This is a genomic window from Microbacterium sp. 2FI, from assembly GCF_005502885.1.
In the GTDB taxonomy this organism is placed as follows: Bacteria; Actinomycetota; Actinomycetes; order Actinomycetales; family Microbacteriaceae; genus Microbacterium.
Window position 1 is genome coordinate 1 of sequence record NZ_SCMR01000016.1, and the last position, 103808, is coordinate 103808.

The 103808-nt window shown below is 70.4% G+C and carries 86 protein-coding genes; 40 read left to right on the forward strand and 46 right to left on the reverse strand.

Annotated elements, in window-relative coordinates:
- Window positions 1-2: 2 nt before the first annotated feature.
- Window positions 3-1583, reverse strand: coding sequence for a molybdopterin-dependent oxidoreductase (locus FFS15_RS12920; RefSeq protein WP_249354048.1), 1581 nt, complete (start codon window positions 1581-1583; stop codon window positions 3-5).
- Between the two features lie 139 nt (window positions 1584-1722).
- Between FFS15_RS12920 and FFS15_RS12925 the strand changes: the two genes are divergently transcribed.
- Genes FFS15_RS12925 through FFS15_RS12935 form a run of 3 tightly spaced genes read left to right on the forward strand, consistent with a single transcriptional unit; the run spans window position 1723 to window position 5212 of the window.
- A complete protein-coding gene (locus tag FFS15_RS12925; RefSeq protein WP_137845454.1) occupies window positions 1723-3444 on the forward strand; it encodes a circularly permuted type 2 ATP-grasp protein in 1722 nt (573 codons plus the stop codon).
- Window positions 3438-4370, forward strand: coding sequence for an alpha-E domain-containing protein (locus FFS15_RS12930; protein ID WP_137845455.1), 933 nt, complete (start codon window positions 3438-3440; stop codon window positions 4368-4370). The genes FFS15_RS12925 and FFS15_RS12930 overlap by 7 nt, the downstream gene beginning before the upstream one ends.
- A complete protein-coding gene (locus tag FFS15_RS12935; protein ID WP_137845456.1) occupies window positions 4367-5212 on the forward strand; it encodes a transglutaminase family protein in 846 nt (281 codons plus the stop codon). The genes FFS15_RS12930 and FFS15_RS12935 overlap by 4 nt, the downstream gene beginning before the upstream one ends.
- Window positions 5213-5277: 65 nt before the next feature.
- Here FFS15_RS12935 and FFS15_RS12940 read toward each other — a convergent pair whose 3' ends face one another.
- Window positions 5278-5736: a MarR family transcriptional regulator gene (locus tag FFS15_RS12940; RefSeq protein ID WP_249354050.1), complete on the reverse strand. Its 459-nt coding sequence runs from the start codon at window positions 5734-5736 to the stop codon at window positions 5278-5280.
- 116 nt (window positions 5737-5852) lie between these two features.
- On the opposite strand from FFS15_RS12940, the gene FFS15_RS12945 reads away from it, so the two are divergent.
- Both FFS15_RS12945 and FFS15_RS12950 read left to right on the forward strand, forming a co-directional pair.
- Window positions 5853-6197: a hypothetical protein gene (locus FFS15_RS12945; protein WP_212743162.1), complete on the forward strand. Its 345-nt coding sequence runs from the start codon at window positions 5853-5855 to the stop codon at window positions 6195-6197.
- Window positions 6194-6532 (forward strand): peptide ABC transporter permease, encoded by a 339-nt coding sequence (locus FFS15_RS12950; RefSeq protein ID WP_137845457.1) that lies wholly within the window; start codon window positions 6194-6196, stop codon window positions 6530-6532. The genes FFS15_RS12945 and FFS15_RS12950 overlap by 4 nt, the downstream gene beginning before the upstream one ends.
- A 2-nt stretch (window positions 6533-6534) precedes the next feature.
- On the opposite strand, the gene FFS15_RS12955 is transcribed toward FFS15_RS12950, so the two are convergent.
- The 4 genes from FFS15_RS12955 to FFS15_RS12970 form a co-directional block, all read right to left on the reverse strand.
- The gene (locus tag FFS15_RS12955; RefSeq protein WP_137845458.1) at window positions 6535-6894 is read right to left on the reverse strand and encodes a protein-L-isoaspartate carboxylmethyltransferase; all 360 of its coding nucleotides are present in this window, start codon (window positions 6892-6894) and stop codon (window positions 6535-6537) included.
- 134 nt (window positions 6895-7028) lie between these two features.
- Window positions 7029-7853: a carbohydrate ABC transporter permease gene (locus FFS15_RS12960; RefSeq protein WP_249354051.1), complete on the reverse strand. Its 825-nt coding sequence runs from the start codon at window positions 7851-7853 to the stop codon at window positions 7029-7031.
- On the reverse strand, window positions 7850-8704 hold the full coding sequence (locus FFS15_RS12965) for a sugar ABC transporter permease (protein WP_137845530.1): 855 nt from the start codon (window positions 8702-8704) through the stop codon (window positions 7850-7852). The genes FFS15_RS12960 and FFS15_RS12965 overlap by 4 nt, the downstream gene beginning before the upstream one ends.
- 212 nt (window positions 8705-8916) lie before the next feature.
- A complete protein-coding gene (locus FFS15_RS12970; protein ID WP_137845459.1) occupies window positions 8917-10227 on the reverse strand; it encodes an extracellular solute-binding protein in 1311 nt (436 codons plus the stop codon).
- A 254-nt stretch (window positions 10228-10481) separates the two neighbouring features.
- Here FFS15_RS12970 and FFS15_RS12975 point away from each other — a divergent pair, with 254 nt between their 5' ends.
- The 5 genes from FFS15_RS12975 to FFS15_RS12995 all read left to right on the forward strand — a co-directional run bounded on the left by FFS15_RS12975 (window position 10482) and on the right by FFS15_RS12995 (window position 20139).
- Window positions 10482-13154: an alpha-L-rhamnosidase gene (locus FFS15_RS12975; protein ID WP_137845460.1), complete on the forward strand. Its 2673-nt coding sequence runs from the start codon at window positions 10482-10484 to the stop codon at window positions 13152-13154.
- Window positions 13151-15433 (forward strand): glycoside hydrolase family 3 protein, encoded by a 2283-nt coding sequence (locus FFS15_RS12980; RefSeq protein ID WP_171013190.1) that lies wholly within the window; start codon window positions 13151-13153, stop codon window positions 15431-15433. Before FFS15_RS12975 ends, FFS15_RS12980 begins: the two co-directional genes overlap by 4 nt.
- Before the next feature lie 159 nt (window positions 15434-15592).
- Window positions 15593-16642, forward strand: coding sequence for a LacI family DNA-binding transcriptional regulator (locus FFS15_RS12985; RefSeq protein WP_137845462.1), 1050 nt, complete (start codon window positions 15593-15595; stop codon window positions 16640-16642).
- 123 nt (window positions 16643-16765) lie between these two features.
- Window positions 16766-19051 (forward strand): glycoside hydrolase family 3 C-terminal domain-containing protein, encoded by a 2286-nt coding sequence (locus FFS15_RS12990; protein ID WP_137845463.1) that lies wholly within the window; start codon window positions 16766-16768, stop codon window positions 19049-19051.
- A gap of 74 nt (window positions 19052-19125) precedes the next feature.
- Window positions 19126-20139, forward strand: coding sequence for a LacI family DNA-binding transcriptional regulator (locus FFS15_RS12995; protein ID WP_137845464.1), 1014 nt, complete (start codon window positions 19126-19128; stop codon window positions 20137-20139).
- Between the two features lie 6 nt (window positions 20140-20145).
- Here FFS15_RS12995 and FFS15_RS18645 read toward each other — a convergent pair whose 3' ends face one another.
- Window positions 20146-20292 (reverse strand): hypothetical protein, encoded by a 147-nt coding sequence (locus FFS15_RS18645; RefSeq protein WP_171013191.1) that lies wholly within the window; start codon window positions 20290-20292, stop codon window positions 20146-20148.
- A gap of 136 nt (window positions 20293-20428) precedes the next feature.
- On the opposite strand from FFS15_RS18645, the gene FFS15_RS13000 reads away from it, so the two are divergent.
- The gene (locus FFS15_RS13000; RefSeq protein ID WP_137845465.1) at window positions 20429-20692 is read left to right on the forward strand and encodes a hypothetical protein; all 264 of its coding nucleotides are present in this window, start codon (window positions 20429-20431) and stop codon (window positions 20690-20692) included.
- A gap of 38 nt (window positions 20693-20730) precedes the next feature.
- On the opposite strand, the gene FFS15_RS13005 is transcribed toward FFS15_RS13000, so the two are convergent.
- The 6 genes from FFS15_RS13005 to FFS15_RS13030 all read right to left on the reverse strand — a co-directional run bounded on the left by FFS15_RS13005 (window position 20731) and on the right by FFS15_RS13030 (window position 27815).
- On the reverse strand, window positions 20731-21708 hold the full coding sequence (locus FFS15_RS13005; RefSeq protein WP_137845466.1) for a serine hydrolase domain-containing protein: 978 nt from the start codon (window positions 21706-21708) through the stop codon (window positions 20731-20733).
- Window positions 21709-21845: 137 nt separating this feature from the next.
- Complete coding sequence (locus FFS15_RS13010) at window positions 21846-23291, reverse strand: rhamnulokinase family protein (RefSeq protein ID WP_137845467.1); 1446 nt, start codon at window positions 23289-23291, stop codon at window positions 21846-21848.
- A gap of 85 nt (window positions 23292-23376) precedes the next feature.
- Window positions 23377-25413, reverse strand: a complete 2037-nt coding sequence (locus tag FFS15_RS13015) for a bifunctional aldolase/short-chain dehydrogenase (protein ID WP_137845468.1) — start codon at window positions 25411-25413, stop codon at window positions 23377-23379.
- Entirely contained in the window at window positions 25410-26285 is an 876-nt protein-coding gene (locus FFS15_RS13020; RefSeq protein ID WP_137845469.1) for an alpha/beta hydrolase fold domain-containing protein, read from the reverse strand. The genes FFS15_RS13015 and FFS15_RS13020 overlap by 4 nt, the downstream gene beginning before the upstream one ends.
- Before the next feature lie 4 nt (window positions 26286-26289).
- Entirely contained in the window at window positions 26290-27456 is a 1167-nt protein-coding gene (rhaI, locus tag FFS15_RS13025) for an L-rhamnose isomerase (protein WP_137845470.1), read from the reverse strand.
- Complete coding sequence (locus tag FFS15_RS13030; RefSeq protein ID WP_137845471.1) at window positions 27453-27815, reverse strand: L-rhamnose mutarotase; 363 nt, start codon at window positions 27813-27815, stop codon at window positions 27453-27455. Before FFS15_RS13030 ends, rhaI begins: the two co-directional genes overlap by 4 nt.
- Window positions 27816-27958: 143 nt before the next feature.
- On the opposite strand from FFS15_RS13030, the gene FFS15_RS13035 reads away from it, so the two are divergent.
- Together FFS15_RS13035 and FFS15_RS13040 are read left to right on the forward strand one after the other, a co-directional pair.
- Complete coding sequence (locus tag FFS15_RS13035) at window positions 27959-28963, forward strand: LacI family DNA-binding transcriptional regulator (protein ID WP_137845472.1); 1005 nt, start codon at window positions 27959-27961, stop codon at window positions 28961-28963.
- 28 nt (window positions 28964-28991) lie between these two features.
- Window positions 28992-30245, forward strand: coding sequence for a D-arabinono-1,4-lactone oxidase (locus FFS15_RS13040; RefSeq protein WP_137845473.1), 1254 nt, complete (start codon window positions 28992-28994; stop codon window positions 30243-30245).
- A gap of 11 nt (window positions 30246-30256) precedes the next feature.
- Here FFS15_RS13040 and FFS15_RS13045 read toward each other — a convergent pair whose 3' ends face one another.
- Both FFS15_RS13045 and FFS15_RS13050 read right to left on the reverse strand, forming a co-directional pair.
- Entirely contained in the window at window positions 30257-31606 is a 1350-nt protein-coding gene (locus tag FFS15_RS13045; protein ID WP_137845474.1) for an MFS transporter, read from the reverse strand.
- Window positions 31603-32058 (reverse strand): MarR family transcriptional regulator, encoded by a 456-nt coding sequence (locus FFS15_RS13050; protein ID WP_137845475.1) that lies wholly within the window; start codon window positions 32056-32058, stop codon window positions 31603-31605. Before FFS15_RS13050 ends, FFS15_RS13045 begins: the two co-directional genes overlap by 4 nt.
- Window positions 32059-32164: 106 nt before the next feature.
- On the opposite strand from FFS15_RS13050, the gene FFS15_RS13055 reads away from it, so the two are divergent.
- The 6 genes from FFS15_RS13055 (at window position 32165) to FFS15_RS13080 (ending at window position 38417) form a co-directional block, all read left to right on the forward strand.
- A complete protein-coding gene (locus FFS15_RS13055) occupies window positions 32165-33016 on the forward strand; it encodes an alpha/beta hydrolase (RefSeq protein WP_137845476.1) in 852 nt (283 codons plus the stop codon).
- A gap of 164 nt (window positions 33017-33180) precedes the next feature.
- Window positions 33181-34749: a glycoside hydrolase family 6 protein gene (locus FFS15_RS13060; protein WP_137845477.1), complete on the forward strand. Its 1569-nt coding sequence runs from the start codon at window positions 33181-33183 to the stop codon at window positions 34747-34749.
- 181 nt (window positions 34750-34930) lie between these two features.
- Window positions 34931-35257, forward strand: coding sequence for a hypothetical protein (locus FFS15_RS13065; RefSeq protein WP_137845478.1), 327 nt, complete (start codon window positions 34931-34933; stop codon window positions 35255-35257).
- A gap of 66 nt (window positions 35258-35323) precedes the next feature.
- Window positions 35324-36373, forward strand: coding sequence for a biotin/lipoate A/B protein ligase family protein (locus tag FFS15_RS13070; RefSeq protein ID WP_137845479.1), 1050 nt, complete (start codon window positions 35324-35326; stop codon window positions 36371-36373).
- Window positions 36370-37332: a site-specific DNA-methyltransferase gene (locus tag FFS15_RS13075; RefSeq protein ID WP_137845480.1), complete on the forward strand. Its 963-nt coding sequence runs from the start codon at window positions 36370-36372 to the stop codon at window positions 37330-37332. The genes FFS15_RS13070 and FFS15_RS13075 overlap by 4 nt, the downstream gene beginning before the upstream one ends.
- A gap of 98 nt (window positions 37333-37430) precedes the next feature.
- Window positions 37431-38417, forward strand: a complete 987-nt coding sequence (locus FFS15_RS13080; protein ID WP_137845481.1) for an LLM class F420-dependent oxidoreductase — start codon at window positions 37431-37433, stop codon at window positions 38415-38417.
- 31 nt (window positions 38418-38448) lie between these two features.
- On the opposite strand, the gene FFS15_RS13085 is transcribed toward FFS15_RS13080, so the two are convergent.
- Together FFS15_RS13085 and FFS15_RS13090 are read right to left on the reverse strand one after the other, a co-directional pair.
- Window positions 38449-39957, reverse strand: coding sequence for a carboxylesterase family protein (locus FFS15_RS13085; RefSeq protein WP_137845482.1), 1509 nt, complete (start codon window positions 39955-39957; stop codon window positions 38449-38451).
- Window positions 39954-40583 (reverse strand): TetR/AcrR family transcriptional regulator, encoded by a 630-nt coding sequence (locus tag FFS15_RS13090; protein ID WP_137845483.1) that lies wholly within the window; start codon window positions 40581-40583, stop codon window positions 39954-39956. The genes FFS15_RS13085 and FFS15_RS13090 overlap by 4 nt, the downstream gene beginning before the upstream one ends.
- A gap of 110 nt (window positions 40584-40693) precedes the next feature.
- Here FFS15_RS13090 and FFS15_RS13095 point away from each other — a divergent pair, with 110 nt between their 5' ends.
- From FFS15_RS13095 to FFS15_RS13105, 3 genes are read left to right on the forward strand one after another with little or no spacing between them, the layout of a single operon-like run.
- Window positions 40694-41992, forward strand: a complete 1299-nt coding sequence (locus FFS15_RS13095; protein ID WP_137845484.1) for an MFS transporter — start codon at window positions 40694-40696, stop codon at window positions 41990-41992.
- Window positions 41989-42750, forward strand: coding sequence for a phosphatase PAP2 family protein (locus FFS15_RS13100; protein ID WP_137845485.1), 762 nt, complete (start codon window positions 41989-41991; stop codon window positions 42748-42750). The genes FFS15_RS13095 and FFS15_RS13100 overlap by 4 nt, the downstream gene beginning before the upstream one ends.
- A gap of 39 nt (window positions 42751-42789) precedes the next feature.
- Complete coding sequence (locus FFS15_RS13105; protein WP_137845486.1) at window positions 42790-45066, forward strand: glycoside hydrolase family 3 C-terminal domain-containing protein; 2277 nt, start codon at window positions 42790-42792, stop codon at window positions 45064-45066.
- A 113-nt stretch (window positions 45067-45179) separates the two neighbouring features.
- Here FFS15_RS13105 and FFS15_RS13110 read toward each other — a convergent pair whose 3' ends face one another.
- The 3 genes from FFS15_RS13110 to galT form a co-directional block, all read right to left on the reverse strand.
- The gene (locus FFS15_RS13110; RefSeq protein WP_137845487.1) at window positions 45180-46013 is read right to left on the reverse strand and encodes an alpha/beta hydrolase; all 834 of its coding nucleotides are present in this window, start codon (window positions 46011-46013) and stop codon (window positions 45180-45182) included.
- A 174-nt stretch (window positions 46014-46187) separates the two neighbouring features.
- Complete coding sequence (gene galK / locus FFS15_RS13115) at window positions 46188-47387, reverse strand: galactokinase (protein WP_137845488.1); 1200 nt, start codon at window positions 47385-47387, stop codon at window positions 46188-46190.
- On the reverse strand, window positions 47384-48547 hold the full coding sequence (galT, locus tag FFS15_RS13120; RefSeq protein ID WP_137845531.1) for a galactose-1-phosphate uridylyltransferase: 1164 nt from the start codon (window positions 48545-48547) through the stop codon (window positions 47384-47386). Before galT ends, galK begins: the two co-directional genes overlap by 4 nt.
- Before the next feature lie 167 nt (window positions 48548-48714).
- Here galT and FFS15_RS13125 point away from each other — a divergent pair, with 167 nt between their 5' ends.
- Together FFS15_RS13125 and FFS15_RS13130 are read left to right on the forward strand one after the other, a co-directional pair.
- Window positions 48715-49725 carry a LacI family DNA-binding transcriptional regulator gene (locus FFS15_RS13125; RefSeq protein WP_137845532.1) on the forward strand — a complete coding sequence of 337 codons (1011 nt, stop codon included), beginning with the start codon at window positions 48715-48717 and terminating at the stop codon, window positions 49723-49725.
- A gap of 55 nt (window positions 49726-49780) precedes the next feature.
- Complete coding sequence (locus FFS15_RS13130) at window positions 49781-50905, forward strand: glycerate kinase (protein ID WP_137845489.1); 1125 nt, start codon at window positions 49781-49783, stop codon at window positions 50903-50905.
- A 40-nt stretch (window positions 50906-50945) separates the two neighbouring features.
- On the opposite strand, the gene FFS15_RS13135 is transcribed toward FFS15_RS13130, so the two are convergent.
- The 7 genes from FFS15_RS13135 to FFS15_RS13165 all read right to left on the reverse strand — a co-directional run bounded on the left by FFS15_RS13135 (window position 50946) and on the right by FFS15_RS13165 (window position 58903).
- Window positions 50946-52403 (reverse strand): aldehyde dehydrogenase (NADP(+)), encoded by a 1458-nt coding sequence (locus tag FFS15_RS13135; protein WP_137845490.1) that lies wholly within the window; start codon window positions 52401-52403, stop codon window positions 50946-50948.
- Between the two features lie 56 nt (window positions 52404-52459).
- Entirely contained in the window at window positions 52460-53587 is a 1128-nt protein-coding gene (locus tag FFS15_RS13140) for a mandelate racemase/muconate lactonizing enzyme family protein (protein ID WP_137845491.1), read from the reverse strand.
- Window positions 53584-54483 carry a 5-dehydro-4-deoxyglucarate dehydratase gene (locus FFS15_RS13145; protein WP_137845492.1) on the reverse strand — a complete coding sequence of 300 codons (900 nt, stop codon included), beginning with the start codon at window positions 54481-54483 and terminating at the stop codon, window positions 53584-53586. The genes FFS15_RS13140 and FFS15_RS13145 overlap by 4 nt, the downstream gene beginning before the upstream one ends.
- Window positions 54480-55406: an NAD(P)-dependent oxidoreductase gene (locus FFS15_RS13150; protein WP_137845493.1), complete on the reverse strand. Its 927-nt coding sequence runs from the start codon at window positions 55404-55406 to the stop codon at window positions 54480-54482. The genes FFS15_RS13145 and FFS15_RS13150 overlap by 4 nt, the downstream gene beginning before the upstream one ends.
- On the reverse strand, window positions 55403-56749 hold the full coding sequence (locus tag FFS15_RS13155) for a Gfo/Idh/MocA family oxidoreductase (protein WP_137845494.1): 1347 nt from the start codon (window positions 56747-56749) through the stop codon (window positions 55403-55405). The genes FFS15_RS13150 and FFS15_RS13155 overlap by 4 nt, the downstream gene beginning before the upstream one ends.
- Window positions 56750-56819: 70 nt before the next feature.
- Window positions 56820-57818, reverse strand: a complete 999-nt coding sequence (locus tag FFS15_RS13160) for a LacI family DNA-binding transcriptional regulator (RefSeq protein ID WP_137845495.1) — start codon at window positions 57816-57818, stop codon at window positions 56820-56822.
- Between the two features lie 59 nt (window positions 57819-57877).
- Entirely contained in the window at window positions 57878-58903 is a 1026-nt protein-coding gene (locus FFS15_RS13165) for a LacI family DNA-binding transcriptional regulator (protein WP_137845533.1), read from the reverse strand.
- Window positions 58904-58997: 94 nt separating this feature from the next.
- On the opposite strand from FFS15_RS13165, the gene FFS15_RS13170 reads away from it, so the two are divergent.
- Complete coding sequence (locus tag FFS15_RS13170; RefSeq protein WP_137845496.1) at window positions 58998-60038, forward strand: aldo/keto reductase; 1041 nt, start codon at window positions 58998-59000, stop codon at window positions 60036-60038.
- A gap of 302 nt (window positions 60039-60340) precedes the next feature.
- Here the strand turns inward: FFS15_RS13170 and FFS15_RS13175 are convergent, their stop codons facing one another.
- From FFS15_RS13175 to pgm, 15 genes are all read right to left on the reverse strand, one after another.
- Entirely contained in the window at window positions 60341-61225 is an 885-nt protein-coding gene (locus FFS15_RS13175; RefSeq protein ID WP_137845497.1) for a sugar phosphate isomerase/epimerase family protein, read from the reverse strand.
- Complete coding sequence (locus FFS15_RS13180) at window positions 61222-62439, reverse strand: dihydrodipicolinate synthase family protein (protein WP_137845498.1); 1218 nt, start codon at window positions 62437-62439, stop codon at window positions 61222-61224. Before FFS15_RS13180 ends, FFS15_RS13175 begins: the two co-directional genes overlap by 4 nt.
- Before the next feature lie 17 nt (window positions 62440-62456).
- Complete coding sequence (locus FFS15_RS13185) at window positions 62457-63662, reverse strand: Gfo/Idh/MocA family oxidoreductase (protein WP_249354052.1); 1206 nt, start codon at window positions 63660-63662, stop codon at window positions 62457-62459.
- A 121-nt stretch (window positions 63663-63783) separates the two neighbouring features.
- Window positions 63784-65310, reverse strand: a complete 1527-nt coding sequence (locus tag FFS15_RS13190) for an alpha-N-arabinofuranosidase (RefSeq protein ID WP_137845499.1) — start codon at window positions 65308-65310, stop codon at window positions 63784-63786.
- Window positions 65307-67388 (reverse strand): beta-galactosidase, encoded by a 2082-nt coding sequence (locus FFS15_RS13195; RefSeq protein ID WP_137845500.1) that lies wholly within the window; start codon window positions 67386-67388, stop codon window positions 65307-65309. Before FFS15_RS13195 ends, FFS15_RS13190 begins: the two co-directional genes overlap by 4 nt.
- A 63-nt stretch (window positions 67389-67451) precedes the next feature.
- Window positions 67452-68105, reverse strand: coding sequence for a hypothetical protein (locus FFS15_RS13200; protein WP_137845501.1), 654 nt, complete (start codon window positions 68103-68105; stop codon window positions 67452-67454).
- A gap of 5 nt (window positions 68106-68110) precedes the next feature.
- On the reverse strand, window positions 68111-69037 hold the full coding sequence (locus tag FFS15_RS13205; protein ID WP_137845502.1) for a carbohydrate ABC transporter permease: 927 nt from the start codon (window positions 69035-69037) through the stop codon (window positions 68111-68113).
- On the reverse strand, window positions 69034-69969 hold the full coding sequence (locus FFS15_RS13210) for a sugar ABC transporter permease (RefSeq protein WP_249354055.1): 936 nt from the start codon (window positions 69967-69969) through the stop codon (window positions 69034-69036). Before FFS15_RS13210 ends, FFS15_RS13205 begins: the two co-directional genes overlap by 4 nt.
- Window positions 69970-70097: 128 nt before the next feature.
- Complete coding sequence (locus FFS15_RS13215; RefSeq protein ID WP_137845504.1) at window positions 70098-71393, reverse strand: extracellular solute-binding protein; 1296 nt, start codon at window positions 71391-71393, stop codon at window positions 70098-70100.
- A 214-nt stretch (window positions 71394-71607) separates the two neighbouring features.
- A complete protein-coding gene (locus FFS15_RS13220) occupies window positions 71608-72567 on the reverse strand; it encodes a family 43 glycosylhydrolase (RefSeq protein WP_249354053.1) in 960 nt (319 codons plus the stop codon).
- A 1-nt stretch (window position 72568) separates the two neighbouring features.
- Window positions 72569-73672 (reverse strand): Gfo/Idh/MocA family oxidoreductase, encoded by a 1104-nt coding sequence (locus FFS15_RS13225; protein WP_137845505.1) that lies wholly within the window; start codon window positions 73670-73672, stop codon window positions 72569-72571.
- Window positions 73669-74562, reverse strand: a complete 894-nt coding sequence (locus tag FFS15_RS13230) for a PmoA family protein (RefSeq protein WP_137845506.1) — start codon at window positions 74560-74562, stop codon at window positions 73669-73671. Before FFS15_RS13230 ends, FFS15_RS13225 begins: the two co-directional genes overlap by 4 nt.
- A gap of 69 nt (window positions 74563-74631) precedes the next feature.
- The gene (locus tag FFS15_RS13235; RefSeq protein WP_137845507.1) at window positions 74632-76416 is read right to left on the reverse strand and encodes an ABC transporter ATP-binding protein; all 1785 of its coding nucleotides are present in this window, start codon (window positions 76414-76416) and stop codon (window positions 74632-74634) included.
- 48 nt (window positions 76417-76464) lie between these two features.
- On the reverse strand, window positions 76465-77484 hold the full coding sequence (locus FFS15_RS13240; RefSeq protein ID WP_137845508.1) for a LacI family DNA-binding transcriptional regulator: 1020 nt from the start codon (window positions 77482-77484) through the stop codon (window positions 76465-76467).
- Between the two features lie 223 nt (window positions 77485-77707).
- Entirely contained in the window at window positions 77708-79351 is a 1644-nt protein-coding gene (gene pgm, locus FFS15_RS13245; protein WP_137845509.1) for a phosphoglucomutase (alpha-D-glucose-1,6-bisphosphate-dependent), read from the reverse strand.
- Between the two features lie 89 nt (window positions 79352-79440).
- On the opposite strand from pgm, the gene pheA reads away from it, so the two are divergent.
- From pheA to FFS15_RS13265, 4 genes are all read left to right on the forward strand, one after another.
- Window positions 79441-80421, forward strand: coding sequence for a prephenate dehydratase (pheA, locus tag FFS15_RS13250; protein ID WP_137845510.1), 981 nt, complete (start codon window positions 79441-79443; stop codon window positions 80419-80421).
- A gap of 1 nt (window position 80422) precedes the next feature.
- Window positions 80423-80857 (forward strand): TIGR03618 family F420-dependent PPOX class oxidoreductase, encoded by a 435-nt coding sequence (locus FFS15_RS13255; RefSeq protein WP_171013192.1) that lies wholly within the window; start codon window positions 80423-80425, stop codon window positions 80855-80857.
- Between the two features lie 24 nt (window positions 80858-80881).
- The gene (locus FFS15_RS13260) at window positions 80882-82519 is read left to right on the forward strand and encodes a helix-turn-helix transcriptional regulator (protein WP_137845512.1); all 1638 of its coding nucleotides are present in this window, start codon (window positions 80882-80884) and stop codon (window positions 82517-82519) included.
- Between the two features lie 99 nt (window positions 82520-82618).
- Complete coding sequence (locus tag FFS15_RS13265) at window positions 82619-83722, forward strand: class I SAM-dependent methyltransferase (RefSeq protein WP_212743164.1); 1104 nt, start codon at window positions 82619-82621, stop codon at window positions 83720-83722.
- Here FFS15_RS13265 and FFS15_RS13270 read toward each other — a convergent pair.
- Together FFS15_RS13270 and FFS15_RS13275 are read right to left on the reverse strand one after the other, a co-directional pair.
- Window positions 83715-84785 (reverse strand): LLM class flavin-dependent oxidoreductase, encoded by a 1071-nt coding sequence (locus tag FFS15_RS13270; RefSeq protein WP_137845513.1) that lies wholly within the window; start codon window positions 84783-84785, stop codon window positions 83715-83717. The two genes, FFS15_RS13265 and FFS15_RS13270, sit on opposite strands and share 8 nt — an antisense overlap.
- A 49-nt stretch (window positions 84786-84834) precedes the next feature.
- Window positions 84835-85863 carry a LacI family DNA-binding transcriptional regulator gene (locus FFS15_RS13275; RefSeq protein ID WP_137845537.1) on the reverse strand — a complete coding sequence of 343 codons (1029 nt, stop codon included), beginning with the start codon at window positions 85861-85863 and terminating at the stop codon, window positions 84835-84837.
- A 158-nt stretch (window positions 85864-86021) separates the two neighbouring features.
- Between FFS15_RS13275 and FFS15_RS13280 the strand changes: the two genes are divergently transcribed.
- From FFS15_RS13280 to FFS15_RS13300, 5 genes are all read left to right on the forward strand, one after another.
- A complete protein-coding gene (locus FFS15_RS13280; RefSeq protein ID WP_137845514.1) occupies window positions 86022-88040 on the forward strand; it encodes a beta-galactosidase in 2019 nt (672 codons plus the stop codon).
- The gene (locus tag FFS15_RS13285) at window positions 88037-88972 is read left to right on the forward strand and encodes a sugar ABC transporter permease (RefSeq protein WP_137845515.1); all 936 of its coding nucleotides are present in this window, start codon (window positions 88037-88039) and stop codon (window positions 88970-88972) included. The genes FFS15_RS13280 and FFS15_RS13285 overlap by 4 nt, the downstream gene beginning before the upstream one ends.
- Window positions 88969-89868 carry a carbohydrate ABC transporter permease gene (locus FFS15_RS13290; protein WP_137845516.1) on the forward strand — a complete coding sequence of 300 codons (900 nt, stop codon included), beginning with the start codon at window positions 88969-88971 and terminating at the stop codon, window positions 89866-89868. Before FFS15_RS13285 ends, FFS15_RS13290 begins: the two co-directional genes overlap by 4 nt.
- Before the next feature lie 69 nt (window positions 89869-89937).
- Window positions 89938-91269 carry an extracellular solute-binding protein gene (locus FFS15_RS13295; protein ID WP_137845517.1) on the forward strand — a complete coding sequence of 444 codons (1332 nt, stop codon included), beginning with the start codon at window positions 89938-89940 and terminating at the stop codon, window positions 91267-91269.
- A 9-nt stretch (window positions 91270-91278) separates the two neighbouring features.
- On the forward strand, window positions 91279-93351 hold the full coding sequence (locus FFS15_RS13300; RefSeq protein WP_137845518.1) for an alpha-galactosidase: 2073 nt from the start codon (window positions 91279-91281) through the stop codon (window positions 93349-93351).
- Here FFS15_RS13300 and FFS15_RS13305 read toward each other — a convergent pair whose 3' ends face one another.
- Complete coding sequence (locus FFS15_RS13305) at window positions 93352-94710, reverse strand: deoxyribodipyrimidine photo-lyase (RefSeq protein ID WP_137845519.1); 1359 nt, start codon at window positions 94708-94710, stop codon at window positions 93352-93354.
- A 74-nt stretch (window positions 94711-94784) separates the two neighbouring features.
- On the opposite strand from FFS15_RS13305, the gene FFS15_RS13310 reads away from it, so the two are divergent.
- The 6 genes from FFS15_RS13310 (at window position 94785) to FFS15_RS13335 (ending at window position 102667) form a co-directional block, all read left to right on the forward strand.
- The gene (locus tag FFS15_RS13310) at window positions 94785-95792 is read left to right on the forward strand and encodes a LacI family DNA-binding transcriptional regulator (protein WP_137845520.1); all 1008 of its coding nucleotides are present in this window, start codon (window positions 94785-94787) and stop codon (window positions 95790-95792) included.
- Window positions 95793-96126: 334 nt separating this feature from the next.
- On the forward strand, window positions 96127-97257 hold the full coding sequence (locus FFS15_RS13315) for a ThuA domain-containing protein (RefSeq protein WP_137845521.1): 1131 nt from the start codon (window positions 96127-96129) through the stop codon (window positions 97255-97257).
- A 240-nt stretch (window positions 97258-97497) separates the two neighbouring features.
- Window positions 97498-99198: a glycoside hydrolase family 13 protein gene (locus FFS15_RS13320; protein ID WP_212743167.1), complete on the forward strand. Its 1701-nt coding sequence runs from the start codon at window positions 97498-97500 to the stop codon at window positions 99196-99198.
- Window positions 99199-99229: 31 nt separating this feature from the next.
- On the forward strand, window positions 99230-100600 hold the full coding sequence (locus FFS15_RS13325; protein ID WP_137845523.1) for an extracellular solute-binding protein: 1371 nt from the start codon (window positions 99230-99232) through the stop codon (window positions 100598-100600).
- Window positions 100601-100721: 121 nt separating this feature from the next.
- Window positions 100722-101693, forward strand: coding sequence for a sugar ABC transporter permease (locus tag FFS15_RS13330; protein ID WP_171013194.1), 972 nt, complete (start codon window positions 100722-100724; stop codon window positions 101691-101693).
- Window positions 101690-102667, forward strand: a complete 978-nt coding sequence (locus tag FFS15_RS13335) for a carbohydrate ABC transporter permease (RefSeq protein WP_137845525.1) — start codon at window positions 101690-101692, stop codon at window positions 102665-102667. The genes FFS15_RS13330 and FFS15_RS13335 overlap by 4 nt, the downstream gene beginning before the upstream one ends.
- A 118-nt stretch (window positions 102668-102785) precedes the next feature.
- Here FFS15_RS13335 and FFS15_RS13340 read toward each other — a convergent pair whose 3' ends face one another.
- Window positions 102786-103736: a hypothetical protein gene (locus FFS15_RS13340; protein WP_137845526.1), complete on the reverse strand. Its 951-nt coding sequence runs from the start codon at window positions 103734-103736 to the stop codon at window positions 102786-102788.
- Window positions 103737-103808: the final 72 nt, after the last annotated feature.

The following is a 103808-nucleotide window of genomic DNA, read 5'->3' on the forward strand; positions in this document are numbered from 1 at the left end:
GGTCAGAAGACCGTGATGAACCGCTCGTGGTGGCCGGTCGCGCCGTCGGGCGCGGGTGGGGCGATGTCGGAGGTCTGCACCTCGCCTGTCGTGCTCGTCGCCCGGCACCGCAGCAGATGGTCGCCCACGGTCGCGGTCCACGGCATGCTCCACTGCACCCACGTGTCGTCCGAGATGGCGGTGGCGAGCGTCGCCTCGAGCCACGGACCGTCGTCGATCTGCACCTCGACCCCGCCGACGCCGACCTGCTGCTGCCAGGCGACTCCCGCGATGACCGTGTCGCCGGCGCTCAGCCCCTGAGCCTTCCGCGGCACGTCGATGCGCGACTGCAGCTTGATAGGCCCGCGCTCGTCCCAGCCGCGATCGGTCCAGTACGCGCGCGAGCGGTCGAACCGCGTGACTTCGAGCTCGGTCACCCACTTCGTCGCCGACACGTAGCCGTAGAGCCCCGGCACGACCATCCGCACCGGGAAGCCGTGCTCGAGCGGCAGCGGCTCGCCGTTCATGCCGACGGCGAGGATCGCATCACGGTCGTCGGTGAGGACGTCGAGTGGCGTGGATGCCGTGAAGCCGTCGATCGAGCGCGACAGCACCATGTCGGCATCCGTCGTCGGCCGTGCCCGCGCGAGCAGTTCGCGGATCGGGTATCCGAGCCACAGCGCATTGCCGATGAGGGTGCCGCCGACGGGATTCGACACGCACGCGAGGGTCGTGAAGCTCTCCTCGAGCGGCAGTGCGAGCAGCTCGTCCCACGTGAGGGTGACCTCCTGCTCGACCATGCCGTGGATCCGCAGGCTCCAATCGGCGGGATCCACCTCAGGCACGATGAGCGCGGTGTCGATGCGGTAGAAGCGGTCGTTCGGGGTGACGACGCGCGCGAGGCCCGGAATGCGCAGCTCCGCCCCCTCGGGCACCGCGGCAGCGGTGACCGCCGGCGTGGGCAGCCGCAGCGCCGCGCGCACCGCCGAAACCGCAGCGGATCCGGCGCGGCGGGTCGTGGTCGCGATCGCGGCGAGCGCGCCGGCGGCGACCGCGGCGCCGCTCCACGCGAAGAAGGCGCGGCGGCTCGGGGCGGGGACCTCGTCGGCGCTGGGTGCGTCGGGATCGCGTGGAACGGGGGACTCGGATGCCGCAGGCCGCAGCATCCGCACCAAGAGCCACACCGTCACAGCACCGACCGCACCCGCCACGACCGATGGGAGCCACGACAGCGCGCCCGCGTCGGCACGGGTCATCGCGACGACCGCGCCCACCGCGCCGAACGCGCCGATCACGACGCGGCCCCACGGCGGGCGCCGAGCCTCGAGCCAGCCGGCGAACGCCGCGAGCACGAGGGCTGTGAGGGCGATGCCCACGAGCAGGGCGATCTTGTCGGCGGTGCCGAACAGGGCGATCGCGGCATCCTTCGCCCACGACGGGGCCGCGTCGATGAGGGCCCCGCCGATCGCGGCGAACGGGCTCGATGCCGCGCCGATGACTGTCGCGACCAGCTCGCCGAGGCCGGCGCCGAGCACCACGGCGGCGATACCCGCCACCCACGCGAGGGGCGCGCGGACGGCTTGCTCCGACCGGGTCTCTGCCACGGAGCCAGCGTATGTCGGCGCCGATACCGGGTGGGCGGGAATGTATGACGAAACGATGACGTCGGATCCGCGCGTCGGTTGCCGCAGACGGTGAGTCGCTGAAACACAGCGGCAACACGCCCAGGGCTAGGCTCTCCCCATGGGTGATCTGTTCGACGGCTACGGCGCGACTCTCGCGCCACGCAAGACGCCCACGGGCGTCCCCGCATTCGACGAGATGTTCGGCTCGCCGGCGCAGCCCGGCGAACCCGCCGAGTCGCGTGAGGCGTATCGCGAGCTCTATCAGGCTCTCGCGCAGATGACGCAGGAAGAGCTGCGTGGGCGCACCGATTCGCTCGCCCGGTCATACCTCGCCCAGGGCGTCACGTTCGACTTCGCGGGCGAGGAGCGACCCTTCCCCCTGGATGCCGTGCCCCGCGTCATCGCCTACGACGAGTGGTCGCGCATCGAGTCCGGCGTGAAGCAGCGGGTCCTCGCGCTCGAGGCGTTCCTCGACGACGCGTACGGTCGCCAGCACTGCGTGCGCGACGATGTGCTGCCGGCGCGGCTCATCGCCTCGTCGCAGTACTTCTACCGCCAGGCGGCCGGCATCCACTCCGCCAACGGCGTGCGCATCCAGGTGTCGGGCATCGACCTGATTCGCGACGAGCACGGCGAGATGCGCGTGCTCGAAGACAACGTGCGCGTTCCGTCGGGCGTGAGCTATGTCATCTCGAACCGGCGCGTGATGGCCCAGACCCTTCCCGAGCTGTTCGTCTCGATGCGCGTGCGCCCCGTCGGCGACTACCCGAACAAGCTGCTCGCGGCGCTCCGCGCATCGGCGCCCGCGGGCATCGAAGACCCCAACGTCGTCGTGCTCACACCGGGCGTCTACAACTCCGCCTACTTCGAGCACACGCTGCTCGCGCGACTCATGGGCGTCGAGCTCGTCGAGGGCCGCGACCTGCTGTGCATCGGCGGCAAGGTGTTCATGCGAACGACGCGCGGCCCGAAGCGGGTCGATGTGATCTATCGCCGCGTGGACGACGAGTTCCTCGATCCGCTGCAGTTCCGCGCCGACTCGATGCTCGGCGCCCCGGGGCTCATGCTCGCCGCGCGGCTGGGCAACGTGACGATCGCGAACGCGGTGGGCAACGGCGTCGCCGACGACAAGCTGCTCTACACGTACGTGCCTGATCTCATCCGGTACTACCTGGCAGAAGAGCCGATCCTCAAGAACGTCGACACGTGGCGGCTCGAAGACCCGAACTCGCTCGAAGAGGTGCTCGACCGCCTCGACGAACTCGTCGTCAAGCCCGTCGATGGCTCGGGCGGCAAGGGGCTCGTGGTCGGTCCCGATGCGTCGCCCGCCGAACTCGAGAAGCTGCGCAAGACCCTCATCGCAGACCCTCGTGGCTGGATCGCGCAGCCGGTCGTCATGCTCTCGACGATCCCGACGCTCGTCGAAGACGGCATGCGGCCGCGTCACGCGGACCTCCGCCCCTTCGCGGTGAACGACGGTGAAGACGTGTGGGTGCTCCCTGGCGGACTCACGCGCGTCGCGCTGCCCGAAGGACAGCTCGTCGTGAACTCCAGCCAGGGCGGCGGGTCGAAGGACACCTGGATCGTGGGCGGATCCGCGCCCGGACACGTCGAGTACGGCCAGGGCAACGGCCTTGCCGGCCTCGTCGCCGATCAGGCGGCGACCGTGACGGCGGCGATCCCGATCATCTACGACGGACAGCCCCCGGTGACGCACTCACCGCAGGACCGCCCGCTCTCTCGCGTCGAGCAGCAGGAGCAGCAGCAGCAGGGTCTCGATACACCGGCCTTCAGTCGGCACTCGACCAGCGGGGAGTCCGAGGACGGTGCCGCATGCTGAGCCGCATCGCAGAATCCCTGTTCTGGATCGGGCGGTACATCGAGCGCAGCGACGGGACTGCCCGCATCCTCGACGTGCACCTGCAGCTGCTCCTCGAAGACCCGTGGATCGACGAAGACACCGCCTGCCGGTCGCTCCTGAGCGTCATGGGCTCGTTCCCGCCGGACGGCCTCGAGATCGTCCGTCGCGAGGACGTGCTGCAGCGTCTCGCGGTCGACCGCATGAACCCGGCGAGCATTGCGTATGCGCTGACGTCGGCGCGCGAGAACGCGCGTCGCGCCCGCGAGATCGTCTCGACGGAACTGTGGGAGACGCTCAACACCACCAACGCGCGGATGCCGAGGCGCCTCCAGACCGACAAGGTGCACGAGTTCTTCCAGTGGGTGCGGGAGCGGTCGGCGCTCGCCGTCGGGATCGTCGACTCGTCGACGAGCCGCGACGAGGCCTGGCAGTTCTTCACCCTCGGTCGCAGCATCGAGCGCGCCGACATGACGGCGCGCATGCTCGCGACGCGGTCGCTGACGCAGGCGTCTGGCCCGTCGTGGACGACGATCCTGCGCTCGTGCGGCGCGTACGAGGCGTACCTGCGCACCTACCGCGGCATGCCGAGTGCCCGGAACGCCGCAGAGTTCCTGTTGCTGGACCGCCTCTTCCCCCGCTCGATCATCTACTCGATCCAGCGCGCGGAAGAGTGCATGAGCGCGATCGACCCCCGCGCCGATCGCGTCGGTCACTCCAACACCGTGCTGCGGGCCCTCGGGCAGATCCGCAACGACCTCGAGTACCGGCCGATCTCCGAGATCCTGGGCGAGCTGCCCGAGCACATGGATCGCGTGCAGAAGGTCACGCGCGAGGCATCCGAGGCGATCCGCGACCGGTTCTTCCCGACGCAGGCCGAGCCCAGCTGGATCGGAGAGATCTCATGAAGCGACTGCGCATCGAGCACCAGACGGGCTTCTCGTATCAAGGCGACGTCTCGGCGTCGTACAACGAGGCCCGCATGCTCCCGGGGTCGACCGACAGCCAGTTCGTGCTGAACGCGTCGCTCGACATCGAGCCCTCGACGTCGGTCAATCAGTACGTCGACTACTTCGGCACGCGTGTCGCGGCGTTCGACGTGCTCTCGCCCCACGCCTCCCTCACGATCACGGCGCGTTCGCTCGTCGAGGTGCGTCCGCGCCCCATCGAGCACGTCGAGTACTCGTGGGCCGATCTCGAGCGCGACGCGCCCGGGTCGATCGAGACGGTCGAGCAGCTCAGCCAGACCGGGCGCACGCGCCCGCACGCCGAGGTCGCCGACCTCGCCCGCCGCATCGCCGCCGAGCACGATCACCCCGGTCGCGCAGCCCACGCGATCGCGGTCGCGATCGGCGACGCGGTCGAGTACATGCACGGCATCACCGGCGTGCACTCGACGGCATCCGATGCGTGGGAGGCCCGTAAGGGCGTGTGCCAGGACATCGCGCACATCACGCTCGGGGCGCTCCGCGAGGTGGGGATCCCCGCCCGCTACGTGTCCGGATACCTGCACCCTCGCCCGAACGCCGACGTCGGCGTCGCGGTGACGGGCGAGTCGCATGCGTGGGTGGAGTGGTTCGCGGGCGAGTGGCAGGGCTTCGACCCGACGAACAACATCGAGATCGGCGACCGGCACGTGCTGGTCGGGCGTGGCCGCGACTACGGCGACGTACCGCCGCTGCGGGGCGTCTACGCCGGCCCGTTCAAGAGTCACCTCCACGTGAAGGTCACGATCACACGCGAAGCGTGAGAACGTGCTTCATCCTGAGTAGGCGCGCCAGCGCCGTATCGAAGGGATCACGCGCGAAGCATGATCTACGGCTGGGCCACCGATTTCGCCGCATCCGTGAGATCGGCGAGGAACGCTGCCACGACGACACGATCGTCGGGATCGAGCGCCGATGCGACCCGCCGGAGCCGGGCGTCGTAGTCGCCGATCGTCGAGGCGAGCTTGCGCTCGGCCTCGGGAGTCGCCGAGATGAGGATGCTGCGCCGATCGGTCGGATGGTTGGCACGCTCGACGAGACCCGCGCGCTCCAGCCGATCAAGGAGCGCGGTGGTCGAGGCGGATGAGACGCCGAGTCGGCGAGAGATGTCGCTCGGCGTCGCGTCCTGCCCTGCAGCCACGGTGGAGATCACGTACTCCATCACGCGGATCTCATTGTCGCCGAGACCGGTCGCCGCACGTACGCGCGTCTGCACGTCAGCGTCCGCTCGACGGAACTCCAGATAGGCCGTGACGATTTCGTCGGCCGCGTTCTTGGCGTCGTTCACACCCGCCTCCAATGCTTGCGAGACGAGAATACAACGAATCAAGTATCTCGTTTGCTGAACTACTTATCTTGTGAGTAATATCTCAGGTGAGCTACTCGGCTGACGAAGGGAATGAGATGGGCCGCTTGTACTACGCGCACGCTGACGCGATCACTGTTCCTGACCACACCCTCGCCTATGTGCGGGCTGTCACGACGACCAAGCTGCGTCGGTCGGAGAGCTTTCCGATCTCGCTGCACGGCGGAGACGCCGATGGATCGTCCACGATGTGGGTGCACTGCTCCATCCCGCTTCGCTTCGAGTTCGACGCGGCGGTCGTCCCCGCGCTCGACAGACGTCGCCTCGAGGAGCTCGCGCACGCCGCGTCGTCCACGGCGGGACTCGTCATCGACCTCACCGAGTCGCGTCAGGCGCCCGCCGACATCGCCATCGCCCGTGGTCACTTGGAGCGTGTCGCATGAGCCTCGTCGCCACACTCGCCGAAGCCGCCTCCCCGCGGTTCACGCAATGGCACGAACCCGAACCGGGCTTCCATGTCGGGTCGCGCAAGGGTGACTTCATCGGTTCGATCGAGGAGACGGCGGTGGGTACGTTCGTCGCCATCGACGGACGCTCCACGCCGGTCGGGCGCTATGCGTCGGTAGCGCAAGCGCAGCGCGCACTCGTTGGCCTGGCGGCTCGCGAGGCCGAATTGGACGAGCACTCGACGAGGGTCGCTCAGCTGGTCGCGACCATTGCCGGCACCGTGTCGTTCTTGCTGCTGGTCGGCGCGGGAGCCCTCGCTCTCCCGGTGTGAGGCTAGCTGGCCTCAGGTACTGCCGCCGGCCGCAGAGCGGCGTCGGTCTTGTCCTGAAGGAACGTGCACAGGAGTCCGAGCGTCGACAGATCGTGGGCGAGGCGTGCGACGCCCTCGGCATCCAGGTCGAAGCTCTCGCTGCGCGCCTCGAACGTGACGATCCACTTGGCCGTGTCATCGACCATCGTGACGTGGATGTAGGTCACGGTCGACGCGGTGCGCAGTGAGACGATCACCAGTCCTGAGTCGGGAGCGGAGGTGTAGTCCTTGTCGAGAACGGAGATCTCGGTGGCGACACCGGGGTGCTGCTCGGTGAACTCCCGAACCCAGGACTCGACGGTGAGCTGGTCACGATACGGCATTCGGATCACCCTGTACTCTCTCGCGGCGAGATGTCGGCGCTGAACCATTATCACTCCACACGCCTGTCCAGACGGCCACAGGCCACCTCGGGGACGGATGCCGCGGCATCCGTCCCCGAGATCCCGTGACGTCGTCAGCCCTTGACAGCCCCGCTCGTCATACCGGCGACGATCTGCTTCTGGAAGAAGATGTACATCACCAGCGGCGGAATCGTGATGAGCAGGATGTTCGTGAACAGCAGGTTCCACGCGGTGCTGAACTGGCTCTGGAAGTTGTAGAGCGTCAATTGCACCGTCGGCTCGCCCGGCAGGAAGTACAGCGGGTTCTGGAAGTCGTTGAAGACGAACACCGCCTGCACCACGATCACCGTGACGATCACGGTCTTCAGCAGCGGGAACGCGACGGTGAAGAACAGGCGGATCGGGCCTGCGCCGTCGATCGTCGCGGCCTCGTCGAGCTCGCGCGGGATCGTCGAGATGAACGCGCGGAACATCAGCACACAGAACGACAGTCCGAACGCGACTTCGATGAGGATCAGCCCCGGCAGATTGCCGAAGAGCTCCAGGCCCTGCAGCACCCAGATCGTCGGAACGACCGCGGGCGGGATGATGAGGCCTGCGAGCACCATGAAGTTGATGAACGGGTTCAGCTTGCTGGGTCGGCGCTGGAGCACCCAGCCGACCATGGCCGAGAAGACGACCATCAGGGTGACCGACGCGACCGTGAGGATCGTGGAGTTGAGGAACGCCCAGATCAGCATGAAGTCGCGTGTGGAGACGACCTCGATGAGGTTCTCGAAGAATGCGAACTGCTCGGGCCAGCTGAACTGCAGCAGCGACGCCTCCTGCTGCGACTTCATCGCCGTCAGCACGATGAAGCTGAACGGCACGATGAAGACCACGACGGCGACGATGATGGCGATGATGCCGACGACGTTGCGGCGGAGCGAGGCGATCACTGCTCGACCTGCTTTCGGTTGAGGGCCCAGAAGATCGGCACGATGATCGCCGTCACCACGAGGAAGAGGATCACATTTCCGGCGCTGGAGAGTCCGAAGAACCCGGCCTGGTACTGCTTGAAGATCACCGACGCGATCACGTCGCTGCTGAAGCCGGGGCCGCCGCGGGTCATCGCCCAGATGAGGTCGAACGACCGCAGGCCGCCGATGAGCGACAGGATGATCACGGTGATCGTGGCGGGGCGCAGGAGGGGCAGCGTGATGTTCCAGAAGCTGTTCCAGGCGCTCGCGCCGTCCATCTTGGCGGCCTCGAAGTATTCCTGCGGGATCGCGACGATTCCGGCGATGAAGATCAGCGCGGCAAGGCCGACGCCGCGCCAGACGTCGACGAATGCGACGGAGTAGAGGGCGAGCGCCGGGTCGGTGAGCCACTGCGGACCCTGGATGCCGAAGACGGCGAGCGTCTCGTTGATGACGCCGTCGAAGGGGTCCATCAGCACCTTGAAGGTGATGCCGACGCCGATCGTGGAGACGAGCACGGGGAAGAAGACGACCGCCCGCAGGAACGTGCGTCCGATGATGCGGCCGGTCAGCAGCAGCGCGATGAGCAGGCCGAACACGACCTTCAGGGCTGAGGTGACGAACCCAAAGATGAAGGTGTTCGTGAAGCCCTGCACGAGCGCCGGCTCGCGGAAGAACTGCACGTAGTTCGCGAAGCCGATGAACTCGATGTCGAAGAGCGACCAGCGGGTGAGCGAGAAGTAGAAGCTCAGCACAGTCGGGACGATGAACAGGACGATGAAGAGCACGCCCGCGGGGATGTAGAACCACATCGGGTACTGCTTCGACATGTTGCCGCCGAGCTTGCGGCGCCGTGCACGGCTGCGCAGACCAGGGGCGTCGCCGTCGGCGATGTCTTCGGCCTCGCCGAGCGCCGGAGCGGAGGGGGTGATCGACATGAACGATTCTCTCGTGTCGGTACGGTGCGGGAATGGAGCGAGGGGCCGGTCGGCGAGCGCCGGCCGGCCCCTCGGGATCAGTGTGACCTAGGAAGGTCGCAGCGTCACCAGCCTTCGAGGCCCAGCTGCTGAGCCTGCTTCACGACGTCCTCGTCATAGAGGGCGGCGCCGGAGGCGGCATCGCGGATGCCGGAGCCGACCTCCACGGTGATCTGCTCGAGAGCCGGCCCCTTGACGGGGGAGAGGAACTCGAGCGCGGGGAGCGCCGCGCCCTCGGTCTCGAAGTAGGGCAGCATGTCGGCGACCGCACGGGGCACGTCGTCGGGGATCGTGCAGCCCTCGACGAGGTACGGGCCGGCCGCGCCCGCGGCCTCGGTCTGCGCGTCGCAGCCCTCGACCGAGGCGACGAACTCGAAGAACGCCTTCACGGCCTCGGGGTGCTCGGTGTCGGCCGAGCCGTAGAGGCCCGCCGGGGTCCACGTGGTCAGGCCGTTGTCGCCGTCGCCCGGGAGAGCGAAGAATCCCACGCCTTCGGCGGACTCGGGGTAGCCCTCCACCATCGGCGGGATCGCGAAGGTGAGCATCGGGTAGTGCGCGCCCTCGCCGGTGGCGACCATGCGGAGGCCATCGTCATACGTGGCCGAGGCGAAGTCCTCGTTGAGGACGCCCGACTCGTGGACCTCCTGCAGGTGCTCGAAGCCCGCAAGCGCCGGTGCGTCGACGTACTTGCGCTCGCCCGCGGTGTAGGCCTCGGCCCAGTCGGAGTCTTCGGAGAGCACATTGAAGAAGTCGCCGAGCACGAACAGCTGCGACGTCCAGGTGTCGGCGTAGGTCTGGATGACGCCGGCCCTGCCGGAATCGGCGACCGCTTCGCTGTTGGAGATGAACTCGTCCCACGTGGTCGGGACCTCGAGGCCGAGCTCCTCGTAGATGCCGATGTTGTAGAGGACGCCGCCGCCCATCGCGGTCCCCACGGGGACGCCGTAGACGCCGTTCTCGGTCGAGACAGCGCTGATGAACGCCGGGGAGAGATTGTCGAGATACGCGTCGCCGTCGAGGTTCATCACCGTCTCGTCGGGGTTCAGCGCCATGAGGAGCGATCCGGAGTTGTACTGGAAGATGTCGGTCATCTCGCCGGTCGACAAGCGCGTCTTGACGACATTGTCTCCCTCGGCGCCCTGCGGGCGCTGCTCGATCTCGATGACGATGTCGGGGTTCTCGGCCATGAAGGCGTCGACGAGCGCCTGGGTGGGCAGCAGGGTCGCATCCGAGTTGTCGGCGAGGAGCGTGAGGGTGACGGGACCGTCGGCCTCATCACCACTTCCTCCTCCCGAGCAGCCGGTGAGTGCGAGCGCGATCGCACCGCCGCCGGCCACAAGGGCCAGGGCTGCACGTCGGCGGGAGCGGATGGTCATGGCTTACCTCCATGTAAACACGTGATGCAGAGCGGGATTGCGTTGAAGCGGTTCAACACCAGGAACTGTAAGCCGATCAGAACCCCCGTGTCAACAGGATCGTGGGTCACAGATCGGTCACAAGTTCCGCAGATCCCTGTATTGGCGCGACTCAGCGGTTGCCAGCAGCACAAGTGGCAGACAGTGGTGCGAACCCGGATCGTGTCGTATGGTTGAACCGCTTCACTTGCGCAGCGTCGCCGAAAGGACCTCTCGTGACCGACCTTCCCCCGTTCTCCCGTATCGATCAGGGAACCGTCGTGTCGTCGGTGCGCTCGCAGCACCCGCAGGACCTCCTGGGTGTGCCCCGCGATGGACTGCGGCTGACGTGGCAGGTTGCGAGCACTTCGACCGGGCGTCAGCTCGGCGCTCAGGTGGCGTGGGCGGACGCTGAAGGCGAGTGGGCCGAATCGGCTCCCCTGGTCGGCGATGCCTCGATCGCGGTCGCAGCTCCCGGCGGAGCGCTCCCCGAGGGGCGCGGTCGCTCGTTTCGTGTTCGCGTGGCGACCGAGCACGGTTGGAGCGCGTGGAGCGCACCCCTCGTGGTCGAAGGAGCCGTCGATCGCCTCATCGCACCCGTGGTGACCGCCGCATCCGACGTCGAAGGACCGAGCCCCTATCTGCGGCGCGCATTCCGGCTGGACGCGGCGCCGATCCGTGCCCGCCTGCGGATCTCGTCGTTGGGGCTGCACGACGTCGCCGTCAACGGTGCGCAGGTCGGCGACGAGCATCTCTCGCCCGGCTGGACCGCGTACCAGGAGCGCATCCTGGTCGCCACCCACGATGTCACCGACGCGCTCGTCGCGGGCGAGAACGTGATCGCCGTCCGCCTCGCCGACGGCTGGTACCGCGGCCGGCTGGGCTGGCGCAACCAGCGCGAGCACTACGGGGCCGAACTCGGCCTCCTCGCGCAGCTCGACATCGAGCTCGCCGACGGTTCGGCGGTGCAGATCGTCTCGGATGAGTCGTGGCGCGCGTCGACCGGGGCGGTGCGCATGAGCGGCATCTACGACGGCACCGACATCGACCTGAACCGCGAGCCCGTCGGCTGGGACGCGCCCGGCTTCGACGACAGCGCGTGGGATGCCGTGCGCGTGCTCGACGTCGATCCCGCCCGCTTCGAGCCCCGTGTCGCGCCGCCCGTGCGGACGGTCGCCGAGCTCCCCGGCATCCTCACCCGTCGCGACGACCGCGTGGCGATCGATCTCGGCCAGAACATTGCGGGCTGGATGCGCGTGGTCGTCCGCGGCCGCGCCGGCGACACGGTCGTGGTGCGCCACGCCGAGGTGCTGGAAGAGGACGGCGCCCTGCATGTCGCAGCGCTCCGCACGGCGAGGGCGACCGACACCTACATCCTCGATCGCGACGGCGAGCACGTGCTCGAGCCGGTGTTCACCTTCCACGGCTTCCAGTACGCCGACGTCGCCGGTGCCGAGGTGATCGCCGCGACCGGCATCGCCATCAGCTCCGACACGCCCGTGCGCTCGCGATTCCGCAGCAGCGACGCGACGCTCGACAAGCTCCACGAGAACGTCGCGTGGTCGCAGCGCGACAACTTCGTGTCGGTGCCCACCGATTGCCCGCAGCGCGACGAGCGCCTCGGCTGGACGGGCGACGCGCAGGCCTTCGCGGCGACAGCGAGCACGCTGTTCGACGCCGAGCCGTTCTGGCGCTCGTGGCTGACCGACCTCGAGATCGACCAGGACGACGACGGTGCCGTCGCCGCGGTGGTGCCGAATATCATCCGTGACACCGACTTCGACGCGACGGGCCAGTCGCAGATCATGGGGCGGGCGGGGTGGGCGGATGCCGCCACCATCGTGCCCTGGGCGATCTACGAGTCCACCGGCAGTGACGCCGCGCTCGCGCAGCAGCTCGACAGCATGCGGCGCTGGGTGGATCACCTCGAGCGTCGTGCCGGCGAGGTGGGGCTGCTTCCGAGCGAGTTCCAGTTCGGCGACTGGCTCGACCCCGATGCCCCGGGCGATCGCCCGTGGGAGGCGAAGGTATCGGGTGACTTCGTCGCGAACGCCTTCTACAGCTGGAGCGCGCGACTGCTCGCCCGCGCCGAGCGGCTCGTTGGTGACGCCGAGCGCGCCGAGAGGGCAGACCGCCTCGCCGACCGCGTCGCGGCGTCGACGTGGCAGCGGTGGGGCGAGCACGCCGTCTCGACGCAGTCGGGGTGCGCGCTCGCGATCGAGTTCGAGATCTCCCCGGCGGCCGAGATGGACTCGATCGGCGAACGACTTGCGGCCCTCGTGCGCGAGGAGTCCGGGCGTATCGCGACCGGCTTCCTCGGGACGCCGCTCGTGCTCCCCGCACTCACCCGCACGGGTCACCTCGACGAGGCCTACCTCATGCTCCTCCGACGGGAGGCGCCGTCGTGGCTGTACCAGGTCGAGCGCGGCGCGACGACGGTGTGGGAGCGCTGGGACGCGCTCCGCCCCGACGGGTCGATCCACCCCGGCGACATGGACACCGGCGACACCATGCTGTCGTTCAACCACTACGCCTACGGTGCGGTCATCGACTGGGTCTACCGCACGGTCGCCGGCATCGCGCCGGTCGCCGACCGCCCGGGCTACCGCCTCGTGCGCATCGCGCCCCGGCCGACCACCGGGATCACCGAGGTCTCGGCCGAGATCGAGACCGCCCTCGGCGCGGTGGGCGTCGACTGGCGCCTCGACGGGGCTGTTCTCGAGATCGAGGTGCGGGTGCCGTTCGGATCCGAGGCAGAGCTCGACCTGCCGCTCGGTTCGGCGTCGACCGCACTGCTCGGCGGCGCCCCGGCGCCCGGTCGGCTCGGCCCCGGCATCCATCGCCTCACGGTGGCCGATCCCGCGATCGCCGATCCCTCCCGTGCCCTCGCCCAGCGGAGCGCCGTGTGACCCGCGGCGAAGACGAGCGCATCGCGCTGAACGAACTGGACGAGGGCGGCGTCACCGCGTTCTCGTACGCCGACGGCAGCTGCGGCATCCGCGGCATCGACGGTGCGACGGCGCTGCCGAGCGCGGTGACGCTCGCGGCGACCTTCGACGCGGCGCTCGCCGAGGAGTACGGCGCGCTGCTCGGCGAGGAGCTGCTGGCCTCCGGCCACAACGTGCTGCTCGCACCCGCGCTCGACATCGCCCGCGATCCCCGCTCCGGCCGCATCGGCGAGAATCTCGGCGAGGATCCGCTGCTGGCAGGAGAGCTCGGCGGACGCATGGGGCGCGGCATCCAATCTCGCGGCGCGCTCGCCGTGGCCAAGCACTACGTCGGCAACAACGTCGAGCGCCTGCGCACCGGCGAGGGTTCGTTCGGCGAGCGCACCGATGCGATCGACGTGCGCGTGGACGAGCGTGCGCTGCACGAGGTCTATCTCGCACCGTTCCGTCGGGCCGTCCAGACGTACGGGGTGGCCGGCCTCCTCGGCTCGTACAACCGCCTGAACGGCGAGTACGTGTGTCAGTCGCGCGACCTGCTGCAGCTGCCGCGTGCGGAGTGGGGTTTCACCGGCGTCACGGTGCCCGACTTCCTCTTCGCGGTGCGGGATGCCGAGGCGGCGCTTGCGGCAGGGCTCGACCTGCCGGGTCTCGACGAGCTCGCCGGTCGCACCGCTGAGCAGGTCGCGGCCGCCGACGATGGCGTCATCGAGGGCATCGGCGCGCACGTCCGCGCGGCCGCCGACCAGGTCGGACTGGTCACGGCGACCGGCACGGTCGATGCCGAGCGGCTCGCCACCGACGCGGCGCTCGCGCTCGCCGAGCGCGTCGCCGTCGAGGGCAGCGTGCTGCTGCGCAACGCCGGCGTGCTGCCGCTCGCCGACGGTGCGCGGGTCGCGCTGATCGGTGGCGACGAGATCGCCCACCGGCTCATCGTCGGGGGAGCGGCGAGTGTCACGCTCACGCCCGAGCGGATTCCGGCCCTGGCCGACGCGCTCGCCGCGGCGGGTCTGACCGTGACCGGATCGGCAGCGGGGCCGGCGAACGTACCGTTGCCGCCGCTGCGCGCGGCCGACGGGTTCACGCTGTCCGCCGTGATCGATGGCGCAGGCGGCGAACGCCGGCTCGAACTCGAGACGGCCGAACTGCGCGCCGACGACGACAACCCCGACGCCGCCTGGGCGGCGGAGCTCGCGATCGGTCTGCCGCCGTCGCCGGACGCGATCGTGGTCGCCGTCGATCTCGCGGGCGAGGTCGAACTGCTCCTCGACGGCGCATCGATCGCCGCGGGCTTCCGTGAGGCATCGCCCATGGTCGCCGGTCCGTCGTACGTGCTGCAGGCGCTGGTGCCGGCATCCGATCGCCCGCGCACGCTGGTCGCCCGATACCGCACCGGCCCCGCGATCGCGATCCCGGGCACCCCGATCGTTCCGCATCTCTCGGTCGGTGCCGCGCCGCTAGGCCAGGCGCTCGCCGCCGCGGTGGCCGCGGCATCCGCTGCCGATGTCGCGGTGGTGCTCGCCGGCCGCGTCACGGGCGAGGCGATGGATGCCGAATCCCTCGAGCTGCCGGCCGGCCAGGCCGAACTGATCGAAGCGCTCGCAGACACCGGCGTCCCCGTCGTCGTCGTGACCCACGGCGCGGGACCGATCGTGATGCCGTGGCGCGATCGCGTCTCGGCCATCCTTCACGTCGGCCACCCCGGCGAGCGGTTCGCGCCCGCGCTCGCCGCGATGCTCTCCGGTCGCGCCGAGCCGGGCGGCCGGCTGCCGCTGACTGTGCCGCGCGAGGAGCCTCCCGTTCCCGCCGCCGCACCCGATGCCGACGGGCGCATCCGCTACGACGAGGGCGTCGACGTCGGCTATCGCGGGTATGAGCGCGCCGGCATCCGTCCCGCCTATTGGTTCGGCCACGGCCTCGGGTATGCCGACATCGATCTCGTCTCGGCATACGCCGACGGCGTCGACGTCGTCGCGGTGCTTCGCTGCGGCGATGCGCGCGGCGGCAAGGCGGTCGTGCAGGTGTACGCGCGAGCTGACGACGGCGAGACCGTGCAGCTCGTCGGGTTCGCCGTTGCGCGCCTCGAGGCGGGCGAAGAGCGGATGCTGCGCGTGCTGATCGACCGGGATGCGCTCGCGCGCCGCGAGCAGGGGCGCTGGGTGGAGCACATCGGTCCCATCGCGGTGCACGTCGGCTTCTCGCGCGGCGATCTGCGCCACGACGTCGAGGTATCGCCCGCATGACCCACCGCGTGAGCGATGAGCCGATCCTCGGCCTATTCATCGTCGAGAATGAGGTGTCATGGTTCACCGGCGCGATGCCGCCCGAGGCGCGATGATGCGCCATGCGGCCGCGACGGCCGTTGCGAGGGGGCGGGCTGAGGTCCGCGGGAAGGAGTCACCGTGAGCGACGGCGATGCCTCTCCGCGCCGCCGCCGTGGCACGGCCCGCCGATCGACGCTGTCGGACGTGGCGCGCGTCGCGGGGGTGTCGGTGGGGACGGTCTCCAACTTCCTGAACCGGCCCGACAAGGTCGCGGCGGCGACGCGCACCGCGATCGAGGAGGCGATCCGGCTCCTCGACTTCGTGCCGAACGGTCAGGCCCGCTCGTTGGCGCGCGGCCAGTCGCGCACGGTCGGCATGATCGTGACCGATCTCGCGAACTCGTTCTTCGTCGACATCGCTCGCGGAGCGGAAGAGGCCGCGGCCGAAGCAGGCCACTCCCTGCTCGTGGCCAGCAGCGTCAATGCCGAGCAGAAGCAGCAGGAGCTGCTGCGTGTCTTCGACGAGGCCCGCTTCGCCGGCGTCATGATCGCGCCGTTCGAGGCGGCCACCGATTACCGCGAGCCTGCGGGGCTTCGGGCTCCGGCCGTCGTGCTCAACGTCGCGCGGCCCGTGCACTACGGGTCGTCGGTCGTCAGCGACGACGAGCTCGGCGGCTATCTCGCCGCACGCCACATGATCGATCTGGGCAGGCGCTGGCTGCACTTCGTCGGTGGTCCGGTGCGCCTCGCGCCGATCAAGCAGCGCCTCGACGGCGTGCGCCGCGCGGTGGCCGAGTCCGATGGCATCGGGCTGTCGGTCGAACACGTGCCGTTCATGGACCACATCGCCGAAGGGGCCGCGATCGGCCGCCGGCTGCGAGAGCTCGGGCCGCTCGCCCGACCGGATGCCGTGGTCTCGACCTCCGACATCGTGGCGCTCTCGATCATCCATACCGTGCAGGGCGAGCTGCGCGTTCCCGAAGACCTCGCGGTGATCGGCTACGACAACAACGCGGCCGCGCGCGACGCCGCCATTCCCGTCTCGACCGTCGCTCAGGCCGGCATGGAGATGGGTGCCGTCGCCTTCGAACTGCTCCGGGAGGAGCTCTCGGGCGAGTCGCACGAGCACCGGATGGTGTCGCTCAAGCCCCACCTCGTCGTGCGCGCGAGCTCTGACGCGTCGCACTGACGCGCCTCACGGAACTTTCATCCGCAGAACCTTGACAGGGCTCTTCCCGTCCTGAAAGTGTAGAGCGATCTACACAATGTAGAACGGTCTACGACCGCACCTTCAAGGAAGAGGGACTTGACGATGACGTTGTCCGAAAACCTCGCCGACGGGCGCACTCCGCGCACACGTCGGCGGATGACCGCGCTGCTTCTCGGCGCGACACTGATCGCGAGCGGCGGTGTCGTGGCGCTGGCCGGACCGGCCGCCGCCGTCGACTGTTCGACGGTGCCCTGGATGGACACGTCGAAGTCCGCCGACGAGCGCGCGCAGGCGCTGCTCGACGCCAGCTCGCAGCACCAGAAGTACCGCTGGCTCGTGGAGCAGCCGGCGAACGACCCGGCGCGCACGTCCTGGAACCCGGGCTTCGCCGGTGAGGCGCCGGTGGTCTACCCGGCGCAGGTGGACTGCACCCCGGTCGTCATCTACGCCAACGGGCCCGACGGCGTCTACGGCAGGGCAGGGACGACGGCCTGGCCAGGGCCCATCGCCGTCGCCGCGACGTGGAACCTCGCGATCGGTGAGGAGAAGGCCGCCGCCCACGGCAGCGAGTCGTTCGACAGCCGGAGTGCGGTCGTCCTCGGGCCCGGGGTCGCGTCCGGGCGCACGCCACTTTCCGGGCGTGGCTCGGAGTACTTCGGTGAAGACCCGCTGCTCACCGGCCTGATGGCCGCTGCCAACGTGCGGGGTCTCGAGCAGGGCAATCCCGACAAGCCCGTCGTCGCGAACCTCAAGCACTATGTCGCCAACGAGCAGGAGGTCGATCGCGAAGAGAGCTCGTCGAACATCGACGAGCGGACCTTCCGTCAGGTATACGACCTGCCGTACGAGATCGCCGTCAAGGAAAGCGATCCGGGCAGCATCATGTGCTCGTACAACCAGATCAACGGCGTCTACGCGTGCGAGAATCCCGTGCTCACCACGAGCCTGAAGGATCAGATGGGCTTCGACGGGTACGTCATGAGCGACTTCGGTTCGGTGCACTCCACTGCCGGTTCGATGAACGCGGGCCTGGACCAGGAACTCAACCGCCCGGTGTGGTACACCCCTGCGCGCCTGGATGCAGCGCTCGCCGCGGGCGAGATCTCCCAGGCCCAGATCGAGCAGGCGGCCTACGACGTCGTCATCACGTACATCGAGAAGGGACTGTTCGACCACCCCGTCCCGACGACTGCCATTCCGAACGTCTCCACCGCCGAGCACAAGGCTCTGGCGCGCGAGGTCGCGGAGCAGAGCACCGTTCTCCTGAAGAACGATGGTGTGCTGCCGCTCGCAGCGGACGCGCCCACCGTCGCGGTGATCGGGCAGACCGCGAGCGCCACTGCGACAGCCGGTGTGAGCGCCCGGACGGGCTGCGCGTGGTACCTCGTGTTCATCCGCGGGACCGCGCTCAACTGCAACGCGATCGCTGATCCGCTCACGAGTATCACCGAGCGGGTCACGGCCGCCGGCGGGACGGTGCTCTACAGCAACGGCGCAGACGCGGCGCAGGCCGCGGCGGTCGCTGCCCAGGCCGACGTGTCGATCGTCTTCGGTCACTACACGATGGGCGAGACCACCGACCTCGCCGACCTGCATCTGGACGTGAACGGCGATGCGCTCATCTCCGCCGTGGCCGCGGCATCCGATCAGACGGTCGCCGTCTTGAACGCCGGCAGTGCAGTGGAGATGCCGTGGATCGATGATGTCGACGCGGTGCTGCACGCGTGGCACTCCGGCGAGCAGTTCGGGCCGGCGCTCGCGGGCATCCTCTTCGGCGACGTGAACCCGTCGGGCAAGCTCCCGATGACGTTCCCGAAGGCGCTCGCCGACACCCCGACCGGATCGGACACGGCACGCTACCCCGGTACCTTCTCCGACGGCTCGACCACGCGTCCTGCCGGAACGAGCGAGATCCGTCAGGTCAACTACACCGAGGGCCTCGAGGTCGGCTACAAGTGGTATGACGAGCAGGGCATCGAGCCGCTGTTCGAGTTCGGCCACGGTCTGTCGTACACCGAGTTCGAGTACTCGAAACTGAAGGTGAAGACGAAGGCCAAGGGTGGCGAAGCGGTTTCGACCGTGACGTTCGACGTCGAGAACACGGGCGACCGTGACGGCGCCGAGATCCCGCAGGTGTACCTGACGCTGCCCGACGCCGCCGATGAGCCGGGCAAGCGCCTGGTCGGCTTCGACCGGATCGAACTCGCCGCCGGCGAGAAGACGACGGTCGAGATCGTCATCGACTCGAACGCGAGCAACCAGCCGTTCGGCATCTGGGACGTCGACGCGGACGCGTGGACGATCGTCGACGGCGAGTACACCGTCTCGGTGGGCTCGTCCTCTCGCGACCTTCCGCTCGAGCGGGAGTTCAAGGTCAAGGTCAAGTAGCTGATCCCCACACCGGACGCACTGCGCCCCCGTGCGAAAGCGCGGGGGCGCAGTGCCGCCACTACCCTCAGATCATGACCATCGACCAGCGGCGCGCGGCGACGATCGAAGACGTCGCCGCCGCCGCGGGAGTCTCGCGCGCAGCCGTCTCGAAGGTGCTGCGCGATGCGTACGGCGTGAGCCCCGCGATGCGCGAGCGGGTGACCGCGGCGATGGTCGAGCTCGAGTATCGACCCAAGGTCGCCGCGCGCGCGATGCGCGGGCGCACCTTCACCATCGGCATCGAGATCCCCGACTTCGGCAACCAGTTCTTCACCCGCATGCTGGGTGGAGCCATGGGAGCCCTCGGCGGCACGCCGTACCAGATCGTCATCGCCCCGGCCGAAGAGGGATCGCGTCAGGGCCTGCGCGCGATCGAGGCGCTCGTCGACCGCCAGGTCGACGGCGTGATCGCGGTCTCGCCGCGCGTCGACCAGCGCGGGCTCGAGAGGATCGCGGCATCCACCCCCGTCGTGATGTTCGGCCGCCATGACCTCTCCGACGACTACGACACGGTCGCCGGTGACGACGTCGCCGGGACGGCCGCCGCGATGCAGCACCTGCTCGGCCTCGGACACGCGCGCATCGCGCACCTGACGCTGAACGAATCCGACCAGGCGGAGCGATCGCCGCACGGCGTGCGCCTGCGCGAATACCAGTCCGCGATGGCGGCAGCAGGGCGCGCGGACGATGTCGAGGTGTGGCGCACCGACGAGGGTCAGGATGCCGCGTACGAGACCGTCCGCGCGGCCATTGAAGCAGGCACCACGGCCACGGCGCTCTTCGCCGCCCACGACGAGCTCGCGATCGGCGCGCTGCGCGCGGTCGCCGAGACAGGCGCGGACCTCTCGGTCGTCGGATACGACGACGTTCCGATCGCCGCGCACCCGGCGATCGGGCTCACGACCGTGCACCAGCCGGGGGACGTCATGGGTGCGCGTGCCGTGCAGCTGCTGCTCGAGCGCGTAGCCGGGCGCGCGGCACCGGTGCATGAGGTCTTCCAGCCCGAGCTGCGAGTTCGCACCTCGACGCGACCGCCCGCCGCGTAGTCACTGTCAGGCGGGCGGGGCGTCGGGGTCGAGGGTCTTCAGGGTGTCTTCCTCGACGGCGTTGTCGGCATCGAGCTGTTCCTCGGTCGTCTCGTCGCCGCCGGTCGGGGCATCGTCCTCGATCGGCTGGCCCTCTGCTCGGCGTTCGCTCATGGCCCGACACTACGTCGGCGTTCGGCGCACGGGGAAGGGCGTTGACATGCGCGATGCCGGATGCTGCGGCCGCGGCATCCGAATCGTCCGCCGCTCCGAACAGAACGGGGGAGACCCCCGACGATTGGAGCATTCAATGAAGAAGACCCTGTCATTCGGATTCGCCGTCACCGCGGTGGCTGCGGCGATCATGTTCGGCTCCGCGGGTGCGGCATCGGCCGCGCACTGCGTCGACAGCGCGGGCACGACGCCCGGGTTCTCGTACTTCGGAACCGTGCACGTCAAGGTCGCCGACCATGCCGAGGGCGGCAACCCCGGTCCGCACGCCGGAACCGGCGGCGCCTCGAACTGCCTCGACACCTCGGGCAACCCGTCCGAGCGCGCGCCGGGACGCGGCTGAGCGCGACGGCGGGCCTCAGCTCTCTGGCGCGAGAGGCGTCAGAGACCTGAGAACACCGCGTTGTCGAGCTCGTCGATGTCGACGCCCGGTCGCTGCGCCTGGTTCGACAGCAGCACCCAGGCGACACCGGCCGACGGGTGCACCCAGAACTCGGTGCCCGACCAGCCGCCGTGACCGTAGACATCGCGGTCGATGAGGCCGGGCGCGCGGGTGCGGAGGTTCCAGGTGAAGCCCCAGTCTTGTCCGCGCTCGGCGGGGTAGGGCTCGAGGCGCGGGATGTCGGCGGTGAGAGGCCGGAGCATCATGGCGTGCGTCGCCGGGGCGACGATCGCGCCGTCGTCGCGCAGCAGCGCCACTCCGAGCGCCAGCAGGTCGTGGGCGCGGCCGATCACGCCGGCGCCGGGGTGCCGCAGGCGCACGAACGATTCCAGGTCGAGGCCGGCGGCCGCGGCATCCGGGATCTCATGCGGGTCTGCGGCCTCGTCGAGCGTGAACCCGTCGGCGCCGATCGCCGCGGCCCAGGCCGCGATGCCGGCATCCCACGAGGCGCCGGTCGAGTGCTCGATCATCGCGGCGATGCCCTCGAACGCGACGGACGAGTACCGCGACGCGGTGCCGGCGGCGAAGTCGCGCCCGCCCGCGAGGAGCGGCGCGCGCAGCCCCTTCGGCGCGTCCAGTGGGGGTTCGACGATGCCCGACGTGTGGCTTGCGAGGTGGCGCAGGCGAACGATGTCGTCGCGGTCGGCGCCGAAGTCCGGGAGCGCTGCCGTGAGCGGAGTCTCGGGTGTCAGCATCCCGCGCTCGATCGCCCGTGCCGCGGTGAGGCCGACGAGCGGCTTGGTGATCGAGAACAGGCGGTAGTGGTCGTCGACCCGTGCGGTGCGGCTGCCGGTCGCGCCGAACGCGTCGAGCGCGACGACGCCGTCCACGGTCGCGATCCCGAGCACGGCTGTGGGCAGGCGCCCGGCATCGACGTGTCGTCGCGCCCAGTCGTAGGCCGCTGTGTAGTTGTTCATGCGGTACCTGCTCCTCTACTGGATCGCGAGTGTACGGCTTGGCTGCGAGCGCACGGCCTGGCCGCGCGGCGAGGCCGTGCACTCGACGGTACGTCGTGCACTCGCGGGGTGGGGGCGCGGTCGGCGGGGCGACGCGGTCACTGCGCCCGCGGGTCGAAACGCTCGGGCGGGAACGCGGCGACGACGGCCGCGCGCAGCGTCTCGAGCGTCGCGTCCGGTCCGAACCAGCCGTGGGTGCGAGCCTGGACGAGAACGTTGCCGAGAGCGGTCGCCTCGACCGGGCCGGCGAGCACCGGCAGGCCCGCCCGATCGGCGGTCGCCTGGCACAGCAGGCGATTGAGCGATCCGCCACCGACGATGTGGATCACGTCGACGTCGCGGTCGGTGAGCCGCCCGGCGGTGTGCACAGCAGCGGCGAAGGCTGCCGCGATCGACTCGACGATCGTCCGCGTGAACGCGGCTCGGGATGCCGGAACCGGCGCACCCTCCTCATCGAGCACCGCCGCGATGCGCGCGGGCATGTCGTCGGGGGCGGCGAGCCGCGGGTCGTTCGCGTCGAAGAGGGCGATGTCGCCGTCGACGGCGGCCGCGGCATCCAGCAGGTCGGGGAGTGAGATCGGCGCACCGTCCTCCGCCTCCCACGTGCGCACCGACTCGCTGAGCAGCCAGAGTCCCGTGACGTTGTGGAGGAAGCGCACGCGTCCGTCGACGCCGCCCTCGTTGGTGAAGTTCGCGGCACGGGCTTCGTCGGTGACGACGGGCTCGTCGAGTTCGACACCCACGAGCCCCCACGTGCCGCATGAGATGTAGGCGGCGTTCGGGGTGCTCAGCGGCACGGCGACGATCGCCGACGCGGTGTCGTGCGAGCCGACGGCGACGACCTCGAGCGGTGCCGCGACGCGCTCGCGGGCGGCGCCGCGCAGGGTGCCGAGGAGCGCCCCCGGGTCGACGAGGTCGGGGAGGACGGATGCCGGAATCCCCAGGCGCTCGGCGAGCTCGAGGTCCCACTGCCCCGTGCGCACGTCGACGAGGCCCGTCGTCGAGGCGTTCGTCCGCTCGGCGACCCGAGCTCCGGTGAGGAGGAAGGCGACGAGGTCGGGGATCAGCAGCGCCACGTCGGCGTCGTCGAGACGGCGCTCGGCGACGTACTGGTACAGCGTGTTGAAGGGCAGGAACTGCAGCCCGTTGCGGCGGTAGAGCTCGTCGAAGGGAATGACGCCGTGCACGCGCTCGACCCCGCGGTGGGTGCGGTCGTCGCGGTAGTGGAAGGGCTCGCCGAGCACCTCGTCGCCGGCCACGAGACCGTAGTCCACGGCCCACGAGTCGATGCCGACACTGGCGATGCCGGGCTCGCGCTTCACTGCTTCGCGGAGGCCCTCGACGATGTGGCGATACAGCGCCGTGAAGTCCCAGTGCAGGCCGTCAGGCCCCGGCACCGGGCCGTTCGGGAAGCGCGCGACCGACTCGAGCGACAGCATCCCGTCGCTCACGCGTCCGATCATGACGCGGCCGCTCGTCGCGCCGAGGTCGACCGCCGCGACTGCGCCGCCTGTGCCCGCCGCGCCCCCCGTCCCCGCGCTCATCGCCCAGACCGTTTACGGACGAGACGCGCCGTGCAGGCGGCGGGCGTAGCGGCGTGTTCCGTCCGTAAACGGAAGAGGCGGGGGGTCATCGGAGGAACGCCGCGGCCACGCCGGAGTCGACCGGAATGTGCAGCCCTGTCGTGCGGGAGAGCTCGGGGCCGGTCAGCACGTACACCGCGTCGGCGACGTTCTCGGGGACGACTTCGCGCTTGAGGATCGTGCGCTGGGCGTAGAACTTGCCGAGATCCTGCTCGTCGACGCCGTACGTCGCCGCGCGGTTCGCGCCCCAGCCCGAGGCGAAGATGCCCGAGCCGCGCACGACGCCGTCGGGGTTGATGCCGTTGACGCGCACGCCGTGCTCGCCGAGCTCGACCGCGAGCAGGCGCACCTGGTGGGCCTGGTCGGCCTTGGTCGCCGAGTACGCGATGTTGTTCGGGCCCGCGAACACCGAGTTCTTCGACGAGATGTAGATCACGTCGCCGCCGAGCTTCTGCTCGATGAGGATCTTCGCCGCGGCCTTCGACACGAGGAACGAGCCCTTCGCCATCACGTCGTGCTGCAGGTCCCAGTCCTTCTCGGTGGTCTCCAGCAGCGGCTTCGACAGCGACAGCCCGGCGTTGTTGACGACGAGATCGACGCCGCCGAACGCGAGCACCGCGGCATCGAACGCGGCCTGGATCGCGTCGGCGTCGGCGACGTTGGCTGCGACCCCGATCGCGACGTCGGTGCTGCCGAGCTCGGCTGCGGCGGCCTGCGCCTTCTCGAGGTCGAGGTCGGCGACGATGACGCACGCGCCCTCGGCGGCCAGGCGCACGGCGATGGCCTTGCCGATGCCGGAGGCGGCGCCGGTGACGAGCGCGATGCGCCCCTGGTGGGTCTTGGGCTTCGGCATCCGCTGCAGCTTCGCCTCTTCGAGCGCCCAGTACTCGATCCGGAACTTCTCGGCATCCGAGATGGGGGCATACGTCGAGACCGACTCGGCGCCGCGCATCACGTTGATCGCGTTGACGTAGAACTCGCCCGCGACGCGCGCAGTCTGCTTGTTCGCGCCGAACGAGTACATGCCGACGCCCGGGACGAGCACGATGAGCGGGTCGGCGCCGCGGATCGCGGGGCTCTCGTCGGTCGCGTGCGCATCGTAGTAGGCCTGGTAGTCGGCGCGGTAGGCCTCGTGGAGCTCGGCGAGACGGGCGAGGGATGCCTCGACCGACGCGTCTGCCGGAAGGTCGAGCAGCATCGGCTTGACCTTGGTGCGGAGGAAGTGGTCGGGGCAGCTGGTGCCGAGCTCGGCAAGCCGCGGCGCGTTCGCCGACGCGAGGAAGTCGAGGACGACGGCCGCGTCGGTGAAGTGGCCGACCATCGGCTTGTCGGTCGATGCGATCCCGCGGATCGTGGGCGCGAGGGCGGCGGCCTTCGCGCGGCGCTCGGCCTCCGGAAGGGACTCGAACCCGGCGCGCACGGCGCCGAACGGCTCGGCCTTCCCGTTCGCGTCGAGGTAGGCCTGCGCCGTCTCGATGATCCAGAGCGAGTTCGCCTCGGCATCCTCCGACGTGTCGCCCCACGCGGTGATGCCGTGGCCGCCGAGGACGCAGCCGATCGCAGCGGGATTCTGCTCCTTGATCGCGGCGATGTCCAGGCCCAGCTGGAATCCGGGGCGGCGCCACGGCACCCACACGACCTTCTCGCCGAAGATCGTCGGGGTGAGGGCTTCGCCGTCGGCGGCGGTCGCGATCGCGATGCCGGCGTCGGGGTGCAGGTGGTCGACGTGCGCGGCATCCACGAGCCCGTGCATCGCGGTGTCGATCGAGGGGGCGGCGCCGCCCTTGCCATGCAGGCAGTAGTCGAACGCCGCGACCATCTCGTCTTCGCGGTCGACGCCGGGGTAGACGTTCGCGAGCGCGCGCATGCGGTCGAGGCGCAGCACCGCGAGGCCCTGCTCGGTCAGGGTGCCGAGGTCGCCGCCCGAGCCCTTGACCCACAGCAGCTCGACGGGCTCGCCCGTGACCGGGTCGGTCTCGGTGCCCTTGGCGGAGGTGTTGCCGCCGGCGTAGTTGGTGTTGGCCGGGTCGGCGCCGAGGCGGTTCGACCGCGCGATTAGATCGGAGGCTGCCGGGTTCGTCATGGTGTGTTTCCTTCGGTGGTCGCGGAGGCGAGAGAGGGGGTGCGCAGGTGCGCGAGTCGGGTGGCGATGCGATCGAGCGAGACGGATGCCGCGCCCTCGCCCGGTCGGTTCAGGTGGCCGTGGTCGGTGCCGGGCTCGGTGACGACGTCGACGTCGCGGCCGGCGGCACGGAGGGATGCGGCGAACGCCTCGCCCGAGACCCGCAGCTCGTCGACCTCGCCGTTGATCATGAGCGTCGGCGGGAACCGGTCCAGGTCGGCGGGATGCGCCCGGCCCGGCACGGAGGCGAGCGGCGCGTCGTCGACCGGCCCGCCGAGGTAGTTCTCGTACATCGCGAGCACCGCCGCGGGGCCGAACCGGTCGGCGTCGGGGTTCGCGTCGAGGAGTGCGCGCAGCGCGGCGTCGGGCGCCGGCTGCACCGCGAGGAGCGTGGGGTAGGCGAGCACGACGAGGGCGGGGAGGATGCCGAGGCCGGCGCCTGAGAGGCGCAGAACTGCACCGGCGGCGAGGTTGCCGCCCGCACTCGCACCGCCGATCGCGAGCCGACCGGTGTCGATGCGCAGCCGGTCGGCGTTCTCGAGCGTCCACGACCAGGCTGCGAGCACGTCGTCCGACCCGGCCGGGTAGTGGTGCCCGGCGCGGGCGCCGCCGTCGGCATCCCACTCGGCCGGAACGGGCGCGAGGCGGTAGTCGACCGAGACCACGGTCGTGCCGCGCGCGGCGAGCGCGCGGGCGACCGCATCGGCTTCCGGCATGTCGAGGTCGCCGAACGCGAACGCGCCACCGTGCGCCCACACGAGCCCTGCCCCGTGCGGGGCTCGTGCGGGGTACACGCGGACGAGTCCGTCTGCGGCGGCGTACGCTTCGGTCATCGGTTCAGGCGCCCCAGCCGGCCTGGGTGCCGCCGACGCGCTCGGCCGCGATCTGCTGCAGGTGGCCGGAGGCGGCGTAGGCCGCCATCGGGTCGGCCGGAAGGCCGCGCGAGACGCGCCATTCCGCGAGCGCCGGGCGCACGTCGGTGTAGAACGCGTCCATGAACACGGCCTGCGCGGCGAGCACGTCGGTCGAGGACTGGGCCGCGGCGAGCGCGTCGCGGTCGACGAGCAGGGCGCGCGCGGTCATCTCCTGCACGTTGAGCACAGAGCGGATCTGGCCGGGGATCTTGTCCTCGACGTTGTGGCACTGGTCGAGCATGAAGGCGACGTCGGGGTTGTTGAGCCCGCCGCCGCGGATGACCTCGAAGACGATGCGGAACAGCTGGAACGGGTCGGCGGCGCCGACGATGAGGTCGTCGTCGGCATAGAAGCGCGAGTTGAAGTCGAACGAGCCGAGCTTTCCGAGACGCAGCAGCTGCATCACGATGAACTCGATGTTGGTGCCGGGCGCGTGGTGGCCGGTGTCGAGGCACACCAGCGCCTTGTCGCCGAGGGCCGCCACCTGCGCGTAGGACGTACCCCAGTCCGGAACGTCGGTGTGGTAAAACGACGGCTCGAAGAACTTGTACTCGAGCACGAGGCGCTGCTCGTCGCCGAGGCGGGCGTAGATCTGCTCGAGCGAGTCCTGGAGGCGGTCCTGGCGACCGCGCATGTCGGTCTGGCCGGGGTAGTTCGAGCCCTCGGCGAGCCAGATCTTGAGGTCGCGCGACCCGGTCGCGTGCATGATGTCGATGCACTCGAAGTGGTGGTCGATGGCCTTCCGGCGGATGCGGTCGTCGTGGTGGGTGAGCGCGCCGAACTTGTAGTCCTCGTCCTGGAACGTGTTCGAGTTGATCGTGCCGAGCTGCACGCCCAGGCCTTCGGCGTGCGCGCGCAGGTCGTCGTACGAGTCGACCTTGTCCCACGGGATGTGCAGGGCCACGCTCGGCGCGAGCGCGGTGTACTTGTTGACCTGGGCGGCGTCGGCGATCTTCTCGTAGGGGTCGCGCGGCGTGCCTTCGGTCGTCCACACCCGGAAGCGCGTTCCGGAGTTGCCGAACGCCCACGAGGGCAGCTCGATGCCCTGGCCTTCGAGGGTCTGCAGGATGTCGGGGGACAGCGTCGTCATGATCGCGTGCTTTCTGTGAGCTGGTCGTGGAGGTTGAAGATCTCGGTGAGGGGGGTCGCCGCCTGGTCGGGGCGTCCCTCGAGGCCCGCGAAGAAGGGGGCCATCTCGGCTTCCCAGCGGGCGGCGACGGCGGATGCTGCCAGGTACGCCTGCGCGGCCGCGTCGTCGTCGGTCTCGTAGTAGCCGATGAGGCGACCGCCGTCGCCGAGGAAGAGCGAGTAGTTGCGACGGCCCGAGGCCGCGATCTCGGCAAGCATCTCGGGCCACACCGGGGCATGGCGGCGGAGGTACTCGTCGAGCATCTCGGGTTTTACCTGCAGCTGGAAGCAGACCCGCGTCGTCGCGGCGGTGCTCGTCATCGAGGTGCTCCTTCGTGGCCTTCCGGCCGGCGGCGTGAATCGTTTCAAGATTAGATGACGAAACGCGCGAGCACAAGCCACGGTCGGCCACGCGCCGCCGTGCCCTACACTCACGGACAGCGCCGAACGGACGGGGGATGCGGATGGCTGTCAGCGTGAAGGACGTCGCCGCGGCGGCATCCGTCTCCGTCGGCACCGTCTCGAACGTGCTCAACCGACCCGACAAGGTGGCGCCCGCGACCGTCGAGAAGGTGCAGGCCGCGATCGCGCAGCTCGGCTTCGTGCGCAACGACGCCGCGCGGCAGCTGCGCGCCGGCCGCAGCCGCAGCATCGGGCTCATCGTTCTCGATGTGCGCAACCCGTTCTTCACCGACGTCGCGCGCGGCGCCGAGACCCGTGCCGCCGCCGGCAACCTGGCGATCCTCCTCGGCAACAGCGACGACGACGCGGCCCGTGAGGCCGACTACCTCGACCTGTTCGAGCAGCAGCGCGTGCACGGCGTTCTCATCACCCCCGTCGACGATGTGTCGGCGCGCTTGGAGGGCCTGCGGGCACGTGGCATCCCGGTCGTGCTCGTCGACCGTCCGAGTGACGATGTCGACGTGTCATCGGTCTCCGTCGACGACGTCGCCGGCGGCCGCCTCGCCGCTGGCCATCTGCTCGAGACCGGCCGCAGGCGCCTCGCGTTCGTGGGCGGACCGTTGTCGGTGCGCCAGGTGGCGGACCGCCTCGCGGGTGCGCGGAGTGCCGTGGCGGAGTACTCGGATGCCGAGATCGAAGTGATCGAGACGCCGGCGCTGTCGGTGCTCGCGGGCCGCGCGGCGGGCGAAGGGCTGCGCGACCGCCCGGCGTCGGACCGGCCCGATGCCGTGTTCGCTGCGAACGACCTGCTCGCGGTCGGCGTGCTGCAGGCCCTCGTCATGCAGGGCTCGATCGCCGTCCCCGGCGACATCGCCCTGATCGGCTACGACGACATCGACTTCTCGGCGGCGACAGTCGTGCCGCTGTCGTCGATCCGCCAGCCGAGCGAGCTGATCGGCTCGCGCGCCGTCGACCTGCTCATCGCCGAAGTCGACGGCAGCGGTGAACGCGAGCAGGTGGTGTTCCAGCCCGAGCTCGTCATCCGGGAGTCGACCGTCCCGCGCTGAGATGCCGAGCGCGAGTAGCGTGGCGGGCATGCCTCAGAACTGGGCCGGAACCCACGCGTACGCAGCCCCTCGCATCGTCGCGGTGTCGACGGAGGATGATGTGCGGCACGCCGTCGCCGCGGGCGGGCCGGTGCACGCGCTCGGCACACGGCACTCGTTCACCGATCTTCCCGACACGTCCGGCACCCTGATCGACGTCAGCGGGCTCGACGGTGGGTTCTCGCTCGACCGCGGCGACGGCGGCGTGACCGTCGACGTCGCGGCCGGCACGCGCTACGGCGTGCTGGCGCAGTGGCTCGACGCAGAGGGCTGGGCGCTGCACAACCTCGGCTCGCTCCCGCACATCTCCGTCGCCGGCGCGACGGCCACCGCGACCCACGGATCCGGCGATCGCAACGGCGTGCTGACGACGGCGGTGCGCGGCATCCGCTTTGTCGGGGCGGATGCCGAGGTGCACGATGTGCACCGTGGCGACCCCGACTTCCCGGCGCTCGCGGCCGGCGTCGGAGCCTTCGGTGTCGTCACGCGGCTGACCCTCGCGGTGCAGCCGTCGTACCGCATGCGCCAGGACGTATACAAGGGCGTGTCGTGGGATGCCGCGCTCGCCGACTTCCGCGCGATCACCGGCGCCGGCTACAGCGTCTCGGTGTTCACGCGGTGGGACGAGGGCGGCATCGGCGACGTGTGGGTGAAGACGCGCCTCGACGCCGACGACGATGCCGTGCCCGACGAGCTGCTCGACGGCGCGCGCGATGTGACGGCGAACCCTCTCGAGGATCTGCCCGACATCACGGAGCTCGGGGGAGTGCCGGGACCGTGGATGCTGCGCCTCCCGCACTTCCGCCTCGACGGCCAGCCGTCCTTCGGCGACGAGATCCAGAGCGAGTACTTCGTCGCGCGGGCGGACGCGCCGGCGGCGCTGAACGCGATGCGCGCGCTGGCGCCGCTCATCCAGCCGCACCTGCTGGTCAGTGAGCTGCGCACCGCGGCATCCGATGACCTGTGGCTGAGCGGCGCCTACGCGCGCGACATGCTCGCGATCCACTTCACGTGGCGGAACGACCCCGCAGGGGTCCTCGGTGTGCTGCCGCGCATCGAGGAGGCGCTGGCGCCGCTCGGCGCCCGCCCGCACTGGGGGAAGCTGCACACGTTCGACGCCGCGGCGATCGCGCGCGTGCACCCACGGCTCGTCGATGCCCGGGCGGTGTTCGAGCGGCTCGACCCCGAGGGCCGGTTCGCGAACGCGCACCTGCAGCGGCTGGGCGTGCGCGCTGAGCGCTGAGCGCGAACGGATCAGCGCGTTCGCGAGCGGGAGGCGTCGGCCGGCACCGGAATCGGCGTGGTCGTCGCGACCTCTTCCGAGAACTCCTCGGGCGCTGCCCGCACCACCGACATCGGTCGGGTCTCGTCGATCGTGAGGCGGAAGCGGCGGTCTTCGTGGCGGTGCAGGCGCCCGGAGACCACGAGCCAGGTGGCCCCGATGGCGAACGCGACGAGGGCAGCCGTCGCGCCGACGAGGATCGCGACGCGGGGGCCGAACTCTGAAGCGACCCACCCGACGATGGGGGCGCCGACCGGCGTTCCGCCCATCAAGATCGCCATGTACAGCGCCAGCACGCGGCCGCGGAGCGCCGGATCCGTGGTCGTCTGCACGTATCCGTTCGCGGTCGTGAGCATCGTGACGACGGCGAAGCCGGTGAACATGAGCGTTGCGGCATATGCCCAGTAGGTGGGCATGAAGGCGGATGCCGTGGCCGCCACCGCGAAGAGCAGCGTGCCTCCGATCACGACGCGGATCCGGGCGCGATCACGGCGTGCGGCCAGCAGCGCGCCCGCCAACGAGCCGATCGCGAGGATCGAGCTGAGCAGGCCGAACCCGTCAGCCTCTTGACCGAACTCGATCGCCATCGTCGACGCGTAGATCGGGAAGTTCATGCCGAAGGCGCCGACCAGGAACACCATCGCGAAGGTGACGATGAGGTCGGGCCGCTTGGCGACGTATCGGAAGCCGTCGGCCAGCCGCGCCGACCCGGTCGCCTTCACGCGGGGGATGAGCTCGTCGACCCGGATGAGCAGCAACGCGACGATCATGCCGATGAAGGTGACGGCGTTCACGAGGAACACCCACCCGGTGCCGACCGCGACGATCACGAGTCCGGCGACCGCGGGACCGATCATGCGCGCGCCGTTGAACGAGGCGGCGTTCAGGGCCACCGCGTTCGAGGCGTTCTCGCGTGCCACGAGGTCCGAGACGAACGCCTGCCGCGTCGGATTGTCGAACGCGGCGACGACGCCGAGCGCGAGCGAGAACGCGTACATGAGCGGCAGCGTCATGACCCCCGCGAGGATCAGCGCGCCGATCGTGAGCCCGATGATCAGCAGAAGCCCCTGCGTCAGCATGAGCAGGCGCCGCCGGTCGAAGCGGTCGGCGACCCATCCGGTGACGCCCACGAGCAGCAGCGGCGGACCGAACTGCAGGGCCATCGTGACGCCCATCGCTGCGGCGTCGTTGTCGGTCAGCTCGGTGAGCACGACCCAGCTGGTCGCCGTCGCCTGCATCCACGCGCCGATGTTCGACACGAGTGCGCCGATGAACCACACGCGGTAGTTGAAGACCGAGAACGAACGGAACATCGCGCTCATCGGGCGACCATCGCGTTCATGATCTCGGCCGCGCGGGCGAGCGTCTCGCGCTCGTCCGGGGAGAGGTCGGCGAGGGCGGATTCGACCCACGCGTCGCGCCGGCGCGCGGTCTCGTCGACGACGGAGCGACCGTTGTCGGTCAGCGAGATCACGACCTTCCGGCCGTCGGACTCGTCCGCCGAGCGGGCTACGTACCCTGCGTCCTGCAGGCAGTTCACGGTGCGGTTCATCGACGGCGCCGAAACGCGCTCGCGGTCGGCGAGTTCGCCGAGCGTGTGCGGTCCGTGCACCCACAGCGCCGCGAGCACGGCGAACTGGCCGTCGCTCATCGAGTCGATCGCGCGCTGCGTTCGCAGACGCCGTGCGAAGCGGAAGGTCGCGATGCGGAGATCCGACGCGGCGGCGGAGAGGTCGTCGATCTCGGGGGGCGTGGGGGTTCCGTGGCTGCTCATGCGATTCCTTAGCCTAGCTCATTAGCTGTGCTAAACAAATGTGATGGCCGATTCTTCGGAGATCGGATGCCGCAGCCCTCGGCATCCGCACGCCTAGACTCTCCGCATGCCCGAGTTCACCGATGCGCACGGCATCGCGATCGTCTACGACGTTCACCGCCCGAAGACCACGCCGCGCGCGGTCGTCCAGCTGCTCCACGGCGTCGGGGAGCACGTCGGCCGCTACGGCGCCCTCATCGACGCGCTCACCGCCGACGGCTACATCGTCTACGGCGACGACCACCGCGGTCATGGGCGCACCGGCATGAAGCAGCACGCGGGCGATGCGTCTCGGCTCGGCCATCTCGGCCCGGGCGGAATGCCCGCCGCTGTCGCGGCGATCTGGCAGCTGACCCAGCAGATCCGCGCCGAGAACCCTGACCTGCCGCTTGTGCTGCTCGGGCACTCGTGGGGATCCTTCCTCGCGCAGATCCTCCTCAACGACCACCCCGAGGCCTATGACGCGGTCGTGCTGAGCGGGTCGGCGCTGCGCTGGCCGGGTTCGCTCAACTCGGGCGATCTGAACCGCCCGTGGAAGGGCGAAGACGCCATGGGCACCGAGTGGCTCGCGGCGGATCTGTCGGTCGGCCGCGCGTTCCTGGAGGACCCGCTGACGACGACCGACTCGGTCATGAAGCTGTTCGGACCCATCGATGGAGCGCGGCTGTTCGGCAGGCCCCGCAAGAACCTCGGCGTCGACATCCCCGTGCTCCTCATGGTCGGCCGCGACGACACGGTCGGCGGGCCGCGCAGCGTGCACAAGCTCGCCGACGCATATCGCACGCGGTCGGGGCTCACCGATGTCACCACGCTCGTGTACCCGGACGCCCGGCACGAGATCTTCAACGAGGTCGCGCAGGAGGATGTGCGCGGCGACCTGCTCGCATGGCTCGACCAGCGGTTGCCGGCGCGCGACTGACCGGAGTCCTCCACGCACGCCGATCGTTGCGGAACGGTTGACGCGGTGACCACCGGTGCGCCATTCTGTGACCAGTGACACCCGTGGGAGCGCTCCCACGGGTGAGCCCCCTCAGCGATGACGCTCAGGGCCCGGTCGACGAAGACCCAAGGAGACGCACACACATGTCCCACGATTCCCCCCGATCGTCGCGCCGCAGGGTGCTCGCACTCGCCGCGGCGGCCACACTCGCCGCGGGGCTCGCCGTACCTCTCGGCGCGTCCGCAGCTGGGGCCGCCGACAGCGGCCTGGAAGGCTCGGAGCTGTTCCTCAATCCCTGGTCGACGACCCTCGAAGCGGCCCAGGGACTCAGCGGCCAGGCGCGCACCGATGCCCAGCTGCTCGGCTCGATCCCGTCGGCCGACTGGTTCACGAAGGGAACTCCCGCAGAGGTCGAGGCGGCCGTCGACGAGGTCGTCACCGCCGCGGCGAACCGCGGCGAGATGCCGGTGCTCGTCGCCTACAACCTGCCGTTCCGCGACTGCGCGCAGTACTCCGCGGGCGGGGCACTGAACACCGCCGAGTACACCGCGTGGATCGACGGATTCGCCGCGGGCATCGGCGACCGTGCCGCCACCGTGATCCTCGAGCCCGACGGCCTCGGCATCATCCCCCACTACGTCACCATCAACGGAGATGCCGAGTGGTGCCAGCCCGCGGGCGTCTCCGCTGCGACCGCAGCCTCGGCGCGGTTCGAGCAGCTGAACTACGCGGTCGACGCACTCAAGGCCTCGGAGAGCACAGCGGTGTACCTCGACGGCACGCATAGTGGCTGGCTCGGTGTCGGCGACATCTCGCACCGTCTCCTGGAGGCAGGCGTCGAGCGTGCGGACGGCTTCTTCCTGAACGCCTCCAACTACGTCCTGACCGAGCGGCTGCACAAGTACGGCAGCTGGATCTCCCAGTGCATCGAGCTGACGACCCAGGTGAGCTGGTGGCAGGCGCAGTGGTGTGCCAGTCAGTACTACCCGGCAAGCCCCGGCGACTTCAGCACCTGGACGCTCACCGATGAGAAGTACGCCCAGGACCTCTCGGGCGCGGGAGTCAGCCTCGACCCGGCGTCGATGACGCACTTCGTCATCGACACGAGTCGCAACGGGCAGGGCCCGTGGACGCCCCCGGCGGGGGTGTACTCCGACGCGGAGGACTGGTGCAACCCGCCGGACCGGGGCCTCGGCCTCCTGCCCGACACGACAACCGGGGTGCCTCTCGTCGACGCCTACCTGTGGATCAAGGTGCCGGGCGAGTCCGACGGCAAGTGCTACCGCGGCACGCCCGGACCCCTCGACCCTGAGCGCGGGATCGAGGACCCGGCAGCGGGTCAGTGGTTCGTCGAGCAGGCTCGTGAGCTCGTCGCGCTGTCGAACCCACCGGTGGCGCCCCTCACCTGCGAGGTCAAGGTCACGGGAACCAAGGTCGGCAAGGGTTTCCTCGCCGCGCTCGTGGTGCGAAACAACAGCACCTCGACGCTGTCGCCCTGGACCCTGTCGTGGTCGTTCGACGGTGACCAGCAGGTGAAGAAGGTCGTCGGCGGCACCGCCGTGCAGAGCGGCGCCGACGTCACCGTGACGGCTGCTCGCCCGATCGCGACGCTGCGACCCGGCAAGACGACCGCGATCGCCGTCACCGGCACCGGAGCGGCCGTCGAGCCGTGGCAGTTCCACCTCAACGGGAAGGCCTGCACCACCCGCTGAGCGAAGAATCGAGAGGGCGGCGGGCTCCCTTCCCGCCGTCCTCTCGTCTGCCCATTAGCAGGGATCGAGGCCTGTCGTCCAGCCCCGGGCAGGATCTGAGCCGGACGACCCCCCGTCGGTAGGCTGACCCGGCCGCGGCATTGTGCTGCGGCATCCGTCCGTCTGGAAAGGTCCCCCCACCTTGATCACCCTCAGCTGGCTCCTCCTCCTCGCCATCATCGGCGGCGTCATCGCCCTCGTCGACGGCATCCTGCGCCTGCGCGGCAAGGGCAATACCGTGCTCGGCGTCATCGAGATCATCGTCGCCGCGCTCCTCCTGCTGTCGCTGTTCGTCACCGGCATCCCGTTCGGGGCGGTCGTCCTCGGCGTCGCGACGATCATCGTCCTCATCATCGGCCTCGTGATGCGCGGCCGCACCGGCATCACGCTGCCGATCGTCGGCATCGTCGTGCTCGTGCTGTGGCTCGTGCTCGCCAACCGCTGGCTCATCATCCCCGGCATCAACTGAGTCGTCGGCGGGCTCGGGCGCCGCGCCCGAGCCCGTGCTTCGGGCCCGCCCCATAGGCTGGAGCCCATGCACGGCGAATACAAGGTGCCCGGCGGAAAGCTCGTCGTCGTCGACCTCGAAGAGCGCGGCGGCCGCATCGCCGATTTCCACCTCGCGGGCGATTTCTTCCTCGAGCCCGACTCGGCGCTCGACGACATCGACGCCGCGGTCAACGGCCTCCCGATCGAGTCCGACGTCACGGCGATCGCAGCCGCCGTGCGGGCGGCGCTCCCCGAGGGGGCGCAGCTGCTCGGCTTCACGCCCGAAGCGGTCGGCACCGCCGTGCGGCGGGCCCTGGTCACCGCCCCCGGCTGGCGCGACTTCGACTGGGAGATCGTCCACGAGAAGCCGGTGTCGCCGCGCATGAACCTCGCGCTCGACGAGGTGCTGACGACGCGCGTCGGAGACGGCCGCCGACGCCCCACGCTGCGGCTGTGGGAATGGGACGAGTCGGCCGTCGTGATCGGGTCGTTCCAGTCGCTGCGCAACGAGGTCGACCCCGAGGGCGCCGAGCGCCACGGCTTCGACGTCGTCCGGCGCATCTCGGGCGGCGGCGCGATGCTCATGGCTGCGAACTCGATCGTCACGTATTCGCTCTATGTGCCGGCATCCCTCGTCGCAGGCCTCACCTTCGCCGACTCGTACGCCTTCCTCGACGACTGGGTGCTCCAGGCGCTGCGCTCGCTCGGCATCGAGGCGACCTATCAGCCGCTCAACGACATCGCCTCGCCGCAGGGCAAGATCGGCGGTGCCGCGCAGAAGCGCCTCGCCAACGGCGGCGTGCTGCATCACGCGACCCTGAGCTACGACATGGACGGTCAGATGATGACCGAGGTGCTGCGCATCGGGCGCGAGAAGCTCAGCGACAAGGGCACCGTCTCGGCAGCCAAGCGCGTCGACCCGCTGCGCCGGCAGACGGGGCTCTCGCGCGACGCGATCATCGAGCGGTTCATCGAGACCTTCACGCGGCTGTACGGCGCGGTTCCGGGCACCATCACCGCCGAGGAGTATGCCGAGGCGGAGGCCCTCGTCGAAGCCAAGTTCGCCACCGACGCGTGGCTGCGCAGGGTGCCGTGACCGAAGACGTCGCCACGGGCAGCGTCCCGGGCAGCGTCGAGATCCACCACGGCGACAACCTCGCGGTGGTCGCCGGCTTCGCCGACGGGTCGTTCACCCTGATCTATCTCGACCCGCCGTTCAACACGGGCCGGATGCAGGGCAAGGCGGTCGAGACGGCGCGCTCGGCGTTCGGGATTCAGTCCGAGCATTTTGCCGAGGCCGCTGAGCCTGCGGAAACACGCGACCACCCGCTTGAGCGCGACGCATCCGAACTGAATTCTGCACCGGACGCGCCCGCAAACGTCGTCCGGCGTGGGTTCCACGGGCGCGAGTACGAGCGGCTGCGGGGCGATCTGCGCGCGTACGACGACCGGTTCGACGACTACTGGGGGTTCCTCGAGCCGCGGCTCGAAGAGGCGTGGCGGCTGCTCGCCGACGACGGCACGCTGTACGTGCACCTCGACTACCGCGAGGCGCACTACGCGAAGGTGCTGCTCGACGCGCTGTTCGGGCGCCGGTGCTTCCTCAACGAGCTGATCTGGGCGTACGACTACGGCGCCAAGACGCGGCGGCGGTGGCCGACCAAGCACGACACGATCCTGGTCTACGTGAAGGATCCCGACCGGTACTGGTTCGACTCCGACGCGGTCGACCGCGAGCCGTACATGGCCCCCGGACTCGTCACGCCCGAGAAGGCCGCGCGCGGCAAGCTCCCCACCGACGTCTGGTGGCACACGATCGTTCCGACGACCGGGCGCGAGAAGACCGGCTACCCGACCCAGAAGCCCGAGGGGATCCTGCGTCGGATCGTGCAGGCCTCGAGCCGGCCGGGCGACCGCGTGCTCGACTTCTTCGCCGGCAGCGGCACGACCGGTGCCGTGGCCTCGGCGCTCGGGCGCGACGCGGTGCTCGTCGACGCAAACCCCGAGGCGATCGCGGTGATGCGCGAGCGGATGCCGCACGCCGTCGTCGTCTGACCCCCCCCCGTACCGATTACGGCCGAGACACGCCGTGCGCGGTCTATCACGAGGCGGCGTGTCCCGTCCGTAAACGGTGTCGCTTCTAGGCTGGGTGCATGCGCTTCGGAACCTTCATCCCCCAGGGCTGGCGATTCGACCTCGTCGGCATCGACCCGGCCGACCAGTGGCGGGTGATGGCCACCCTCGCCCAACAGGCCGATGAAGGTCCGTGGGAGTCGCTGTGGGTGTACGACCACTTCCACACGACCCCGGTGCCCAGCGACGAGGCCACCCACGAGGCGTGGACGCTGATGGCGGCGTTCGCGGCATCCACGAGTCGCATCCGCCTCGGTCAGATGTGCACGTGCATGGGTTACCGGAACCCGGCCTACCTCGCGAAGGTCGCGGCGACGGTCGACGCGATTTCGGGCGGGCGCACGGAGATGGGCATCGGCGGCGGCTGGTACGAGCACGAGTGGAACGCCTACGGCTACGGGTTCCCCGCCATTCCCGACCGCCTCGGGATGCTGCGCGAGGGCGTCGAGATCATGCGCCAGGCCTGGACCACCGGCACCGCAACGCTCGCCGGCAAGCACCACCAGGTCGACGGCGCGATCGTGCGGCCGTTGCCGCTGCAGGAGGGCGGCATCCCGATGTGGATCGCCGGCGGCGGCGAGAAGGTGACGCTGAAGATCGCGGCCGAGTACGCCGCGTACACGAACTTCACCGGCACCCTCGACGAGATCGACCACAAGAGCGACGTGCTGCGCGGGCACTGCGAGCGCTTCGGCCGCGACTTCGGCTCGATCACGCGCTCGTCCAACTTCAACACGATCGTGGGCGAGACCGAGGCTGAGGCCGTCGACCGCCTCGCGGCGGTCAAGGCGCGGATGCTGCCCCACATCGGTCAGCAGCGCGCCGACGCGATGGAGGCCGAGTACCTCGCATCGCCCGCGTTCGGCTCTGTCGAGCAGGTGGTCGAGCGGCTCGCCGAGCGCGAGCGCCACGGCATCGCGTACGCGATCCACTACTTCCCCGAGGCGGCCTACGACCGCTCGGGCGTGCAGCTGTTCGAGCGCGAGGTGATCGCCGCACTGGGCTGATCGCCACCGTCACACGGCGGCGAACACCCGCTCAGACCAGCGCCAGCACGCTCCGGTAGGCGTCGGCCGACACCTCGGGCAGGGCCGCATCGCCTCCGAACACGCGTGCCGTGCCCGGCGCACCCGACCACGACGCCCATCCGGGGTCGCCGTCGCGCACGAACGCGACGGCCGAGCCGTGCACCGCTGCCGCGAGCGCGGGCGGCGGGGCGTCGCCGGTGATCGTCGTGACGCCGTCGGCGTCGAGGCAGTCGAACCAGAACGGCACGTCGAGGCAGTGCGCGGCCCACCCCATCTTCGGCGAGCTCCACGAGAAGCGGTACGCCCAGGTCTCGGGATCCCCGCCACGCGCAGCCCGGATGTCGGCGATGCGCACGACCGCGCTCCGGAACATCCTGTCGGTCATGAACCGGCCGAGCATGGCCGCCGTTCCCTTCGCGCGCTGTTCGCCGTTGGCTTCGAGGTAGGCCTTCCGCGTCTCGCGGTCCATTCCCATCGGGCGGAGCGCGAGCGAGATCGGAACGAAGCGGAGCTTCCCCTTCGCGCCGTCGGTGATCATCGTGAACTCGTCGTCGGTCGCGCCGAGCACGAGGTGCTTGTCGGCGCCGACGCCGGCGCGGAGCGAGTCGAGCGTGGGTCGCGCGATGAGGTCGCCGTCGATCGTCGGTCCCCAGGGGAGGCCCTCTTCGAGGAAGGAGCGGATGCCGGCCAAGGGGTTGCCGCCCGCTGATGCCGCCTTCTCCTGCAGTTCGCGGAGGCGATCCTCCGGCACCGAGGCGAATCCGTCGCGGGTCGCCTCGACGCCGGCGAGGTGGGCGATCCGGGCGCTGAACGTGCGTGCACGCTCGGGCGAGATGTCGGCGAGAGCGCCCGAGAGCGACCACACCGCGCGGAACAGGTGCTGCGCGGCCGGCATCCCGAGGAGCGTGAGCACGGCCCCGCCGCCCGCGGACTGGCCGGCGATCGTGACCCGATCGGGATCCCCGCCGAACGCGGCGATGTTCTCGCGCACCCACTCGAGGGCGGCGAGCCAGTCGCGGACGCCCCGGTTGGAGGGCGCGCCGGGGATGTGCCCGAAGCCGTCGAAGCCGAGGCGATACGAGACCGAGACCGTCACGACGCCGTCGCGGTTGAAGGATCGGCCGTCGTACCAGGGGCTCGCCGGGGATCCCGAGGTGTAGCCGCCGCCGTGGATGTACACGAGCACCGGGAGCGCGGCATCGACCGCCCCCGGCGCCGGCGTGAACACGTTGACGTTGAGCGTCGATTCGCCCGCCACCGACGGCTCGGGGATGAGGGTGATCCCGGTGTCGCCGCGCTGCGGGGTCGCGCCGTACTCCACTGCCTCGTGGATTCCGGCCCAGGGTTCCGGCGCCACGGGCGCGGCGAACCGGAGGGCGCCGACAGGCGGCTGCGCGAACGGGATGCCGAGGAACGCCGCCGATGCGTCGGGGGTTCCGGGCGTGCCGCGCCACACCCCCCGCACGCGTCCGGGGGCGATCGTGACGACGGGGGCCTCGACGGCGACGGCGGTGTTCATTCGGGTGTCCTGTCGGAGCGGGGCTGCGTGAGCAGGTCGAAGAGATCGGCGACGATGCCGGCCATGTCGACGTCTGGCTCGAGCATCCATTGCAGCTGCAGGCCGTCGGCGACGGCCTGGAAGATCCGGGCGAGGGTCTCGGGATCGGCGCGGTCGCTGATCTCGCCCGATGCGCTGTGGGCGGCGAGGGCAGAGGCGAACATTCCGCGCAGGTTCGCGCCGCGCTCGAGGAAGAACTCATGGGCCGGATGCTGGGGATCGGCGGCGTCGACCGCCATCTGCGAGTACAGCTGCACGAGCCCGGGCACATCGCTGTTGTGGCGGATGACGCCGACGTAGCCTTCCCGCAGCTCAGCCACCGACGGCGTCTCGATGATCGTCGGCGCGAAGTGCGCGAGATCGACCTCGTCGCGCTTGCGCATGATCGCGGTGAAGAGCTCTTCCTTGCTGTCGAAGTAGTGGAGGAGTCCTGCTTGGCTCAGGCCCACCGCGTCGGCGAGCTCCTTCACGGAGGCTCCCCGGTACCCCTCGCGTGCGATCACCTCCAGCGCGCGCTCGAGGATCTCTTCGCGTTTCGCAACGCCCTTCGCGTAGGAACCTCTGCGTCCCGTGCGGCTCTCTGCCATAGGGACAGTAAACCGAACAACGCTTGCAATTCCAAAACCGAGTGTCGTATGGTTTTGCTCAGGCGCTCGCCGCAGAGCGTCATCCCCACCCGATGAAGGATCCGGAGCACATGACAACGCCGTCAGAACCACTCGCTCCTGCCGCAGAGCAGGCAGACCTCGAATTCATCCACGAGGCCGCAGGAAACGACGATCCCCCCGCCCCGATCAAGGGCGTCCGGCGCCTGCTGTGGTCGATCATCCCCGCCAACATCGGCATCTTCCTCATCTGGGGCGCGGTGCCGGGCATCCTCCTCCCCGCCCAGATCACCGAGCTCGACCCCGCCAACAAGGTCGTGAACCTGCTGATCGTGATGACGATCGGGTCGTTCGCCTCGATCCTCGCCCAGCCGATCGCCGGTCAGATCTCCGACCGCACCCGCTCGCGCTTCGGCCGCCGCGCCCCCTGGATCGTCCTCGGCGCGCTCGCCGGCGGCCTGGCGCTCACCGGTCTCGCTTTCGCGGACTCGCTCGTCGGCATCACGATCGCCTGGACCCTCGTCCAGATCTCGTACAACTTCGCGCAGGGTCCGCTCAGCGCCGTCATGCCCGACCGGGTGCCGGTGTCGCGCCGCGGGCTCTTCGCCGCGGTCTCGGGCATCGGTCTCATGGTCGGAGCCCTCGGCGGCTCGATCGTCGGGTCGATGTTCTTCCACTCCATCGCCGTCGGCTACGTGATCTTCGCCGTATTCTCGCTCGTCATCCTGTCGCTGTTCGTGGTCCTCAACCCCGACTACTCCAGCACCGAACTCGAGCCCGAGCCCTTCCGGCTGGCCGACTTCCTGCGCACGTTCTGGGTCAACCCGGTCAAGCACCCCGACTTCTTCTGGGCCTTCACCGGGCGCCTCCTGCTCTACACCGGGTACTTCGCGGTCACCGGCTATCAACTCTTCATCCTCACCGACTATCTCGGCGTCGAAGAGCCCGAGAAGGTGATCCCGGTGCTCGGACTCCTGAGCCTCGTCGGCATCCTGATCTCGACGATCATCTCCGGCCCCCTCTCCGACAAGGTCGGACGCCGCAAGCCGTTCGTCTTCGGCTCGTCGGTGTTCGTGGGGCTCGCGATGATCATCCCGATGGTCTCGCCCACTATCGAGGCGTGGATGCTGATGACCTTCATCTCCGGCTTCGGATTCGGCATGTTCCAGGCCGTCGACACCGCGCTCATGAGCCAGGTCCTGCCGTCGGCGAAGTCGTTCGCGAAGGACCTCGGCGTCGTCAACATCGCGGCGACCCTGCCGCAGACGCTGGCGCCGGCGGTCGCGGGAGCGATCGTCCTCACCTTCGGCTACGTCGGTCTCTTCCCGGTCGGCATCGTGCTCAGCATCCTCGGCGCGTTCGCCGTGTGGCCGATCAAGGCGAGCCGATGATGGCGTCGGAGGTCACGACGAGCATCGGGACGGATGCCGGCACCGCAGCGCCGGAGGCCCGCCGCCCGCGGGTGCTCCTCGTGTGGGCTCTGGTGCTGCTCGCCGCCTTCGCGCTCATGGGCGTGCTGGTCGCGCTCCACGTCGACGGACCGTTCACGCAGCCGGTCGACGACTGGTGGCGCCGGGTCGTCGGAGCCGCCCCCGACGGCGGCAGCCACACCTGGTTCCTGCCGATGTTCTTCCAGTACCTCGGCGAGGCGCCCGGCGCGCTGTTCATGGTGATCCTGCTGCCCCTCGGCCTTGTCGCTGTGGGGCGCTGGCGCTCGGCCGTGTTCGTCTTCGCGGCGTGCATGGTGTCGCTGGGGCTCTACTCGCAGGGCATGAAGAACCTGGTCGACCGGCCCCGCCCGGCCGTCGACGAGGCCCTCGAGCTGTTCGGTCCGCTGTTCCGGGTCGACCACGGCTCGTTCCCCTCGGGGCATGCCGTGGCCGCGGGCGCCGTCGTCTTCATCATCGCCGCGCTCATTCCGGCCCGTCGTGCCGCGCTGCGGACGACGTGGTGGATCATCGGCGCGTTCATCATGGTCGGCATGATGTGGCAGCGCACGCTCATCAACGCCCACTGGCTTTCGGACGCCTTCTTCGGCGTCGCCGCGGGAGCAGCCGGTGTGCTGCTGATGTGGTGGGCCTTCTGGCCCTGGCTGCAGCGCGACCACGACCGCCCCGTGTGGTTCCTCCACCGCCGCGCCCGCCCCTGACCCTCGACCTCGACCCCTGATTCCACGAAAGGATCACCCATGACCGACACCCTCATCGACGTACGCACCGCCGTGACCGTCGCCGACCTGACCCTCGAAGAGAAGGCCTCGCTCACCAGCGGCGGCAGCTTCTGGAAGACCAAGGCCATCGAGCGCGCCGGCATCCCCGCCGTGATGGTGACCGACGGCCCGCACGGCCTCCGCAAGCAGCGCGAGGGCGGCGATCACCTCGGCCTCGGCGACAGCGTGCCGGCGACGTGCTTCCCGCCCGCGGCCGGCATCGGCTCGTCGTGGGATGCCGACCTCATCGAGCGTGTCGGCGAGGCGCTCGGCACCGAGACCGCGATCGAGGACGTCGCGGTGCTCCTCGGCCCCGGCATCAACATCAAGCGGTCGCCGCTGTGCGGCCGCAACTTCGAGTACCTCTCGGAAGACCCGATCGTCTCGGGCGTTCTCGGTGCGGCGATCGTGCGCGGCATCCAGTCGAAGGGCGTGGGCACCTCGCTCAAGCACTTCGCGGCGAACAACCAGGAGCACGACCGCATGCGAGCCTCGAGCGAGGTCGACGAGCGGCCGCTGCGCGAGATCTACCTGCGCGGCTTCCAGCGCGTGGTCGAAGACGCCCAGCCCTGGACCGTGATGTGCTCGTACAACCGCATCAACGGCGTGTACGCCTCGGAAGACCCGTGGCTGCTCACGCAGGTGCTGCGCGACGAGTGGGGCTTCGAGGGTCTCGTCGTCTCGGACTGGGGCGCGGTCAACGAGCGCGTGACGGGCCTTGCCGCCGGCATGGACCTCGAGATGCCGACGTCGAACGGCACCACCGATGCGCAGATCGTCGCCGCGGTGCAGGACGGCTCGCTCGATGAGAGTGTCGTCGATGTAGCCGCCGGGCGCGTGCTCGACCTCGTGCGGAAGGCCGAGGCCGGTGCTGGTTCGATCACGGGCCCGCTCGACGTGGACGCCCACCACGCGCTCGCGCGTGAGGCCGCCGGCCGCTCGATCGTGCTGCTGCGCAACGAGGGCGGCATCCTTCCCCTTGCGGCGTCGTCGTCGGTCGCCGTCATCGGCGCGTTCGCGCAGAGCCCGCGCTTCCAGGGTGCCGGCTCGTCGATGATCAACCCGACCCGTCTCGACAACGCTCTCGATGAGATCGTCGCCGTCGCCGGTTCCGACAAGGTCGGGTACGCCCAGGGCTTCACGATCAGCGCGAAGGACACGGCGGATGCCGCCGACCTCCGCGCCGCGGCCGTCGAGCTCGCGGCAGCGCAGGATGTCGCCGTCGTCTTCCTCGGGCTGCCCGCCGCAGCCGAGTCGGAGGGCTACGACCGCGAGCACATCGACCTGCCCGCCGTGCAGCTCGAGCTCCTCGACGCAGTTCTCGCCGTCAACCCGAACACCGTCGTCGTCCTCTCCAACGGCAGCGTCGTGGCGCTGCCCTTCGCCGACCGCGTGCCGGCGATCCTCGAGGGCTGGCTGCTCGGCCAGGCCGGCGGCGCCGCGACCGCCGACGTGCTCTACGGAGCCGTCAACCCCTCGGCCAAGCTCACCGAGACCATCCCGCTGCGCCTGCAGGACACCGCCGCGTTCCTCGACTTCGGCGGCTCCGAGGGTCGCGTCCGCTACGGCGAGGGCCTGTTCGTCGGCTACCGCTGGTTCGACGCGCGTGAGCTCGAGGTCGCGTACCCGTTCGGGCACGGGCTCAGCTACACGAGCTTCGCGTACGGCGAGGCGGCGGCATCCGTCACCCCCGCAGGCGACATCGAGGTGCGCGTCACCGTGACCAACACCGGCGACCGTGACGGCCGCGAGGTCGTGCAGGTCTACACGTCGCTGCCGGGTTCTGCCGTGCAGCGCGCGGTGCGCGAGCTGAAGACCTTCGCGAGCGTCGCGCTCGCCGCGGGCGAGAGCCGCGAGGTCGTGCTGACGGTGCGCCGCGAAGACCTGGCGTACTGGAACGTGCGCGCCCAGGAATGGGTGGTCGAGGGCGGCGACTACACGATCGCGGTCGCAGCCTCGAGCCGCGACCTGCGCTCGACGGTGATCGTGGCGGTCGAAGGCGACGCGGTCGCGACGCCGCTCAGCCGCGAGTCGTCGCTCGCCGAGGTGTTCGCGCACCCGGTCGCCGGCCCCATCGTGCAGGGCGCGATGGCGCAGATGATGAGCACGATGGACGGTGCCGCGTCGATCATGCCCGAGGGCGTCGACATGATGGCGATGATGGGTTCGTTCCCGATCGGCCGCATCGGCATGATCGCAGGGCCCGACTTCTCGGCCGAGCAGATCGATCAGCTCATCGCGATGGCGAACGCCTGATCGCCTGATCGGCTACGGACGAGACACGCCGCGGGGGGAACCTCCCGCCGCGGCGTGTTCCGTCCGTAAACGGCCCCAGGGCCGGGGTGGGCGGGCTGGGTGGAGGGGCTGGGTCAGCGCAGGAACGCCAGCAGCGCCTCGTTGACCTCGGCGCCGTGGGTCCACAGCAGGCCGTGGGGCGCGCCCTCGATCTCGACGTAGGTCGCGTCGGGGAGGAGCTCCCGGAACCTCCGCGCCGTGACGTCGATCGGCAGGATGTTGTCGGCCGTGCCGTGCAGGATCAGGGCCGGAACGTCGATCGCCGGGATGTCGCCACGGAAGTCGGTCGGCCAGGTCAGCGGTGCCGCCGCGATGGCGGTGTTGCCGGCCTGGTTCGCGACCTGCACACTCGCGTCGACCGCGGCCTGCGAGATGCGCGAGCCGAGCGTGTCGTCGAGGTTGTAGAAGTCCTGGAAGAACCCGGTGACGAACGCGTACCGGTCGTCGCGCACCGCCGCGGCGATGCCGTCGAAGAAGTCCTGCGGACCCGCGCCTCCGGGGTTGTCGTCGGTCTTGAGCAGGAACGGCTCGAGAGAACCGAGGAACGCCGCCTTCGCAACGCGCCCGCTGCCGTAGCGCGACAGGTAGCGGGCGATCTCGCCGGTGCCCATCGAGAAGCCGACGAGCACGGCGTCGCGCAGATCGAGCTCTTCGACGAGCGCGTGGAGGTCGGCCGCGAAGGTGTCGTAGTCGTACCCCGATCCGGCCTTGCTCGAGGCGCCGAAGCCGCGGCGGTCGTACGCGATGACGCGGTAGCCGGCATCCAGCAGCGCCGCCTGCTGCTTGCCCCACGACTCGCCGTTCAGCGGAAAGCCGTGGATCAGCACGACGGGCTGCCCCGAACCCTGGTCGGTGTAGAAGAGGTCGATGTCGGCCGAGTTCTCGGTGCCGACGGTGATGTACGCCACGGTCGCTCCTTCTGGGCGGGATCGTCCACGCCCACCTCCGACGGTAGGCCGCAGCATCCTTCGCCGCCAGTGCTCCCCGCCCCCGACTCTCACCGTTTACGGACGAGACACGCCGTGTCCGCGATCGGGCGCCGCGGCGTGTCCCGTCCGTAAACGGTCGGAGGAGAGAAGGGGTCAGGCGTCTCGGTGGGCTCCGGCGGACGGGGTCACGGTGAAGATCGTGGGGGCGGAGAACCCGGATGCCGCGAAGGCGGCGTTCACGGCATCCGTCACCTTCTCGACATCGGCGCGGCGGACGAGCGCGATCGCCGCGCCGCCGAAGCCGCCGCCGGTCATGCGCGCCCCGACTGCTCCTGCCGCCAGTGCCGCCTCGACGGCGGTGTCGAGCTCGGGCACCGAGATCTCGAAGTCGTCGCGCATCGAGGCATGCGATGCGACCAGCAGGTCGCCGATCGCGGTCGGCCCCTGCTCGCGGACGGTGCGCACCGTGTCGAGCACGCGCTGGTTCTCGGTGACGACGTGGCGGACCCGACGGAAGGTGACGTCGTCCATCAGCTCGGCGGCGCGCGCGAGGTCGTCGATCGACACATCGCGCAGCGCCGGCACGCCCATGATCGCGGCGCCGCGCTCGCATGCCGAACGGCGTTCGCCGTACCCGCCGGTCGCGTGCGAGTGCTTCACGCCGGTGTCGATGACCACGAGTTCGAGGCCCGCCGCGGCGAACCCGAGGTCGATGACGTTCGCCTCGAGCGAGCGGCAGTCGAGGAAGGTCGCGGCATCCGTGCGGCCGAGCATCGACGCCATCTGGTCCATGATCCCGGTCGGGGCGCCGACGGCCTCGTTCTCGGCGCGGCGACCGACCTGGGCGAGCGTCACCGGGTCGAGGTCGAGGTTCCAGACCTCGTCGAGCGCGGTCGCCGTGGCACCCTCGATCGCCGCCGACGACGAGAGCCCCGCGCCGACCGGTACGTCGGCGGCGAACGCGAGATCGACGCCGGTGACGGATGCCGTATCCCGCCCCGCTGCGTGCAACAGCGCCCACGCGACCCCCAGCGGATACCGCGCCCACTCGACGATCTCGTCGCGGCGGGAGGGGAAGAGGTCGTCGAGCTCGTCGAGGGGGACCTCGACGGCACCCGCATCGAACGTCGAGACGACGCGGATGCTTCGTCGCTCCGCGACCTGCAGGCCGAGCGCGACGTGCGTGCGGTGCTGGATCGCGAACGGCAGCACGAAGCCGTCGTTGTAGTCGGTGTGCTCGCCGATGAGGTTCACGCGGCCGGGGGCCGACCAGGTGCCCTCCGGCTCGGCGCCGAAGTGGCCTCCGAAGAGACGGGATGCGGCATCCGCCGTCGGGTGAAGGGGGGTGCTCACAGGGTGACCTCCGGGATGGATTCGACGGCGGCGCGCAGGCGCGCGGCGGCGTCTTCGGGGGGGACGTCGCCGATCCACGCGCCCATCGCGGCCTCGGACCCGGCGAGGAACTTGAGCTTGTCGGCGGCGCGGCGCGGGGAGGTGAGCTGCAGGTGCAGTCGTACGGTGTCGCGACCGCGGTTCACCGGCGCCTGATGCCAGGCCGCGATGTAGGGCGTGGGGCTGTCGTACAGCGCGTCGACGCCGCGGAGGAGCCGGAGGTAGAGCGGTGCGAGCTCGTCGCGCTCGGCATCCGTCGTCTCGGCGAAGTCGGCGACGTGGCGGTGGGGAAGGAGGTGCACTTCGAGCGGCCACCGTGCGGCGAACGGCACGAAGGCAGTCCAGTGCTCGCCCGTGAGGATGACGCGCTCGGACGCGCGCTCGGCGTCGAGGATGCGCGCGAAGAGGTCGTCGCCCTCGCGGTCGATCGAGGCGAGAAGGCTGCGCGTGCGCGGTGTGATGTAGGGGTAGGCGTAGATCTGGCCGTGGGGGTGGGCGAGTGTCACGCCGATCGCCTCGCCGCGGTTCTCGAACGGGAAGACCTGCTCGACGCCCGGGAGCGCCGAAAGTGCTGCGGTGCGGTCGGCCCACGCCTCGATCACGGTGCGGGCGCGCGTGGGCGTCTGCGTGCCGAACGAGCCTTCGTGCTCGGGGCTGAAGCAGACGACCTCGCAGCGGCCGACGCTCGTGCGGGTGCGGCCGAGGCCGGGGGCGTCGAGGTCGCTGAGGCTCTGCGGGGCGTCGTCGCCCGCGGGAGCGTCGCCGTGCGCCACGGCGAGCGCGGGACCGAACGACGGGGACTTGTTCTCGAAGACGGCGACGTCGTAGCGCGACGGGATCTCGGACGGGTTCGTCGGGGTCTGCGGGGCGAGCGGGTCGAGTTCGGCCGGCGGCAGGAACGCGCGGTTCTGGCGCGCGGCGGCGACCGACACCCAGTCGCCGGTGAGTACGTCGCGGCGCATCGTCGCGGTCGGCGGCCGCGTGCTCGCCTCACGGGCGTCGATGCCACGGTCGGCACCGAGGGAGGTGCCCGGATCGTCGAAGTAGATCAGCTCGCGGCCGTCGGCGAGGCGGGTCGAGCGCTTGACGACGCCCGCGCCGAGGGTGACAGCGGGCGCCATTGCCGTTCGGAATTCAGGTTGGCTCACGGCAACACGGTAGCAATCAGTCATGTTATCGTCAACACGGCCGAGGTTTCCTGAATCATGAACATCTGGCGAGCGGGCGATCGAGAGGGGTGCGCGTGGACGATTCTGCGGGAGTGAGCAGGCCGCGGCGCCGCGTGTCGATGGCGGATGTCGCAGCCCTCGCCGGCGTCTCGGGCCAGACGGTCTCGCGCGTCCTCAACGAGAGCCCGCGGGTGGACCCCGTCACCCGCGCGCGGGTCGAAGCCGCCATGACCGAGCTCGGCTACCGGCCGCATCGCGCGGCGCGGGCGCTGCGCACCGGACGCACCCAGACCATCGGACTGCTCGTCTCGACGCTGGCGACCGTCGGCAACTCGCGCATGCTGCAGGCGGTGGCGGGGGCCGCGGCATCCCGCGGCTACGCGCTCACGGTCGTGACGCTCGGCGACGAGGGAGGCGGTGCCGGTGTCGGCGCGGCGTTCGAGCGGCTCTCTGAGCAGGGTGTCGACGGCGTCGTCGTGCTCAACGAAGCGACTGCCGCCGTGCGCGATGCGCCGGTGCCCGGCGGGCTCCGGCTCATCGTCGTGGACTCGCCGCCCGAGATGAGCGCACGGGGCGGCTTCGGCGTCGTGCAGTCCGATCACGCGGCGGGCGCCCGCGAAGCCACCGAGCATCTGCTCGCCCTCGGGCACGCGGTCGTGCACCACCTCGCCGGCCCCGCGGAGTCGTTCGCTTCGGCGGAGCGCGAGCGCGGCTGGCGCGAGGCGCTTGCAACCGCCGGCATCGCGGCGCCCGAGCCCGTGCGGGGCGACTGGACGGCGGCATCCGCCCGCGTCGTGGTCGCGCCGTTCGTCGCCGACCCCGATGTGACCGCCGTGTTCGCCGCCAACGACCAGAGCGCGCTGGGTGCGATCCGCGCGTTCGCCGACGCAGGGCGCGCTGTGCCCGACGATGTCAGCATGGTCGGGTTCGACGACATCGCGGATGCCGCCGACTACCGCCCGCCGCTGACCACCGTGCGGCAGGATTTCGATCGTCTCGGCGAGCTCGCCGTCGCGGCGCTGGTGGCGGCGATCGAGGGCGGCCCTGCCGAGTTCCAGGTCGTGCCGACCGCGCTCGTGCTGCGCGAGAGCACGGCGCGATCACGGCGCGATCACGCCGCGATAGCATGAACGGATAGCGCCTTCCCATTTCCCTGCTCGACGCTGACGCGAGGAGAATGTCCCCATGGTGCACACCGTCGTGATCGCCCCCGATTCCTTCAAGGGCACGATCGGCGCGGCCGCCGCGGCCTCGGCCCTCGCCGAGGGATGGCGGCGCGTGCGACGGGGCGACGCCGTGACGCTGCGGCCGATGGCCGACGGCGGCGAGGGCACGCTCGATGCGTTCGCGACCGCGGTGCCCGGCGCGCGGCGCATGCCGGTCACCGTCACGGGGCCGGAGGGCACGCCGGTCGAGGCGTCCTGGCTGCTGCTGCCCCCGACGGCCGCCGCCCCCGACGGCATCGGCGTCGTCGAGCTCGCCAGCACGAGCGGCATCGAGCTGCTCGGCACCCCACCGCGACTGCGTGCACTCGACGCGCATACTCGAGGATTCGGCGAGGCGATCGCGGCGACCCTCGCTCACGGCGTCTCGCAGCTCGTGCTCGGCATCGGCTCGAGTGCGTCCACCGACGGCGGGGTCGGCATGCTGACGGCGCTCGGCGGACGATTCGCGGATGCCGATGGCCGGCCGATCGCGGACGGCGGGCGGGGCCTGGCAGATGTCGCCGCGGCGGATCTGTCGGCAATGCCCGCGCTGCCGCGCGGCGGCGTGACCGTGCTCAGCGATGTGACCAACCCGCTGCTCGGTGCGCGCGGCGCCGCCGCGGTGTTCGGCCCGCAGAAGGGTGCGAGTCCGGACGACGTCGCGATGCTGGATGCCGGCCTCGCTCGGCTCACGGGGCTGGTGCCTGCTGATCCGACGACGCCGGGTACGGGGGCGGCAGGCGGTGTCGGGTTCGCCCTGCTCGCGTGGGGCGCAGACCTCGTCCCCGGATCAGGCGCGGTCGCCGAGCTCGTGGGCCTGGCGGAGGCGGTGGCGTCGGCATCCGTCGTCCTCACCGGCGAAGGGTCGTTCGACGGGCAGTCGGCGGCGGGCAAGGTGCCCGCACACGTGGGCGCGGTCGCTGCTGCTGCCGGGGTGCCGGTCGGACTCGTCGCGGGGCGCATCGCCGCCGACGCCGACGTTTCGGGGTTCGCCGCGACGGCGTCGCTCACCGCGCTCGCGGGGTCGGGCGAGGCCGCGATGACGGACTCCGCGCGGTGGCTCGTCGAGGCCGGGGCCGTGCTCGCTCAGCGACTGGGTCCCTGAGCGAGGCCGCGCGGCGCCCGCGCCGTCTCGCTTCGCTCGCTCAGCGACCGGGCTGGGGAACCCGCAGCACGCCGTTGCGGCGGTGCGGCAGGCCTGCCAGGGCGTCGTCGCGCAACTGCGGCGGCAGCAACTCGACCGGGGCGTCCTGGAACACGATCGGCCGCAGGAACCTCCGGATAGCGGAAGCCCCCACCGACGTGTGCAGCGACGTCGTCGCCGGCCACGGCCCGCCGTGGTGCTGCGACCACGTGACCGCGACACCGGTCGGCCAGCCCGCGAAGAGCACGCGACCGGCCTTGCGCTCGAGCACCGCGAGTGCCGCCGCCACGTCGTCGCCGGGCTCGGAGTGCAGCGTCGCCGTCAGCGACCCGGGCACCGCCTCGAGGGCGGCGAGCAGCTCGTCGCGCGATGAGTACCGCACGAGCAGCGTCACCGGTCCGAAGCACTCCTCCAGCAGCGTTTCGGGCCGTGCGGCGACGGCCGCGGCATCCGTCGAGAGCACGATCGGCTGGGCAGCGTCCGTGCCGCCCGCAGCCCCGCGCGCCACGACCGCGACCGACGGGTCGGCCTCGAGGTGCGCGATGCCCGCGGGGAACGCGTCGGTGATCCGGTCGGTGAGCAGCGGGCCGCCGGTCGCCCCCGCGGCGAAGCCGGCGACGAGCTCTTCGAAGCCCCCACCCGCCGGCACGAAGACCACGCCGGGCTTGGTGCAGAACTGTCCGACGCCGAGCGTGAACGAACCCACCAGCCCCTGCGCGAGTGCCTCGCCGCGGGCTGCGAGCGCAGCATCCGTCACCACGACCGGGTTCACCGAACCGAGCTCGCCGTAGAACGGGATGGGGTCGGGGCGGCCTGACGCGAGATCGAACAGCGCGCGACCGCCGCCCAGCGAGCCGGTGAAGCCGGCGGCTTGGATGACCGGATGCCGCACCAGCAGGTTCCCCGCCTCGCGTCCCTCGACGAGGGCGAGCGAGCCGGCAGGTGCTCCGGCGGCTTCGAGGGCCGCGGCGACGACGTCGGCCGTGCGCCGCGACAGCCGCGGGTGGCCCGAGTGGGCCTTGACGATCACGGGGTTGCCGGCCGCGAGCGCCGAGGCGGTGTCGCCGCCGGCGACCGAGAATGCGAACGGGAAGTTCGAGGCCGAGAACACCGCGACCGGCCCGACCCCCGTGAGCGTGCGTCGCAGCTCGGGCCGCGGCGGAGTCGCCGACGGGTCGGCGTCGTCGATCGTGAGCTCGAGGTACGAGCCCTCTTCGACCGCCGCGGCGAACAGGCGCAGCTGCCCGGTCGTGCGGCCGACCTCGCCGCGCAGTCGGACCTCGCCGAGGCGGGTCTCTTCGTCGGCGATCCCGACGAGCTCGTCGATGTGGGCCTCGAGCCCGTCGGCTGCCGCGCGCAGCCAGCTCGCACGCTGGGACGCCGAAGACGCGCGCCACACGGGTGCTGCCGCTGCCGCCGCTACAGCGAGCCCATCGAGTTCAGCGGTGGTGGTGTTCATGGGCGGTCCTTCGGGGTTCGGGGTCGAGGCGACGCGGAGTGTCGCTGGGGGCGTCTTCAGAGTGCAGTATGCGTCGTTTCGGCGACTATCGGAGAGAGGGCGAAGCGGATGCCGAGGCCGAGGTGCGGTACCTCGGTCAGTCGACCGTCGGAGATGACGACCGGCGACGGGGCGTCGAGTGCGCCGAGGCTGCCGAAGCCGGCATCCTCCACGTCCTCGGCCATGGGCTCGGCGACGCCGGGCGCCGATCGCAGGCACAGGGCGAGCTGGCCCGAGAGCTCGGGCAGCAGGTGCGGGTGCACCGCAGCGCCGTACTCGGCGGCGATCGCGGCGATCCCGAGGAACGGGGTGATGCCGCCGACGCGCACGACGTTGGGCTGCACGATCTGCGCGGCGCCGGTGCGGAGGAAGTCGTCGAAGCGGTAGACGTTGTGGAGGTTCTCGCCGACGGCGATCGGGATGCCGCTCGAGGCGGCGAGCCGGCGCGCGAGTTCGCCGTGCCCGAACAGGTCGTCGGCGCGCAGCGGCTCTTCGATCCAGGCGGGGGACACCGCCGCGAGCACCTCGAGCGAGCGTGTCGCACGGTCGAGGTCCCACCGCTGGTTGGCGTCGATCATGAGCGCCCGATCGGGCCCGAGCACCGCGCGAACGGCCTGCAGACGCTCGAGGTCTTCCGCGACGTCGGGCATTCCGACCTTGACCTTGACGGCGTCGAAGCCGCTGTCGACCCACCGCTGCACCTGGTCGACGAGCTCGTCCGGCGTGTAGTGCAGGTTCACACCACTGCCGTATGCCTTCACGCTCTCGCGTTGTGCACCGAGGAAGCCGCTCAGCGACGTACCGGCCGCGCGGGCCTCGGCATCCCACAGCGCCAGGTCGAGACCCGCCAGCGCGATCGTCGTGATGCCCCCGCCGCCCCCCTCGTGAAGGTGCTGCCAGAGCGACCGCCACTGCTCGCCGGGTGCCGCCGGCCCGCGCACGGCGGCCGCCGCGATGTCGTTGACCAGCAGCGCGTGCACCGCCTCGGCGCCGATCTGCGGGGTCCACGAGAAGCCCCAGCCTTCGGCGCCGTCCGAGCGCACCACGTGCGTGGCGATCACGCCGACCGAGGTGACCTCTGCCGCCCACGGGCGCGTGAGCGGCACGCGCAGCAGGCGCGCGTCGAGCGAGGCGATCGTGGTCACAGCAGCGCGCGCCCCGCGGCGAGGATCTCGGCGAGGCGCTCCTCCTGCGCCGGCGTCGGGTCGACCAGCGGCGCGCGCACCGAGCCGACAGGCAGCCCGCCGAGGCGGAGCCCTGCCTTGATGAGCGAGACGCCGAACCCGGGCGTCTCGTCGCGCAGGCGCACCAGCGGCGAGTAGAAGCCGTCGAGCAGGGCCGCGCGGCGCACCTCGTCGCCGTCGACGTACGCGCGGTAGTACGCGTTCGCGACTTCGGGGATCATCGCGAAGGCTGCGGACGAATACAGGGGGATGCCGATGCCCCGGTACGCGCCCTGGGTGAGCTCGGCGGTGAGCAGCCCGTTGAAGAACGCGAAGTCGTCGCGGCCCTCCTCGGCCACCGCCCGCACGATCTGCTGGGCGAGACCGACGTCGCCGACGCCGTCCTTGAAGCCCACGACCTTCGGATTGCGCGCGAGGCGGCGCACCGAATCGACGGAGTACTGCGCGGTGCCGCGGTGGTAGATCACGACGGGGAGATCGGATGCCGCGGCCACCGCCTCGACGTAGGCGACGAGCCCTGCCTGAGGACCACCGACGAGGTACGGCGGCAGCACGAGCAGGGCGTCGGCTCCGGCATCCGCAGCCGCGCGCGCGAGCGCGGTCGCCTGGCCGAGCGATCCGCCGGTGCCGGCCACGACGGGCACGCGCCCGCCGACGGCCTCGGTCGCGAGCGAGACGACGTGCACGATCTCGTCTGCTGAGAGCGCATGGAATTCGCCCGTGCCGCACGCCGGGAAGACGCCGCCCGGCGCATGGGCGAGTGTGGTCGAGACATGCCGGCGCAGCAGGTCGTCGTCGATGCGGCCGTCGGCGTCGAACGGCGTCACCGGGAAGAAGAGGATGCCGTCGAAGTTCATGCCAGCACGTCCTTTCGGGTCGGAGCGGTGAGAGCGGGATGGTCGCGCCACGAGTGCGCGGGCCGCCAGCCGAGCATGCGGCGGGCCTTGGCGTTGGAGAACGCGGGGGAGGTGCCGGTGAGCACCGCGGCGAGGTCGCCCGACCCGGGCACGAACTGCGGCATGAGGTCGGCGAGGGGCTCGCGGGCGAGCGCGTCATCGGCGCCGACGAAGAAGACCTCGGCGTTGGGGATGCCGGGGAGGGCCGCCAGCAGCACGTCGACGAAGGTCGCGACATCGCGGGCGTCGACGTAGTTGAACAGGGCCGGGGCCGACAGCGCCGGATCGTCGAGGCGTTCGCGCACCGTGTGTCCCTGCTGCGTCGGGGCGCCCGCCCACTCCTCGGGGGCGATGACGTAGCAGGGGCGGAAGGCTGCGAACCGCGTCGCGTCGCCGGTCTGGCGCGCGAGCATCGCGATGGTCTGCTCGGCGAGGTGCTTCGACAGCCCGTAGGCGTTCCACGGCTTCGGCACGGTGTCCTCGTCGAGGGGGAAGCGGTCGGGCAGCCACCCGGCGGGTGCGCCGTAGCCGAGCACCGTCGGGCTCGACGCCGTCACGATCTTGGGGATGCCGGCCGCAACCCCCGCCGACAGCACGTTGAGCGCGAGTGCGGCGTTCGTCCGCAGGATCACGTCTTCGGGGGCGCTGAACGGCACCGCGATCGCCGCGAGGTGGATGAGCGCATCGGCGCGGGCGCCCGCGACGGCGTGGGCGGTGGCATCCGCATCGGTCAGGTCCACCGCGAGCTGCTCGGTACCCGCGAGCTCGGGCGCGTCAGAGATCGACCGGTCGAGTGAGATGAGCTCGTGACCCGCGCCGGCGAGCCCCGCGACGAGGCTCCGGCCGAGGCGGCCGGCACCTCCCGTGACGGCGATGCGGGTCATGCGAGTGCTGCGGCCGGGTCGGCTTCGAGGAAGCGGATGCCGAGGTCGGCGACCAGCACGGGGAGCCCGGTCGCGAGGGAGCGGTTGCCGGCGATGCCGACGGCGATGGACTGCACGCCGTCGCGCCAGTCGGCGGGCCGTGCGAGGGGGTCTTCTCCCGGGCCTTCGAAGACGTCGGCGAGGAGGATCGCGTCGCCGCCGCCGTGTCCGCCGGCGCGGTTCTCGATCGGGACCTCGAAGGCTGCCTCCCAGTGGCGCTGAACGAGGAGTCGTTCGCCTTCGGGGCGCAGCGACCCCGATGAGCCGGCGTCGACGGCGCTGGGGTCGAGCACGGGGTGCAGGCCTTCGTCCTCAAGGACCGCGCCGCGTTCGACGACCTCGAGTTCGGCGCGGCCGAGGGTGCCGTTCACAGCGACCCGGTACCCCTCCCACGGGGCGTGTGCGTTGAGCGAGTATGACAGCGTCGCGCCGGAGGCGTAGTCGACGACCAGGGCGAGGTTGTCCTCGATCGTGATGCCGCCCGAGAAGACATCGCGGTCGCGGAGGTACCCGTCGTGCTGCTCGGCGTCGAGGTAGAGGGCCTTCAGACGCTCGTCGTGACGCAGATCGAGCTCGAAGGCATCGGCCCCGTCGTGGGTGCCGCGGGCAGGGCGACCTTGGATGCCGCGGGCGGCGGCGTTGTCGGCCCCGTAGAACCGGAGCCCGCCCGACGCGTAGACGCGGCGGGGCGTGGAGCGGATCCACCAGTTCACGAGGTCGAAGTGGTGGCTGGCCTTGTGGACCAAGAGGCCTCCGGAGTGCTCCTTCTCGCGGTGCCAGCGACGGAAGTAGTCCGCGCCGTGCTTGGTGTCCAGCACCCACTGGAAGTCGATCGAGGTGACCTGCCCGATCGCGCCGTCCTGGATGACCTGGCGCAGCGCCGAGTTCCGCGGCGAGTAGCGGTAGTTGAACGTGATCACGACCTCGCGCCCGGTGCGGTCGATCGCGTCCTCGATCGCGGCCGCGGAGGGCCCGTCGATCGTGAGCGGCTTCTCGACCACGACATCGGCACCGGCATCCAGGGAACGCACGATGAGCTCCGCATGCAGATCGTCGCGGGCGCACACGATCACCCGGTCGATCCGCTCGATTCGGATCATCTCCTCCAGGTCGTCGGGGGCATAGACGACGGGGGCTGCGGCACCGGATGCCGTGACGAGGTCGACCGCGTACTGCGCGCGGACGGGGTTGGGCTCGCAGATCGCGGCGAGCACCGCGACATCGGCGTAGGTGTCGGTGATCGCATGGATGTACATGTGCGAACGGACACCCGTCCCGACGACGGCGTACCGGCGGTGGCTCATCTCACTCCTTCAGGAAACGTTTTCTCACGATAGCACGATTGGTGTGGGAAAGCGCTCGCCGGGATGGTGTTCAGTGAGCAGGGCCGCTCGACCCGCGCACCGCGAGTTCGGGGCGGAGGGCGACCGGGGGTGCAGGCTCGTCGCCCTCGAGCAGCCCTCGCATCGCGGTCCACGCGCGAGCGCCGAGCTCGGCCGCCGGCACCGCCGCCGTCGTCAGCGGAGGGGTCGTGTAGCGGGCGAACGGGATGTCGTCGAACCCCATGATCGACAGATCGTCGGGCACGCGGCATCCCTTCGCCTGCACCGTGCTCAGCAGCCCCATCGCGACCAGGTCGTTGAAGGCGAGGGCGGCTGTCGCCCCCGACTCGAGGACGGCGTCGGCCGCGGCCGCACCGCTGTCGAAGTCGACTCCGCCGGGGAGCTCTGCGACGTCGGCTTCGGGATGCTGTGCCCGGAACGCCGCGATCGCCTCGAGCCGCGCGGCATTCGCGACGCTGCGGGCGATGCCCGACAGATACACGAAGCGCCGATGGCCGTGGTCGTAGAGGTGTGCGAGCTCGGCCGCGAGTGCGGCGCGGTAGTCGGCTCGGACGGAGGGGATGCCGGGCCCCGCGCTCCGGTTCACCAGCACCACCGGACCGAGCCCTGAGACGAGCGCATCGAGCTCGTCCTGCGGCATGCGGGGCGCGCACAGGATCACGCCGTCGGCGCGGCGGCGGGTCTCGACGGCGAGGATGCGCTCCTCGTCGACCGACTCGGCCGAGTCGGCGATGAGCACGTGATAGCCGTCGGCCGCCGCGGCGCGGCTGAGGCCGCGGAGGATCGCCTGGAAGGTCGGGTTGCCGAGATCGGGGACGACGACGGCGATCGTCTGAGTGCGCCCGAGCACGAGGCTGCGCGCCAGCGGGCTCGCGGTGTACTGCAGGTCGGCGGCGGCTGTGCGGACGCGCTCCGCGAGGGCGGGGTCGACCGTCGTGTTGCCGTTCAGCGCGCGCGAGACCGTCGACAGCGAAACGCCGGCACGCGCGGCGACGTCGGCGATCGTGACGCCCTTGGGGGGTCGAGGCATGCGGCTTCCTTCACGTCGGCTGCGGTCAGCCTAGCGCGCGAGGAAACGCTTCCTCGAGGTCAGCCGCGCGGCGGAGTGCTGCCGCGCACGACCACGTCGAGGGCGAGCGGGGGCTCGGACGCATCCCACTCCGGCTCGAGCGCGGCGTGCAGAGCGCGGTACCCCAGGTCTTCGAGCGGCACCCGCACGGTGGTGAGTCCGGGGCGGATGTCGCGGCCGGTCGCGATGTCGTCGAAGCCCGCGACGGCGAGGTCGCTGCCCACCGAGCGTCCGGCGTCGCGGATCGCCGACATGACGCCGATCGCGACGACGTCGCTGATGCCGAAGATCAGCGTGCCCGGCGAGACGCCGTCGGCGAGGATCTGCTGCGCGATGTCGTAGCCCGCATCGCGCGTGAAGCCGCCGCGGCGGACGTCCTGCACCGTTCCGCCTCCGGCGGCGAACCCGGCGGTGAACCCGGCGATGCGGTCGTCGGAGGTGCGGATGCCCTCATCGGCGCCGACGATCACAGCGTCGCGGTAGCCGAGGGCGGCGACCTGCTCGCCGAGGGCCTCGGAGCCGCCGCGGTTGTCGACGGTGACGGATCGGATGCCGGCCCCCACGGGGCCGAGAGCGACGACGCGCCCGCCCATCGCCTGGAACGACTCGATCTCGGACTGGAGGCCTGCGGCATCCGGTCCGTCCACACGCGATGCCGCGAGGATGAGTCCTCGCGGACGCTGGCCGCGGAGGGCTCGAACGAGCTTCACCTCGCGCTGTGGATCGCGCTCGGTGATCGCGATCGTGACGACGAGGCCGGCTTCGTCGGCGCCGCGGGCGACGCCGGATGCGATCTGGCCGAAGTAGGGGTCGGCTATGTCGGCGACCAGGAGCGCGACGATGGCCGAGGCTCCGCGCGCAGTGGCCTGAGCGGAGAGGTTCGCGGTATAGCCGAGCTTCTCTGCGGCGGCTTCGACGCGCTCTCGGTAGCTCTCCGCGACCTTGCGGGTGGACCCGTTCAAGACGCGGGACGCGGTGGCCAGAGAAACCCCGGCCTCGCGTGCGACATCGTGTAGTGTTGCGGCGCCTCGGGCAGGCGCGTGCATCTCGCTCACAGCGCTGAGTCTAAGCCCTGAGGACGGTTTCCGGTCCTAGGATGGGAAACGTTTTCCCACTCACGTCCAGATCGAGGAGATCTCTATGCCGCTCGACGCCGACGACCACCGTCTCGATACCGCCTACGCTGCCGCTCCGGGCCGCTACTCCGATGTCTCGTACCGCCGGGCGGGGCACAGCGGTGTGCTGTTGCCGAGCATCTCGCTGGGGCTGTGGCAGAACTTCGGGCGCAATCGCCCGGCCGACCGGCAGCGCGAGATCGTGCTGCACGCGTTCGACCGGGGAATCACCCAGTTCGACCTCGCCAACAACTACGGCCCCCCATACGGCGCGGCCGAGAAGACCTTCGGCGGGATCCTCGCGCGCGACCTCGCGCCCTACCGCGACGAGCTGTTCATCGCGACCAAGGCCGGGTACGACATGTGGCCCGGTCCGTACGGCGATGGCGGCTCGCGCAAGTACCTGTTCCGCTCGCTCGAGCAGAGCCTCACGCGCATGGGCACCGACTACGTCGACGTGTTCTACTCGCACCGGCGCGACCCCGAGACTCCGCTCGAGGAGACCGCTCAGGCGCTCGCCGACATCGTGCGCAGCGGCAAGGCGCTGTACGCCGGCATCTCGAACTACTCGGCCGAAGACACGGCGGCGATGGCGGATCTGCTCGCCGGTCAGAGCGTGAAGCTGCTGCTGCACCAGCCGCGGTACTCGCTGTTCGCCCGCCACCCCGAGGGCGCGCTCTTCGACACGCTGCTCGAGCGCGGCATCGGCAGTGCGGTGTTCTCGCCGCTCGCCCAGGGTCTTCTGACGGGCAAGTACCTCTCGGGCGAGGTCCCGGCCGGATCGCGCGCGGCTGACAGTTGGTACCTCGACGGGTCGGCGCTCACCGACGACTACCTCACCCGCATCCGCGGGATCAAGGAGGTGGCCGACAGGGCCGGCCTCTCGATCCCGGCGCTGGCGGTGGCGTGGGTGTTGCGGCATCCCGCCGTCACCTCGGCCATCATCGGCGCGTCGCGCCCCGAGCAGATCGACGAGGCGATCGGCGCGAGCACGGCAGTACTCGACGACGCCGTGCTCGCGGCGCTCGAGGGCCTGGGCGCGGAGTCCGGCGCGGGACTGTTCTGAGGGTGGGAGGGACGGCGGGTTGCCGCGACGCCCTTCTCCCGGCCTGACCCCGCCAGCGCGTCACACCGTTCACAATTCAGTCTGCCCGCGGGTGGGGCGGAGCCGAGGCGTGGAATTCCGCGACGGAGTCCTTCTGCCCGACGAGCCGAGACTGAATCCTGAACACGATCGGTCCGCTCCTGCTCCGCCCACAACTGGCCGCGAGACGACGCAGATCGCACGCCGACGGCGGTCAGACGACATTCTGTGTCGCCTCGGCGCCCGAGACGGAGCACTCCAGGCGAAGGAACGCGCGGCCGGCGTCAGCTCGGAACGGCTGCCCGCAGGTGCGGCGACACGGCCGCACCGAACCCGGCGACCGTGCGCTGCACGGCCAGCAGCGGGTCGGTCGCCCAGATCTCCTCGTTGAAGATCTCGACCTCGATGTCGCGGTCGTACCCCGTCGCCTCGACGGCGGCTGTGAGGGAAGCGAAGTCGATCACGCCGTCGCCCGGATAGTGCCGCGAGAGCAGCACGTCGGCGGGGAGCGGGGTCTTCCAGTCGCATACCTGGTACGTCGCGATGCGGCCCTCGCGCCCGGCGCGGGCGATGGATGCCAGCACGTCGGGGTCCCAGAAGATGTGGAACGTGTCGACGGTCGCGCCCACGACTGCCGGGTCGAAGTCGGCTGCGATGTCGAGCGCCTGTCCGAGGGTCGAAACGACGCAGCGGTCGGTCGCGTACATCGGATGCAGCGGCTCGATCGCCAGAGTCACTCCGGCCGCGGCGGCGTGGGGTGCCAGCTCGCCGATCGCATCGCGCACGCGCTCGCGCGCGCCGACGATGTCGCGGGAGCCGTCGGGGAGACCTCCTGCGACGAGCACGAGGATCGCGGTCGAGCCGGCGGCTCCCGCGGCGGCGAGGGTCGCGGCCTCGTCGATCGCCACGAGGTTGTCGTCGATCGACGCCCGACGCGCCGGACCCTCGGGCATCGTGAAGAAGCCCGAGCGACAGTGGGTGGTGAAGCGCAGACCCGAGTCGCTCAGCATCCGTGCCGCCGTCGCAAGTCCCACCTCCTGCACCGGCTCACGCCACAGCCCGATCGCCTGCACGCCGGCCTCGGCGGTGACGCGCAGGGCGGTCGCGAGGTCGGCGTGCTTGATGGTGGCCTGGTTGATCGACAGGCGCGGGTCGACGGCCGCGGTCATGACAGCACTCCCGGCACGTCGAGGCCGTTCGTGCGGAGCATGCCGTGCCAGCGGACGGCAGCCAACTCGGGCTGTTCGAGGGCGTGCGATGCGTTGGCGAGCTCGACGATGCGAGAGAGGTGCGGGAGGCTCCGCGCCGAGTGCAGTCCGCCGACCATCTGGAATGCGGTCTGGTGGCCGTTGAGCCACGCCAGGAACGCGACGCCGGTCTTGTAGTAGAACGTCGGCGCGGCGAACACCTGGCGGCTGAGCTCTTCGGTGGGGCCGAGGATCTCGAGGTACCGCGCCGAGTCGCCGGCGTCGAGCGCCTGGATCGCGGCGGAGGCGACCGGCGTGAGAGCAGCGAAGGCGCCGAGCAGCGCGTCGGAGTGGCCGCGCTTCGTCTCGCCTGCGGCTCGCTCAGCGGCCGGGGCCTCGAGTGAGTCCCCGCCGATCAGGCCGACGTAGTTGAAGTCGTCGCCGGTGAACATGCGCACGCCCTCGGGCAGGCGCTCGCGCACGGAGACCTCGGACTCGGCATCCAGCAGGCTCATCTTCACGCCCGCGATCCGGTCGACGTTCTCGCCGATGATCTCCAGCAGCACCGCCGACGCCTCGCGCCAGTCGGGCGACCCGAAGTAGCCCTCCAGCGACGGGTCGAACGCGGTGCCGAGCCAGTGCAGCACAACCGGAGTGGTCGCAGCCCCGATCACCTCGCGGTAGACGTGACGGTAGTCGTCGGCCGACGTCGCCGCGCGCGCCAGGTGACGCGAGGCCATCAGCACGGGGCCGGCGCCCTGCTCCTCGGTGAAGTGGAGCTGCTCCTTGTAGGCGTCGATGACCTCGCCGATCGAGATCGCCTCGGCCTCGACGTGGTCGGTGTTCACGCCGACGACAACCGAGCCGCCCTCCTCGCGCGCGACCTCGGCCGACCGCGCGATGAGTTCGCGCGTGGCTGCGGCGTCGAGGCCCATGTTGCGCTGCGCCGTGTCCATCGCGTCGGCGACGCCGAGACCCCACGAGTAGACGCTGCGACGGAAGTCGAGCGTGGCATCCCAGTCGATCTCGGCGGGACGACCCGGGGTGTTGTCGGCGTGCACGTGCGGCACGACGTGCGCGGCGGCATACGCGACGCGGCTCTGCAGCGGCCCCGTCGGCTTGGCGTAGCCGGGGGACTCGTTGAGCGTGACGGCCGAGATGGCGCCGTCGGCTCCGAGGAGGGTGAGGCTCGTCATGGATGCTGCGCTCTCGTTCAGTCCAGCGACAGGGTCGGCAGCTCGAGCTTGCGGCCCTCGCGTGCCGACTGCAGGCCGACCTCGGCCAGCAGCACGCCACGGGCGCCCGCGAGCAGGTCGTACTCGTATTCCGTGCCGAGCACGTACGACTCGAGGAACTCCTCCCACTGCTGGCGGAAGCCGTTCTGGAACACGTCGTTGGTCGGAACCTCGGCCCAATCGGCGTCGTAGTCGTGGTCGTCGGCGAGGTCGGGGTTCCACACCGGCTTCGGGGTGGCGTTGCGGTGCTGGATCTTCGCGCCGAAGAGCCCCACGACGGCCGAGCCGTGCGTGCCATCGACGTGGAACTCGACGAGCTCGTCGCGGTTCACGCGCACGGTCCAGCTCGAGTTGATCTGGGCGACCGCGCCGCCGGCGAGCTCGAAGATGCCGTACGCGGCGTCTTCGGCGGTGGCGGTGTAGGGCTCGCCGTTCTCGTCCCAGCGGGTGGGGATGTGGGTCGATGCCTGCGCGTAGACCGAGGTGACCTCGCCGAACAGGTTCTCGAGCACGTAGTTCCAGTGCGGGAACATGTCGACGATGATGCCGCCGCCGTCTTCGACACGGTAGTTCCAGCTGGGGCGCTGCGCGGGCTGCCAGTCGCCCTCGAAGACCCAGTAGCCGAACTCGCCGCGCACCGACAGGATGCGGCCGAAGAAGCCCGAGTCGATGAGGCGCTTGAGCTTCTGCAGGCCCGGGAGGTACAGCTTGTCGTGCACGACGCCGGTCTTGACGCCGGCAGTGGCCGCGAGCTTCGCGAGCTCGAGGGCCTCGTCGACCGACTCGGCGGTGGGCTTCTCGGTGTAGATGGTCTTGCCGGCGGCGATGGCCTTGCGAAGCGCGGTGGCGCGGGCCTTCGTCACGAGGAAGTCGGCGTAGATCTCCCAGCGCGGGTCGGCGAGGGCGGCATCCAGATCGGTCGTGTAGTCCTCGATGCCGTGCTTGGCGGCGAGCTCGGCGAGCTTGGCCTCGCTCCGGCCGACGAGCAGCGGCTTGACGGTGACCTTCGAGCCGTCGGCGAGTTCGATGCCGCCCTGGTCGCGGATCGCGAGGATCGAGCGCACGAGGTGCTGGCGGTAGCCCATGCGGCCCGAGACGCCGTTCATGATGATGCCGATCTCGCGCACCTCGGGGCGGGCGGCGGACGCCGCGGCCGGCGCCGGGGCGAGGGTGGTGTCAGTCACGGTGACCTTCTCTCTGGGTGACCATCGCGACGCCTCCGTCGGGATGGGTAAACGCTTTCCAACAGTGTGACACGGGAATGGATGCTGCGCAAGCGCTTTCCCGTGGACGGTTCGTTCGGTCCTACTCCAGTCGCAGTGCGGCCCACGACACCGGCGGCAGCGTGAACGACAGGACGGATGACTCGTCGACCGCGTGCGGGAAGGGCCGTACGCCGACCCGCTCCGGCTCTTCGAGCGTGTTCGCGGCGTAGAGATCGTCGTCGTGCAGCAGGTGCGTCTCGACGATCGACACGTCGCGGCCGAGGGCGGCGATCAGGGGAGCGAGGTCGATGTGGAGTGACGCGGCATCCGTCGTCGAGCGGTTCACGAGGAACACGCTCGCGCCGTCGGCATCGACGGTCGCGACGGCGTTGACCCGCGCGACCGCGCCGAACCGGTCGCTCTCGAACGTCCCCGCCTCGACGGGCAGGCGCAGCGCCCGCCCATGCCCGAGGCGAGACGTGAGCGAGAAGGGGTAGAACGTCGTCTGCCGCCATGCCGAGCCCCCCGGTTCGGTCATGATCGGCGCGATGACGTTCACCAATTGCGCAAGCGACGCCGACCTCACGCGGTCGGAGTGCTGCAAGAGAGTGATGAGCAGGTCGCCGAAGACGACCGCATCGAGTGCGTTGTACTGGTCTTCCAGCTGGCGCGGCGCGATCGGCCAGTCATCGGGGCCGTAGGTCGCCGCCTGCTCCTGCCACTTCGAGAGGTACCAGACGTTCCACTCGTCGAACGAGATCATGATGCGCTTGTCGCTCTTACGCGCGGCGGCGACGTGATCGGCGGTCGCGACGACCTCTTCGATGAACTTCGCCATGTCGACGCCCGACGCGAGGAACTCCTGGGCGTCGCCGTCGTGCTCCTGGTAATAGGCGTGGCACGAGATGAAGTCGACGTCGTCGAGGGTGTGCTCGAGCACTTCGCGCTCCCACGCGCCGAAGGTCGGCATCGTGCGCCCCGACGAGCCGCACACGACGAGCTCGATCGAGGGGTCGAGTTGACGCATGCCCTTCGCGGTCCGCGACGCGAGCTTGCCGTAGTCGGAGGCGCTGCGGTGACCCAGCTGCCACCATCCGTCCATCTCGTTGCCGAGGCACCACATCTTCACGCCGAACGGCTGCGGCCGCCCGTTCGCGGCGCGCTCGTCGGTGAGCGCGGTCTTGACGGACGTATTGGCGTACTCGAGCAGGTCGAGTGCCTCCTGCGTGCCGCGCGTGCCGAGGTTGACGGCGAGCATCAGCTCGGAGCCGACCTTGTCGAGCCAGTCCTGGAATTCGTGGAGTCCGACCTCGTTGGTCTCGGTCGCGTGCCACGCGAGGTCGAGCCGACGCGGGCGCCGGTCGACGGGGCCGACGCCGTCCTCCCACCGATAGCCCGAGACGAAGTTGCCGCCGGGGTACCGGATCGTCGAGACCCCGAGCTCGCGCACCAGCGCGATCACGTCGGTGCGGAAGCCGGCATCATCGGCGAGCGGATGCTGCGGCTCGAAGATCCCGTCGTAGACGTGGCGGCCGAGATGCTCGACGAACCCCCCGAAGATGCGGCGGTCGATGTCGGAGATCACGAGGGCTGGGTCGAGGCGCCCGAGCGCACGTGCGTCGGTCATGGCTTCCTTCCGGCGAGGAGGACGGATGCGTCTTCGGGGAATGCTTCCGGTGTCTGGGGTTCGGCGTCAACGGGCGCCCACGCGAAGAGCACCTCCTGCGGGGCGAGCGCTCGAAGCACGACGGCGGCGCCGGTCTCGGCATCCGTTCCTTCGAGTCCGACCTCGACGGTCGCGTCGCCGTGGTTGATCACCGTGACGAGGTCGCCGCGACGGGCGACCTCGAGGCCTGCGGGCAGGTCGTCGATGATCGGCCGGACGCCGGATGCCGCGACCAGCGCGCCGACGACCGCATCGATCCCGGCGGCGTCGGGCATCGTCGCGACGTACCAGGCTTCGCCGCTGCCGTACATGTGCCGGGTGAGGGCGGGGCTGCCTGCCGCGGCACCGCTCGTGAACGACGCGACGACCTCGGCGCCGGCCGGATGGACGACCTCGGCGACGAGCGATCCGGTGGCCTCGACCCCGCCGACGGAGAAGTCGACGCGACCGCCCGCGATCGTGCCCACCCGTGCGACCTGCGCCCCGACGCCCATGCCGCCCGTGGACGCGCCACCCAGCGCGCCGAAATCCTCGAAGCGGATGCCGAGGGCGGGCCCGAGCTGCGTGACGAAGCCGCCGTCGCGGAACTGGTCGTGCTCGTCGACGATGTCGCTGAAGGGGCCGGTGAGGAGGGTGCCGCCGCCGTCGACGAACCGATTTAGAGCGGCCGCGCCGGCATCGCGCAGCAGGTAGAGCGCCGGCGCGAGCACGAGGTCGTAGCCGCCGTCGATGCGCTCGGGCGCCACGATGTCGACCATGATCCCGCGCTTGTGAAGCGCGCCGTACCACTCGAGCACGAGGGCGAGGTAGTCGATCTCGACCGGGTGATCCCGGCCCTCGATCGCCCACCAGTTCTCCCAGTCGAAGACGACGGCGACCCTGGCGTCGCGACCGGGTGCGGGGAGCGCGGGCAGCGCGCCGAGGCGCGCGCCGAGGTCGGTCACGCTCCGCCAGGTCGCGGTGTCGGTGCCGGCGTGGGGGAGCATCGCCGAGTGGAACTTCTCGCTGCCGGCGCGGGACTGCCGCCACTGGAAGAACATGATTCCGTCGGCTCCGCGCCCGACCGACTGCGCGGTCTCGGCGGCCAGCACCCCGGGACGCTTTCCGGGGTTCGACGGGCGCCAGTTGACGGCATCCGTCGCCTGCTCCATGAGGATCCACGGCACGCCGGGCTTGAGCGAGCGCACGAGATCGCGCTGGAAGGCGGCATCGCGGATCCGGTTCGGATTTGCAGGGTCCGGGTAGCAGTCGTCGGCGATCACGTCCATGTGCGGCGCCCACTTCGCGTAGTCGGCGGGCTTGAACGGACCCATGAAGTTCGTCGTGATGGGCTGGGTGGCACCCGCGGCGAGCAGGATCCCGCGCTCCATCAGGTAGCACTCCAGCAGCATGTCGGAGCTGAAGCGGCGCCAGTCGAGCATCGACGACGGGTTGTGGCTGTAGGGCGCGAGCCGCGGCGGGAAGATCTCGTCGAATCCGCCGTAGCGCTGCGACCAGAAGCTCGTGCCCCACGCGTCGTTGAGCGCGTCGATCGTCTCGTAGCGGCCCTGCAGCCACCCGCGGTATGCGTCGCGCGCGGCATCCGAGAAGTCCATCGGCAGGTGGCATCCGAACTCGTTGCCGACGTGCCACATCGTGACGGCCGGATGCTGCGCGTAGCGCTCGGCGAGGCGGCGCACCAGCTCGCCTGCGAGGCGCCGGTAGACGGGTGACGACGGCGCGAAGTGCTGGCGGCTGCCCGGCCAGAACGAGGCTCCGCTCTCGTCGGCGGGAAGCGTCTCGGGGTAGGTGGCGCTGACCCACGGCGGGGGCGAGGCGGTGGCGGTCGCGAGATTCACCTGGATGCCGCCGGCGTGGAGCTTCTCGATCACGGTGTCGAGCCACGCGAAGTCCCACACGCCCTCGGCGGGCTGGATGCGCGACCATGCGAAGATGCCGAGGCTCACGACGTTCACGCCCGCCTCGCGCATGAGGCGCACGTCGTCGTCCCACACCTCCTCCGGCCACTGGTCGGGGTTGTAGTCGGCGCCGTACAGCACGTTCAGGTCCTCGGTTCGTTCGGAGAGCGGGTAGCAGGAGTTCGGGCGGCGACACCCGGCTCGTCAGCGGCGACGGCGCGCGGGGATCGCGACGACCGCGAGGGCGGCGCAGCCGAGAGCGGGGATCACGAGGGGCACGAGCGCCCACGCCGCGACGCACACGAACACGGCGGTGGCTGCGAGGTACAGGGCGCCGACGACGTCTCCCATGACGATTGCGGGGACGCTGCGAACGGCCGTGCGCCAGCCGGTCTCGGGGGTCCAGGCCCCCGCGGCCGCGAGCAGCGCGACGGCGACGGCGCCGAGGCCGACCCAGCCGAGGATCGCGATCGCCCCGCCGCCCGGGAGGAAGCCCGAGTTCGCGAGGTCGATGTCGAGGGCGAGGATCGCCACGGCGATCACCCCGACGGCGCCGACGACGAGCCCGCCCGGCAGCGCGGCGCGGACGTCGTGCCAGTAGGTGCGCGCGGGCGACGCCTCGGCGTCGATGAATCGACGGAGGTGACGGATGCCGGCCGCGAGCGCCGCGGGCAGCGTCACGACCAGGATCCCGGCGATCGCGACGAGGAGGCCCACCATCAGCACCTCGCCGAACAGGCCGAACTTCGCCGTGGCTCCGGGGAACCGCGCGACCGGGGTGTCGTCGATCGTCGGTCCGCTGCCCGAGCGGTCGGCGCGGACCGCAGCCTTGTACTCGCGCTTGGTCGTGGTGGCCATGGTCGTCAGCCTTTCAGGCCCTGGGTGGCGACGCCGTCGACGAGGAACCGTTGGAACACGAGGAAGAACAGCAGCACCGGGAGCAGTGCGATGAACGACGCGGTGACGGTGGCGCCGAAGTCGCTCGTGGAGGACTGGTCGTTGTAGAGGCGCAGGGCGATCGGGAGCGGGTAGTTCTCGGGGCTGGTGAGGTACAGCAGGGGTCCGAGGAAGTCGTTCCATGCCCAGATGAAGGAGAAGATCGCGCAGGTGATCAGGGCCGGCTTGACGAGCGGCAGGATGATGGCCCAGAAGATGCGGATGTGGCCGGCGCCGTCGATGCGGGCGGCTTCGTCCATGTCGCGGGGCATCTGGCGCATGAACTGCACGAGGAGGAACACGAAGAACGCTTCGGTGGCGAGGAACTTCGGGATCAGCAGCGGCCAGAACGTGTCGACGAGTCCGAGGTTGTTGAAGAGGATGTACTGGGGGATGATCACGACGTGGAACGGCAGCAGCAGCGTGCCGATCATCGCGGCGAACAGGATGCCGAGACCCTTGAAATGGATGCGGGCGAACGCGTAGGCGGCGAGGGCTGACGAGAGCACGGTGCCGATCACGGAGACGACGGCGATGAGGAGGGAGTTCGCGAAGAACTTCCACATCGGCACGCCGGCGATGCCCTCCATGACCTTGACGTAGTTGTCGAGGGTGGGGCTGTTGGGGATGAGCCCCTGGTTCGACCCGAACTCGCCGTTGGGCTTGAAGGTGGAGAACAGCAGCCAGACCAGCGGGTAGAGCACGATCGCGGTGATCGCGAGCAGCACGATGAACCAGATGATGGTCTGCCAGGTCTTCCGCTTGACCTTGCGGCGGGGCGTCGACTTCGGGTCGGGGTCGACCTGGTTCTCGGTCTGGACGAGCGCGTTCTGGGAGAAGCTCGAAGTAGTCATCGGTTGTCTCCCGAGTAGTGGACCCACGATTTCTGGGTGCGGAAGAGGATGAAGGCGATGATGGCGACGACCACCAGCAGCACCCACGCGATCGCGGACGCGTAGCCCATCTGGCCGTCGGAGAAGCCGCGCTTGTAGAGGTAGAGGGTGATGAAGTTCGTCATCCCGGCGGGTCCGCCGGAGCCGTTGGAGATGATGTAGGCGGAGGCGAACACCTGGAACGCGCCGATGAGGCCGAGCAGCAGGTTGAAGAAGATCACCGGGGACAGCAGCGGCACGGTGACGGCGCGGAACCGGTTGATGGGCCCGGCACCGTCCATCTCGGCGGCTTCGTAGAGTTCCTTGGGGATCTGCTTGAGGCCGGCGAGGAAGATGACCATGGTGGCGCCGAACTGCCACACCGACAGCAGGATCATCATCGGGAGCACCAGGTCGGGGTTGCCGACCCAGCCGCCGAGGTTGATGCCGAAGAACGAGAGCGAGGTGTCGACGGGACCTTCCTCGCGGAACATCGCCTTCCACACGATCGCGACCGACACCGATCCGCCGATGAGCGACGGGGCGTAGAACGCGGAGCGGAAGAACCCGCCCGCGGTGCTGCGGTAGTTCAGCAGCATCGCGACCGCGAGGGCGGCGATGAGGGTGATCGGGGTGCCGACGAGGACGTAGATCAGGGTGATCTGCGCGGACTGGATGAACGCCGGATCCGACGTGAACATCCGCACGTAGTTGTCGAACCCGATCCACTTCGGCGGCTGGAAGATGTTGTACGACGTGAACGACAGGTACAGCGAGTACACCATCGGGACGATCGTGAGACCGAAGAACCCGATCAGCCACGGGGAGAGGAACCCGTAGCCCGCGAGCGACTCCCTGCGCAGCCGCGAACGCTGACCCGGCCGATTCAGCTGCTCGGTCCGCTCTCGGCGCAGCAGGGACCGACGCGACGACTTGCCCGTCACGATGACTCTGGTCGCTGTGGTGCTCACGTCGACTCCTTCGTTGGTCTCGAGGTGGTGTTCCGGGGCCCGGGCGCAGACGCCCGAGCCCCGGAAGCGTGTTACTGGGTGAGGACGACGTCCATCTCGCCGAAGAACTGCGCGACCGCGTCCTCGACCGTGATGGTGCCGAAGTTGAGCTCCTGGCCCAGCTGGCGGAACTTCTCCTCGAGCGTGCCGTAGCCGACGATCGGCACGGGGGGCGCGTCGCCGAGGCGGTCGGCGATCGCCGCCTCGTGGTCCTTGACCTGCTGGCTCAGCGGGTCGAGCTCAGCGGCGGCGAGAGCGGTCTCCGAGGCCGGCAGACCGCGGTTGGTGCCGAAGATCTCACCCGACTGCGGCGAGTTGACGAGGAAGTTGAGCAGCGTCGCCGCGGCCTCGGGGTGCTCGGTGTTGGCCGAGATGGTGTGCAGCATCGAGGGCTTCAGGTACAGGTCCTTCGCGCCTTCCTCGGTGACAGGAGGAGCGAGCAGGCTGAGCTCGGTGTAGCCCTCGCCCAGGTTGCCGAGGTAGCCGCCGCCGAAGTTGTCCCACGTGAGCTCGCTCGCGGTGTTGGCGGTGTCGAACGGACCGAGGGGGGCGACCTCCTCGACGCGCTGCTGCGGGACGCCGATGCCGTCGCGGACCTCCGCGCCCGACTCCCAGAACTCGGTGAGGCGCTCTTCGTCGAAGCCAGCTTCGCCATCCTCGCTGAAGAGGTACGAGCCCTCCGCGCGCAGCTGGATCTCGAAGTTCTGGATGCGGCCGGTCCAGTCGCTGCCACCCCAGAACTCGCCGCCGGCAGCCTCGGTGATCTCGGCCATCCAGTCGGCGTAGTCGTCCCAGCTGCCGCCCGCGAAGTCCTCCACACCGGCAGTCTCGAGCAGAACGGGGTTCGTGAACAGGCCCCACGCGTTCGTGGAGGTCGGGATGCCGGTGGTCACACCGCCGACGACGCCGATGTCGAGGATGTTCTGCGGCAGCGGGTCGGTCTCGATGATGCCGCCGAGGTACGGGTCGAGATCGAGCAGCAGCCCGTTCTCGGAATACTGACGCATGTACGAGTAGTCGAACTGCATGACGTCGGGGAGGTTGCCGCCGGCAGCCTCGGTCTGACGCTTCTCCCAGAACTCGGGGAAGCCCAGGAACGTCGGGTTCACCGTGATGTTCGGGTACTCCTCGTTGAACGCGACGATCGCCTCGTTGTAGAGCTCCGCGCGCACGTCGTTGCCCCAGAACGCGAGGTCGAGAGTGACCTCCTCGTCCGGATCGAACGTCGCGGCCGGCTCGGGCTCGCTGCCACCGGCGCAACCCGCCAGGGCCAGTGCGGCGCCGGTCGCGAGGGCGATGCCGGCAAATGTCCGCTTCTTGTTGAACATCCTTGTCCTTCTCTCTGAACGTCTGCGTTCGATTCTTCTCCGCGAGACGTTCGTTGTCCGTTGATGCGGTGTGTGGCGCATCCCTTGGTGCAATCCGGAAAGCGCTTGCCCGCTACGGTACAGGGCGCAAAAACGTTTCGCAAGGGGGGAGGGGCAGGAATTTGAACGATTCAGTAACGACGGGTGACGCATCCGCTCGACGCAGGGATGGGCGTCAACGCTCGGCGGTGAGCTTGTCGCCGTCGACGCGCAGGCGCGCGACGTGCACGGCACTGCGCCGGTGTGCGGGCTCGTCAGCGCCCTCGAGTTCGCTGCCGTCCCACCACGGGTGCGAGAAGAAGTACAGCAGTGCCTCGTCGCCGGCGCCGACCACCGCGCCATGTCGGCCGATCTGCACGCCGGCGGCGGGCGGTCCGCTCTCGCCGAGGATGACGGCATCCGCTCCGCCCTGGCGCTCCCACGTCACCGCGTCGTGCGAGCGGTGCACGGCCATGCCGCGCCACTCGTCGGTCAGCATCCACCACCAGCCGCCCAGCGTGAACACGTACGGGCCTTCGTGCGGGCGCCCGCCGATCGCCGTGTCGTCGAGGCGCCAGGCCTCGAGATCGTCCGACACCGCGACGGCCGTCGTCGAGTCTGCGGCTTCGTCCTTGTACCAGAGCCGCCACCGCCCGTCGGGGCAGCGGGTCACGGCGGCGTCGATCACGCGGTCGCTCGCGAGGGCGAGCGGGCCGCGCCGGGTCCACGTCACGAGGTCGTCGGAGGCGTACTCGACGATGCACCGACGGTGGCCCTCCCAGCGGGTCGGGATGCCGTCGATCTCGGTCAGGTACATGCGCCACCGCGTGCCGTCGTGGATCACCTCGGGCGCCCAATGCGTCGCGTCGACGACGGCGGGTGGGCCGCCCGGGTCGAGCACGAGGGAAGCGGATGCCGACGGCTCGAGGGTCCCCGCGTACGACCACCGCAGACCGTCGTCGCTCTGTGCGACGCCGATGCGACTGCCGTGCACCCACGCGACGCCCGGGCCGGGGTCGGGATGGTTCGCACGACGCTGGGTGTAGAACATCCACCAGCCGGTGCCGGTGTCGCGGATGACCGTGGGGTCGGTCGCGCCGTCGTAGACCGGGTCTCGGTAGAGCTCGCGCGGCGCCGGAGCGTCGGGGTCGATCACGTCAGCGGTCCGCGCCGGGTGTGAGATCGATGACGGGGCTTGCGAACCCGCGCCGGTGCGTCGGGTGCGTAGCGAGGTCGGCCGGGGTCACCACTGCGCCGTCGGCGGCGGCCGACGCGTAGATCGCGGCGACGAGCTCGAGCGAGCGTGCCGGGGCGTCGGCGGTCGGCGGCAGCGGAGCACCCGCGAGCAGCGCGTCGAACACGTCGCGCAGGAGCGGCGCGTGGTCGCTGTGCTCCTCGGCATCGGGGAGCGCCCAACCCGCCTGCGCGGCCTCGTCGACGTGCGGCGCCGGCGTGATCCGCCAGTTCTCGTGTCCATGCCCATAGAGGTGGTCGACGGTGATCGTGGCTTTCTCGGTGTCGATGCGGATCGAGCTCGTCTCGCGCGGCGACAGCGTGCTCGAGACCACCTGCGCGACCACGCCGCCTGCGAACACCACGGTCGCCGTCGAGACGTCCTCGGTCTCGGTCTCGCGCGCCAGGCGCCACAGACGCCCCTCGACGCGGGACCAGTCGCCGAGGAGGTAGGCGAGGAGATCGAGCTGATGGATGCCGTGGCCGAGCGTCGTGCCACCGCCCTCGGTCTGCCACTTCCCCCGCCAGGGCACCGCGAAGTAGTCCGCATCGCGGAACCACAGCGTCTGGCACTGCGCGAGCAGGGGCCGCCCGAACGCGCCTTCGTCGAGCAGGCGCTTGACGTGGGCAGCGGCGGTGCCGGTTCGCTGCTGGAAGACGACGGCCAGCTCGCGGCCGGCGGCGGTCGCCGCAGCGCGCATGTCGTCGAGCTCGTCGAGAGACGGCGCCGGGGGCTTCTCGACCACGACGTGGGCTCCCGCGGCGAAGGCGGCGAGCGTCTGCTCGCGGTGGACGGCGGGCGGCGTGCAGATGAGCACGACATCGGGGTGCTCGGCCGCCAGCATCCCGTCGAGGTCGTCGTAGACCGCGGGGATGCCGTAGCGCGACGCGAACGCGTCCGCGTTCGCGCGGGTGAGATCGGTCACCGCGACGAGCTCCGCGCGGGAGTGGGCGGCGACGCCGCGGGCGTGGAGGTTGGCGACGGCGCCGGTGCCGACGAGCGCGACGCGCAAACCTTCGGCAGTCATGCCGGCACCTCCGAGTCGGCGCGCAGCTCGGCGACGAGCTCCGCACCCGCGCCGGTGGCGTGGGTCGCGGCATCCGGTCCGCCGATGATCACGACCACGCCCAGGGTGAGCGTGTCGCCGGGCGCGACCTCGGTGTCGTCGTAGAAGAACGGCGCGGGACAGAGCCCGGCGTACTCCGCGCTGCGTGCGAACCACGGCGATTCGCCGGCGCCCGCGTCGAGCATCAGCACGCCGACGCCGCCGTCGGGCGACACATACGCCAGCCACGGTGCTGCGGCGCCGCGGGCCGCGTCGCCCGCCGCGCCGTCGGGCCCGATGATCTCGCCACCGGTGAAGCCCGAGGGCCCGCGCCAGAAGATGCCGGCGTACCCGGCGTTCTCGCGTCCGTTCGATGTGGGTGAGCCGAACGCGAGCGCCTCGCCCGAGACGTTGGTGAGCCGGCTCCGCCACGTGAGCGCCCACGCGCTTTCGTCGAGGGAGCGCGCGGTTAGTGTGCGCTCTTCCGTGAGGATCACGGCGCCGGCCTGCGTCACCCAGTCGAGGCGCTCGTCGACGCGTGCGGGCTCGAGCGACGTGAACCCGCGGTGCACCTGGGCGCCGTTGTTGGCGAGTTGCGTGTATCCCTGGCCGCGCAGGTACGTCGGGCCGCCCCAGAAATTGTCGTGCCCGACATGGGGGAGTGCGAGCGAGAGACCCTTGTGCCACACGTGGTCGTCCGGGCGGTACGCGGTCGCCGCACGGCCGTCTCGGGTGAGGAGCAGTGCGTACGGTCGCGGCGATTCGATCGGGGCGTCGGTCGGGGCGTAGACGTACTCGGCGAGCACGGCGGCGTCTGCGCCGTCACCGTCGCGCAGCGTCAGCCGGCCGGGCGTCGCGTCATCGAAGCGCATGCATACCTCCGTGGAATGGGCCGGTGCGAGTCTAATCCCGAATGACGGAAAGCGCTATCCCATCGGTGCTCAGACGGCGCCGGCCTGCGTCGCGTGCAAGTGCGCGTAGCGGCCCGAGCGGGCGAGCAGCTCGTCGTGCCGGCCCTGCTCGACGATCTGGCCGTGCTCGAGCACGACGATGCGGTCAGCCTGGCGGATCGTCGACAGGCGGTGTGCGACGACCAGCGTCGTGCGGCCGCGCATCAGGCGGCTGAGCGCCTCTTTGACGAGCTCCTCCGATTCGGGGTCGAGTGCCGAGGTCGCCTCGTCGAGCAGCAGGATGCGCGGATCGCGCACGAGGGCGCGGGCGATCGCGAGCCGCTGCCGCTGACCGCCCGAGAGTCGCGCGCCGCGCTCGCCGACCAGCGTGTCCCAGCCGACGGGAAGACGATCGACGAAGTCGGCCGCGTTCGCGTCGACGAGGGCTTGGAGCAGACGCGCCTCCGACACTTCGTCGAGGCCGTAGGCGATGTTCTCGCGGATCGTCCCCTCGAACAGCACCGAGTCCTGCGGCACAACCGAGACCGCCCGGCGCACGGTCCGGAGGTCCAGCGCCTGCATGTCGGCGCCGTCGAGCAGGATCCGCCCCGAGGTCGGGCGCACGAAGCCGAGCACGAGGTTGAGGAGGGTCGACTTGCCCGAGCCCGACGACCCGACGAACGCGACGGTCTCACCGGGTGCGATGTCGAGCGAGATGTCCTGCAGAGCATCGCGGTCGGCCTCGTCGTAGCGATGCGACACGTTCTCGAGCGTGAGATGTCCGCCGACATGGTCGACCACGCGCTTGCCCTCGTTCTGCTCGAGGTCGGGCTCCTGCAGCACCTCCGAGATCGAGCGCATCGACTCGAGGCCGCGTGCGCCGACCGGGATGAGCATGAGCAACTGGGTGAGGCCGCCGGTCAGCAGCGTGAAGTAGGTCGACAGCAGCACGACCTCGCCCGGCGTGATCGGGAGGAGACCCGTGAGCGAGAAGATCGCCGCGAGCACCAGGCAGCCGACCCCGAGCAGCTGCATCGCGACCCACGAGATCGAGGCGACGTGGCCGTTCAGCATGTCGAGGTGCAGGCCCGCGCGACGGACGCCGTCGGCGCCCGATGCGACGCGGGTGACCGCGGTCTGCTCGAGCCCGTGCGCACGGGTGACGGGGATGAGCGAGGCCATCTCGCCGACCCGCGCAGAGAGGGTCTCGACTTCGCGGCGGAACACCTCGTTGCGCTCCCGCGAACGGTTGCGCAGTCCATAGCGGATGCCGATCGCGATCGGCACAGCAAGGGCGTAGACCGGCAGGAACTGCGGCACCGTGATCGCGGTCATCGAGATCGCGCCGATCATGACCATCGTCGCCGACAGCAGCGGGTGGGTCACCTGCTGCAGCATGAGCTCGATGTTCTCGACGTCGCGGACGAGCTTCGTCTGCATGATGGAGGCGCTCACCCGGGTGTGGTAGCCGATCGACAGGCTCTGCAGGCGCGCCGCGAGGGCGTTGCGGAGGTCTGCTCCGGTGTCGCGCACGACCGTCATGAAGTTGCGGGTGTACACGATGTGCATCGGGTAGTTCTGCAGCAGCAGAAGTGCGGCGACCGCGAACCAGATGAGCACGGTCGACACCTCGCCCCCGGTGGCGACGATGTCGATGATCGCCGCCGTGATGACCGGCAGGAACCACAGGGGGATCTCCTTGCAGGCGAACGCGAGGATGGCGAGGGTCATGCGGCCGGGCCGGCGGGCGAGCAGCGTGAGCACCGTGCGCCCCGGACGCGGATTCTGAGTGATGTCCACGATCCGGATCGCGCCGGTAAACGCTTTCTGGGTCATGAGGACATGGTACGACGGATGCCGCCTCCGGTTGCGCGCGAGCGGGGGCTAGCGGCTCCCGTGGCCGATGGTGGACGCGCGCACCGCGAGCTCGGGCCGGTAGACGACGTTTCCGAGGCCCGCCCCTTCGTCGCCCGAGATGCGGGCGAGGAGCATCTCGGCCGCGGTGCGCCCCATCTCGCGCGCGGGCTGTCGCACCGAGGTGAGCGGCACTGCGGCGATGGCGGCGAATTCGATGTCGTCGTAGCCGACGACGGCGATGTCTTCGGGCACGCGGACGCCGTGGGTGAGGAGTCCGTGGACGAGCCCGATCGCGAGGTGGTCGTTCGAGACGACCAGGCCGTCGGGGCGGTCGTCGGGGTGCCGCGCGGCGAGCTGCTCGCCGAACGCGAGGCCGATCTGGGAGGTGGTCCGCTCGGTCCAGATGGTTTCGAGCGTCGCGCCGGCGACCCCGGCCACCGCAGTCTGCGCGCCGGCCAGTCGGTCGCGCACCTGGCGGACTTCCTCGCGGGCGCCGACGAACGCGAGTGTGCGACGCCCGGTCTCCAGGAGGTGCTCGGCGGCGAGGCGTCCACCGGCGACGTCGTCGAACGAGACCGAGGGGAGGGCGCCGGCATCGTCGACGGAGTCGACGAGCACGACCGGGATGCCGCGGCGGCGCAGGCGGTCGAGCCACGGGCCGGTGTCGCCGAAGGGGCTCACCAGTGCTCCCTCGACGTGGACGCGCTCGAAGAGCTCGAGGTGGTCGCGCTCCTTCGCGGCGTCGTCGCTGGAGTTGCCCACGAGCACCCGCACGCCCGCGGCCGAGGCGGCGTCCTCGGCGCCGGCGACCATCTCGGCGAAGAACGGGTTCGCGATGTTGATGACCGTCATGCCGAGCAGACCCGAGCGCCCTGCGCGCAGCTGCTGGGCGGCCTGGAGCGGCACGTAGCCGAGTTGATCGGCTGCGGCGCGGACGCGCTCGACGAGCATGTCGCTCACGAGGTACGGGCGGTTGAGCGCGTTGGAGACCGTGCTGATCGACACGCCCGCGCGCAGCGCGACGTCGCGAATGCCGGCCCGCTTCATGTCGCAGGCACCTCCGTCCGGCCGGTCCCTCCCGGCGCCCGGCACGGCCGCGTGCCCGGTGCGACCATGGTAGGCGCTTTCCTAGGGGGCCTCGCGCATCCGGCTCCTCGGCTCGTCGCCACTGCAGGAGATGTCGCCCTCGACAGGAGGATTCGCGGGGGATTCCTCCTGTTGAAGCCCGGTTCTCCTGCGGGGGAGCACGCGCCGGCTCACCGGCCTCGGGTCAGGCTCCGCCGAGGGCCTCAGCCACGACCGCCCGTGCCTCCTCCTGCACCTCGGCGAGGTGCTCGGGGCCGCGCAGCGACTCGGCGTACAGCTTGTACACGTCCTCGGTGCCCGACGGCCGCGCGGCGAACCAGGCGTGCTCGGTCTGCACCTTCAGTCCGCCGATCGCCGCGCCGTTGCCGGGCGCATGCGAGAGCTTCGCGGTGATCGGCTCGCCCGCGAGCTCGGTCGCGGTGACCGCCTCGGGCGCGAGCTTCGCGAGCGCCGCCTTCTGCGCGGGCGAGGCCGCGGCATCCACGCGCTGGTAAGCCGACGAGCCGAACTCGGCTTCGAGTTCGGCGTAGCGCTGCGACGGCGTCTTGCCGGTGACGGCGAGGATCTCGGCGGCCAGCAGGCACAGGAGTATCCCGTCCTTGTCGGTCGTCCACACCGTGCCGTCGGTCCGCAGGAACGACGCACCGGCCGACTCCTCGCCGCCGAAGGCGACCGAGCCGTCGAGCAGTCCCGGCACGAACCACTTGAACCCGACCGGAACCTCCAGCAGCGTTCGCCCGAGCGACGCGGCGACGCGGTCGATGATCATCGAACTCACGAGGGTCTTGCCGATAGCGGCGTCGGCCGGCCAGCCGGCACGGTGCGCATAGAGGTAGTCGATCGCGACCGCGAGGTAGTGGTTGGGGTTCATGAGCCCCGCGTCGGGGGTGACGATGCCGTGGCGGTCGGCATCGGCATCATTGCCGGTGAGGATGTCGTAGTCGTGGCGCTTGGCGACGAGCGAGGCCATCGCCGACGGCGACGACGGATCCATGCGGATCTTCTCGTCCCAGTCGAGCGTCATGAACTTCCACGTCGGGTCGACGTCGGGGTTGACGACCGTGAGGTCGAGTCCATGCACCTCGGCGATGAGCGCCCAGTACTCCACCGAGGCGCCGCCCAGCGGATCGGCGCCGATGCGGACGCCGGCGTGGCGGATCGCCTCGACGTCGATGATGTTCGCGAGGTCGCGCACATACGCGTCGCGGAAGTCGTACTCGCCGAGCTTCTCGCCGTCGAGGTCCCGGTAGGGGGTGCGCGAGACGCCCTCGAGCCCGGCGGCGATCAGGGCGTTCGCGCGGTCGGCGATCCAGCCGGTCGCGTCGGTGTCGGCCGGGCCGCCGTTCGGCGGGTTGTACTTGAAGCCGCCGTCGCGCGGCGGGTTGTGGCTGGGGGTGACGACGATGCCGTCGGCGCGGCCCGGGTCATCGAGTGCACGGCCGCGGTTGTACGCGAGGATCGCGTGGCTGAGCGCGGGGGTCGGCACCCACGAGTCGCGGGAGTCGACGCGCACATCGATGCCGTTCGCGACCAGCACCTCGATCGCGCTGCGCTCGGCAGGCAGCGACAGGCCGTGCGTGTCGCGCCCGAGGAACAGGGGGCCGGCGATGCCCTGCGTGCGGCGGTAGTCGACGATCGCCTGGGTCGTGGCGAGGATGTGGTCCTCATTGAAGCTCGTCGACAGCGACGAGCCGCGGTGCCCGCTCGTGCCGAACGCGACGCGCTGCTCGGCGACGGAGGCATCGGGGTGGCGGTCGTAGTAGGCGGAGATGAGCTCATCGATGTCGATGAGGTCGCTGGCTTCGGCGGGCTGTCCTGCTCGGCTCATGCGTCCCAGTCTGCCCGTCCCGGGCCTGCGGCGCACCGTGCATGACGTGACAGGCCCGCAGTCGTGAACCGCGCAATAGGGTGGAGCGCGTGACTTCCGAGCCCGTCGACGCTCCGGCGCCCGATTCCGCCCCCGTGCGCCGCACCTACAGCTACCTGGGCCCCGCCGGCACCTTCACCGAGGCGGCGCTCAGCCAGGTGCCCGAGGCGCGCGAGCAGATCTGGCGTCCGGTGCGCAACGTCGGCGAGGCGCTGTCGGACGTCGTCGAGGGGCGGTCGGATGCCGCGATGATCGCGATCGAGAACTCCGTGGACGGCGGGGTCTCGACCGCGCAGGATGCCCTGGCGACGGTTCCGGGGCTCCGGATCATCGGCGAGTACCTCGTTCCCGTCGAGTTCGTGCTGGTCGGCCGGCCGGGCGCGACCCTCGACGACGTCTCGCTGATCGCGGCGCACCCGGTCGCCTACGCGCAGTGCCTGCAGTGGCTCGGCCGCGAGCTGCCCGGGCACGCGCATGTGCCGGCGGCGAGCAATGTCGCCAGCGCCATGGGCCTCATCGACGGCACGAGCGATGCGGATGCCGCCATCGCGCCGCCCGGCATCCTCGAGCACCACGACCTCACGCTGCTGGCCGAGAACATCGGCGACAACGCGAACGCCGTCACGCGCTTCGTGCTCGTCAGCCGGACGGTCGCGGCACCCCCGCCGACCGGTGCCGATAAGACCTCGCTCATCGTCGAGCTGCCCGACGACCACCCGGGTGCCCTGCTCGAGATGCTCGAGCAGTTCGCCACGCGCGGCATCAACCTGTCGCTGCTGGCCTCGCGCCCCATCGGCGATGCGCTCGGCCGGTACCGGTTCGTCATCGACGCCGACGGTCACATCTCGGACGAGCGCATGGCCGACGCGCTGCTGGGGCTTCGCCGTTTCAGCCCGAAGGTGGTCTTCCTCGGGTCGTATCCGCGCGCGGACCGCGCAGTGGTGCACTATCCCGACCGCTACTCCGATGACGTGTTCGTCGAGGCGCGCGACTGGCTGCGCGGACTCATCAGCGGCGAGCCGGAGGCATGAGATGGCGTTCACCTTCGACCCCGCGAACGAGGTGCACGCGCGCGCCCTCGCCCGGCTCGGCAGCGAGCAGGTGGCGTGGTTCGGCACGATCGGCCGCGACGGGTACCCGCACGCCGTGCCGATCTGGTTCCTGTGGCGCGATGGAAAGGCGCTGATCCTGAGCGAGCCGCAGACGGCGAAGGTGCGCAACCTCCGCGAGAACGATCGCGTCATGCTGCACCTCGAGGCGGGCGTCGACGGCGAGCAGCTGCTGGTGCTGCGCGGCACCGCGGCGATCTCGCCCGATCCTGCAACCGCGTGGGCTCAGCGCATCGGCGAGGAGTACACGGCCAAGTACGGCGAGTGGATGCAGCGGCTCAAGCTCCCGATGGCGACGATGGCCGAGCGCTACCGCGTCGTGATCGAGGTCACCCCGCACAAGCTCATCGCCTGGTAGCGCACCACGGCAGTACCCTGAACCATGCTCGAACCGACGGGCCTGGTCGAGGCCGGCAGGCGCGCGTACGCCGCCGCCGATTGGTCGGCGGCGCTTGAGAATCTGACTGCGGCACGCGCCGAAGGACCGATCGCCGTCGACGACGTCGCACTCATGGCCCGATCGGCGTGGTGGCTCGGTCGCGTGCCGGAGTCCCTGGCGTTCGCCGAAGAGACCTTCCGCAGCCTCTGCGACGCCGGGCGCACCGCGGATGCCGCGATGACCGCGCTCCGGCTGAGCCTGCTGTGGGCCACGCGCGGCGATGTCACCGTCGGCATGGCGTGGCTGAACCGCGCGCGGCGGATCCTCGCCGACGAACCCGAAGGCCGCGCGCACGGCTACCTGCTGTACATCGACGCGGCGCTCGAGATGGCCGCCGGAGGAGGCGCGTGGACGGATGCCGGCGTGGAGCGCCTCGCGGACTTCGCCCGCCGGTATCCGGAACCCGGCATCCAGTCACTCAGCATGGTGGTCGCCGGTCTCGCAGCGCTTCGCCGCGGTGACACTCACGGCGGGTTCGCGCTGCTCGACGAGGCGATGCTGCCGGTGCTCGCCGGCGAGATCGAGGCCGAATGGGCCGGCGACATCTACTGCACGATCATCCACGTCTCGCACGAGCTCGCCGACTTCCGCCGCATGGAGGACTGGACCCGGGCGACCGAGACGTGGTGTCGGCAGTTCGGCAGTGAGGCGATCTACACCGGCATCTGCCGTGTCCACCGGCTCGAGCTGCGGTGCCTGCGTGGCGAGTGGCACGAGGCCGAGACGATGCTCGAGCACGAGAGCACATGCCTGGCGGGGGACAACGCGTGGGTCGCCGGCGAGGGCTTCTACCAGCTCGGCGAGATCCGGCGGTTGCGCGGGGACGCCGACGGGGCGCGCGAGGCGTACGACCTGGCGCGCGCCGCGGGGATCGACCCGCAGCCCGGGGACGCCCTGCTCGCGCTGACCACCGGCGACGTCGCTGCCGCGGGCGCTGCGATCGCGGCATCCCTGGCCCAACGCGACCGTGTCGCGCGCGTGCGGCTCCTGCTCGCCGCCGTTCAGATCGCGCTGGCGGCGGGCGATCGGGCGGGCGCCGGTGTATTCGCCGACGAGCTGCGGGAGTCCGCCGAGCACTTCGAGAGCAGGGGGTTCCGCTGCTGGTCGGCACAGGCTGACGGGATGCTGGCGCTCGCGGACGCCGATGCGTCGGGCGCGCTCGCGGCGCTTCAACGCGCCGAAGCCGACCTGCGCGCGGACAACCGGCCCTACGAACTCGCGCGCGTGCTCGGCCTCACCGCGCGGGCGTACGATCTCGCCGGAAGCGAATCGGCGGCTGTCGCGGCGCGCACCCGCGCCCGCGAGATCCTCACGCGGCTGGGGGCGCGCGCAGACCCCGACGCGACGCCGCGCGCAGCGGAGGCGGGCACGTCCGGCCCGCTGACCGCGCGCGAGGCCGAGGTGCTCGCGCTCGTCTCTTCTGGCGCGTCGAACCGGGACGTCGCCGAGCGGCTGTTCATCAGCGAGAAGACGGTCGGCCGTCATCTCGCCAACGTCTACGTGAAGATCGGCGTCGGCTCGCGCACGGCGGCGGCCGCCTGGTGGCACGCGAGACCGTCGAACAAGCCGGACCTCCGCTGACTGCATCGTTCGATGCAGGCCCCAGCCGAATCTGCACGGTTCGACCGATGCACCCCGTGACCCGTCGATCGTAGCGTCGGATCAACCGAAGGGAGCAACATGTCCACCATGATCGACAACGACACCGAGGTCGCCGCCGGCCCGACCGCCGACGAATTCGCCGCGCGCCTGCTCGCATCCGTCCTCGGATGCACCGAGCTGATGGCCGTCTATATGGGCGACCGCCTCGGGTGGTACCGCAGCCTCGCCGCCGACGGACCGGCCACTGTCGCCGAGCTCGCCGAGCGCACCGGCACCGTGCCGCGCTACACCCGCGAGTGGCTCGAGCAGCAGGCCGTCACCGGGGTGCTTCACATGGAGGATGCCGATTCCCCCGCAGACCGCCGGTTCACGCTCCCGCCCGGCACCGCCGAGGTGCTCACCGACGAAACGAGCCTGGCGTACATGGCGCCGATCTCACGTCTGTTCGCCGCGATCGGCGGCACGCTGCCCGAGCTCCTCGAGGTCTACCGCACCGGAGGCGGCGTGAGCTGGGAGCGCCTCGGCGCCGATGCGCGCGAGGCGCAGGCCGACCTCAACCGGCCGTGGTTCGCCGAACTGCCGGGCGCCTTCGCCGGCATCGACGACCTCCAGTCCGTGCTCACGCGGCCGGGCGCCCGCATCGCCGACGTCGGCATGGGCGGCGGGTGGTCTTCGATCGCGCTCGCGCAGGCGTACCCCGGACTCCGCGTCGACGGTTTCGACATCGACGAGCCGTCGATCGAGCTCGCGCGCGCCAACGCCGAGCAGGCGGGGGTGGCCGACCGCGTGCGGTTCCACAACGCCGACGCCGACGGGCTCGAGAACTACGGTCCGTTCGACGCGGCCTTCGCGTTCGAGTGCATCCACGACATGCCACGGCCGATGGACGTGCTCGCGTCGATGCGCCTCGCCGTCCGCGACGACGGACCCGTGATCGTGATGGACGAAGCGGTCGGCGAGCGCCTCGTCGCGCCGGGCGACGACCTCGAGCGGCTGATGTACGGCTTCAGCCTGTTCTGCTGCCTGCCCGACGGGCTGTCGCACCAGCCGAGCGTGGGCACGGGCACCGTCATGCGACCCGACACCCTCCGCGACTACGCGCGCGCGGCCGGGTTCCAAGACCTCGAGATCCTCCCCATCGAGGACTTCAGCTTCTTCCGCTTCTACTCGCTCGTCAGGTAGGAAGGCCGAGCTCGGTCGCCAGCAGCTCGAGGGTCTGCAGGCGGCCGAGTGCGGCATCCATCGGCTCGTCGTCGTATGCGCCCGCGATCGGCGAGAGCATGATCTCGTCCACCGCGTGGCGCGTCGCGAACGAGCGGAGTTCGTCCGCGACCGAACGGGCAGTGCCCACGAACCACGTGGCCCGCGACTGTGCCATCATCGAGGCCGCGAGGCCGTCGAACGAGGCGGCGTCGGCGATCGCCTGCTCGACGGTCTCGAGAGCGGTGAGCGGGCGATTGGTGCGCAGCCGCGCCATCATGCGCTGGTTCGGCAACGACCGCTCCTCTGCCTCTTCGGCGGTCGGGGCGGCGATCGCGTTCACGGTCAGGAACGTGCGCGGCTCGGGGTGCTCGGCGCTCGGCCGGTAACCCGTGCGGTAGAGGTCGAGCGCCCGCTCGAGCCCCGACCCCGAGAAGTGATTCGCGAAGACGTAGGGAAGACCCTCGGATGCCGCGAGCTCTGCCGAATAGTCGCTCGAGCCCAGCAGCCACACCTCGGGACTCGTGGTCGCCGACGGGGTCGCGTGGATGTCGTAGGTGCCGCCGCTCGTCATCCGCACCGACGCCCCCTCGGGTGAGACGAGCGCCCGGATGTCGCGCACGTGGTCGGGGAAGCGGTCGACGTCGCTCGTCGTACCGCTCTGACGCAGCAGTTGGGTGATCACCGGATCGGATCCGGGTGCGCGACCGAGGCCCAGGTCGATCCGCCCGGGCGCGAGCGCCTCGAGGGCGGCGAACTGCTCGGCGACGACGAGCGGAGAGTGGTTCGGCAGCATGACGCCCCCCGAGCCGACGCGGATGCGCGTCGTGCGCGCGGCCGCGGCGGCCGCGAGCACCGGCGGCGTCGTCGAGGCGACCGCCGGCATGTTGTGGTGCTCGGCGAACCAGTAGCGGCGGAAGCCGAGCCGATCGGCGGCTTCGACGAGGGCGAGGGATGCTGCGACCGCCTGCGCGCTCGTCTGCCCCGCGCGCACCGGCACGAGATCGAGGACGGACAGGGCGGGGGTGGAGGTGGCGGTGCTCATCTCGGAAGCCAACCGCCGTCGTGCGCGAGACATTCCGCCCCGGCGCGGCTCACGCCGAGCCGCGCCAGACCACGGGGCATTCCAGCACCCGCCCGCCCGAGTCGGGATCCTCGCCGCGCAGCTGGCGTAGCACCGACTCCGCGGCCGCGCGGCCGAGCTCGTTCGCCGGCTGGTGCACGGTCGACAGCGGCGGGTCGCAGCGCAGCGCCCACGAGCTGTCGTCGAATCCGACGATGCCGACGTCGTCGGGGATCACCCGGCCCGCGGCCTGCAGCACGTCCATCGCGCCGGCGGCGACGGCGTCGCTCGAGGCGAACACGCCGTCGATGTCGGGGGAGCGCTCCAGGAGTGCCCGCATGCCGGCCTGCCCGTCGGAGTACGAGTACAGCGGCACGCTCTGCACCAGCTGCGGGTCGAAGCGCGCCCCCAGCGCATCGACGAAGCCCGCGAGGCGATCCGAGCCCGAGTCGCGGTCGAGGGCCGCGGCGATCATGCCGATGCGCGAGCGCCCGGTGGCGGCGAGGCGCTTGGTGATGTCGCGGGCCGCGCCCCGGTTGTCGATCGCCACGTACGCCGCCCCACCGATGTCTCGGGGGTGGCCGACGAAGGCGGCCGGCAGCCCGAGGTCAGCGACGGCCCGGGTGATCGGATCGCCCACGCGCGCCGAGACGATGATCACGCCGTCGATGAGTCCGCCGCTGAGGTACCGCGCCAGTCGGTCGATGTCGCGCGAGGTGTCGGCGATGAGGAACGACAGCTGGTAGTCGGCCTCCGAGAGAGCGGCATTGGCGCCGAGCAGGATCGACCCGATGTTGGGGTCCTCGACGAACAGCGAGTGCGGCTCGTGGACGATCAGGCCGATGGCCTGCGAGCTCTGCATCACGAGGCTCCGCGCGGCCCGGTTCGGAACGAACCCCACTTTCGCGATCGCGGCGTCGATCGCAGCCCGCGCCTCGTCCGACACGTAGCGCTGGCCGTTGAGAACGCGGCTCACAGTGCCGCGCGACACCCCCGCTTCGGTCGCGACGTCCTTGACGGTTGCGCGGCGGCGTCGGCTCGTGGTGTCCACGCGCCCCATCGTAGGGGCACGCGCGGGAGTTGCCCTGTGCACGAGCACACTTTCCGAAATGCGTATTGACAGCGATCAGCGGCGAATCTAGTCTGTACACGTTCACAGAACCTCGACGCGGAGGCAATCCGCTCGGATCTGTGCACGTTCACAGATCCGAGGAGAGCATGACGTCCCCCGCCCGCCGCACCTTCACGCACGACGGCATCGCGTTCGGCTGCGACTACAACCCCGAGCAGTGGACGCCTGACGTGTGGGACGAGGACATCGCCCTGATGGGCGAGGCCGGCGTCGATCTCGTCGCGATCAACATCTTCGGCTGGTCGCACCTCGAGCCGCGCGAGGGGGAGTTCGACTTCGCCCGCCTCGACGACATCATCGGGCGCCTCCATACGGCGGGAATCCGGGTGAACCTCGGCACCGGCACCGCATCGCCGCCGGCGTGGCTGACGCGGCAGCATCCCGAGATCCTTCCGATGGCGGACGACGGCACGCGTCGCTACCCCGGCGGCCGTCAGGCATGGTGCCCTTCTTCGCCGGTCTTCCGCAGCGCCGCGCTCCGACTCGTGGATGCCGTCGCCCGCCGCTACGGCGACCACCCCGCGGTCGCGCTGTGGCACGTCTCGAACGAACTCGGCTGCCACAACGCGCTCTGCTACTGCGACGAGAGCGCCGCAGCGTTCCGCCGCTGGCTGCGCACGAAGTACGGGACCCTCGACGCCCTCAATGCCGCGTGGGGCACCGCGTTCTGGAGCCAGACGTACGGCGAGTGGGATGAGATCCTTCCGCCGCGCGCGACGATCTCGACGCGCAACCCCGGGCAGTTCCTCGACTTCCACCGATTCAGCTCGGACGAGCTGCTCGCCACCTACCGCGCCGAAGCAGGCGTCCTCCGCGTTCTGAGCACCCAGCCGATCACGACGAACTTCATGGTGACGGCCCACATCGAGAACCTCGACTACTGGTCGTGGGCGGGCGAGATGGACGTCATCGCGAACGACCACTACCTGGACCACCGCCTCTCCGACCCGACGGCCGAGCTCGCCTTCGCCGCCGACCTCTCGCGCGGCCTCGGCCAGGGCGCTCCGTGGATCCTCATGGAGCACTCCACCGGCGCGGTCAACTGGCAGCCGCTCAATCACCCGAAGTCCGCCGGTCAGATCCTCCGCAACTCGCTCACGCACGTCGCGCGCGGCGCCGACGGGGTGTGCTTCTTCCAGTGGCGCGCGTCGGTGCAGGGAAGCGAGAAGTTCCACTCCGCGATGCTTCCGCACGCCGGAACCGACTCCGCCGTGTGGCGCGAGGTCGTCGAACTCGGCGGCATCGTCGACCGCCTCGGCGAGGTCGCGGGCTCCCGCGTCGAGTCGGACGTCGCACTCGTCTTCTCGTGGGAGTCGTGGTGGGCGACCCAGACGGATTCGCGCCCGAGCCAGGCGCTCGGCTACCTCGATCAGATCCACGCAGCGTACGGGGCGCTTCACGCCCTCGGCCTCACTGTCGACGTGGTCGCCCCCGGCGCCGACCTCTCGGCGTACCGGCTCGTGGTCGTGCCGGGCCTCCACCTCGTGCGGGCGGCCGAGGCTGCCGTGATCACCGACTGGATCGCCGCGGGCGGAACCGCCCTCGTCACCTTCTACAGCGGCACCGTCGATCAGGACGATCGCGTGTGGACCGGCGGCTACACGGGTCCGTTCCGCGACGCCCTCGGCATCCGCATCGAAGAGTTCGCGCCCGTCGCAGTCGACGCGTCGTTGACGCTGAGCGACGGCTCGCGCGCCCGCCTGTGGTCGGAGCGCGCGCACGCGACGACGGCGGAGGTCGCGGCATCCTTCGCCGACGGACCGTCGGCCGGGCACCCCGCCGTCACCCGCAACGCGTGGGGCGACGGCGAGGCCTGGTACCTCGCGACGCTGCTCGAGCCGGCCGACTACCGCGCTCTCGTGGCCGACATCGCCGAGCGCGCGGGCGTCCGACCCGCCGCCCGGGTTCACGGCGCGGACGCCGCCGTCGAGATCGTCCGGCGCCGGGGCGCGGATGCCGCATACCTGTTCGTCGTCAACCACGGCGATTCCCCGGTCGAGGTCGACGCCGCGGGCGTGGAACTCGTCACCGGTGTGCCGGTCGCAGGGCGTGTCGCCGTGCCCGGCGGCGCCGTGCGCATCATCAGAGAGGAGGCGGCCGCATGACCGCCACAGAAGTCCTCGTCACACGCGGAGGGAAGGCGTCGAAGCAGACGCGCACCCCTCGCCGGAAGACGCCGCACAAGGGCGCGATCGCGATCTTCACGGGTCCGTTCAGCGTGCTCTTCCTGCTCTTCTACCTGATCCCCATCGGGTACGCGGTGTGGCAGTCGCTGCTGGTCGTGGAGCGCGAGGGAACGTACGGCGCGCCAGAAGAGGTCTTCGGCGGGCTCTCGCAGTACGCGCTCGTCTTCCAGAACGCGCCGTTCTGGGAGTCGGTCGGGCGCGTCCTGCTGTTCGGTGTCGTGCAGGTGCCCGTGATGCTCGGGCTCGCCCTCGTCTTCGCGCTGCTGCTGGACTCGCCGGCGCTCAAGGGCAAGAAGTTCTTCCGGCTGGCGTTCTTCGCCCCCTACGCGGTGCCGGGCGTGATCGCGGCGATCATGTGGGGCTTCCTCTACTCGCCCAACCTGTCGCCCTTCACCGATGTCACCCAGACCATCGACTTCCTCTCGCCCGAGCTCGTGCTGTGGTCGATCGCGAACGTCGTGACGTGGGTGTTCGTCGGCTACAACATGCTGATCATCTACTCGGCGCTCCTCGCGATCCCCTCCGAGGTGTACGAGGCCGCACGCCTGGACGGCGCCGGCCAGATCCGCATCGCGTGGTCGATCAAGATCCCGATGGTCGCTCCCGCCCTCGTCCTCACCGCGGTCTTCTCGATCATCGGCACGCTGCAGCTGCTCGCCGAGCCGCAGGTCTTCCGTTCGTTCAGTGCCGCGGTCTCCTCCACGTACACGCCGAACATGACGATCTACGCGACCAACTCCATCCCCAACACGCACCTGGCCGCGGCCTTCTCGGTCGTCCTGGCGCTGGCGACGTTCGCCCTGTCGTTCGTGTTCCTCAAGGTCACCCAGAAGAAGGCGGAGCAGTCATGAGCATGCTCATCCGCACACGCGGCGCGACCGCCGACGACCTGAAGCCGTCGCGGGGCCCCCGCGAGAGCCTCCTCTCACGGGGAGCAGCCCTCATCGTCATGGGCGTCTTCACCCTGTACTTCCTGGTGCCGATCTGGTGGCTGTTCATCGCCGCCACGAAGGACCGCGGCGACCTGCTCACCACCAACGCGCTGTGGTTCTCGGATTGGAACTTCTTCCAGAACGTCGCCGACCTGTTCGCGTACAACGACGGCGTGTACCTGCGCTGGCTCGTGAACAGCCTCGGGTATGCCGGGGTCGGCGCACTGCTGGCCACCGTGGTCGCCGGCATGTGCGGCTACGCCCTCGCGAAGTACCGCTTCCGCGGTCGCGAGGCGTACTTCAACGTGGTGCTGGGCGGCGTGCTCGTTCCCGCCACCGCACTCGCGCTGCCGCTGTTCCTGCTGTTCAGCCAGGTGAATCTCACCAACACCTTCTGGGCGGTGCTGCTTCCGAGCATCGTGAGCCCGTTCGGCGTGTACCTCAGCCGCATCTACGCCGCGGCATCCGTCCCCGACGAGCTCATCGAGGCGGGCCGCATCGACGGCGCGGGCGAGGTGCGCACGTTCTTCACGGTGTCGGTGCGGCTCATGATGCCGGCCCTCATCACGGTGTTCCTCTTCCAGTTCGTCGCGATCTGGAACAACTTCTTCCTGCCGCTGATCATGCTGCGGAGTCAAGAGCTGTTCCCGGTGACCTACGGCCTCTACACGTGGAACACGCAGCTCAATCAGATTCCCGAGCTCCGCACCTACGTCCTCGTCGGGTCGTTCCTCTCGATCGTCCCGCTCATCATCGCGTTCCTCCTCCTTCAGCGCTTCTGGCGCACCGGACTCGGCAGCGGGTCCGTGAAGTGAGCCCCCGCCGGCGGGCAAGCCGTCGGCATCCCCTGTAAATCCCGCACCACCCACCCAGTAAGGAAGATCATGCAGCACACCAAGAGGGCAGTCGCCATGGGCGTCGCACTGCTCAGCGCACTCGCGCTGGCCGGATGCGCCGCCGGAACCGACGGCGGCGACGGCGGCGCAGATGCCGCCGCGTGCACCCCGGCAGGCGAGGACGTCACGCTGGAGTTCACGTCGTGGATCCCCGGCATCGAAGAGGTCGTCGCGATGTGGAACGACGAGAACCCCGACATCCAGGTCGAGGTCCAGACCGGACCCAACGGCAACGGCGGCACCTACCAGAGCTTCTTCAGCCAGCTCGAGGCAGGCAACGCCCCCGACCTCGGTCAGATCGAGTACGACGCGCTCGCGAGCTTCCGCGTGCAGGACGGCCTCGAAGACCTGAGCGCGTGCGAGGACGTCGCCGCCGCCGAGGCGGACTTCATCCCGTGGACGTGGGGCCAGGTCACCCTCGGCACCGACGGCGTGTACGGCGTGCCGCAGGACTCGGGCCCCATGGCGCTGTTCTACCGCGCCGACCTGTTCGAGCAGAACGGTATCGCGATCCCCACCACGTGGGAGGAGTACCGGGCGGCTGCGGTCACCATCCGCGAAGCCGGCGGCTACATCACCAACTTCTCGACCGCCGACATCAACCAGTTCGCCGGCTTCGTCTGGCAGGCCAACGGCGACTGGTTCGCCAACGACGGCGAGGAGTGGACCGTCGACCTCACCGGTGACGAGTCGACCACGGTCGCCGACTACTGGCAGGACCTGCTCGACAACGACCTCGTCGCGACCTACCCGGCGTGGACCGAGGAGTGGAACAACGCGTACAACTCCGGCGAGGTCTGGACCTGGAACTCCGCCGTGTGGGGTGCCAACTCGATCGCGAGCGGCGCGCCCGACACTGCCGGCAGCTGGGCAGTCGCCCCGTCGCCGCAGTGGGAGGCCGGCGGCCAGAGCTCGGGCAACTGGGGCGGGTCCTCTGTCGCGGTCTTCAAGGGCACCGATCACCTGTACGAGTCCGCGAAGTTCGCGCTGTGGCTGAACACCTCCGATGAGGCGCTCACCGCCCTCAACAAGTCGGCGAACATCTACCCCGCCACGACCGACGGCCTGAACCTGGCGTCGCTGCAGGAAGGCGTGGAGTTCTACGGCGGGCAGAAGATCTACGACGTGTTCGCCGAGGCTGCGGCCCAGGTCAACCCCGACTTCGTGTGGGGTCCGACCATGACGCAGACCTACGCCGACGTGTCGGACGGCTTCCAGCAGGCCGTCACCGGTCAGGGCACGCTCCTCGAGGCGCTCGAGGCAGGACAGGAGTCCACGATCGCGACGCTCAAGGCGCAGTCGATCCCGGTCGCGGAGTAGAGTCCCCGCGTGATCCATCACCTCCGTGCCGCGGGAGTCAGCGTCGTCGTCGACTCCCGCGGCACGGGCGTGCCCGCGCTCCTGCACTGGGGGCGCGACCTCGGCGATCTCGATCCCGCCGACCTCGAGGCGCTTGCTGCGTCGGCGGTGCCGGCCGTGCCGCCGAGTTCGATCGACCAGGCGCTGCGGCTCTCGCTCGTTCCCGCTCTCGCGGATGGATGGACGGGGAGGCCTGCGATCGCACTCGACGGCGTCGATGGGGCCCCGCGCCACGTCGCCACGACCCGCGAGGGTGATGTGGTCACGGCGGTGAGCCGGTGGGCGGATGCCGTCATCGCGACGCGCATCGAGCTCACGCCCCAGGGCGTCGTGCTCGCCGGTCACACGATCCGCAATGAGGGCGAAGAACCGATCGCGGTGACCGCCGCGGCCGTCGTGCTGCCGATCCCCGACCGCGCGCGCGAGGTGCTCGACTTCTCGGGGCGCTGGTCGCGCGAGCGTCAGCCGCAGCGCGTGCAACCGGGCGACGGCGTGTGGCTGCGCGAGATCAGGCACGGCCGGGGCGGTCACGACGATGCGTTCCTGATGGCTGCGGGTGCGCCCGGGTTCGGGTTCGGAACGGGCGAGGTGTGGGCCACCCATGTCGCATGGAGCGGCGACACCGGTCAGTGGTACGAGCGCACCGACCTCGGCCCGGCGGTTCTCGGGGCGGGGGAGCGGCTGGGGGTCGTCCGGATCGCACCCGGCGACGAGCACGCGACGCCGACGGTGGTGGCGACGTGGTCGGACTCGGGCCTCGACGGGTTGTCGGACCGCCTGCATCCGTGGATCCGCTCGTGGTCGACGATCCACTCGCCGCGCCCGCTGACCCTCAACACGTGGGAGGCGGTGTACTTCGACCACTCGCTCGAGCGCCTCGAGCCGCTCGTCGCACGGGCAGCCGAGGTGGGTGTCGAGCGCTTCGTGCTCGACGACGGATGGTTCCGAGGCCGCACCGACGACCGCCGCGCCCTCGGCGACTGGGTCGTCGATGCCGAGCGCTGGCCCGACGGACTCACGCCCCTCATCGAGCGCGTGAACGCGGCGGGAATGCGGTTCGGCCTCTGGGTGGAGCCTGAGATGGTGAGCCTGGACTCCGACCTGGCCAGGCAGCATCCTGACTGGCTTCTCACTTCGCCCGCTGCGCCGACGTGGCGGTTCCAGCACGTGCTCGACCTCGCGCGCCGCGAGGTGTCGGACCATCTGTTCGCCCGCCTCGACGCGCTGCTCGCCGAATACCCCATCGCGTACCTCAAGTGGGACCACAACCGCGACCTGCTCGTCGACGACTCCCGCCGGCAGGTCATCGCCCTCTACAGGCTGATCGATCGCCTGCGCGCGGCGCACCCCGGCGTCGAGATCGAGTCGTGCGCGTCGGGCGGCGGACGGATCGACCTGGAGATCCTCCGCCGCGTCGATCGTGTGTGGGCGAGCGACACCAACGACCCGCTCGAGAGGCAGCGGATCCAGCGGTGGACCGGCATCGTGATCCCGCCGGAATACCTGGGCTCGCACGTCGGCGACGCCCGAGCGCACACCACCGGCCGTGTCGCGAACCTCGGCTTCCGGCTCGCGACGGCGCTCTTCGGTCATGCCGGGATCGAGTCGGATCTCACCGCCGTCTCGCCTGACGACCGCGCGGCGCTCGCCACGTGGAGCGCGGTCTACCGCGAGCGGCGGGGGCTGCTCCACTCAGGGCGCGTGGTGAGGATGGATGCCGCAGACCCCGCCGTGCTGATCCACGGCGTCGTCGCCCCGGATCGCCGGAGCGCGCTGTTCTCGTACGCGGTGCTCGAGGCGACCGACGCAGCGCTCCCGGCACCGCTTCGGCTCGCGGGCCTCGAGCCCGCGGTGCGGTACCGCGTGAGCGTCGTCGACGTCGGAGCGCCGGCGCTGTCGGTGCAGGACACGCCGCCGCCGTGGCTCAAGGCCGGGGTCACCCTGCCGGGTGCCGTACTGCAACAGGTCGGCCTGCCGATGCCGCTCCTCGCCCCGGGCAACGCGCTCGTGATCGCCGTCGACGAGGTCCGTGCCGCCGGCTGATCAGCCGCGCGGCGTGCGTTTGACGTGTTCGTACGCCTCGAGCGCCGCGCGCCGGGTCTCGCCGAGATCGACGATCGGCCTGGGCGCGGTGCCGGCGGCGTACTCCGGCGCCCACCGCTGCACGTACGCACCGTCGGGATCGAACTTCTTCGCCTGCAGGTCGGGATTGAACACGCGGAAGTACGGGGCGGCATCCGCGCCCGATCCCGCGACCCACTGCCAGTTGAACGGATTGCTCGCCGTGTCGGCGTCGACGAGCGTGTCCCAGAACCACTCTTCGCCGCGGCGCCAGTCGATCGCGAGGTTCTTCACAAGGAAGGATGCCGTCACCATCCGCACGCGGTTGTGCATCGTGCCCGTGTGCCAGAGTTCGGCCATCCCGGCGTCGACCAGCGCGACTCCGGTGCGACCGTGCTGCCACGCCTCGATGTGGTCGGGGCGGAGCGGTGGCCACGGGAACGCGTCGAACTCGCGGCGGAGGTTCGCCGTCGCGAGGTCCGGATGCCGGTAGAGCGTGTGCCACGCGAATTCGCGCCAGCCGAGCTCGGCGAGGAACCGCCCGCCGCCACGCCCCGACGCGACGGTCTCGTGCCACACCGTATGCGGACTCAGCTCGCCCCACCGCAGCCGCGGTGACAGCAGCGATGTCGCGCCCGCGGCCGGCTCGTCGCGCGCGCGGTCGTAGTCGTCGAGGTCGCCCGCGAGGAACTCCCGCAGTCGCTTGCGCGCCGCCGGTTCGCCCGGCTCCCATGTCTCGCGCAGGCCACCCGCCCAGTCAGGACTCGTCGGCAACAGTCCCCAGTCGTCGAGGGCATCGGAGGCGGGTGCCGCGCTCGGCCCGGGAACCTCGCGCGGCTCGGGCAGTGGCGCCCGCGGTGCGGGAAGCGCGAGGCACGCTCGCCAGAACGGCGTGAACACCGAGAAGTGCGTGCCGGCGCCGGTCTGCACCGTCCACGGCTCGAAGAGGACGGATGCCGCGAACGACGCCACCTCGACCCCGTCGGCGCGCAGCCGGGCCTTCAGTGCCGCGTCGATCTCGCGCTCGGGACCGCCGTAGCGCCGATTCCAGAACACCGCGCCGGCGCCGGTATCCGTCACCGTCGCTCGCACGACGTGGTCGGCGCGGCCGCGCCGCAGCACGAGCGTCGAGCCGCGCTCGCGCAGGCGCTCGCCGAGGGAGGCGAGCGAGTGGTGCAGCCACCAGCGGGCGGCGCCGCCGAGCGGACGGATGCCGGGTGACTCCTCGTCGAGCACGTAGAGCGCGATCACGCTCTCGCCGCGATCGAGTGCAGCCCGCAGCGCCGGATTGTCGGCGAGGCGCAGGTCGTCGCGCAGCCACACGATCGATGGGCCGGTCATTCCTCCATCCTGCCCCGGTTCCTACTTGCTGGCTCCTTGCGCGATCATGCAAGTTCTTGCGTACACTGAGCGGCATGTCGAAGCGTCTCGCCGAGGTGGCGCGCAAGGTCGGAGTCAGTGAAGCGACCGTCAGTCGCGTCCTCAACGACAAGCCCGGGGTGTCGGATGCGACGCGGCAGGCGGTGCTCACCGCCCTCGACGTGCTCGGCTACGAGCGGCCCACGAAGCTCCGCGGCGAACGCGCGCGGCTCGTGGGGCTCGTGCTCCCCGAGCTGCAGAACCCGATCTTCCCCGCACTCGCCGAGATCATCGGCGGCGGGCTCACACAGAACGGCTACACGCCGCTGCTGTGCACGCAGAACGCGGGCGGCATCACCGAGTCGGACTACGTCGACCTGCTGCTGCAGCAGCAGGTTTCGGGCGTGATCTTCCTGGGCGGCAACTACAGCCAGGCCGATGCCCCGCACGAGCACTACGAGCGGCTGCGCCTGGTGAACCTGCCGACGGTGCTCGTGAACGCCCGCATCGACGCGCTGGATTTCGCCACCGTCTCCACCGACGACGCGGCGGCCGCCGAGCAGGCGATCCTGCACCTGCACCAGCTCGGGCATCGCCGGATCGGCATGCTGATGGGCCCGCACGACCACATCCCCTCGCAGCGCAAGCTCGATGCGGCCCGCACGCTCCTCGACCGGCTCGGCGCCCCCCTCGACGATGCGATGGTCGTGCGGGGCCTGTACTCGCTCGAGTCGGGCCAGGCCGGCGCCACGCGTCTGTTCGCGGCCGGCGCGACGGCGATCGTGTGCGCGAGCGACCCCCTTGCCCTGGGCGCCGTGCGGGCCGCCCGTCGCGCCGGACTCCGCGTTCCGGGGGATGTCAGCGTCGTCGGCTTCGACGACTCGGCGCTCATGAGCTGCACCGAGCCGCCGCTGACGACCGTGCGCCAGCCGATCGAGTCGATGGGTCGCACCGTGATCGAGCTGCTGCTGTCGCAGATCGCCGGAACGACCGAGCCGGGCGACGAGCTTCTCTTCGAGCCGGAGCTCGTCCTGCGGTCGTCGACGGGTCCGGCTGCGGCCTGATCGGGGCCGGCGAGAGTCCATCGGGTTAAGCCCGTCTCATCCGCTGAGTGCGGGGTTCGGGTGGCGCGGGGTCGCGACATCGGTGCCTTCGGCGGGCTGCGGCGTCGATCGACGGCGTTCGGGGGCGGATGCCGACGACCGCCGGCACCGAATACGGCGACGTATCGGGTGCGAAGGGCGCCAGCATCCATCACAACGCTCTCCGACGTGCAAAAGATGGACGCATCACGACCAAAGCATGTACGTGGATGCGTTGACATCCGTCGACGGAGAGCAATAGCCTCGAGCCCGTAGATATGTCGTCTGAAGCAACATATTCCGGTATCCGCTTCGGGTGGCATCTGGATCGGTCCAGCTCGAAGGGGAGAACGACCACATGAAGAAGCATTTCCACCGCGTGATCACGGGCATGGCCGCCGTCGGAGTCACGCTCAGCATCGGGATCGCCGCGGTTCCCGCGAGTGCCGAGGGCGAGTACAAAGTGCTCGTCGTCGGGCAGACGCTCGGCTTCCGGCACTCGCACATCGACGACACCACCAACGCGGTGATCGCCCTCGGGCAGGCGAACGGGTTCACCGTCGACGTGTGGGACTCGCGTCAGCCGGCACTCACGCTCACGAGCACGCCGTTCACGACGGCCGAGAGCCTCGCGCAGTACGAGACGATCATCTTCGCCTCACCCGTCGACGCGACGAACAACCTCGACCCGAACCGCCCGCGCCTGCTCAACAACGCCGAACTCGCCGCGTTCCAGGCCTACATCCGCTCGGGCGGAGGCTACGTCGGGCTCCACGCGGCGACCGACTCGATGCACACCGTGCCCTGGTACAGCGAACTCACCGGCGGCAGCGCGCGCTTCCGCAACCACCCGGCCCAGCAGACCGCGACGATGCGTGTCGAGAGCCCGACGCACCCGTCGACGGTGATGCTGCCGACCGAGTGGGTGCGCTTCGACGAGTGGTACAACTTCACGACGAATCCGCGCGAAGACGTCCACGTGCTGATCACGCTCGACGAGTCGACCTACAACCCGGGCAGTGGCGCGATGGGCGCCGACCACCCGATCTCGTGGTGCCACAACTTCGAGGGCGGCCGATCCTGGTACGAAGCCGCAGGCCACACCGACGTCTCGTGGAGCGACCCACTCTTCCTCTCGCACATCCTGGCCGGTATCGAGTGGACCGCCGGCAAGGTCACCGGCGGCGGCGACTGCGTCACCTTCGGCGAGGTCGGCGGCATCGTGGAAGCGCGTGCCGGCGAGTCGGTCAAGAACGCGAAGCTCGGAGGTGACCTCACGGCGTACCTCGAGACGGCAGAGGCTGCAGCCGACGCGGGCGACCACGCCTCCGCGGTGCACACGCTCACCCAGGCTGAGGCAAAGGCCCACGGCATCCAGGACGCCACCCTGGTCGCCAAGATCGGCGATCTCATCGAGTGGCAGGAGGGTCTGGTCGCCGCTGAGTGATCGAGAGTCCCGCGGGCTGAACGCCCGACAGATCGGCCACGTCCCCACTGGGACGTGGCCGATCTGCGTGCTCTCGGCGTCGTGTGACGAAATCGTGATCTTGCGTGAAAGTGTTCAAGACTTGCGTTAGTCCATCGACGTCGCTACATTCGCTCCATCGAGTCCTTTCATCGACGAGGGAGCCCTGTGGACAGCGACGTCCTGACCCGACAGCCCGGCGAGAATGCCGGAGCGGATGCCGTGGCCTCGCGCCCGGCCCCCTCCACGGCCGACCCGCTGTGGTGGCGCTCCGCCGTCATCTACCAGGTGTACGTGCGCAGCTTCGCCGACGGGAACGGCGACGGCACCGGTGACCTCGCCGGCGTCCGCACCCGCCTCGGCTACCTGAAAGACCTCGGGGTCGACGCGATCTGGTTCAACCCCTGGTACCCGAGCCCGATGGCCGACGGCGGCTACGACGTCGAGGACTACCGCGACATCCACCCCCAGTTCGGCACGCTGGCCGAGGCCGAGGCGCTCATCGCCGAGGCGCTCGCCCTCGGCATCCGCACCATCATCGACGTGGTCCCGAACCACATCTCCGAGCAGCACCCCTGGTTCCAGGCCGCGCTCGCGGCCGGCCCCGGCAGCCCCGACCGCGAGCGGTTCTGGTTCCACCCCGGCACCGGCGAGAACGGCGACGGCATCCCCACGCACTGGGTGTCGAGCTTCCAGGGCGAGACGTGGACCCGCACGACGAACCCCGACGGAACGCCCGGGGAGTGGTATCTCCACATGTTCACGCCCGAGCAGCCCGACCTCAACTGGAACCACCCCGACGTTCGCCGCGAGCACGAGGAGATCCTGCGCTTCTGGTTCGACCGCGGCGTCGCGGGCGTGCGCATCGACTCCGCGGCGCTCCTGATCAAAGACCCCGACCTGCCCGAGGTCGGGGAGAAGGAAGGCCCCGGGCAGCACCCGACCGAAGACCGCGACGAACTGCACGACGTCTACCGCTCGTGGCGGGCCGTCGCCGACGCCTACCCCGGCACGCGCGTGCTCGTCGGCGAGATCTGGGTGCCCGACATCGACCGGTTCACCGCATACCTGCGCCCCGACGAGATGCACACCGCCTTCAACTTCGACTTCCTCGCGCGGCCGTGGGGAGCGGCATCCTTCCGCGATTCCATCTCGCAGACCCTCGCCGCCCACGCTCCGGTCGGAGCTCCGAGCACGTGGGTGCTCAGCAACCACGACGTCACGCGGCCGGTCACCCGCTACGGCCGCGAAGACACCGCGTTCGCCTTCCTCAAGAAGCGGTTCGGCGTGCCGACCGATCCCGAGCTCGGGCGCGACCGCGCGCGTGCCGCGGCGCTGCTGGTGGCGGCCCTGCCGGGAAGCCTCTACATCTATCAGGGCGACGAGCTGGGCCTTCCCGAGGTCGAGGACCTTCCGCGCGATCTCATCGAAGACCCGATGCACTACCGCTCGGGCGGCATCGACCCCGGACGCGACGGATGCCGCGTGCCGCTGCCCTGGTCAGGCGACGAGGCTCCGTTCGGCTTCGGCGCCGCGGGCACGCGCGCGTGGCTGCCGCAGCCCGCCGCGTGGAGTGCTCTCACGGTCGAGACGCAGGAGGCCGATCCGCGGTCGACGCTCCTTCTCTATCGCTCGGCGCTGCGGCTGCGCCGTGAGCTCATCGAACTTGCCGACGCTCCGCTCGCGTGGTGGGACGACGCTGTGCCCGGCGCTCGCGACGTGCTCGCGTTCCGTCGCGGCGACGGGTTCGCGTGCGTGCTCAACGCGGGCGAAGACCCGGTGGCGCTCCCGCCCGGCGAAGTGCTCCTGACGAGCACCGAGGTCGACGGATCACTGCCCCCCAACTCCGCCGCGTGGCTGCGGCTCCAGACCCCTCCCGTATCCACCACCAACACCCCGGAGTCGTCCGCGCCGAGAGGCTGACGCGGAACCTCCCCCTCTGAAAGGAAAGACGATGAAGTCACCAGCAAGGGTCCTGCTCGCCGGTGTCGCCGCCCTCGCGACCGTCGGCGCACTCGCCGGCTGCGCAGCCGGCGACGCCAGCGAAACGGCCGACGGCAAGATCGAACTGCGCGTCGCGACCTTCCCGCCCGGCGCCGATGCGGCCGCGTACGAGGCCTTCGCCGCCCAGGAGAAGCAGTTCGAGGACGAGCACCCCGACATCGACATCATCGGTGTGGAGTACGAGTGGGAGGGCCCGACCTTCGCCGTGCAGCTCGCCGGCGGCAGCCTGCCCGACGTCTTCACCGTGCCGTTCACCGACGCCAAGACGCTGCTCGAGAACGAGCAGCTGATGGAGGTCACCGATGAGATGGACGAGCTCGGCTACACCGACAGCTTCAACCCGATCATCCTGGATGCCGTCACCGGCGCAGACGGCAAGCTCTACGGCTTCCCCCGCCAGGCCTACGCCAATGCCCTCACCTACAACCGCGACCTGTTCGAGCAGGCGGGGCTCGACCCCGACAGCCCGCCGACGACGTGGGACGAGGTGCGCGAGTACGCCAAGCAGATCACCGACGCCACCGGCAAGGCCGGGTACTCGCAGATGGCGATCAACAACACCGGCGGCTGGCAGCTGACCGTCGGCACCGTCGCACGCGGCGGCCGCACCCAGCTCGACAGCCAGGACGGCTCGGCCGAGTCGACCATCGACAACGACGCCACGAAGGGCGTGCTGGAGTTCCTGCACGCGCTGAAGTGGGAGGACGGCTCATTCGGGTCGAAGGTCGACCTCGACTGGGGCACGATCAACCAGGAATTCGCCGCCGGCAACATCGGCATGTACACCACCGGTTCCGACATCTACACGGCGCTCGTGCGCGACTTCGGACTCGACTCGGCGGTCTACGGACTCACCGTCATCCCGCTCGAGGGCGATGACCCGGGCGCGCTCGGCGGCGGCGACATCGCCGTGATGAGCCCGACCATCGACGACGCGACCAAGGCCGCGGGCGTCGAGTGGATCGACTGGTACTACATGCAGAAGCTGCTCGACGAAGAGGCGGCGACGCTCGACGCGAAGACCCTCAACGAGTCCGGCCAGGCTGTCGGCACGCCGCTGCTGCCGGTGCTCAGCCGCGAGCTGTACGAGGAGTCGCTGGTGTGGATCGAGCCGTACATCAACGTGCCGCGCGACCAGATGACGCCGTTCACCGACGCGATCTGGGACCAGAGCCCGGTCGGCGAGCCGAAGAAGCAGACCCAGGCGGTCTACGCCCTGCTCGACAGTGTCGTGCAGACGGTGCTCACCGACGAGAACGCCGACATCGACGCGCTGCTTGCACAGGCCCAGACCGACGCGCAGGCCCTGCTGGACCAGTAGCCCCCTCGCCCCGCCTCCCCCGGTTGGCCGTTTACGGACGGAACACGCCGCCTCTTCGCCCGAGGCGCGCGGCGTGTCTCGTCCGTAAACGGACCGAGGGGGCCGACCCCGAAAGCTGGACATGACAGCGACTCTCCCCGAACGCCCCGCACCCGCCGCGGCGCCCCCGCCGCTTGTGCCGGCGCCGCGCCGGAAGCCCCGGCGCTCGCCGATGACGTGGTACCGCGGAGGAGGGCTCGCGAACCTGCTGTTCGTGCTGCCGATGGTGTTCGTGTTCACATTCTTCTCGTGGTCGCCGATCGTGCAGTCGGTGATCATGAGCCTGCAGAAGACGAACATGATCGTGTCGGAGTGGGTCGGCTTCGACAACTACGTCGTCGTGCTGAGCGATCCCGAGCTCGGCCGCGCGGTCATCAACACGCTGTACTTCGCGGTCCTCGCGCTGCTGTTCGGATTCCCCCTGCCGCTGCTGATGGCGGTGCTCATGAGCGAGGTGCGCCGGGGCAAGGGCGTGTACTCGGCCTTGGCGTACCTGCCGGTCGTGATCCCGCCGGTCGTCGCGGTGCTGCTGTGGAAGTTCTTCTACAGCGCCGACCCGTCGGGCGTCTTCAACACCGTGCTCGGGTGGGTCGGCATCCCTCCGCAACCGTGGATCCAATCCGCCGTTCAGGCGATGCCCTCGCTCGTGATCGAGGCGACGTGGGCCGCGGCCGGCGGCTCGATCATCATCTACCTCGCGGCGCTGCTGTCGGTGCCGCCCGAGCTCTACGACGCGGCCGAGGTCGACGGTGCGGGCATCTGGCGCAAGGTCTGGCACGTCACGATCCCGCAGCTGCGCGGCATCCTCTTCATCATGCTGATCCTGCAGGTGATCGCCACCGCGCAGGTGTTCCTCGAGCCGTTCCTGTTCACCGGCGGCGGCCCTGCGGGCGCGACCAAGACCGTCCTCCTCTATATCTACGACAAGGCGTTCCGCAACAGCCTGGGCGGCGACTACGGCGAGGCCACCGCAGTTTCGGTGCTGCTGGCGATCGTGCTCGCGATCCTGTCCTGGCTGTACTTCAAGCTGACGAACCGCTGGAGCACCTCATGACCACCTCCATCACGAACGCCCAGCGCCGTGAGGGGATGCGCGGGTTCCTCGCCCGCGCCCGCGGATCCCGCGAGCGGGAGTCGATCGACGATCTCGCCGAGCGCACGATCGTCTCGGCATCCGAGCGTCGCCGCCCGGGCACCCGCATCGGCATGTCGCTGACACACGTGTTCCTGGTGATCACCCTCGTCGTCGCCGGGCTCGGGCCGATCCTGTGGCTCGCGAAGGCCGCCGTCACCCCGACGCAGGACACGCTGCAGCAGCCGTTCGCGCTGTGGCCGAACGGCATCGACTGGGCGAACCTGTCGACGGCGTGGAACGACATCCACATCGACCAGTACTTCTGGAACACGATCGTGATCGCGCTCGGTGCGTGGATCACGCAGCTGTTCATCGCGACGACCGCGGGCTACGCGCTGTCGGTGCTCCGCCCGAAGTATGCGCCGGTGCTCGGCGCGCTCGTGCTGGCGACGCTGTTCATCCCCGGCATCGTGCTGCTCGTGCCGCTGTATCTCACGATCGTTAACCCGCCGCTGCTCGGAGACGTGAGCCTGCTCAACAACTACCTCGCGGTGTGGCTGCCGATGGGGGCGAACGCGTTCAACATCCTGCTGGTGAAGCGCTTCTTCGACAATCTGCCGCGCGAGGTGTTCGAGGCGGCGCGCACCGACGGTGCCGGTCCCTTCCGCCTGTTCTGGTCGATCGTGCTGCCGATGTCGAAGCCGATCCTGGGCGTCGTGTCGGTGTTCGCGATCATCGCGGCGTGGAAGGACTACCTCTGGCCGATGCTGGTGCTGCCCGACCCGGCCGTGCAGCCGCTGTCGGTGCGCCTGCCGGCCGTGCAGTCGCAGACTGAGCTCGACGTCTTCCTCGCGGCACTCGCGATCGCGACGATCATCCCGATCGCGATGTTCCTGCTGTTCCAGTCGGTGTTCCTGCGCTCGGCCGGCCTCGGCGGCGCGGTGAAGGGCTGACGCGCCCCGACTGCTCTCCGCCCCTGACCGGGGCCGTTTACGGACGGAACACGCCGCGTAGCCGGCCAAGTCACGCGGCGCGTCTCGTCCGCAATCGGCGGGAGGTGGGAGAGGTGGGCTAGGCGGATGCTGCAGACAAGGCTGCTCGCACGCGCGCCACGATCGCGGCGGGGACGCGGTCATCCCTTCGGATGCGGATCGTCCTCCAGCCGGCGGCCTGAGCCCGCTCCAGGTCGCGTGCGTCCTTCGCGTATTGCGCGGGATCCGTCCGGTGCTGTTCGCCGTCGTACTCGACGAGCACGCGCTCGTCCTCGTACACAAGGTCGCCCAGCTTGATGTGGCGACCGGCGCCATCCCTGACAGGGACGTTGACAGCCGGCTCGGGCAGCCCGCCGCGCACGAGCGTGAGCCTCAGTTCCGTCTCCTTGGGAGAGTCCGTGCGCGGGCGCACCAGTTCGAGAGCGAGCCGGAGCTTCTTGGCGCCATGGCGACCGGCATAGCGCGCCACCGCGCGACGCAGGTCATCCATCGTGGCGTCGGGGTGCTGGCGCCGGACAAGATGGTCGCCGATCACGATCAGCTCGTCGATGCTCAAGATCGCCGACAGTGCGCACCAGGTGTCGACGGGATGCGTGGCCATCATGCCCTTGACCTTCACTCGACGCTCATCACGCGGCATCGGGTGCACCTGCAGACCCTTGCGCCGGCGCCGGGCATTGTCGGCATAGGTCGTGACGTGCAGCACCGAGGGGTCGAGGCGCCCTGTGCGCAGCGGGAATCGGTGCAGGACGGCCGCGGTCAGGTGGCTGAACGCGGCGCCGACTGCGAACCGGGCGTACTCGATTCGTGCATGGGCGATGATCGCGCGACGCAGGCGCTTCCACGGGCGCGGGTTCGCCTTCCCCGCCGGCGCGTGATCGCGGTCCGGCTTCGGCACCCGGACTCCGCGCACCGGAGCGTCGACGTCGCTGCGTCTGAGCCGTGCACGGGGAACACCGAGCGCATCGGCCTCGGCGAGCGAGAACGGGCGACCCCGCAGCGAGGCGGGAAGGTCTGACAGTCGCGGCATCCCCTCACGATGGTGTCGGCATCCCGTGCCCCGTCGCCCCCGGGGCGAGTTGTGGATGCCGCCCCCCGCCCG

Excerpts from the sequence above, each read along its gene's own strand:
- FFS15_RS12925 (WP_137845454.1), top strand. The coding sequence starts at position 1,723 with ATGGGTGATCTGTTCGACGGCTACGGCGCGACTCTCGCGCCACGCAAG.
- FFS15_RS12930 (WP_137845455.1), top strand. The coding sequence starts at position 3,438 with ATGCTGAGCCGCATCGCAGAATCCCTGTTCTGGATCGGGCGGTACATC.
- FFS15_RS12935 (WP_137845456.1), top strand. The coding sequence starts at position 4,367 with ATGAAGCGACTGCGCATCGAGCACCAGACGGGCTTCTCGTATCAAGGC.
- FFS15_RS12945 (WP_212743162.1), top strand. The coding sequence starts at position 5,853 with ATGGGCCGCTTGTACTACGCGCACGCTGACGCGATCACTGTTCCTGAC.
- FFS15_RS12950 (WP_137845457.1), top strand. The coding sequence starts at position 6,194 with ATGAGCCTCGTCGCCACACTCGCCGAAGCCGCCTCCCCGCGGTTCACG.
- FFS15_RS12955 (WP_137845458.1), bottom strand. The coding sequence starts at position 6,894 with ATGCCGTATCGTGACCAGCTCACCGTCGAGTCCTGGGTTCGGGAGTTC.
- FFS15_RS12965 (WP_137845530.1), bottom strand. The coding sequence starts at position 8,704 with ATGTCGAAGCAGTACCCGATGTGGTTCTACATCCCCGCGGGCGTGCTC.
- FFS15_RS12970 (WP_137845459.1), bottom strand. The coding sequence starts at position 10,227 with ATGACCATCCGCTCCCGCCGACGTGCAGCCCTGGCCCTTGTGGCCGGC.
- FFS15_RS12990 (WP_137845463.1), top strand. The coding sequence starts at position 16,766 with ATGACGTTGTCCGAAAACCTCGCCGACGGGCGCACTCCGCGCACACGT.
- FFS15_RS12995 (WP_137845464.1), top strand. The coding sequence starts at position 19,126 with ATGACCATCGACCAGCGGCGCGCGGCGACGATCGAAGACGTCGCCGCC.
- FFS15_RS18645 (WP_171013191.1), bottom strand. The coding sequence starts at position 20,292 with ATGAGCGAACGCCGAGCAGAGGGCCAGCCGATCGAGGACGATGCCCCG.
- FFS15_RS13000 (WP_137845465.1), top strand. The coding sequence starts at position 20,429 with ATGAAGAAGACCCTGTCATTCGGATTCGCCGTCACCGCGGTGGCTGCG.
- FFS15_RS13005 (WP_137845466.1), bottom strand. The coding sequence starts at position 21,708 with ATGAACAACTACACAGCGGCCTACGACTGGGCGCGACGACACGTCGAT.
- FFS15_RS13010 (WP_137845467.1), bottom strand. The coding sequence starts at position 23,291 with ATGAGCGCGGGGACGGGGGGCGCGGCGGGCACAGGCGGCGCAGTCGCG.
- FFS15_RS13015 (WP_137845468.1), bottom strand. The coding sequence starts at position 25,413 with ATGACGAACCCGGCAGCCTCCGATCTAATCGCGCGGTCGAACCGCCTC.
- FFS15_RS13020 (WP_137845469.1), bottom strand. The coding sequence starts at position 26,285 with ATGACCGAAGCGTACGCCGCCGCAGACGGACTCGTCCGCGTGTACCCC.
- rhaI (WP_137845470.1), bottom strand. The coding sequence starts at position 27,456 with ATGACGACGCTGTCCCCCGACATCCTGCAGACCCTCGAAGGCCAGGGC.
- FFS15_RS13030 (WP_137845471.1), bottom strand. The coding sequence starts at position 27,815 with ATGACGAGCACCGCCGCGACGACGCGGGTCTGCTTCCAGCTGCAGGTA.
- FFS15_RS13035 (WP_137845472.1), top strand. The coding sequence starts at position 27,959 with ATGGCTGTCAGCGTGAAGGACGTCGCCGCGGCGGCATCCGTCTCCGTC.
- FFS15_RS13040 (WP_137845473.1), top strand. The coding sequence starts at position 28,992 with ATGCCTCAGAACTGGGCCGGAACCCACGCGTACGCAGCCCCTCGCATC.
- FFS15_RS13045 (WP_137845474.1), bottom strand. The coding sequence starts at position 31,606 with ATGAGCGCGATGTTCCGTTCGTTCTCGGTCTTCAACTACCGCGTGTGG.
- FFS15_RS13050 (WP_137845475.1), bottom strand. The coding sequence starts at position 32,058 with ATGAGCAGCCACGGAACCCCCACGCCCCCCGAGATCGACGACCTCTCC.
- FFS15_RS13055 (WP_137845476.1), top strand. The coding sequence starts at position 32,165 with ATGCCCGAGTTCACCGATGCGCACGGCATCGCGATCGTCTACGACGTT.
- FFS15_RS13060 (WP_137845477.1), top strand. The coding sequence starts at position 33,181 with ATGTCCCACGATTCCCCCCGATCGTCGCGCCGCAGGGTGCTCGCACTC.
- FFS15_RS13070 (WP_137845479.1), top strand. The coding sequence starts at position 35,324 with ATGCACGGCGAATACAAGGTGCCCGGCGGAAAGCTCGTCGTCGTCGAC.
- FFS15_RS13080 (WP_137845481.1), top strand. The coding sequence starts at position 37,431 with ATGCGCTTCGGAACCTTCATCCCCCAGGGCTGGCGATTCGACCTCGTC.
- FFS15_RS13085 (WP_137845482.1), bottom strand. The coding sequence starts at position 39,957 with ATGAACACCGCCGTCGCCGTCGAGGCCCCCGTCGTCACGATCGCCCCC.
- FFS15_RS13090 (WP_137845483.1), bottom strand. The coding sequence starts at position 40,583 with ATGGCAGAGAGCCGCACGGGACGCAGAGGTTCCTACGCGAAGGGCGTT.
- FFS15_RS13095 (WP_137845484.1), top strand. The coding sequence starts at position 40,694 with ATGACAACGCCGTCAGAACCACTCGCTCCTGCCGCAGAGCAGGCAGAC.
- FFS15_RS13100 (WP_137845485.1), top strand. The coding sequence starts at position 41,989 with ATGATGGCGTCGGAGGTCACGACGAGCATCGGGACGGATGCCGGCACC.
- FFS15_RS13105 (WP_137845486.1), top strand. The coding sequence starts at position 42,790 with ATGACCGACACCCTCATCGACGTACGCACCGCCGTGACCGTCGCCGAC.
- galT (WP_137845531.1), bottom strand. The coding sequence starts at position 48,547 with ATGGCGCCCGCTGTCACCCTCGGCGCGGGCGTCGTCAAGCGCTCGACC.
- FFS15_RS13125 (WP_137845532.1), top strand. The coding sequence starts at position 48,715 with ATGGCGGATGTCGCAGCCCTCGCCGGCGTCTCGGGCCAGACGGTCTCG.
- FFS15_RS13130 (WP_137845489.1), top strand. The coding sequence starts at position 49,781 with ATGGTGCACACCGTCGTGATCGCCCCCGATTCCTTCAAGGGCACGATC.
- FFS15_RS13135 (WP_137845490.1), bottom strand. The coding sequence starts at position 52,403 with ATGAACACCACCACCGCTGAACTCGATGGGCTCGCTGTAGCGGCGGCA.
- FFS15_RS13145 (WP_137845492.1), bottom strand. The coding sequence starts at position 54,483 with ATGAACTTCGACGGCATCCTCTTCTTCCCGGTGACGCCGTTCGACGCC.
- FFS15_RS13150 (WP_137845493.1), bottom strand. The coding sequence starts at position 55,406 with ATGACCCGCATCGCCGTCACGGGAGGTGCCGGCCGCCTCGGCCGGAGC.
- FFS15_RS13155 (WP_137845494.1), bottom strand. The coding sequence starts at position 56,749 with ATGAGCCACCGCCGGTACGCCGTCGTCGGGACGGGTGTCCGTTCGCAC.
- FFS15_RS13160 (WP_137845495.1), bottom strand. The coding sequence starts at position 57,818 with ATGCCTCGACCCCCCAAGGGCGTCACGATCGCCGACGTCGCCGCGCGT.
- FFS15_RS13165 (WP_137845533.1), bottom strand. The coding sequence starts at position 58,903 with ATGCACGCGCCTGCCCGAGGCGCCGCAACACTACACGATGTCGCACGC.
- FFS15_RS13170 (WP_137845496.1), top strand. The coding sequence starts at position 58,998 with ATGCCGCTCGACGCCGACGACCACCGTCTCGATACCGCCTACGCTGCC.
- FFS15_RS13175 (WP_137845497.1), bottom strand. The coding sequence starts at position 61,225 with ATGACCGCGGCCGTCGACCCGCGCCTGTCGATCAACCAGGCCACCATC.
- FFS15_RS13180 (WP_137845498.1), bottom strand. The coding sequence starts at position 62,439 with ATGACGAGCCTCACCCTCCTCGGAGCCGACGGCGCCATCTCGGCCGTC.
- FFS15_RS13190 (WP_137845499.1), bottom strand. The coding sequence starts at position 65,310 with ATGACCGACGCACGTGCGCTCGGGCGCCTCGACCCAGCCCTCGTGATC.
- FFS15_RS13200 (WP_137845501.1), bottom strand. The coding sequence starts at position 68,105 with ATGGCCACCACGACCAAGCGCGAGTACAAGGCTGCGGTCCGCGCCGAC.
- FFS15_RS13205 (WP_137845502.1), bottom strand. The coding sequence starts at position 69,037 with ATGACTACTTCGAGCTTCTCCCAGAACGCGCTCGTCCAGACCGAGAAC.
- FFS15_RS13215 (WP_137845504.1), bottom strand. The coding sequence starts at position 71,393 with ATGTTCAACAAGAAGCGGACATTTGCCGGCATCGCCCTCGCGACCGGC.
- FFS15_RS13225 (WP_137845505.1), bottom strand. The coding sequence starts at position 73,672 with ATGACTGCCGAAGGTTTGCGCGTCGCGCTCGTCGGCACCGGCGCCGTC.
- FFS15_RS13230 (WP_137845506.1), bottom strand. The coding sequence starts at position 74,562 with ATGCGCTTCGATGACGCGACGCCCGGCCGGCTGACGCTGCGCGACGGT.
- FFS15_RS13235 (WP_137845507.1), bottom strand. The coding sequence starts at position 76,416 with ATGACCCAGAAAGCGTTTACCGGCGCGATCCGGATCGTGGACATCACT.
- FFS15_RS13240 (WP_137845508.1), bottom strand. The coding sequence starts at position 77,484 with ATGAAGCGGGCCGGCATTCGCGACGTCGCGCTGCGCGCGGGCGTGTCG.
- pgm (WP_137845509.1), bottom strand. The coding sequence starts at position 79,351 with ATGAGCCGAGCAGGACAGCCCGCCGAAGCCAGCGACCTCATCGACATC.
- FFS15_RS13255 (WP_171013192.1), top strand. The coding sequence starts at position 80,423 with ATGGCGTTCACCTTCGACCCCGCGAACGAGGTGCACGCGCGCGCCCTC.
- FFS15_RS13260 (WP_137845512.1), top strand. The coding sequence starts at position 80,882 with ATGCTCGAACCGACGGGCCTGGTCGAGGCCGGCAGGCGCGCGTACGCC.
- FFS15_RS13265 (WP_212743164.1), top strand. The coding sequence starts at position 82,619 with ATGTCCACCATGATCGACAACGACACCGAGGTCGCCGCCGGCCCGACC.
- FFS15_RS13270 (WP_137845513.1), bottom strand. The coding sequence starts at position 84,785 with ATGAGCACCGCCACCTCCACCCCCGCCCTGTCCGTCCTCGATCTCGTG.
- FFS15_RS13275 (WP_137845537.1), bottom strand. The coding sequence starts at position 85,863 with ATGGGGCGCGTGGACACCACGAGCCGACGCCGCCGCGCAACCGTCAAG.
- FFS15_RS13280 (WP_137845514.1), top strand. The coding sequence starts at position 86,022 with ATGACGTCCCCCGCCCGCCGCACCTTCACGCACGACGGCATCGCGTTC.
- FFS15_RS13285 (WP_137845515.1), top strand. The coding sequence starts at position 88,037 with ATGACCGCCACAGAAGTCCTCGTCACACGCGGAGGGAAGGCGTCGAAG.
- FFS15_RS13290 (WP_137845516.1), top strand. The coding sequence starts at position 88,969 with ATGAGCATGCTCATCCGCACACGCGGCGCGACCGCCGACGACCTGAAG.
- FFS15_RS13295 (WP_137845517.1), top strand. The coding sequence starts at position 89,938 with ATGCAGCACACCAAGAGGGCAGTCGCCATGGGCGTCGCACTGCTCAGC.
- FFS15_RS13305 (WP_137845519.1), bottom strand. The coding sequence starts at position 94,710 with ATGACCGGCCCATCGATCGTGTGGCTGCGCGACGACCTGCGCCTCGCC.
- FFS15_RS13310 (WP_137845520.1), top strand. The coding sequence starts at position 94,785 with ATGTCGAAGCGTCTCGCCGAGGTGGCGCGCAAGGTCGGAGTCAGTGAA.
- FFS15_RS13325 (WP_137845523.1), top strand. The coding sequence starts at position 99,230 with ATGAAGTCACCAGCAAGGGTCCTGCTCGCCGGTGTCGCCGCCCTCGCG.
- FFS15_RS13330 (WP_171013194.1), top strand. The coding sequence starts at position 100,722 with ATGACAGCGACTCTCCCCGAACGCCCCGCACCCGCCGCGGCGCCCCCG.
- FFS15_RS13335 (WP_137845525.1), top strand. The coding sequence starts at position 101,690 with ATGACCACCTCCATCACGAACGCCCAGCGCCGTGAGGGGATGCGCGGG.
- FFS15_RS13340 (WP_137845526.1), bottom strand. The coding sequence starts at position 103,736 with ATGCCGCGACTGTCAGACCTTCCCGCCTCGCTGCGGGGTCGCCCGTTC.